At 72.8% G+C, this 114515-nt stretch carries 95 protein-coding genes, 1 pseudogene and 1 riboswitch (1 of these 97 running past the window's edge); of the genes and pseudogenes, 27 read left to right on the forward strand and 69 right to left on the reverse strand.

Going from position 1 to position 114515, the window contains the following annotated elements; translation table 11 throughout:
* From ACLB9X_RS23845 to ptsP, 3 genes are all read left to right on the forward strand, one after another.
* The coding region (locus ACLB9X_RS23845; RefSeq protein ID WP_410362429.1) for a hypothetical protein at positions 1-185 on the forward strand (185 nt) is incomplete at its 5' end.
* 246 nt (positions 186-431) lie between these two features.
* The gene (locus ACLB9X_RS23850) at positions 432-881 is read left to right on the forward strand and encodes a PTS glucose transporter subunit IIA (RefSeq protein ID WP_410362430.1); all 450 of its coding nucleotides are present in this window, start codon (positions 432-434) and stop codon (positions 879-881) included.
* A gap of 76 nt (positions 882-957) precedes the next feature.
* A complete protein-coding gene (gene ptsP, locus ACLB9X_RS23855) occupies positions 958-2628 on the forward strand; it encodes a phosphoenolpyruvate--protein phosphotransferase (RefSeq protein WP_410362431.1) in 1671 nt (556 codons plus the stop codon).
* A gap of 78 nt (positions 2629-2706) precedes the next feature.
* Here ptsP and ACLB9X_RS23860 read toward each other — a convergent pair whose 3' ends face one another.
* Positions 2707-3615 (reverse strand): hypothetical protein, encoded by a 909-nt coding sequence (locus ACLB9X_RS23860; protein WP_410362432.1) that lies wholly within the window; start codon positions 3613-3615, stop codon positions 2707-2709.
* Positions 3616-3728: 113 nt separating this feature from the next.
* Positions 3729-5705, reverse strand: a complete 1977-nt coding sequence (locus tag ACLB9X_RS23865; RefSeq protein ID WP_410362433.1) for an acetoacetate--CoA ligase — start codon at positions 5703-5705, stop codon at positions 3729-3731.
* Positions 5706-5932: 227 nt separating this feature from the next.
* Here ACLB9X_RS23865 and ACLB9X_RS23870 point away from each other — a divergent pair, with 227 nt between their 5' ends.
* Positions 5933-8311: a TIM-barrel domain-containing protein gene (locus tag ACLB9X_RS23870; RefSeq protein WP_410362434.1), complete on the forward strand. Its 2379-nt coding sequence runs from the start codon at positions 5933-5935 to the stop codon at positions 8309-8311.
* 96 nt (positions 8312-8407) lie between these two features.
* On the opposite strand, the gene ACLB9X_RS23875 is transcribed toward ACLB9X_RS23870, so the two are convergent.
* Positions 8408-8938 carry an NUDIX domain-containing protein gene (locus ACLB9X_RS23875; RefSeq protein WP_410362435.1) on the reverse strand — a complete coding sequence of 177 codons (531 nt, stop codon included), beginning with the start codon at positions 8936-8938 and terminating at the stop codon, positions 8408-8410.
* Positions 8939-8977: 39 nt separating this feature from the next.
* Here ACLB9X_RS23875 and ACLB9X_RS23880 point away from each other — a divergent pair, with 39 nt between their 5' ends.
* The 3 genes from ACLB9X_RS23880 (at position 8978) to glpK (ending at position 12453) form a co-directional block, all read left to right on the forward strand.
* Complete coding sequence (locus ACLB9X_RS23880; protein ID WP_410362436.1) at positions 8978-9793, forward strand: M15 family metallopeptidase; 816 nt, start codon at positions 8978-8980, stop codon at positions 9791-9793.
* Positions 9794-10122: 329 nt separating this feature from the next.
* Positions 10123-10884 carry an MIP/aquaporin family protein gene (locus tag ACLB9X_RS23885; RefSeq protein WP_410362437.1) on the forward strand — a complete coding sequence of 254 codons (762 nt, stop codon included), beginning with the start codon at positions 10123-10125 and terminating at the stop codon, positions 10882-10884.
* A 54-nt stretch (positions 10885-10938) separates the two neighbouring features.
* Entirely contained in the window at positions 10939-12453 is a 1515-nt protein-coding gene (gene glpK / locus ACLB9X_RS23890) for a glycerol kinase GlpK (RefSeq protein ID WP_410362438.1), read from the forward strand.
* A 183-nt stretch (positions 12454-12636) separates the two neighbouring features.
* On the opposite strand, the gene ACLB9X_RS23895 is transcribed toward glpK, so the two are convergent.
* The 4 genes from ACLB9X_RS23895 to ACLB9X_RS23910 are packed head-to-tail and all read right to left on the reverse strand — an operon-like array spanning position 12637 to position 16944.
* Positions 12637-13242, reverse strand: a complete 606-nt coding sequence (locus ACLB9X_RS23895) for a GTP-binding protein (RefSeq protein WP_410362439.1) — start codon at positions 13240-13242, stop codon at positions 12637-12639.
* Complete coding sequence (locus ACLB9X_RS23900; RefSeq protein WP_410362440.1) at positions 13223-13627, reverse strand: DUF742 domain-containing protein; 405 nt, start codon at positions 13625-13627, stop codon at positions 13223-13225. Before ACLB9X_RS23900 ends, ACLB9X_RS23895 begins: the two co-directional genes overlap by 20 nt.
* Positions 13628-13636: 9 nt before the next feature.
* Positions 13637-14092, reverse strand: coding sequence for a roadblock/LC7 domain-containing protein (locus tag ACLB9X_RS23905; protein ID WP_410362441.1), 456 nt, complete (start codon positions 14090-14092; stop codon positions 13637-13639).
* On the reverse strand, positions 14089-16944 hold the full coding sequence (locus ACLB9X_RS23910; RefSeq protein WP_410362442.1) for a nitrate- and nitrite sensing domain-containing protein: 2856 nt from the start codon (positions 16942-16944) through the stop codon (positions 14089-14091). The genes ACLB9X_RS23905 and ACLB9X_RS23910 overlap by 4 nt, the downstream gene beginning before the upstream one ends.
* Before the next feature lie 502 nt (positions 16945-17446).
* On the opposite strand from ACLB9X_RS23910, the gene ACLB9X_RS23915 reads away from it, so the two are divergent.
* A complete protein-coding gene (locus ACLB9X_RS23915) occupies positions 17447-17965 on the forward strand; it encodes a hypothetical protein (protein ID WP_410362443.1) in 519 nt (172 codons plus the stop codon).
* A 489-nt stretch (positions 17966-18454) separates the two neighbouring features.
* On the opposite strand, the gene ACLB9X_RS23920 is transcribed toward ACLB9X_RS23915, so the two are convergent.
* The 4 genes from ACLB9X_RS23920 to ACLB9X_RS23935 all read right to left on the reverse strand — a co-directional run bounded on the left by ACLB9X_RS23920 (position 18455) and on the right by ACLB9X_RS23935 (position 27426).
* Complete coding sequence (locus tag ACLB9X_RS23920; protein ID WP_410362444.1) at positions 18455-23641, reverse strand: hypothetical protein; 5187 nt, start codon at positions 23639-23641, stop codon at positions 18455-18457.
* A gap of 137 nt (positions 23642-23778) precedes the next feature.
* Positions 23779-24711 carry a hypothetical protein gene (locus ACLB9X_RS23925; protein WP_410362445.1) on the reverse strand — a complete coding sequence of 311 codons (933 nt, stop codon included), beginning with the start codon at positions 24709-24711 and terminating at the stop codon, positions 23779-23781.
* Between the two features lie 211 nt (positions 24712-24922).
* Positions 24923-26449, reverse strand: a complete 1527-nt coding sequence (locus tag ACLB9X_RS23930) for a hypothetical protein (RefSeq protein ID WP_410362446.1) — start codon at positions 26447-26449, stop codon at positions 24923-24925.
* Positions 26450-26715: 266 nt separating this feature from the next.
* The gene (locus ACLB9X_RS23935; protein WP_410362447.1) at positions 26716-27426 is read right to left on the reverse strand and encodes a GntR family transcriptional regulator; all 711 of its coding nucleotides are present in this window, start codon (positions 27424-27426) and stop codon (positions 26716-26718) included.
* A gap of 289 nt (positions 27427-27715) precedes the next feature.
* Between ACLB9X_RS23935 and ACLB9X_RS23940 the strand changes: the two genes are divergently transcribed.
* The 4 genes from ACLB9X_RS23940 to ACLB9X_RS23955 all read left to right on the forward strand — a co-directional run bounded on the left by ACLB9X_RS23940 (position 27716) and on the right by ACLB9X_RS23955 (position 31351).
* Positions 27716-28993, forward strand: a complete 1278-nt coding sequence (locus ACLB9X_RS23940; RefSeq protein ID WP_410362448.1) for an MFS transporter — start codon at positions 27716-27718, stop codon at positions 28991-28993.
* Between the two features lie 89 nt (positions 28994-29082).
* Positions 29083-29847: a LamB/YcsF family protein gene (locus ACLB9X_RS23945; RefSeq protein WP_410362449.1), complete on the forward strand. Its 765-nt coding sequence runs from the start codon at positions 29083-29085 to the stop codon at positions 29845-29847.
* Positions 29844-30488: a 5-oxoprolinase subunit PxpB gene (gene pxpB, locus ACLB9X_RS23950; RefSeq protein ID WP_410362450.1), complete on the forward strand. Its 645-nt coding sequence runs from the start codon at positions 29844-29846 to the stop codon at positions 30486-30488. The genes ACLB9X_RS23945 and pxpB overlap by 4 nt, the downstream gene beginning before the upstream one ends.
* Complete coding sequence (locus tag ACLB9X_RS23955) at positions 30485-31351, forward strand: biotin-dependent carboxyltransferase family protein (RefSeq protein ID WP_410362451.1); 867 nt, start codon at positions 30485-30487, stop codon at positions 31349-31351. The genes pxpB and ACLB9X_RS23955 overlap by 4 nt, the downstream gene beginning before the upstream one ends.
* Positions 31352-31420: 69 nt before the next feature.
* On the opposite strand, the gene ACLB9X_RS23960 is transcribed toward ACLB9X_RS23955, so the two are convergent.
* From ACLB9X_RS23960 to ACLB9X_RS23985, 6 genes are all read right to left on the reverse strand, one after another.
* Positions 31421-35020 carry a hydantoinase B/oxoprolinase family protein gene (locus ACLB9X_RS23960; protein ID WP_410362452.1) on the reverse strand — a complete coding sequence of 1200 codons (3600 nt, stop codon included), beginning with the start codon at positions 35018-35020 and terminating at the stop codon, positions 31421-31423.
* A complete protein-coding gene (locus ACLB9X_RS23965) occupies positions 35017-35979 on the reverse strand; it encodes an SGNH/GDSL hydrolase family protein (protein WP_410362613.1) in 963 nt (320 codons plus the stop codon). The genes ACLB9X_RS23960 and ACLB9X_RS23965 overlap by 4 nt, the downstream gene beginning before the upstream one ends.
* Positions 35980-36200: 221 nt before the next feature.
* Entirely contained in the window at positions 36201-37361 is a 1161-nt protein-coding gene (locus tag ACLB9X_RS23970; protein WP_410362453.1) for a glycosyltransferase, read from the reverse strand.
* Positions 37358-38482, reverse strand: coding sequence for a glycosyltransferase family 4 protein (locus ACLB9X_RS23975; RefSeq protein ID WP_410362454.1), 1125 nt, complete (start codon positions 38480-38482; stop codon positions 37358-37360). The genes ACLB9X_RS23970 and ACLB9X_RS23975 overlap by 4 nt, the downstream gene beginning before the upstream one ends.
* 109 nt (positions 38483-38591) lie before the next feature.
* Positions 38592-40010 (reverse strand): HEAT repeat domain-containing protein, encoded by a 1419-nt coding sequence (locus tag ACLB9X_RS23980; protein WP_410362455.1) that lies wholly within the window; start codon positions 40008-40010, stop codon positions 38592-38594.
* Positions 40011-40341: 331 nt separating this feature from the next.
* Entirely contained in the window at positions 40342-40734 is a 393-nt protein-coding gene (locus tag ACLB9X_RS23985; RefSeq protein WP_392328162.1) for an ankyrin repeat domain-containing protein, read from the reverse strand.
* A gap of 307 nt (positions 40735-41041) precedes the next feature.
* On the opposite strand from ACLB9X_RS23985, the gene ACLB9X_RS23990 reads away from it, so the two are divergent.
* Both ACLB9X_RS23990 and ACLB9X_RS23995 read left to right on the forward strand, forming a co-directional pair.
* Positions 41042-41236, forward strand: a complete 195-nt coding sequence (locus tag ACLB9X_RS23990; RefSeq protein ID WP_018850156.1) for a hypothetical protein — start codon at positions 41042-41044, stop codon at positions 41234-41236.
* A gap of 38 nt (positions 41237-41274) precedes the next feature.
* Entirely contained in the window at positions 41275-42873 is a 1599-nt protein-coding gene (locus ACLB9X_RS23995; protein ID WP_410362456.1) for an ATP-binding protein, read from the forward strand.
* Between the two features lie 192 nt (positions 42874-43065).
* Here ACLB9X_RS23995 and ACLB9X_RS24000 read toward each other — a convergent pair whose 3' ends face one another.
* The gene (locus tag ACLB9X_RS24000) at positions 43066-44565 is read right to left on the reverse strand and encodes a PLP-dependent aminotransferase family protein (protein ID WP_410362457.1); all 1500 of its coding nucleotides are present in this window, start codon (positions 44563-44565) and stop codon (positions 43066-43068) included.
* A gap of 64 nt (positions 44566-44629) precedes the next feature.
* Here ACLB9X_RS24000 and ACLB9X_RS24005 point away from each other — a divergent pair, with 64 nt between their 5' ends.
* The 4 genes from ACLB9X_RS24005 to ACLB9X_RS24020 all read left to right on the forward strand — a co-directional run bounded on the left by ACLB9X_RS24005 (position 44630) and on the right by ACLB9X_RS24020 (position 48104).
* Entirely contained in the window at positions 44630-45316 is a 687-nt protein-coding gene (locus ACLB9X_RS24005) for a YczE/YyaS/YitT family protein (protein WP_410362458.1), read from the forward strand.
* Complete coding sequence (locus tag ACLB9X_RS24010) at positions 45313-46077, forward strand: glycerophosphodiester phosphodiesterase (protein ID WP_410362459.1); 765 nt, start codon at positions 45313-45315, stop codon at positions 46075-46077. The genes ACLB9X_RS24005 and ACLB9X_RS24010 overlap by 4 nt, the downstream gene beginning before the upstream one ends.
* A 41-nt stretch (positions 46078-46118) precedes the next feature.
* Positions 46119-47474 carry an MFS transporter gene (locus tag ACLB9X_RS24015; protein WP_410362460.1) on the forward strand — a complete coding sequence of 452 codons (1356 nt, stop codon included), beginning with the start codon at positions 46119-46121 and terminating at the stop codon, positions 47472-47474.
* Positions 47475-47729: 255 nt separating this feature from the next.
* Positions 47730-48104, forward strand: a complete 375-nt coding sequence (locus ACLB9X_RS24020; protein WP_026278069.1) for an RNA polymerase-binding protein RbpA — start codon at positions 47730-47732, stop codon at positions 48102-48104.
* Between the two features lie 558 nt (positions 48105-48662).
* On the opposite strand, the gene fxsA is transcribed toward ACLB9X_RS24020, so the two are convergent.
* From fxsA to ACLB9X_RS24040, 4 genes are all read right to left on the reverse strand, one after another.
* Entirely contained in the window at positions 48663-49229 is a 567-nt protein-coding gene (gene fxsA / locus ACLB9X_RS24025) for an FxsA family membrane protein (protein WP_410362461.1), read from the reverse strand.
* Positions 49230-49276: 47 nt separating this feature from the next.
* Complete coding sequence (locus tag ACLB9X_RS24030) at positions 49277-50074, reverse strand: polyprenol monophosphomannose synthase (protein ID WP_410362462.1); 798 nt, start codon at positions 50072-50074, stop codon at positions 49277-49279.
* Positions 50075-50642: 568 nt separating this feature from the next.
* Complete coding sequence (locus tag ACLB9X_RS24035) at positions 50643-52268, reverse strand: amidohydrolase (RefSeq protein ID WP_410362463.1); 1626 nt, start codon at positions 52266-52268, stop codon at positions 50643-50645.
* Positions 52269-52278: 10 nt separating this feature from the next.
* Complete coding sequence (locus tag ACLB9X_RS24040) at positions 52279-52719, reverse strand: Lrp/AsnC family transcriptional regulator (RefSeq protein WP_307716482.1); 441 nt, start codon at positions 52717-52719, stop codon at positions 52279-52281.
* A gap of 205 nt (positions 52720-52924) precedes the next feature.
* Between ACLB9X_RS24040 and ACLB9X_RS24045 the strand changes: the two genes are divergently transcribed.
* Positions 52925-53329, forward strand: coding sequence for a hypothetical protein (locus ACLB9X_RS24045; RefSeq protein ID WP_410362464.1), 405 nt, complete (start codon positions 52925-52927; stop codon positions 53327-53329).
* A gap of 396 nt (positions 53330-53725) precedes the next feature.
* Here ACLB9X_RS24045 and ACLB9X_RS24050 read toward each other — a convergent pair whose 3' ends face one another.
* The 3 genes from ACLB9X_RS24050 to ACLB9X_RS24060 form a co-directional block, all read right to left on the reverse strand.
* Positions 53726-54898, reverse strand: a complete 1173-nt coding sequence (locus ACLB9X_RS24050) for an acyl-CoA dehydrogenase family protein (RefSeq protein WP_410362465.1) — start codon at positions 54896-54898, stop codon at positions 53726-53728.
* A gap of 307 nt (positions 54899-55205) precedes the next feature.
* Positions 55206-55355: an SCO1431 family membrane protein gene (locus tag ACLB9X_RS24055; protein ID WP_410362466.1), complete on the reverse strand. Its 150-nt coding sequence runs from the start codon at positions 55353-55355 to the stop codon at positions 55206-55208.
* Between the two features lie 116 nt (positions 55356-55471).
* Positions 55472-56845: a peptidase C39 family protein gene (locus ACLB9X_RS24060; protein ID WP_410362467.1), complete on the reverse strand. Its 1374-nt coding sequence runs from the start codon at positions 56843-56845 to the stop codon at positions 55472-55474.
* 164 nt (positions 56846-57009) lie between these two features.
* Between ACLB9X_RS24060 and ACLB9X_RS24065 the strand changes: the two genes are divergently transcribed.
* Together ACLB9X_RS24065 and ACLB9X_RS24070 are read left to right on the forward strand one after the other, a co-directional pair.
* A complete protein-coding gene (locus tag ACLB9X_RS24065) occupies positions 57010-57645 on the forward strand; it encodes a uridine kinase (protein ID WP_410362468.1) in 636 nt (211 codons plus the stop codon).
* A gap of 371 nt (positions 57646-58016) precedes the next feature.
* Positions 58017-59906 carry an AAA family ATPase gene (locus tag ACLB9X_RS24070; RefSeq protein ID WP_410362469.1) on the forward strand — a complete coding sequence of 630 codons (1890 nt, stop codon included), beginning with the start codon at positions 58017-58019 and terminating at the stop codon, positions 59904-59906.
* A 36-nt stretch (positions 59907-59942) separates the two neighbouring features.
* Here the strand turns inward: ACLB9X_RS24070 and ACLB9X_RS24075 are convergent, their stop codons facing one another.
* The 11 genes from ACLB9X_RS24075 to ACLB9X_RS24125 all read right to left on the reverse strand — a co-directional run bounded on the left by ACLB9X_RS24075 (position 59943) and on the right by ACLB9X_RS24125 (position 70294).
* A complete protein-coding gene (locus tag ACLB9X_RS24075; protein ID WP_410362470.1) occupies positions 59943-61034 on the reverse strand; it encodes a hemolysin family protein in 1092 nt (363 codons plus the stop codon).
* Complete coding sequence (locus ACLB9X_RS24080; RefSeq protein WP_410362471.1) at positions 61031-62371, reverse strand: hemolysin family protein; 1341 nt, start codon at positions 62369-62371, stop codon at positions 61031-61033. Before ACLB9X_RS24080 ends, ACLB9X_RS24075 begins: the two co-directional genes overlap by 4 nt.
* Before the next feature lie 190 nt (positions 62372-62561).
* Positions 62562-63020, reverse strand: coding sequence for a PH domain-containing protein (locus ACLB9X_RS24085; RefSeq protein ID WP_410362472.1), 459 nt, complete (start codon positions 63018-63020; stop codon positions 62562-62564).
* Between the two features lie 15 nt (positions 63021-63035).
* The gene (gene hisG / locus ACLB9X_RS24090) at positions 63036-63884 is read right to left on the reverse strand and encodes an ATP phosphoribosyltransferase (protein ID WP_177153270.1); all 849 of its coding nucleotides are present in this window, start codon (positions 63882-63884) and stop codon (positions 63036-63038) included.
* Positions 63885-63932: 48 nt separating this feature from the next.
* Entirely contained in the window at positions 63933-64205 is a 273-nt protein-coding gene (locus tag ACLB9X_RS24095) for a phosphoribosyl-ATP diphosphatase (RefSeq protein ID WP_011027788.1), read from the reverse strand.
* A gap of 33 nt (positions 64206-64238) precedes the next feature.
* Positions 64239-64724, reverse strand: a complete 486-nt coding sequence (ribH, locus tag ACLB9X_RS24100; RefSeq protein ID WP_410362473.1) for a 6,7-dimethyl-8-ribityllumazine synthase — start codon at positions 64722-64724, stop codon at positions 64239-64241.
* Between the two features lie 31 nt (positions 64725-64755).
* Entirely contained in the window at positions 64756-66096 is a 1341-nt protein-coding gene (locus tag ACLB9X_RS24105; RefSeq protein ID WP_410362474.1) for a bifunctional 3,4-dihydroxy-2-butanone-4-phosphate synthase/GTP cyclohydrolase II, read from the reverse strand.
* Positions 66093-66746: a nicotinamide riboside transporter PnuC gene (locus ACLB9X_RS24110; RefSeq protein ID WP_410362475.1), complete on the reverse strand. Its 654-nt coding sequence runs from the start codon at positions 66744-66746 to the stop codon at positions 66093-66095. Before ACLB9X_RS24110 ends, ACLB9X_RS24105 begins: the two co-directional genes overlap by 4 nt.
* On the reverse strand, positions 66743-67351 hold the full coding sequence (locus tag ACLB9X_RS24115; protein WP_410362476.1) for a riboflavin synthase: 609 nt from the start codon (positions 67349-67351) through the stop codon (positions 66743-66745). Before ACLB9X_RS24115 ends, ACLB9X_RS24110 begins: the two co-directional genes overlap by 4 nt.
* Complete coding sequence (gene ribD, locus ACLB9X_RS24120) at positions 67352-68401, reverse strand: bifunctional diaminohydroxyphosphoribosylaminopyrimidine deaminase/5-amino-6-(5-phosphoribosylamino)uracil reductase RibD (RefSeq protein ID WP_410362614.1); 1050 nt, start codon at positions 68399-68401, stop codon at positions 67352-67354.
* Between the two features lie 185 nt (positions 68402-68586).
* A riboswitch (FMN riboswitch) is annotated at positions 68587-68717 on the reverse strand.
* A gap of 407 nt (positions 68718-69124) precedes the next feature.
* Positions 69125-70294 carry an ROK family transcriptional regulator gene (locus ACLB9X_RS24125; RefSeq protein WP_410362477.1) on the reverse strand — a complete coding sequence of 390 codons (1170 nt, stop codon included), beginning with the start codon at positions 70292-70294 and terminating at the stop codon, positions 69125-69127.
* A 118-nt stretch (positions 70295-70412) separates the two neighbouring features.
* Here ACLB9X_RS24125 and ACLB9X_RS24130 point away from each other — a divergent pair, with 118 nt between their 5' ends.
* The 3 genes from ACLB9X_RS24130 (at position 70413) to ACLB9X_RS24140 (ending at position 73936) form a co-directional block, all read left to right on the forward strand.
* Complete coding sequence (locus tag ACLB9X_RS24130) at positions 70413-71627, forward strand: MFS transporter (RefSeq protein ID WP_410362478.1); 1215 nt, start codon at positions 70413-70415, stop codon at positions 71625-71627.
* A gap of 78 nt (positions 71628-71705) precedes the next feature.
* Positions 71706-73154 carry a uracil-xanthine permease family protein gene (locus tag ACLB9X_RS24135; protein WP_410362479.1) on the forward strand — a complete coding sequence of 483 codons (1449 nt, stop codon included), beginning with the start codon at positions 71706-71708 and terminating at the stop codon, positions 73152-73154.
* Positions 73155-73231: 77 nt separating this feature from the next.
* Complete coding sequence (locus tag ACLB9X_RS24140) at positions 73232-73936, forward strand: DUF5995 family protein (protein ID WP_410362480.1); 705 nt, start codon at positions 73232-73234, stop codon at positions 73934-73936.
* A gap of 45 nt (positions 73937-73981) precedes the next feature.
* Here ACLB9X_RS24140 and ACLB9X_RS24145 read toward each other — a convergent pair whose 3' ends face one another.
* The 4 genes from ACLB9X_RS24145 to ACLB9X_RS24160 form a co-directional block, all read right to left on the reverse strand.
* Complete coding sequence (locus ACLB9X_RS24145; protein ID WP_410362481.1) at positions 73982-75679, reverse strand: flavin monoamine oxidase family protein; 1698 nt, start codon at positions 75677-75679, stop codon at positions 73982-73984.
* Between the two features lie 52 nt (positions 75680-75731).
* Positions 75732-76589: a carbon-nitrogen hydrolase family protein gene (locus tag ACLB9X_RS24150; RefSeq protein ID WP_410362482.1), complete on the reverse strand. Its 858-nt coding sequence runs from the start codon at positions 76587-76589 to the stop codon at positions 75732-75734.
* A 169-nt stretch (positions 76590-76758) separates the two neighbouring features.
* Positions 76759-77214: an Lrp/AsnC family transcriptional regulator gene (locus tag ACLB9X_RS24155; RefSeq protein ID WP_215183168.1), complete on the reverse strand. Its 456-nt coding sequence runs from the start codon at positions 77212-77214 to the stop codon at positions 76759-76761.
* 10 nt (positions 77215-77224) lie between these two features.
* Positions 77225-78709, reverse strand: coding sequence for an amino acid permease (locus ACLB9X_RS24160; RefSeq protein WP_410362483.1), 1485 nt, complete (start codon positions 78707-78709; stop codon positions 77225-77227).
* A 319-nt stretch (positions 78710-79028) separates the two neighbouring features.
* Here ACLB9X_RS24160 and ACLB9X_RS24165 point away from each other — a divergent pair, with 319 nt between their 5' ends.
* Complete coding sequence (locus ACLB9X_RS24165; RefSeq protein ID WP_410362484.1) at positions 79029-79430, forward strand: ATP-binding protein; 402 nt, start codon at positions 79029-79031, stop codon at positions 79428-79430.
* 139 nt (positions 79431-79569) lie between these two features.
* Here ACLB9X_RS24165 and ACLB9X_RS24170 read toward each other — a convergent pair whose 3' ends face one another.
* The 6 genes from ACLB9X_RS24170 to fmt form a co-directional block, all read right to left on the reverse strand.
* Positions 79570-80445 carry an RNA polymerase sigma factor SigF gene (locus tag ACLB9X_RS24170; RefSeq protein ID WP_410362485.1) on the reverse strand — a complete coding sequence of 292 codons (876 nt, stop codon included), beginning with the start codon at positions 80443-80445 and terminating at the stop codon, positions 79570-79572.
* A gap of 161 nt (positions 80446-80606) precedes the next feature.
* Positions 80607-82088 (reverse strand): GuaB1 family IMP dehydrogenase-related protein, encoded by a 1482-nt coding sequence (locus ACLB9X_RS24175; RefSeq protein WP_410362486.1) that lies wholly within the window; start codon positions 82086-82088, stop codon positions 80607-80609.
* 163 nt (positions 82089-82251) lie between these two features.
* Positions 82252-83292 (reverse strand): sugar-binding transcriptional regulator, encoded by a 1041-nt coding sequence (locus ACLB9X_RS24180; protein WP_410362487.1) that lies wholly within the window; start codon positions 83290-83292, stop codon positions 82252-82254.
* Between the two features lie 105 nt (positions 83293-83397).
* Positions 83398-84084, reverse strand: a complete 687-nt coding sequence (gene rpe, locus ACLB9X_RS24185) for a ribulose-phosphate 3-epimerase (protein WP_410362488.1) — start codon at positions 84082-84084, stop codon at positions 83398-83400.
* 347 nt (positions 84085-84431) lie between these two features.
* Positions 84432-85865: an RsmB/NOP family class I SAM-dependent RNA methyltransferase gene (locus tag ACLB9X_RS24190; RefSeq protein WP_410362489.1), complete on the reverse strand. Its 1434-nt coding sequence runs from the start codon at positions 85863-85865 to the stop codon at positions 84432-84434.
* A gap of 321 nt (positions 85866-86186) precedes the next feature.
* The gene (fmt, locus tag ACLB9X_RS24195) at positions 86187-87119 is read right to left on the reverse strand and encodes a methionyl-tRNA formyltransferase (RefSeq protein ID WP_410362490.1); all 933 of its coding nucleotides are present in this window, start codon (positions 87117-87119) and stop codon (positions 86187-86189) included.
* 231 nt (positions 87120-87350) lie between these two features.
* Between fmt and ACLB9X_RS24200 the strand changes: the two genes are divergently transcribed.
* Positions 87351-87842: a hypothetical protein gene (locus ACLB9X_RS24200; protein ID WP_410362491.1), complete on the forward strand. Its 492-nt coding sequence runs from the start codon at positions 87351-87353 to the stop codon at positions 87840-87842.
* Between the two features lie 249 nt (positions 87843-88091).
* Here ACLB9X_RS24200 and ACLB9X_RS24205 read toward each other — a convergent pair whose 3' ends face one another.
* The 14 genes from ACLB9X_RS24205 to pyrR all read right to left on the reverse strand — a co-directional run bounded on the left by ACLB9X_RS24205 (position 88092) and on the right by pyrR (position 105179).
* Positions 88092-90236, reverse strand: a complete 2145-nt coding sequence (locus tag ACLB9X_RS24205) for a primosomal protein N' (RefSeq protein ID WP_410362492.1) — start codon at positions 90234-90236, stop codon at positions 88092-88094.
* A 552-nt stretch (positions 90237-90788) separates the two neighbouring features.
* Positions 90789-91997, reverse strand: a complete 1209-nt coding sequence (gene metK / locus ACLB9X_RS24210) for a methionine adenosyltransferase (protein ID WP_410362493.1) — start codon at positions 91995-91997, stop codon at positions 90789-90791.
* Positions 91998-92270: 273 nt separating this feature from the next.
* On the reverse strand, positions 92271-93521 hold the full coding sequence (gene coaBC / locus ACLB9X_RS24215; RefSeq protein ID WP_410362494.1) for a bifunctional phosphopantothenoylcysteine decarboxylase/phosphopantothenate--cysteine ligase CoaBC: 1251 nt from the start codon (positions 93519-93521) through the stop codon (positions 92271-92273).
* Positions 93522-93638: 117 nt separating this feature from the next.
* Positions 93639-93911 carry a DNA-directed RNA polymerase subunit omega gene (rpoZ, locus tag ACLB9X_RS24220; RefSeq protein ID WP_005319902.1) on the reverse strand — a complete coding sequence of 91 codons (273 nt, stop codon included), beginning with the start codon at positions 93909-93911 and terminating at the stop codon, positions 93639-93641.
* Positions 93912-93953: 42 nt separating this feature from the next.
* A complete protein-coding gene (gmk, locus tag ACLB9X_RS24225; protein ID WP_410362495.1) occupies positions 93954-94517 on the reverse strand; it encodes a guanylate kinase in 564 nt (187 codons plus the stop codon).
* Between the two features lie 38 nt (positions 94518-94555).
* Positions 94556-94879 (reverse strand): integration host factor, encoded by a 324-nt coding sequence (locus ACLB9X_RS24230; RefSeq protein ID WP_005319887.1) that lies wholly within the window; start codon positions 94877-94879, stop codon positions 94556-94558.
* 332 nt (positions 94880-95211) lie between these two features.
* Positions 95212-96060 (reverse strand): orotidine-5'-phosphate decarboxylase, encoded by an 849-nt coding sequence (gene pyrF, locus ACLB9X_RS24235; protein ID WP_410362496.1) that lies wholly within the window; start codon positions 96058-96060, stop codon positions 95212-95214.
* Positions 96057-97160, reverse strand: coding sequence for a quinone-dependent dihydroorotate dehydrogenase (locus ACLB9X_RS24240; RefSeq protein WP_410362497.1), 1104 nt, complete (start codon positions 97158-97160; stop codon positions 96057-96059). Before ACLB9X_RS24240 ends, pyrF begins: the two co-directional genes overlap by 4 nt.
* A gap of 58 nt (positions 97161-97218) precedes the next feature.
* Positions 97219-100527 carry a carbamoyl-phosphate synthase large subunit gene (gene carB / locus ACLB9X_RS24245; protein ID WP_410362498.1) on the reverse strand — a complete coding sequence of 1103 codons (3309 nt, stop codon included), beginning with the start codon at positions 100525-100527 and terminating at the stop codon, positions 97219-97221.
* Entirely contained in the window at positions 100520-101683 is a 1164-nt protein-coding gene (gene carA / locus ACLB9X_RS24250; RefSeq protein WP_410362499.1) for a glutamine-hydrolyzing carbamoyl-phosphate synthase small subunit, read from the reverse strand. Before carA ends, carB begins: the two co-directional genes overlap by 8 nt.
* Positions 101680-102225, reverse strand: a complete 546-nt coding sequence (locus ACLB9X_RS24255) for a hypothetical protein (protein WP_410362615.1) — start codon at positions 102223-102225, stop codon at positions 101680-101682. Before ACLB9X_RS24255 ends, carA begins: the two co-directional genes overlap by 4 nt.
* A 17-nt stretch (positions 102226-102242) precedes the next feature.
* A complete protein-coding gene (locus ACLB9X_RS24260; RefSeq protein WP_410362500.1) occupies positions 102243-103529 on the reverse strand; it encodes a dihydroorotase in 1287 nt (428 codons plus the stop codon).
* 5 nt (positions 103530-103534) lie between these two features.
* Positions 103535-104512 carry an aspartate carbamoyltransferase catalytic subunit gene (locus ACLB9X_RS24265; RefSeq protein ID WP_410362616.1) on the reverse strand — a complete coding sequence of 326 codons (978 nt, stop codon included), beginning with the start codon at positions 104510-104512 and terminating at the stop codon, positions 103535-103537.
* An 88-nt stretch (positions 104513-104600) separates the two neighbouring features.
* On the reverse strand, positions 104601-105179 hold the full coding sequence (gene pyrR, locus ACLB9X_RS24270) for a bifunctional pyr operon transcriptional regulator/uracil phosphoribosyltransferase PyrR (protein ID WP_410362502.1): 579 nt from the start codon (positions 105177-105179) through the stop codon (positions 104601-104603).
* Positions 105180-105409: 230 nt separating this feature from the next.
* On the opposite strand from pyrR, the gene bldD reads away from it, so the two are divergent.
* A complete protein-coding gene (gene bldD / locus ACLB9X_RS24275; RefSeq protein ID WP_005319862.1) occupies positions 105410-105910 on the forward strand; it encodes a transcriptional regulator BldD in 501 nt (166 codons plus the stop codon).
* 626 nt (positions 105911-106536) lie between these two features.
* Here the strand turns inward: bldD and nusB are convergent.
* The 9 genes and pseudogenes from nusB to ACLB9X_RS24320 all read right to left on the reverse strand — a co-directional run.
* The gene (gene nusB / locus ACLB9X_RS24280; RefSeq protein WP_410362503.1) at positions 106537-106965 is read right to left on the reverse strand and encodes a transcription antitermination factor NusB; all 429 of its coding nucleotides are present in this window, start codon (positions 106963-106965) and stop codon (positions 106537-106539) included.
* Between the two features lie 2 nt (positions 106966-106967).
* Positions 106968-107534, reverse strand: coding sequence for an elongation factor P (gene efp / locus ACLB9X_RS24285; protein WP_410362504.1), 567 nt, complete (start codon positions 107532-107534; stop codon positions 106968-106970).
* A 60-nt stretch (positions 107535-107594) separates the two neighbouring features.
* The gene (locus ACLB9X_RS24290; RefSeq protein WP_410362505.1) at positions 107595-108701 is read right to left on the reverse strand and encodes an aminopeptidase P family protein; all 1107 of its coding nucleotides are present in this window, start codon (positions 108699-108701) and stop codon (positions 107595-107597) included.
* 930 nt (positions 108702-109631) lie between these two features.
* A complete protein-coding gene (locus tag ACLB9X_RS24295) occupies positions 109632-110495 on the reverse strand; it encodes a Pro-rich N-terminal domain-containing protein (protein WP_410362506.1) in 864 nt (287 codons plus the stop codon).
* A gap of 136 nt (positions 110496-110631) precedes the next feature.
* Complete coding sequence (gene aroQ / locus ACLB9X_RS24300; RefSeq protein WP_410362507.1) at positions 110632-111072, reverse strand: type II 3-dehydroquinate dehydratase; 441 nt, start codon at positions 111070-111072, stop codon at positions 110632-110634.
* Entirely contained in the window at positions 111069-112172 is a 1104-nt protein-coding gene (aroB, locus tag ACLB9X_RS24305) for a 3-dehydroquinate synthase (RefSeq protein WP_410362617.1), read from the reverse strand. The genes aroQ and aroB overlap by 4 nt, the downstream gene beginning before the upstream one ends.
* Before the next feature lie 156 nt (positions 112173-112328).
* A pseudogene (locus ACLB9X_RS24310) lies at positions 112329-112733 on the reverse strand (shikimate kinase); the annotation flags it as partial.
* A 29-nt stretch (positions 112734-112762) separates the two neighbouring features.
* Positions 112763-113947 carry a chorismate synthase gene (aroC, locus tag ACLB9X_RS24315; protein ID WP_410362508.1) on the reverse strand — a complete coding sequence of 395 codons (1185 nt, stop codon included), beginning with the start codon at positions 113945-113947 and terminating at the stop codon, positions 112763-112765.
* Positions 113948-114118: 171 nt separating this feature from the next.
* Positions 114119-114515: the 3' portion of a hypothetical protein gene (locus ACLB9X_RS24320; protein WP_410362509.1), read on the reverse strand. The gene runs 8 nt beyond the window's last position; the window shows 397 of its 405 coding nt (coding positions 9-405); its start codon lies beyond the right edge, outside the window — the gene reads right to left on this strand; it ends in the stop codon at positions 114119-114121.

Below are 114515 nucleotides of genomic sequence, written 5' to 3' on the forward strand. Positions count from 1 at the left end.
ATCCGGAGATGGACGGGGTATCAACATATCTGGCGTTGATTTTTGGCACGCTGTTGAGTTCTCAAGGAACGGACGCTTCCTTTGTACTCACCCTCGTCGGGCTTTCCTCCGGGCGCTTCCCTTCGGTGTTTCCAACACTATCAGGCTTTCTTACTCCTTCTGACCACCACCCAGCAGTGGTTTAGACCAGTTAGGATCTCGGCTTGATAGCGCTGCCGACCCCCGACTCAACGTCGCGTTGGGGTCAGGCAGGGGTACGACAGTACAGCTCGGCCGCAGTCGAGGCAAATCGTTTGCGGTGCTCCCCTAGGTCCGTCAACTAGCAGCTGTCAGGCGGAACTAGGACTTCGCATGACATACCCTGCTGAACAGTGCGTCGTCGGGTACAAGCAGTGACGACGCAGCACGAAATCCCCGCCCTGGGAGGCTCCATGACTACAGTGACGTCCCCTCTCGCCGGACGGGCCATCGGGCTCGCGGCCGTGCCCGACCCCGTATTCTCCGGCGCGATGGTCGGCCCTGGGACTGCGATCGATCCCGAGCCCGGGGCCACAGAAGTGGTCTCCCCCGTCGCGGGCATCGTCGTCTCTCTCCACCCGCACGCGTTCGTCGTCGTCGATGAAGAGGGGCACGGCGTGCTGACGCATCTCGGCATCGACACCGTGCAGCTCAACGGTGAGGGCTTCGAGTTGCTCGTCAGCAAGGGCGACACCGTGCAGCGCGGACAGGCCGTGGTCCGGTGGGACCCGGCGGCGGTAGAGGCGGCCGGGAAGTCGCCGATCTGTCCGATCGTGGCGCTCGAGGCCACCCCCGACTCCCTCTCGGACCTCCGTGAGGACGGCGACGTGAAGGCCGGCGACAGCCTCTTCGGCTGGCAGTGACCGCCGCACGCCGGTGACGGCGTTTTCCACATCGACCGCGGCGGCACGGACCGTCGCTCAATCGGAGACGGGTGACATGGAGACAACGCTGCGAGGCGTCGGCGTGAGCCACGGGGTGGCGATCGGCGAAGTGCGGCACATGGGCACGGCGGTTCTCGAGCCGCCGGCCAAGCAGATACCGGCGGAGGACGCGGAGCGCGAGCAGGGGCGGGCACGGAAGGCCGTCGAGGCCGTGGCCGCCGATCTGATCGCCCGGGGCAACCTCGCCGGCGGCGAGGCGCAGGCCGTGCTCGAGGCCCAGGCCATGATGGCGCAGGACCCCGAGCTGATGGCGGACGTGGAGCGCCGCATCGCCGTGGGCAGCACGGCGGAGCGTGCCGTGTACGACGCTTTCGCCGCGTACCGGGCCCTGCTGGCGGGTGCCGGGGAGTACCTGGCCGGACGGGTCGCGGACCTGGACGACGTGCGGAACCGGATCGTGGCTCGGCTGCTCGGGGTGCCGATGCCGGGTGTCCCGGACAGCGACGAGCCGTACGTCCTGCTCGCACGCGATCTGGCGCCGGCCGACACAGCGCTGCTTGACCCGGCGCTCGTGCTCGGCTTCGTGACCGAGGAGGGCGGTCCCACGAGCCACAGCGCGATCCTGGCGCGGGCGCTCGGTGTCCCCGCGGTCGTGGCTCTGCCGGGTGCGGGTGAGCTGGCCGAGGGCACGCTGATCGCGGTGGACGGCAGCACGGGAGAGATCTTCGTCGAGCCGAGCGCCGAGAAGCGGGCCGAGATGGAGCGGGCCGCGGCCGAGCGCAAGGCCGCGCTGGCGGCGTCGAGCGGTCCGGGCGCGACGTCGGACGGGCACAAGGTGCCGCTGCTGGCGAACGTGGGCGGCCCTGCGGACGTGCCGGCGGCGGTGGATGCCGGCGCCGAGGGCGTCGGGCTGTTCCGTACCGAGTTCCTCTTCCTCGACGACAGCAAGCGGGCGCCGTCCGAGGAGAAGCAGGTCCAGGCGTACCGCCAGGTGCTGGAGGCGTTTCCCGAGGGCCGGGTCGTGGTGCGCGTCCTCGATGCGGGTGCCGACAAGCCGCTCGACTTCCTGACGCCGGCCGACGAGCCGAACCCGGCTCTCGGTGTCCGCGGGCTGCGCTCGCTGCTGGACCATCCGGAGGTGCTGCGGACGCAGCTGTCCGCGCTGTCGAAGGCGGCGCAGGGCCTGCCCGTGTACCTGGAGGTCATGGCGCCGATGGTCGCGGACCGTACGGACGCGAAGGCGTTCGCGGACGCGTGCCGAGAGGCGGGTCTGCAGGCCAAGTTCGGCGCGATGGTGGAGATCCCGTCCGCCGCGCTGCGGGCGCGCGCGATCCTGCAGGAGGTGGAGTTCCTTTCACTGGGGACCAACGACCTCGCTCAGTACACGTTCGCCGCCGACCGTCAGGTGGGGGCGGTGTCGAGGCTGCAGGATCCGTGGCAGCCGGCGCTGCTGGACCTGGTGGCGCTGGCCGCCGAGGCCGCCAAGGCCGAGGCCAAGAGCTGTGGTGTGTGCGGTGAGGCGGCCTCCGATCCGCTGCTCGCGTGTGTGCTGACGGGTCTGGGTGTCACGTCGCTGTCGATGGGTGCGGCGTCCATTCCTTATGTGCGCGCGACGCTGGCCAAGTACACGCTGGCGCAGTGCGAGCGTGCCGCGGCCGCGGCGCGTGCCGCCGACACCGCCGAGGAGGCGCGGCTGGCCGCGCAGGCGGTGCTGTCCGGCGAGTAGTCGTCGGCGGGTGCTGTGGGAGGGGGCTTTCCGCGGGGTGCGGGAGGCCCCCTTCGCCGTTCGGTGAGGGATGGCCGGTCAGTGGTGGATGTCCGGGTCGTCGGTGGTGACGGGGAATCCTGCGCAGTACTCGACGCCGGGCTCGGGCGACAGCGGTTCGCCGGTGGCCGCGTCGGTGCAGTAGGCGCTGAAGACCTCGCCCGCGGTGAGCGGGATCAGCCGGCCGTGGTCGAGGCGCCAGCCGTGGAGGTGGTCGGGGCTGCCGGGGCGGCTGGTGCGCAGGACGACTCCGCCGGTGGTTTCCAGGGCGATTCCGGCAGCGAGGACGGTGACGAACTCGGCGCCCTCGTCGGCGTCGATCTCGGCGGTGGCCGTGGCGGAGCCGTGGGCGTGGAGCACGCCGAGGAGCTGCTCGTCGGGGCCGGGCACGCTGCACACGAGGTGGTGGGTGCCCGGTCCGGCGACTTCGAGGAGTCTCATGAGGATCCGGGACGCCCGGTCGAATGCGGAGCGTCCGATGTCCTGGCCGCAGTCGGCGCAGGTGCCGAGATCGGCGAGGAGCAGGGTCGCGTACTGCCAGGTGGCGTGGCGGACGGCCTGGTCGATGAGCCGGGGCAGCAGCTCGGCCAGTGGCTGTCCGGTGTAGGGGACGGTGGGGCCGCGGCCGGTGAGCTCGGCGGTGAAGCGGCTGCGGGCCTCGGGGGTGTCGGCGTCGAGGCCGGTCCCGGTGCAGAACTCCGCGAATTCCTCCGGGTCGAAGAGCGCGACCGTGGTGTGCAGCTGCCGGGTCGCGAGCGTCTTCAGGAGCTGTTCGGACTGGCGGAGATAGGTGGTGTGGTCGTCGAAGGTGAAGCTGCGGTAGCGGCGCATCGCGGTGAAGTCCCGGACGTCGGCGAGGATGCCGACGGTGCTGGGGACTTCTCGGCGCAGGGTGCGCCGCATCGATGCGTGGGTGCCGGGCCGCTTGGACCTGCTGGTGTGCGCCATGCTGGTTCCCCCTGAGCGCTGTTGGTCACTGCTCATTCACGGTAGGTGGTGGCACTGACAACGGCGGCCGGTCGCCCCGGACGCCGCGCTCGGGCGGCGTCCGGGGCCGGGGGCTACCTGCGGGTGCGGGCCAGGTCCTCGTAGAAGCGCAGGAGTTCGAGGTTGTCGACGGATCCGGGGTTGACGGCCTTGTCGAGCGCCGTGCCCTGGAGGAGACGTTTGACGGGGACCTCGATGCGCTTGCCGGTGAGGGTGTGCGGTACGCCGGGGACCTCGATGATGTCGTCGGGGACGTGGCGCGGGGAGAGCTGTTCGCGGATGGTCCGCTTGATGCGGTCCTTGAGGGCGTCGTCGAGTACGGCGCCTTCGGCGAGGTGGACGAACAGGGGCATCCAGTAGCCGCCGTCCGGTTCCTCCAGGCCGATGACGAGGGATTCGCGGATCTCGGGGAGGCGTTCGACCGCCTCGTAGATGTCGGCGGACCCCATCCGTACACCCTGGCGGTTGAGGGTGGAGTCGGAGCGGCCGTGGATGACGACGGAGCCGGATTCGTTGATGGTGATCCAGTCGCCGTGCCGCCAGACGCCCGGGTACATCTCGAAGTAGCTGTCGCGGTAGCGGCTGCCGTCGGGGTCGTTCCAGAAGCGGATGGGCATGGAGGGCATGGGGTTGGTGACGACGAGTTCGCCGACTTCGCCGATGAGCGGCTTGCCCTGGGGGTCCCAGGACTGGAGGTCCGTGCCGAGGCAGGCGGCCTGGAGCTCGCCGATGTGGACGGGGAGCGTGGGGACGGCGCCGGCGAAGCAGCTGCAGACGTCGGTGCCGCCGCTGACGGAGGCGATCCAGAGGTCGTCGGCGACTTCGTCGTGGAGCCAGCGGAAGCCGTCGGGCGGCAGGGGGGATCCGGTGGTGGCGACGCAGGTGATCGTGGAGAGGTCGTGGTCGCGGGCGGGGTGGACGCCGGCCTTGGCGCAGGCCATGACGTAGGCGGCGGAGGTGCCGAAGAGGGTGGCGCCGGTGCGTTCGGCGACGCTCCACTGGGCGCCGGTGGTCGGGTGGCCGGGGCTGCCGTCGTACAGGACGACGGTGGTGCCGGTGAGGAGGCCGGAGACGAGGAAGTTCCACATCATCCAGCCGGTGGAGGTGTACCAGAAGAAGCGGTCGCCGGGGCCGAGGTCGCAGTGGAGGCCGAGCTGCTTGAAGTGTTCGAGCAGGATGCCGCCCTGGGACTGGACGATGGCCTTGGGCAGGCCGGTGGTGCCGGAGGAGTAGAGGACCCACAGCGGGTGGTCGAAGGGGACCTGCTCGAAGACCGGCTCGGCGTCGCCTGCGGTGACGGCGGACCAGTCGAGCGCGCCTTCGGGGGCCTCGGTGCCGAGCAGGGGGATGTGGACGACGGCGCGCAGGGTGGGGAGTTCGCGGCGGAGTTCGGCGACGGTGGCACGGCGGTCGTGCTCCTTGCCGCCGTAGCGGTAGCCGTCGACGGTGAAGAGGACGACCGGTTCGACCTGCTGGAAGCGGTCGAGGACGCTGCGGGCGCCGAAGTCGGGGGCGCAGGAAGTCCAGACGGCGCCGACGGCGGCGGTGGCGAGCAGTGCGGTGACGGCCTGGGGGATGTTGGGCAGGTATCCGCTGACGCGGTCGCCGGGACGTACGCCGAGGGCGCGCAGTTCGGCGGCGAGTGCGCCGACCTCGCGGCGGAGCTCGGCCCAGGTGTAGGGCGTGGGCTCATGTGTCTCGTCCACATGAAGCAGTGCGGCGTCGTGTGCCCGGGCCGGGTCTTCCCCAGTGCGCAGGGCGTGTTCCGCGTAGTTGAGCGTGGCGCCGGGGAACCACTGGGCGCCGGGCATGGTCCGATCGCCCAGCACGCGCTCGTAGGGGGTGGAGAAGCGGATGTCGAACCAGTCGGCGACGGCCTGCCAGAACGTCTCGAGCTCCGCCACGGACCAGCGGTGCAGCGCGGGGTAGCCGCCCTCGGCCGGTGCTCCGTAGCGCTCGGCGGCCCAGGACTGGAAGTGGGTGACGCGGGCGGCCGCGATGCGGTCGGCGTCGGGCTGCCAGAGCGGGGCGGCGTTCGCTGCTGAGGTCATGGGTCGGCTCCCGGGCTTTCTCTACGCGGTCGGTGCGCGGCGTCTGCGCGGCCCGCGGGCGGGCGGGGTGTGCGCGGACGCGGGCTCACAGGGACGATGCCACGTGATCGTCTTTCGCACCAGGGCTCTCCGCCCATGGTCGGGAGGGCGAATATGTGCTCTGCCCACGGGTGAACGACAGTTGAACAGGACCCCTGATTCGCCGGCCGGGTGGCAGGGTGAGCTGCATGGACGGTCGTGACCTGGTGCGCTCGGTGAGGAATGTCGGCTCGGTTCAGGCGTTGCGGGCGGCGCGCTCCGCGTGGCGGCGCGGCCGGGCGGACGATCGGGAGCTGTCGTCCAGGAGTGCGGAGCGGGCCAGAGTGCCGGGGGCGGCACAGGGGGCGGAGGCGCTGCCGGGCGGCGGGGTCGTCCGGTTCGCCCGTTCCGAGCTGCGCATCGTGGTCGCGACGGGCGGGGCGGTGTTCCGGGGCTGGGACGGTGCCGAGCCGCTGCCCTCGTACGGGCTGGCCGGGCCGCCTCCGGAGCCCGATCCGCGGGCCGCTTTCGAGCCGGACAAGGACGGCGGCTGGCGGGTGGTGTCGGAGCGGGTGACGGTCGAGGTGTCGCGGCACGGGGCCGTGGAGATCCGCACCCCCGGCGGCGTGGTGCTGCGTCGTGATCTGCCGCCGCGCTGGTGGGAGCCGGTCGGCGGCGGTCCGGCGCGCTGGGTGCAGCGCTGCGAGGTGGGCGCCGACGCGCGCACGTTCGGTCTGGGCGGCCGGGGGACGGGCCTTCGGCTGCGTGGGGGCACGTACCGGCTGTGGAACGGCGGAGCCGCAGGTCCGGAGGGGGATGCTCCGCACATCACGATGCCGGTGCAGATGGTGGTCGCCGACGCGGGGACGCATCTGGCGTTCCACGACACGTCGTGGGACGGCAGGGTCATGGTGCGGGAGGGCGAGGAGGGGGCGGGCTCGGGGCACGACCGGCAGGGAGCCGTCGAGCTGAGGATGGACGGCGGGCCGCTGCGGAGTTGGGTGCTGGTGGGTACTCCGGCTCGTGTTCTGCGGGGTTTCGTGCAGCTCACGGGTGCGCCCGCGCTGCCGCCTGCGTGGGCGCTCGGGCTTCAGCACGCGGGTGCCGGGGCGGACGACGAGCAGACGGTGCGGCGTCTGGTGTCCGGCTACCGGCAGCGGGGCCTGCCGTTGTCGGTGGTGCATGTCGGCGGGAGCGAGGGGCTTCCGGCGGGGCCGGCGGGAGGCGGCTGGTTCCGACGGACGCCCCCCGAGGACGCGGTGGGGTCGTTCGGCGTGGACGAGGCGCGGTTCCCCGAGCTGCCCGCGCTGGCGAAGGACCTGCGGGAGGACGGGGTGCGGCTGGTCCGCGTCGTCGGCCCGGCCGTCGCGGCGCGGGAGGATGCCGAGGTGTACGAGGCCGGGGCGCGCGCGGGGGCGTTCGTGCGGGACGCGCGGGGCGCCGTAGTGCGCGGGGCGGCGGCCTCGGGCGAGCGTGTGCATCCCGACTTCACGGATCCGCGGATCCGGGCGTGGTGGGGAGAGCTGTACGGGGAGTTGCTGGACCAGGGCTTCTCGGGGATGTGGCACGCGGCGGATGTGCCGTGGGCGGAGTCGCTGTTCGGTGCCCTGGCGCTGCCGCGTTCGGCGCGGCACATGCTGGAGGGCCGTGGCGGTGACCATCGGGAGGCGCACAACGTGGGCGGTCTGGCGATGACGCGCGCCGCGTACGAGGCGCTGTGCCGACTGCGCCCCGACGAGCGGCCGTTCCTCGTCTCCGGCTCGGGCTGGACGGGGGTGCAGCGGTACGGCGGGGTGTGGGCCGGGCCGGTGCCCGACGCGTGGCCGGGGCTGCGTGCCTCGTTGGCGCTGGTCCTGGGGCTCGGTGTGTGCGGGGTGCCGTTCGCGGGGGCGGCGGCGGGAGCGGGGGCCGGCATGTCGGCGGAGCTGTACCTGCGGCGGCTCCAACTGGGCGCGTACCTCCCGCTGCTGCGTACCGGGGAGACGGGTGCGGAGCCCTGGGGGTTCGGGCCGGAGGTGCTGGCGCACGCGCGGGCGGCGCTGCGGGAGCGGGAGCGGCTGCGGCCGTATCTGCTGGGACTGGCGCATCTGGCGCGGCTGACCGGCGCGCCGTACGTCCGTCCGCTGTGGTGGGGCTGCCCGGAGGACCGGATGCTGCGGGACTGCGAGGACGCGTTCCTGCTGGGCGATTCGCTGCTGGTCGCGCCGGTGCTGGAGCCGGGCTCGGACCGGCGGGCGGTGCGGCTGCCCCGCGGGCGCTGGTACGACACGGCGACGGAACGCGCGTACGAGGGCCCGGCTCAGGTGCTGGTGGATGCGCCCGTCTCACGGATCCCCGTGCTGGCGCGGGCGGGAACGGTGCTCCCGGTGCAGGGGGAGGACGGCCGGGTGGAGTTGGAGGTGTGGGCGCCGGCGGCGGGGCGCAAGGGTGGCGGACTGGTGGTGCGCGACACGGGTGCCGGCTGGGCGCTCTCGGAGATCGAGCGGTACGCGACGCGTCTGGTGGAGGGCCGTGTGGTGGTGGAGCGGGTCACGGACGAGGGGCGCGTGGCGGTGGACGGCCCGGTGCGGGTGCGTGGGCTCGGCTGACGGGTCGCGCGGACTCGGCTGACGGGGGCGCGCGGACCGGGCTGAGGGGTGCCCGGGCTCGGTTGACGGGCGCGCGAGCTCGCTGACGGGCGCCGATCAGCGCTGTGCGTACGCGCCCGTGAACCAGTTGCGTGCCGCGATCGTGTGGAGCGGGAAGGCCAGCTCCTCGGGGCCGCGCAGCAGGTGCCAGCCGTCCGTCTCGTCGGTGGGCCGGGGCGGTGGCAGCGCGGCGGCGGGGCGGGCGGGCAGCAGCCCGAAGAGCAGCAGGTGCCCGGCGGGCGAGCTGAGGGCGTCGGCGAGGCGCACCTCGTGCTGCGGCGCCTCGATGCCCGTCTCCTCGGCCAGTTCGCGCACGACGGCGTGCCGCCAGTCCTCGGCGTGGTCGATGAAGCCGCCGGGCAGCGCGGTGCCGCCGCGGGCGGGTTCGATGGTGCGGGTGATGACCACGAGTCCCGTGCCCCGCTCGTCGTGGGCGGGCAGCAGTGCGACGGCCACCGGGAGGGGGTTGCGGTAGGCGGTCTCGCCGCAGGCGGAACAGGTGCGGAGCCGGCCGGCTGGGGAGCCGTACGGCGCTCCGCAGTGGCCGCAGTGGGAGTCCTGGGGCACGGGCGGACTGTATCCGATCACCCTTTCCCGCCGGGGCGGGAGGTGATAAACGGTGTGCGCATGACTCGACTTGGTTCCGCTTTCCGCGCCCTGACCGTGGCCGCCGCCGGGCTGCTCGCCGTATCGGCGGCCACCCCCGTCGCCGGGGCGGCCCCCGAACCGAAGGCACCGCGGGAGTTCGTGTCGCTGCGCACCGTCGCGCCGACGATCATCCAGGAGATGCGCTACACGACGGAGCACAACTTCGTCGGCGAGCCCGTCGACGGGTACCGGCAGCCGCTGTGCATCCTGACCAGGCCGGCCGCCGAGGCGCTGGGCCGGGCGCAGTCACAGCTGCTGCGGCAGGGGTACTCGCTGAAGGTGTACGACTGCTACCGGCCGCAGCGGGCCGTCGACCACTTCGTGCGCTGGGCGAAGGACCTCGACGACGAGGCGATGAAGCAGGAGTTCTATCCACGGGTCGACAAGTCGCGTCTGTTCGCGGACGGTTACATCGCGGAGAAGTCCGGGCACAGCCGTGGCAGCACGGTGGACCTGACGATCGTGAAGCTGCCTGCCGAGCCGACACGGGATTACGTGCCGGGTGAGCCGTTGACGGCGTGCTACGCACCCAGTTCGGAGCGCTTTCCGGACAACTCGGTAGACATGGGTACCGGTTACGACTGTTTCGACACGTTGTCCCACACCGACGACCCACGGATCAGCGCGGCCCAGCGCGCCAACCGGCAGCTGCTGAAGGGGACGCTGGGGGCGCAGGGGTTCGTGAACCTGCCGGAGGAGTGGTGGCACTTCACGTACAAGCCGGAACCGTTCCCGGACACGTACTTCGACTTCCCGGTGGCGCGGCGCTCGGTCGCGGGGCACCGGGCACCCTGACGCGGCTCGCGATCGGTGTGTACGGGCCGGCCGCCCCGGGGACACGGCGTTACCGGCACCGCCCGGCTTCTTGACGTTCCCGGCCGCCGTGTCCAGCACCCGCCGTGAACTGTGCGTGCTGTCAGCGACCTTGACGCCCCATCACGGCAGGGGAAAGCTGCCTTCTCGTCGGCATCGCCGCACGTCGGCACGCTCACCACGCTCGTCCGGACGCCGGGCGGGGGCCGGGACTCCCCTGCCTCCGGGTCCGCAGCCATGGCACGCCATGGCGCACGCACCCTGCACGGAGAACCGGGGCCGGGGCCCCGGGCCAGGGCAAAGGAGCCGCCATGAGCAACGGAGACATATTCCTCGGTGAGGTCATCGGCACCGCGGTCCTCATTCTCTTCGGCGCGGGCGTCTGCGCCGCCGTCACGCTGCACCACTCGAAGGCCAGGGCTGCCGGGTGGGTCGTCATCGCCTTCGGCTGGGGCTTCGCGGTGCTGGCGGGCGCGTACACCGCGGCGCCCCTGTCCGGCGGGCACCTCAATCCGGCCGTGACCGTGGGCGTCGCCGTCGACACCGGCGAGTGGGGCAAGGTGCCGCTCTACATCGCCGCGCAGATGGTGGGCGCGATCATCGGAGCCGTACTCGCCTATCTCGTCTACTACGCGCAGTTCCAGGCGAACGCCGACATCAAGACCGCCCAGCCGACACTCGGGATCTTCTCCACCGGCCCCGAGATCCGCAAACCGGCCGCCAACCTCGTCACCGAGATCATCGCCACGCTCGGCCTGGTGCTGCCGATTCTCGCCTTCGCCAAGAACGACGGGATCGGAGTGGGCCAGATCCCGGGCCAGGACGCCGGCATCTACGGATCGGGCATCTCCATCCTGCTGGTGTCGCTCCTGGTCGTCGGCATCGGCCTGTCCCTCGGCGGGCCCACCGGATACGCCGTCAACCCCGCCCGCGACCTCGGTCCGCGCATCGTGCACGCCCTGCTGCCGATCCCCAACAAGGGGACGTCGGACTGGGGTTACTCCTGGGTGCCCGTCGCCGGGCCCCTCATCGGCGGGCTGCTCGCGGGTCTGATCTTCAACGCGGCCTTCTAGCCGCATGCCTCGCGGCCTCGGGGCCGCTTCGACAAGGGGACGTAAGGGGACGTCATGACCGACAGGTTCGTCGCCGCTATCGACCAGGGCACCACGTCCAGCCGCTGCATCGTGTTCAACCAGCACGGCGAGATCGTCGCCGTCGACCAGCGCGAGCACCGCCAGATCTTCCCCCGGCCCGGCTGGGTGGAGCACGACGCCACCGAGATCTGGTCCAAGGTGCAGGCCGTCGTCGCGGGCGCCCTCGCCAAGGCGGGGCTGCGGGCCGACCGGCTCAGCGCCCTCGGCATCACCAACCAGCGCGAGACGACGGTCCTGTGGGACCGGGCGACCGGCAAGCCCGTGCACCACGCGATCGTCTGGCAGGACACCCGTACGGCCGCGCTCTGCCGCGAACTCGGCGGCGCGGACGGCCAGGACCGCTTCCGCGACACCACCGGCCTGCCGCTCGCCAGCTACTTCTCCGGGCCGAAGGCCGCCTGGCTGCTGGACAACGTGCCGGGGCTGCGCGCACGGGCCGAGCGCGGCGAGATCGCCTTCGGCACGATCGACTCCTGGCTGATCTGGAACCTCACCGGCGGCCCCGACGGCGGCGTCCACGTCACCGACGTCACCAACGCCTCGCGGACCATGCTGATGGACCTTCAGACTCTGCGCTGGGACCCGGCCATTTTGTCGGCGATGAACGTGCCCGAGGTGATCCTCCCGGAGATCCGGTCGTCCGCCGAGGTGTACGGCACGGCCGTGGGCCAGCTCTCCGGCGTCCCGGTGGCCTCCGCCCTCGGCGACCAGCAGGCCGCCGTCTTCGGCCAGGCGTGCTACGACACGGGCACGGCCAAGAACACGTACGGCACCGGGAGCTTCCTGCTGCTCAACACCGGGAACCGACCCGTGCCCTCGAAGAGCGGGCTGATCACCACGCTCGGCTACAAGATCGGTGACGAGAACCCGGTGTACTGCCTGGAGGGATCGATCGCGATCACCGGAGCGCTGGTCCAGTGGTTCCGCGACCAGCTCGGGATCATCCGGTCGGCCGGCGAGATCGAGACACTGGCCGCGAGCGTCGAGGACAACGGCGGCGCGTACATCGTGCCGGCCTTCTCCGGTCTCTACGCCCCCTATTGGCGCGCGGACGCGCGCGGGGTGATCACCGGTCTCACCCGGTACGTCACCAAGGCGCATCTGGCGCGGGCCGTGCTGGAGGCGACGAGCTGGCAGACGCGTGAGGTCGTCGACGCGATGTACCAGGACTCCGGGGTGCGCATCACCACGCTGAAGGTCGACGGCGGCATGACCGCCAACAACCTGCTGATGCAGCACCAGGCCGACGTGCTGGCCGTGCCCGTGATCCGGCCGAAGGTCTCCGAGACGACGTGTCTGGGCGCCGCGTACGCCGCCGGGCTCGCGACCGGTGTCTGGTCGGACCTGGACGAACTGAAGGCCCACTGGCAGCGCGACGTCGAGTGGTCGCCGCGGATGGAGCCCGAGGTGCGCGAGCGCGAGTACCACAACTGGCGCAAGGCGGTGGAGAAGAGCTTCGGCTGGGAGGAGGAGCCCGGCGGGAGCTGAGGCGACGGGGGACCACCACGGCAGCTGGGAGGGCGGCGGCGAACCACCACGGCAGCTGAGATCCCGGCCGCGGACCACCCGGAGTAGCCGAGACCGCCGTGGTGGACCGCCGCGGGGCGCCCTGGAGGCGCACGGCCCGTATCCCTGTCGGTGGGGGTACGGGCCGTGCCCGTGCGCGTGGCGTCAGGTGGTGGCGGGCTCGCGGGCGTGGTTCGCGCGGACCAGCGCGTGTTCCACGACGGCCACCAGGATCTCCTTGACCGACTCGCGTTCGCGGGCGTCGCCGATGAGCACCGGGACCTCGGGGTCGAGGTCCAGTGCCGCCCGTACGGTCTCGGCGGGGTACCGGTTCGCCCCCTCGAAGCAGTTGACCGCGACGGCGAAGGGGATGTCCCGGCGCTCGAAGTAGTCGACGGCGGCGAAGCAGTCCTCCAGGCGGCGGGTGTCGGCGAGGACCACCGCCCCGAGCGCGCCCTGTGCCAACTCGTCCCACAGGAACCAGAAGCGGTTCTGGCCGGGGGTGCCGAAGAGGTAGAGCACCAGGTCCTCGCGCAGGGCGATCCGCCCGAAGTCCATGGCGACCGTGGTCGTCGCCTTGCCCTCCACACCGGAGAGGTCGTCGACGGGGCGCCCCGCCTCGCTGAGCGTCTCCTCGGTGCGCAGGGGTCTGATCTCGCTGACCGCGCCGACCAGGGTGGTCTTGCCGACGCCGAAGCCGCCCGCCACCAGGATCTTCAGAGTCACCGGCTCCGGCGGTGCCCCTCGGCGGCTAGAGCGCCCGAAGGCCATTGATCACCTCGCGCAGAATGCTGACGTCCGGCAGTTCGGCCGGGGGTACGGGACGGGTTACGTGGACGAGTTCGTCGTCGACGAGGTCGCCGACGAGGACCCGGACGACGCCCACGGGCAGGTCAAGACCCGCGGCGAGCTCGGCGATCGACTGGGGTGCGCCGCCGCAGCGTTCGACGATCTCGACATGCTCCGGGGACAGCGTCTGGTCGTGGCGTGGGTCGGCGGCGGACGCATCCGGCACGACCAGGGCGATCAGATCGAGCCGGTGGCCGCTGTCGTGCGCGGTGCGGCCGCGCGTCATGGCGTACGGGCGGACCACCGGACCGGCGTCCGCGTCGATCCAGTGGTGCGGAGTGCGGCTGTTCCGGAGTGCGTCACTCATGGCAGCCTCTCACCCCCCGGCGGCCTGACCGGTCCGTGGCGCGGTGGCCAGGTGGGCGCCCACCCGCTTGACCAGGAGCGTCATCTCGTAGGCGACCTGCCCCACGTCGGAGTCGGCGTCGGCGAGCACCGCCAGGCAGCTGCCGTCGCCGGCGGCTGTGACGAAGAGGAACACCTCGTCGAGCTCCACCACCGTCTGGCGGACCTGTCCCGCGTCGAAGTGGCGGCCGACGCCCTTGGCCAGGCTGTGGAAGCCCGAGGCCACCGCGGCCAGGTGCTCGCTGTCCTCGCGGGTCAGCTCCTTGGAGGTGCCGGTGGCGAGGCCGTCGCTGGAGAGCACGAGCGCCTTGCTGATGCTGGCGACGCGGTCGACCAGCTCGTCGAGGAGCCAGTTGAGCTCGCCGGCGCTCCCGGTGGCGGCCTGGGCGCCGGTGGCGCTGGATGCTGCGGCGTTCGGTGCGGTCATCGACCGTCCCCCTCCGATGTCGTTCCTGGTGCGTTCCGGCCGGGGCCGGTGGCCCCGGCCGTGCCACGTTCGGCCGCGGCCTCCTCGGCGTTCTGCCGGCGGCCGCGCTGCCAGCCCCGCTGCATGGACGCCATGCGGTTGCGGACCTCCTTCGCGTCCCGCTCGAACTCCCGCCCCGCGGCGGGCGCCGTGGGCGGCCGTGCGGCGGCCGCTTCCCGCAACTGCGGGGCCAGGCTGGCCTGGCGGATCCGCCGCGGCAGCCCGTCGAGCAGCGGCGCGGCGGTGGCGGGCGCGTCGGGACCGGGTGCCGGGTTGCGGGTCGCGTCCGACGGCTCGGAGGCCGGGGGCACCGGCCCACGTCCCTGGCCGGACCGGTCACGGCGGTCCGGGACGAGCGGAATCGGCGCAGAAGGCGGGGCGGTGCCGTCGGCCGGAGGGGAGGTCCTTCCGAAGGGCGTCGGGGCATGCGCGTCGCGTCCGGCGTCGGGGGCGGGGTGGTGTCGTCCGGCGCCGGTCCGTTCGTCGACGCGGCGGCCGTGGTCGGCGACGAGCATCGGCTGCCGCCTGCGCCGCGGCAGGGGGACCGGTCCGTCCGGCTGCTCCTGTCCCGGTACGAGCCCCGGCCGGTGCTGGTCCCGCCCGGTGCCCTCGCGGCCGGCGCCGTCGCGGCGGCGGGAGCGGGGACGGAAGATGCCGCCGCGTTCGCTGTCGGTGTCCTCCAGGTCCCCGAGGGCGGCGTCGACGAGGGCCGCGCGGTCGGGCGCGCCAGGCCGGTCACCGCGCCGGTCGTCCGACCCCAGGGCGCCGACGGGCGCCTCGAGTTCCACGGGCCCGTCGAGCAGGGGGGAGCCGGTCAGCCCGGAGGGGACCTTGGACAGGGCGAGCCTGCCGTGGTCGCGCCGTCCGGCCGCGCTCTCGGTCTTGCGGTCGAGCCGGAAGCCGGCTCCCTGGGTCTCCGGCGCGTCGGTGAGCAGCGCGGCGGGGATGAACACGACGGCCGTGGTGCCGCCGTACGGGGACTGCTGGAGCGAGACGCGCACGTTCTGGCGCTGAGCGAGCCGGCTGACGACGAACAGCCCGAGCCGGTCGGTGTCGGACAGTTCGAACTCGGGCGTCTCCGCGAGCCGCAGGTTGGCGTCGAGGAGCGCGTCGGGCGTCATGCCGAGACCGCGGTCGTGGATCTCCAGGGTGAACCCGTTGGCGACCCGCTCGCCGTGGACCTGCACCCCTGTGTGCGGGGGCGAGAACACCGTGGCGTTCTCCAGCAGTTCGGCGATCAGGTGGGTCAGGTCGGCGACCGCGGGGCCGCCGACGCCGATGCGCGGCAGCCGGCGCACCTCGATGCGCTCGTAGTCCTCGACCTCGGCGACGGCTGCCCGTACGACGTCCATCAGCTGGATCGGCTTGCGCCACTGGCGGGAGGGCGCCGCGCCGGAGAGGATCACCAGGCCTTCGGCGTGACGGCGCATCCGGGTGGTGAGGTGGTCGAGGCGGAAGAGGTCCGCGAGCTCCTCGGTGTCCTCCGTGCGCCGCTCCATCGCGTCGAGCAGGGTGAGCTGGCGGTGCAGCAGGACCTGGTTGCGGCGGGCGAGGTTGACGAAGACCTCGGAGACACCGCGCCGCATGGCCGCCTGGCGCACGGCGGCCTCGACGGCGGCGCGCTGGAGGGTGTTGAGCGCCTGCCCCGCCTGCCCGATCTCGTCCTTGTCGTACTCCAGGCGCGGGGCCTCGGTCTCGACGTCGACCTGCTCTCCGGCGGCGAGGCGGCGCATCACGCTGGGCAGCCGTACGCCGGAGACCTCGTGGGCCTCCTTGCGCAGCCGGGTCAGGTCGCGGACCAGCTCGCGGCCGATGCGCACCGAGACGATCACGGACACGAGGACGGCGAGGAAGCCGAGGACCCCGGCGACTCCGGCACGTGCGAAGACGCTGTACGCGGCGGGCTCGATACGGTCCTCGTGGCGGTCGCCGGCCTCGTTGCTCTCCCGGGCGAGGTCGTCGAGGACGGGGGTCGCTGCCTCTTCCCAGCGGTCGATCTCGGCGGAGGAGAGCCGGTCCACGGGGCCCTCGGTGATGAGGCGTTCCTCCGTCTCGCGCAGCGGCACGGTCTCGGGGCTGCGCCAGTACTCCTCGTGGATCTCGCGGTCCTTCGCGGGCAGGCTCGCGAGGTTGAGCTCGTAGTACAGATTGCGCTGGGCGACGAGGTCGGTGAGGGTGCGTATCTCCTCGCCGGTGATCCTGCCGGTGGTGAGGGTGGAGGCGACCAGGGCGTCCTCGCGTGCGAGCATCTCGCGGGCCCGGAGCAGCCCGACCAGGCCGATCCCCTGCCGTTCGAGTGCGGCGTCGTTGAGGCCGTGCAGGGTGAGCAGGAAGCCGTAGGACGGGTCGAGGAGGCGGTTGAAGAACTCGAGGGCCTGGACCCGGGTGATCGTGTTGCTGTCCACGGACCGGCGCAGCGCGCCGAGGCCGTCGAGCGCGTCGAGGAGCGAGGAGAGCTGCTGCTCGGCCGCGGGCGTCATGTCGTCGCGCACGGCCTGCGTCCTGGCCTTGTCTCGCAGCGCGGCGACGACGGAGTCCGTCGCGTCGCGCCGGGTGTACAGGGCGGACAGTGCGTCGGAGGCGCGGCGGTCGGCCAGGTGGACGAGGGTCTGACGGCGTTCCTTCTGGAGGGCGTCGACGGTGTTCTGGACCGGGGGGACGACCTGTTCGGCGACGGAACTGGCGGCCAGGAGCTGAGCGGCGTCGTGGCCGGTCAGGACGGTGGCGAACCCCCACAGTGCCGTGAGGGACAGCAACGGCACGAGGAGCAGCGCCACGATCTTCCGGCGGATTGACTTCCCGCGAAAGCGCATGGCCTCCCCCTGCTCAACCCGTCTCGGCTCGGCGGGTGTTCCGGCTACAAACGGCGCGAGCCTACTACTGTCCCACAGGCAGTTCGAAGGCACGTCCGGACGATTTTCGGCCGACGCATGAGGTCTGCCAGTGGGATGTCGTGTTATGCGGGGAGATGGCATTCCCGTCTGTACCGCAGAGCAGCGTCCACACGTCTCTTTTCGGACCGGGGCAGTTGGCCGGAATCCTTCGCTTCGAGGTGCCGGAGCGTACGACGCCGGGGCGCGCGTCCGGAACACGGTCGGTACGGGCGGGAATCTTCACACGTTCCCGGTCGTCCATACGTACGGGGGGCCACGGGGGTTCACCGTCGTCACGCACCGACTCGCCGGCAGGGCGCCGCATTTCACGGACTGGGGCAGATGTCCGTGCAGGAGTGCACGAGCCGGAACAGCCGGAGTAGAACGACGGATTCCGGGCAGCCACCCTGAAGTGGGACAGAGGTGGGGAGTGACAGGATCCATGGACACGCACGAGCGCCGCGACGAGATGCCGGGCTCCGCGCCGGAGGAATTGCGGACAGCGGCGTCCGAGGCCTACGGGTCGTCCGATGCGTCCTGGGCGACGTCGGCGGATGAGGACACGCACGCGCCGCGCTCGCTCTGGATCGAGGAGCCGAAGGCCAGGCGACGCATGGCGGACCCGGTGCGGACGGCTGCCGTCCGGGCGGTGATCATCACGTCGCTGACGCTGATACAGGCGATGGCGGCGTTCCTGTTGTCGGTGACGGGTTCATGGCTGGCGTTTCCCGTCGTGCTCAGCAGTGTGGCGAGCACGGTGGTCGCGACCTGGTCCGTGCTGGACGTGTGGGTGACACGACAGGTGTGGAACCAACGCCATGGGGTGGTGTCCATGCCCAGCAGCACGGCGCGGCAACTGCGCCGCGAGCGCCGCCGGGCGCGCCGGGCGGCGCGGGCCTCCGGGCGCGAGGCCTCCCGGATACGGAGGCCCGGCGCGGGCGGGCTGTCACGGGCGGCCTGAGCTGAGCGGGTTGCGCTCAGAGGCCCAAGTCGGTGGGATGGCAGCCCCCGTGGGCCGTGGTAGCCGGCCGAGGCCGCGCCGTTGCCGTGGGACACGCCCTTTGACACGCGCCGAGCGGCCGAGGCGGCGCCGCCGCAAAGACGGCATGCGCCCGGGGCCCGGCCGACCGGCCGAAGCCGCGCCGTTGGCGTGGCCGCGCCGTTGGCGTGGCCGAGCGCCCCTTGACGCGCGCCGCACGGCCGAGGCGGCACCGCCGGCGGACCGCAGGCCCCCCGTACGTATGCCGACCGGACGAGGTCGCGCCGTTGGCCTGCCTGCACTCCCCTCGACGCACGCCGAACCGCCGAGGCGCGCTCCGCCAGCGGACCGCAGGCCACCGTGCGTATGCCGAACCGGACGAGGCCGCAACATTGCCGGGCGGCACGCCCCTTGACGCGCGCCGAGGCGGCGCCCGCGCGCCCCCCGTAGCCGGCGTGGCGGATGACGCGGCTACGCGTGCGGGGGCGTCGGTGTCGGTTCGGGCGACGCCGGGGACGGCTCGGGCACCGATTGCTCCGGCAGCGGGGCCCGCTTGAACATGCGCGTGGCTGTGATCTCGCCGTGCACCGTCTCGCCCGTGGCCTCGATCTGAGGAAGCCCGGGGCGCAGGTGCTCCTCGACGCTGATGTACTTCAGGCCCGCCCGCAGGTCCGCGTCGTTGCGCAGCCGGATCACCAGGGGGAACTCCGCGAGCGCCGTCGTGTCGAACAGGCCCGTGGTGTACAGCAGCTGGACACCGAGGGCGTCGGAGACGGCACGCTGCAGCTCCAGCAGATACGTCGCGTTGGCCCTGCCGATGGGGTTGTCGAGGAAGAGCGTGCCCGCGTGCCGGTGCTTGTCGCGCCCGCGGTCGTTGCTGCGCAGGGCCGCCATCGTGCAGTACAGCGCGATCGCCGCCGTCAGCAGCTGCCCGCCGGAGAACACGTCGCCCATCTGCCCCACCGGCACCCGCTCCGCGCGGAGCACGGCGTCCGGCTTGAGGATCTCCACCGCGACGCCCTTCGGCTCCAGAGCCGCCTGGACGCCCCGCAGCAGCAGGGACATGCCGTCCCGGCGCCCCTCCCCGTACGCGGCGGAGGCGTTCTTCTTCACCGCGGCGCGGGTCGCCTCGTCGATGACCTCGCCGAGCCGCTCCGCGAGCGCGGCCTGGTCCGGCTCCTCGAAACGGATCCGCAGGAACTCCTGTCCCGACCACTCCCCGAGTCCCTCGGGCAGCCGGGACAGCCGCTGGGCCGAGCGCAGTGTCGCCAGGGCCGATTCCACCAGCCCGCGCAGCCGGTCCACGATCGTGTCGCGGTTGCGCTCCAACTGCGCCAGTTCGTCGGTGAGCACCCGCAGCCGGGGCGCGAACGCCTCGGCCCACTTCGCGGCGTGCTCGGGCAGCGCGGCCGCGGGCAGTTCGCGGATCTGCTGGCGTGCGGGGGTGCGGACCTGCTCGTACCGCGTGGAGTTGGCGTGCCGTACGAGCACGTCACTGGCCTCGCGTACGGCCGACTCGGCGGCCGACAGGTCGGTCGCGCAGCCGCGCAGTGAACGGCGGGTCTCGGCCGCGGAGTGCCGGGCCTCCTCCAGCGTGCCGGGATACGGCTCCGGGGCGTCGGCCGTCTCGTCGTCCTGGTGGTGGTCGCGGAGGAGGTCGCGCAGCAGCGCCGCCGTCTCGTCGAAGCCGCCGGCGGCGTCCTCGGCGGCTCGGTGGGCGCGGAGCAGCTCCGTGTGCGTGGCGCGGGCGGTCTCCAGCGCCTCGGTGCGCGCTGCCAGTTCGCCGTCGGCGGTGCGCAGCAGTGCCTTGGCGTGCTCGGCGTCGGCGGGGACGAGGTCGTCGGGCAGGTCGGTGTGCGAGTCGCCGTCGGCGGGGGCGAGCCGCTCGGCCTCCCCGCGGAGCCGGCCGAGCTTCTCGCTCGCCTCGGAGGCGCGTGACTCCAGCATCTGCACGAGTGCTTCGGCGCGGGCGGCGGCTGCCTGACGGGACGGGCCGTCGGCGCCGTCCGTGCCTTCGAGGAGCTGGGCGGCGCGGGTGCGCACCTTGTTGGTGAGCCGGTCGAGCTCCGCGAGCGCGGCGCTCTCGTCGCTCTCGGCGCGGGCCTGTTCGGCGCGGAGGTCGGCGCCGACGCCGACCTTCTCGTAGAGCTGCGAGGCCGCGCGGTAGGCCTCACGGAGCGCGGGCAGGGAGATGCGCGGGGCGTCGCCGTCGTCCTCGGGGAGGTTCTCGGGGGCTCCGGCGATCTCGGCGCGCTCGGCGCGCAGGGCACGGGCGGTGCGGCGGGCGTCGTCGCCGGCGCGCTGCGCGGCGCGGCGGTCCTCGTCGGCGGCCCTGGCGCGCTCCAGGCAGGCGGTGGCGCGGGCCTCGGACTCGGCGGCCTCGTCGGCCAGTTCGCGCAGCTTCGCCAGCCAGCCCGCGCGTTCGCGCAGCCGGAAGGCCAGGCCGGCGAGCGCGTCCGCGGCGCGGCGGGCGCGCTGGGCGGCCTCCTGCCGTTCGTCCCGCACGCGCGCGGCGTCGGCGGCCGCCTCGTCGGCCTCGGCACGTGCCGTACGGGCCCCGGCGAGGGTCTCCTGCGCCTCCGCGGCCGTGGCGCGGGCGGTGCGCGCGGCGCCGGCGAGCTCGGCGAGCATGCCCTGCGGGCAGTCCTCCCGCCAGGCGGCGAGCCGGGCCGCGAGGGAGCGGTCGCCCGCGAGGCGTGCGGCGAGGGCGCGGATCTCCTCGTCACGGGCGGTCGCCCTGGCCCGCAGCGCGTGCCGTTCCTCGTCGGCCGCGGCCTCGTCGTGCATGGCGGGGTTCGGCGGGACGAGGAAGACGTCCTGCTCGGTGCCGGTGCCGGTCGCGGGCACGGGAGCGAGCAGCGCGGCGGCGGTGCCGACGGCGACGGTCGAGCGCGGCAGCAGTGCCGCGCCGGTCAGCACGTCGCGCGCGCGGGCGTGCGAGGCGGGGTCGGTGATCACGACACCGTCGACGAGCTCCGGCCGCGCGGCCAGGACGGCGGCGTGGTCGGCGGGGTCGACGGACTGGGCGAGATAGCGCCAGCCCGGCAGGGCCGGGATGCCGTGCTCGCCGAGATACTCGACGGTGGCGAGCACGTCGGGTGCGGGCGGCAGCAGCCCGCCGTCACCGAGGGCGCCGAGGATGCGGGCGTCGTCGGCCGCGGCGGTGCGCAGGTCGAAGAGCTGCCGCTCGGCGGAGGCGATGGACCGGTCCAGCAACTCGCGCAGCTCGTCCGCGAATCCGTCGAGCTCGGCGGCGCCGAGGGGGCCGTCACCGGCCCGCCGCGACGCGGCACGCTGCCCGTCGGCGGCCCCTTCGGATGCACCTGCGTCGGCCGGAGCCGCGGGACTGCGGTGCCCCGCCCCCTCCCCCTGGGCAGGGCCGCCGGACGAGAAGCCCGCGCCGGAGGGGGCCCTTTCGGGAGCCCCGGTCGTGTTGCCCGTGGCCGGAGCGCCGGGATCGGCCTCGGCCGTCTCGCCGTTCCCCCGGCGGCGGGATGCGGCGCTGTCCAAGGGATGTGCCGGTGCCCCGCCGCGGGCTGCGGCGCCGGCATCGGTGGTACTCCCGCCCGCGTCTGCTTCGGCGTGGCCGCCGGGTGTCCCGTCGTGCGCGTCCGCGTCGCCGGCCGATGCCCGCGGTCCGCGACGCCCCGACTCGGCATCGGGCCGAGCGTCCTCGGGCCGGACACCGGCCTCGTCGTGCGCGGCATCACCGGGGCGCGGCACCCGGGCGGTGGCCGCCGGGCCACGGGCGTGGTCGGCGGGGAGCGCGCCGGGGCCGCGCGGTGCGGGGACCGCCGGGCCGGGCAGTCGGGGCGCCGGAAGGCTCAGCAGGTCCGCCAGCCGGCCGTCCTCCGCGAGAGACTCGGCCGCGCGGCGCTCCGCCTCGTACGCGTTCTCCGCGGCCTGCGCCGCGTCCGCCGCGCGCGCGGCGGTCAGCTCGGCGCGCGACTCCGCCGCGGCGGCCTCCTTGGCGCGCTCGGCCGTGACGCGCGCGGCCTCGCGTGCGGCGTCCCAAGCGGCGACCGCCGTCTTCTCCGCGTCGCTCGCGGCCAGCGCGGCCCTGGCCGGGTCGGCGTCGGGTGCGGTGTCGTCGAGCCAGCCGGCCCGTACGGCTTCCGCGGTCTCCTGCTCCACCTCGGCGAGGCGCTGGCGCAGGTGGCCGATCTCGCTGCGGGCGCGCTGGGCCTCGGTCGCCGCGACCGTGGCGTCGCGGTGGGCGGCCTCGCCGGTCTCCTGGAGCGCGCAGGAGCGCTCCTCCTCCTCGTTCGCGAGCCGTTCGCCGTCCTCGGCGGCCTTGTGCAGGGCGCGTACGAGATCTCCGGCGGCCTTGGCGCGGGCGGCGAGAGCGGGTGCCGCGTCCCGCTCGGCCTCGCGGATCGCCGCCGCGACGCGGGCGGAGCGGTCGCCTGCGGCGCGGTGGCGCAGCACGGCTTCGGCCGCCTGCCAGGCCGAATGCAGCGTGCGTGCGTCAATGAGCTCACGGCGCTGTGCGGCGGCGCCCTTCTCGGCGACGGTCAGGGCCAGGGAGGCGTGCCGGTAGGCCAGTTCGGCGGCGATCAGGGAGCTGCGGCTGCGGGCCTGCTCCGCCGCGGTGACCGTGTGGGCGGCGGCCGTGACCTGCTGGGCGAGGTCTGCGGCACGCGCCCGCTCCTCCGTGGCGCGGGCGGAGAGACGGCGGGCCAGGGTGCGGGTGCGGCGCTCGGCGCCGGCATGGATGTCGCGTGCGCGCGTGCGCGCCTCGGCGGCCTCGACAATCCGGCCGAGGAGGTCGACCGAGCCGGCCGTGAAGTCCCGCTCCGCGGTGAGCTCGGCGCGGCGGCCGAGCTTGTTGCCGAAGCCGCTTACGAGGTCCGCGAGGCCGTCGGTGTCGCGGGTGTCGGTGACGGCTCGCAGCAGCAGGTCGGTGAAGTCGGAGTCCTTCTTGACGGCGAAGAGGCCGGCGGCCTCGCCCTCGTCGGCGTTCATCTCGCGCTGGTAGCGGAACAGTTCGGGGTCGAGGCCGAGCTCGCCGAGGTGTTCGTTCCAGCGGTCGTGGATCTCCTCCCAGTACACATCGAGGTGCGGATACGCCTTGCCGGCCTCGGTGACGGCGTCGCGGAAGCCCTTCATGGTCCGGCGCCGGCCGCGGGCTCCGGAGGTCCCTTCGACCGGCGGCCGCACGGCCGTGGACTCGGCGACGGGGAGGGAGTCGAGACTGAGCCCGGGGCCGGGCCGGAAGGAGTACCAGGCCTCGGCGAACTTGCGCGGGTCGTTGGACACCTGACGTCCGCGCCACTCGCTGACCTTGCCGACGACGACGAGCTCACCGGTCTGGGTGTGCTGCCACTCCAGGGCGACATGTCCGCAGTCGTCGGCGAGCAGGAACTTGCGCAGCACGCCGGAGCTCGCGCCGCCGAGCGTGTTGCGGTGGCCGGGCAGCATGACCGAGAAGATCAGCTTGAGCAGGACGGACTTGCCGCCGCCGTTCTCCAGGAAGAGCACGCCGGCGGGGGCGGGGCGGCGCGGCGGGCCGACCGGCTCCTCCTCGAAGAACTCCGCCTGGGTGGGGGCGGGGTTGGGCACCGGCTCGCCGACTCCGCGCAGGTCGAGCACGGTGTCGGCGTAGCGCGCACCGGCAGGGCCGATGGAGTAGAGGCGGACCCGGGACAACTCGTACATTTCGGCGGACTCTCAGTCTTCTTCTGGCTTCGTCGAGCGATGGCGCGTGCGGGGCGGGGCGGCGGCCGTGTGCGGACGGTGGCGCGTGCGGTGCGGGAAGGCGGCCGCGCGCGGACGGTGACGCGGGGCGGGCGCGGTCACGCGTGGAACGGCAGGCCGGCGTCCGCCGCGAGCTCCAGGTCGTCGCCGTCGGGCGGCGCGACGAGCGTCGCGGTGCCGTCGCTGACGGGGACGACACCCAGCTCGAGCAGTTCAGCCATCGCCGCGCTGCCGGCCATGTCCCGCACCTGCAGCTGGTAGCGGGCGGTGGTGCGGTACGCGCCTCCCGCGTCGTCGCCGGTCCGCTGGAGGAAGCCGGAGTCGGTGAGGAAGGCGACCGCCTTGCCGACGATGCCGGTGGTGGATCCGGCGAGGCGGCGCGCGTCCTTGGTGGCGCCCGTGGCGCTGCGGCGCGCGTACACCCGCCAGGCCGCTTCCAGGCCGGGGGCGTCGCTGGCCGGGTCGCTGTTCTCGCCCTGTTCCTCGGCGCGCTCCTCCAGCCTCCGGCACGCCTGCCGGACGAAGGCGTCGACGCCGTTGACGGTGATCCGGCCGATGTAGCCGTCGTCCGCGAGGTCCTCGGGGCGGGGGAAGGCCATCGCCGCGACGGCGAGGTGGGCCAGGCCGTGCAGGAAGCGGTCGGCGGATTCGGCGGCGGCGCGGCGCGCGTAGTCGCCCATGCGGACGGCGAAGACGGAGTCCTCCGCGGCGGTGACGGCCATGCCCGCACGGGGCGAGACCTCGAGCACGACGAGGCCGAGACCGGTGGCGACGGCGTCGGCGAGGCGTGCGAACGGGGTGTCCTCGCGGTAGCGGCGGAGCAATTCGGCGTACTCGGCGTCGCGGGCGGGGAGCAGCTTGGGCTGGAGGCCGAAGGAGACCAGGCGCGCCGCGTCGGCGGCGTCGGCGGGCGTGACGGTGCCGTGGCCGCGGGTGGGTCCGGTGGCCGTCACGATCGGGCCGGCCGGGGGGCCGAGCGGCGCTTCGGCCTCACGCCACGGCGTGGCGTGCTCTGCGTGCGGCTCGGTCACGGTCGGTGCTCCTCTGTGCGGTGGTGGTGCGTGTGCGGGCAAGCGGCTCCTGCGGCGGGCTGCTCCTCTGTCGGCCCTCCCGCCACGGCGCGGCAGCCATGAGAGGGCACCGCATCCCCGATCCGGGGCAGGCCTCGGGCTCCGTACCGCGCGCGCGATGCAGGGATGCGGCTGTGCCCCCGGTCAAGGTGAGGTGCCAGGTGGGGGGACGTCACGTTCCCTCCGTGCGGTCCGCCGCCATGCCCGCCGCGTCCAGCAGGGCCGTGCCCACGATCAGGTCCGCGCCGCCGAACTCTGGGTCGTCCAGCTCCGTGCCGTCGTCGACGGCGAAGAGCAGGCGCTGCTCGCCCTGCCGGTACGCCGTGCCGACCGGCGGGCTCGCGGCGTGGACGGCCAGCAGGGCGACGAGATAGGGCAGTTCGGGGTCGGTCCGGCGGGCCTCGGCGAGAAGGCCGGAGAGCCGGCGGGGCGCGTCGTGCTCCAGGTCGAGCAACTCCATGGCGCTCGCCAGCTGCTCCTCGCTGAAGCGGCTGTCGTCGGGGGTGGCGATCAGATCGGGCTCCGGCATTTCCGCACCGAGGTGCTCCCGCTCCGGCGGCGGGGTGAGCAGGAGGTCGACCAGGTCGCCGACGCGGACCGAGGAGGGCGTGCGCAGACCGGTGCCGCGGGCGAAGAAGGCGTCGGTGACGCGGGTCGCCGAGGCGACGGGCAGCGGGAGCAGCGGCGCCAGCAGCTGGCCGTACAGGTCGAGTCCGGTCCGGGCGGTGGGGCGGGCGAAGGCCTGGCGGTCCTGCTCGGCGCGGAAGAGCGGGCCCGCTTCGAGGAGCCGGGACTGCAGCTGTGTGTGGCGGCGGATGCAGTCCTTGACGATGTCTACGAGTTCGGCGGCCCGCCGCTTGTGCTCCGGGTCCTCCGCCTCGTCACGTGCCCTGCGGATGTTGGTGAGGATCGCGTTCTCGTGGCGGTAGCGGTCGGCGACGTGGTCGAGGGCCTCGGCGATCATGTCGGGGACGGTGTTGAGCCAGTCGACCGCGCGCACGTTGCGCCGGGTGGCCTCCAGGGTCCGGCGCAGGGTCTCCGAATACTGAACGGTGCGGTACCGCGCCTGCTCGGCGGCGAGCTGGGCGTCGGCGAGACGGCCCCTGCTGATGAGGACCTCCAGCTTCACCTCGGCCGCGATCTGTGCGCTGGTGACGTCGGTGTCGAGGGCGCCGACGAGCACGTTGACCGCCTCGTCGGTCGTGCGCAGGTAGACACTGCCGCCGTATCCGGGGACTTCCTCGATGAGCTTGAAGTCGTAGTCGCGGCGGGTGTAGACGCCGTCGGTGCCGAAGGTGCCGTACACGGCGCGGAATCCGCGGTCCACGCTGCCGACGTTGATCAGGTTCTCCAGGACCCAGCGGGCGACGCGCTCGTGCTCGGCCTGCGGGCGGTGCGGTGCCTGGGCCGCGACCCGCGGGAGGAGTCTGGCCACTATCTGGTCGTGGTCGGCTCCGGTGTCGAAGTCCATGTTGAGCGTGACGAGGTCGATCGCCGCGAGGGCGACCTCGGCCATCGCGTAGACCGTGTACTCCCCCGCGAGGTTGGCCTTGCGGGCGTCGAGGTCGTGCAGGGGAGCGGTGCACGCGAGCGCACGGAGGCGCCGCGCCAGCCCTTCGTCGGCGGCCGGGCCCTGCGCGGGCCGCGGCCCCGCGCTGAGCTGGGGCGGAACGAATTCCGTCGGGGCAGGCGAAGTCACGGTGCACAGATTAGGTCCTCGCACTGACAACGGAGAAAACGGCGCAGAAGCGACCGCTCCGCGACGCGGCCGCCCCCTCGCACTCCCGGCCGCCGGATGCGCCGCTGCCAGCCGCCACGCCCTGCCGGGTACGCCGTTCCGCAGGGGACGCCTCCGCCGGGTACACCGCTGCGGGTCAGTGGTGGCCCGGCGCGGCCTGCCCGGCACTGCCGCGTACGCCGTTCTGCATCCGCCTCGCTCGCCCGTCGGTACGCCGCGTCGGGCCGCTACGCCCTGTCGGCGTCGGCGACGAGTTCCGCGTATGTCTCGACGAGCCGGGTGCGTGAGTCGTCGAGGTAGTCGGCCAGCAGCCGCTCGGCCTTGGTGCGTTCGCCGGCGCGCAAAGCCTCCAGGATCTCCCGGTTGCGCACGAGATACGGCTGATGGAGGCCGCGGGGGTCGTCGACGACGTGGAAGGCGAGGCGGAGCTCGGCGAGGACGCCGCGCATGAGTTCGTCGGTGCGGGCACTGCCCGCGAGGGCGACCAGTTCGCGGTGGAAGTGGATGTTGGCGGTCGAGACGCCCTTCCAGTCGCGTGCGCGTGCGGCGCGTTCGCCGCCGGTGACCGCCGCGTCGAGCGCGGCGAGGTCGTAGGGCGGTTCGCCAAGACCCTGCACGACGGCGCATTCGACGAGTTGGCGGGTCCGGTAGATGTCCTCGACGTCCTGGACGGCGAGCATGCGCACGAAGACGCCGCGGTTGAGCTCGTGGACGAGCAGCCGTTCGTGGGTGAGCAGCCGGAACGCCTCGCGCAGGGTGTTGCGGGAGATGCCGAGCGCCTTGCCGATGCTGTCCTCCGACAACCGCTCGCCGGGCGGGAAGTAGCCCTCGGCGATGCGGGTGCGCAGGATGTCCGCCACCCGCTCGGCCGTGCTCGTACGCCCCAACAGCCGGCGGTCGTCCGCCAGTCCGCCGACCCCGGGCTCCGTCGTCCCCACAACGCCCTCTCTCCCGCGCCGGACGGCTCACACCGGCGCACGGGATCCATCGTAGAAGCTCGAACGAGTCAACGCGCCCCTTGTCGGATCGTTCAACAATCCTCTACGTTGGCGCCATCGCTCGACCCGCACAGGCACTCCGCCCGCCGACCGCGCCGCAACCCAGCAGCCCTCTGCACGTCCCGCACGTCCGCGTCCCGCACGTCCCGCACGTCCCGCACGGAAGCCGCGCGTCCGCGGCTCTCAGTCAGCACTCCCCACGGCACTCCCTCTCCTCAGCGAGGTGCAGATGAGTACGACCCAGGCCCAGCCGAAGCAGGGCGAACTGCCGGAGCAGACCGGCCCGTTCGCATGGCTCCGCTCCCTCGGCCCGCAGGGCCGGCGCGCCTTCGGCGGCGCGTTCGGGGGTTACGCGCTCGACTCCTACGACTACTTCACGCTGCCGCTGAGCATGGTGGCGATCTCGGCGTACTTCAGCCTCGACAACGGACAGACCGGACTTCTCACCACGGTCACGCTGGTCGTCTCCGCGATCGGCGGAGCGCTCGCCGGGGTCCTCGCCGACCGCATCGGGCGGGTGAAGGCACTGATGATCACGGTGATCACCTATGCGGTTTTCACCGTTCTGTGCGGTTTCGCACCGAACTACGAGACGCTGCTGGTCTTCCGCGCACTGCAGGGCCTCGGCTTCGGCGGCGAGTGGGCCGTCGGCGCGATCCTGGTCGCCGAGTACGCGACGGCGAAGCACCGCGGGCGCACGCTCGGCGCGGTCCAGAGCGCGTGGGCCGCCGGCTGGGCGCTCGCGGTCCTCGTCTACACGCTGGTCTTCCACTTCCTCGACGCGGACACCGCCTGGCGCGTGATGTTCTGGACAGGCGCCCTGCCCGCCCTGCTCGTCGTGTACGTGCGGCGCAATGTCAGCGACGCGCCCGAGGCCGCGGAGCAGCGCCGTACGAGCAGCGAGCGCGGTTCCTTCTCCGCCGTCTTCAAGAAGGACCTGCTGCGCACCACCCTGTTCGCCACCCTGCTGTCCACCGGGGTCCAGGGCGGCTACTACACACTCGCCACGTGGGTGCCGACGTATCTCAAGACGGAGCGCGGCCTCACCGTCGTGGGTACCGGCGGCTACCTCGCCTTCCTGATATCCGGCGCCTTCATCGGCTACCTGACCGGCGGTTACCTGACCGACCGCATCGGCCGCAAGAACAACATCACGCTGTTCGCGGCCCTGTCGGCGGCCGGGATCGTGGCCTACACCACCATCCCGTCCGGGGCCAACGGCCTGTTGCTGGTGCTCGGTTTCCCGCTCGGCTTCTGCATGTCCGCGATCTTCAGCGGCTTCGGCTCGTACCTGAGCGAGCTGTACCCGACCGCCGTGCGCGGGACAGGCCAGGGCCTCACATACAACAGCGGCCGGGCGGTGGGCGCCTTCCTGCCCACGGTCGTCGGTTTCCTGTCCGACAGCTGGGGCGTCGGCGGCGCGCTGGTCCTCGGCGCCGCGGGCTACGGCCTCGCGGTGCTGGCCCTGGCCGGCCTGCCGGAGACACGCGGGAGGGAGCTGGTGTGAACGCGACGTCGGTGGGCCCGGCAGTGCACGGTGCGACAGCCGGTCATCGACGAGCAGTACCGAGTGGCCTGACCTGACAGGAGGATCATATGTCCCGGGCGTCCATCGACCTGAACGCGGACCTGGGCGAAGGTTTCGGCCGCTGGCGGCTGACCGACGACGAGGAGTTGCTCTCCGTCGTCACCAGCGCCAACGTCGCCTGCGGCTTCCACGCGGGCGACGCGCCCACCATGCGCCGGGTCTGCGAGCTGGCCGCCGCTCACGGCGTACGGATCGGCGCCCAGGTCTCGTACCGCGATCTCGCCGGCTTCGGGCGGCGTGCCATGGACGTGCCGCCCGACGAGCTGGCCGCCGAGATCGCTTATCAGATAGGCGCGTTGGAGATCTTCGCGCGCGCGGCGGGCGCGCGCGTGGCGTACGTCAAACCCCACGGGGCCCTGTACAACCGCGTGGTGCACGACCAGGAGCAGGCAGCGGCCGTCGTCGAGGGCGTGCTGCTGTCGGGCGAGCCGTTGCCGGTGCTCGGGCTGCCGGGATCCCAGCTGCACGCCATGGCGGAGAAGGCGCAACTGCCTGCTGTCCCGGAGGCGTTCGCCGACCGCGCCTACACGGCCGAGGGCACCCTGGTGGCTCGCGGGCAGGACGGAGCGGTGATCAGTGACGCGGCAGCCGTCGTGCAGCGGTCCGTGAGCATGGCCCGCTTCGGTGTGGTCACCGCGTGGTGCGGGAGCCCGGTGGGGGTCCGTGCACGTTCCCTGTGCCTGCACGGGGACACGCCGGGTGCCGTGGCGCTCGCCCGCGAGGTCCGGGCGCAGTTGGAGACGGCCGGCGTCCGCGTGGAGGCGTTCGCATGACCGGCCGTGTCCCTGTGCGGGATCTGCGGTCCCTGCCCGTCGGTGACCATGCGCTCCTGGTCGAGCTTCCCGGCGGCCGGGAGGCGGAGGCGCTCCACACGGAGCTGCTGCGCCGGCGCGCGGCGGGCACGCTGCCGCCGGTGCGCGAGATCGTTCCTGCCGCCCGGACGGTGCTTCTGGACGGCGTGGACGACCCGCGGGCCCTCGCCCGCGAGCTCGCCGGATGGGCGGTACCGGACCTCGACCCGCGCGCGGAGCGCTCGGTCGAGATCCCGGTGCGCTACGACGGCCCGGACCTGCCGGACGTCGCCGCCCTCTGGGGCGTCTCCGTGGAGGAGGCCGTGCGGATCCACGCAGCCGCCGAATTCCGGGTTGCCTTCTGCGGTTTCGCGCCGGGTTTCGGCTATCTGACCGGCCTGCCCCAGCGGTACGCGGTCCCCCGGCGGCCCACGCCCCGCACCGCGGTCCCGGCCGGTTCCCTCGCCCTCGCGGGTGCGTACTCGGGCGTCTATCCCCGCTCGTCGCCGGGAGGCTGGCAGCTGATCGGCTCCACGGACGCCGTGCTGTGGGACCCGGCGCGCGATCCCGCGGCACTGCTGTCCCCCGGGACCCGGGTGCGTTTCCTGCCGGAGGGCTCATGACCGACCGGGCGCTGGCGGTCGTCCGCGCAGGGGGGCTGACCACGGTGCAGGACGGCGGCCGGCCGGGGCACGCCCATCTCGGGGTGCCGCGTTCGGGCGCACTGGACGGCCCGGCCGCGCGGCTGGTGAACCGTCTGGTGGGCAACGGCGACGGTGCGGCCGTCCTGGAGACGACGCTCAACGGATGTGCGGTACGGCCGCGGTGCGCCGTCGTGGCCGCCGTGGGCGGCGCGCCGTGCGCGGTGACCGTCGACGGCCGTCCGGTGGCCTGGGGCGCGCCGGTGCGGGTGCCGGCCGGATCGGTGCTGGAGACCGGCCCCGCGGTGCGGGGCGTACGCAGCTATGTGGCCTTCGCGGGCGGCATCGCCGTCGATCCGGTGCTCGGAAGCCGCTCGACCGACCTGCTCTCCGGCCTGGGCCCCGCGCCGCTCGCGGAGGGTGCCGTCCTCCCCCTGGGCGAGCCCGCCGGTCCGCACGGCCGGGTCGACGGCGCGCTGCCCTGGCCCGCCCCCCCGGAGGAGCTGGTGCTGCGGACCCGGCTCGGGCCCCGCGACGACTGGTTCACCCGGCGGGCCGTCGGGACGCTGACCGGACCCGGGTACCGGGTGTCGTCGGCGAGCAACCGCATCGGGCTGCGCACGGACGGGCCGCCACTGGAGCGTGCCGTCGCGGGTGAACTGCCCAGCGAGGGCATGGTGCTGGGCGCGGTGCAGGTGCCCCCGGACGGCCGGCCGGTGGTGTTCCTCGCCGACCACCCCACGACCGGCGGCTATCCGGTGGTGGGCGTCGTCGACGGCAGGGACCTCGCGGCGGCGGCCCAGGCGGTCCCGGGCACACCGGTGCGCTTCACCTTGGTGCGGTGACCGACGCTCCCGGCGCGCGATTGCGTGTCACCAGGGACGTGGGCACTCGACGCCTGACACCGGTCACGGTCACCGGCCCGGTGGGCCGTAGCCGCCGCCCCCGGGGGTCTTCAGGACCAGCACGTCGCCGGGGCCGACGTCGATGGAGTCGACGCCGCCGAGCCGCTCCACTCTTCCGTCGGCGCGTACGACCTCGTTCTCGCCGAGAGCACCGGGCGCGCCGCCGGCCATTCCGTACGGGGCGATCCGCCGGTGCCCGGTCAGCAGTGCCACGGTCATCGGCTCCAGGAAGCGGATGCGCCGTACGGCACCGCAGCCGCCGTGCCACCGTCCGCGGCCTCCGCTGCCCTCGCGCACGGCGAAGGAGTCCACCCGCACCGGGTAGCGCCACTCCAGCACCTCGGGGTCGGTCAGCCGCGAGTTGGTCATATGGGTCTGCACGGCGTCCGCGCCGTCGAAGCCGTCGCCCGCGCCCGAGCCGCTGGCCACCGTTTCGTAGTACTGCACACGGTCGTTGCCGAACGTCACGTTGTTCATCGTGCCCGAGCCCTCCGCCTGCACGCCGAGCGCCGCGTACAGCGCGCCGGTCACGGCCTGCGAGGTCTCCACGTTGCCCGCGACCGTCGCCGCCGGGTACGAGGGCGCGAGCATCGAGCCCTCCGGCACCCGGACCTCGAGCGGTTCCAGGCACCCGCTGTTGAGGGGGATGTCCTCGCCGACCAGGGTCCTGAAGACGTACAGGACGGCGGCCATGACCACCGAGGTGGGGGCGTTGAAGTTGCCGGGCTGCTGCGCCGACGTGCCGGTGAAGTCGATGACGGCACCGCGCCGTTCGCGGTCGACGCGCACCGCGACCTGAATGACCGCGCCGCCGTCGGTCTCGTAGCGGTACGAGCCGTCGCCGAGGCCGGCGACGATGCGGCGCACGGATTCCTCCGCGTTGTCCCTGACGTGCCGCATGTATGCCTGGACGACGTCCGTGCCGAACTGCTCGGTCATCCGCCGCAGTTCGGCGATCCCCTTCTCGTTGGCGGCGATCTGGGCCCGGAGGTCGGCCAGGTTGGTGTCGGGCGCGCGGGACGGGTGAGGCGCCCCGGTGAGAAGACCGCGGGTCTCGGCCTCGCGCAGCCGTCCGTCCCGTACGAGCAGCCAGTTGTCGAACAGCACCCCTTCCTCGTCCACGGTCCGGCTGAACGCGGGCATGGATCCGGGGGTGATGCCGCCGATCTCGGCGTGGTGGCCGCGCGAGGCCACGAGGAAACGCAGCGCGTCCCCCTCGAACACGGGCGTCACGACGGTCACGTCGGGCAGGTGGGTGCCGCCGTGGTACGGGTCGTTGATCGCGTACACGTCGCCGGGCCGCATCCCGCCGGCGTTGCGGCGCAGCACTTCCTTGATCGACTCGCCCATGGAGCCGAGGTGCACGGGGATGTGCGGGGCGTTGGCGACGAGATTGCCGTCCGCGTCGAAGAGCGCGCAGGAGAAGTCGAGCCGTTCCTTGATGTTGACGGAGTGGGCGGTGTTCTCCAGTCGTACGCCCATCTGCTCGGCGATCGCCATGAAGAGGTTGTTGAACACCTCCAGCAGTACGGGGTCCACGTCCGTGCCGACCGCGACGCGCCCGGGCCTCGGCCGCACCCGGGTCAGCAGCAGGTGGCCGGTGTCGCTCGCGGCGGCCTGCCAGCCCGGGTCGACGACGGTGGTCGCGTCGGCCTCGGCGACGATCGCGGGGCCGGGGACCGTGTGTCCCGGCCGCAGGTCGCCTCGCCGGTACAGCGGTACGGTCACGCGCTCCCCCTCGACGAACACGGCGACGTGCGCCCGCGGTGCGGAGGGCTCCCCCGGCCCGCCGGTGTCCTCCACGACGGTGTCCCCGTGGTCGCCGGCGGCGCCCACGGCCTCGACGGAGACGGCCTCGACGACGAGCGGCTTGTCCATCGTGAAGGCGTAGCGACTGCTGTGGACGGACTCGAACGCCGCCTTCATGGCCTCGGCGGAGCCGAGGGAGACGGGCAGGCTCGCGTCGGTTCCGGCGTACCGCAGCAGCACGCGCGCGTGGGTGGTGATCGCCTCGTCGGGGACCGCGTCCGCCCGCAGTTCGGCGCGGGTCCGGCCGGCGAGTTCGTCGCACAGGGCGCTCACGCGTCCCGCGGTCTCCTCGTCGAGCATGGCCTCCACGGACTGCTCGCGCATGGCCGTGGCGTCGGCGAGCCCGATCCCGTACGCCGAGAGCACACCGGCGAGCGGCGGGACGACGACGGTGTCGACGCCGAGGGCGTCGGCGACGGCGCAGGCGTGCTGGCCCCCCGCCCCGCCGAAGGAGGTCAGGGCGTAGCGGGTGACGTCGTGCCCGCGCTGGACGGAGATCTTCTTGACGGCGTTCGCCATGTTGAGGACGGCGATCTCGAGGAAGCCGGCGGCGACCTGTTCGGGGCTGCGCGGTGTGCCGCTCGCGCGGGTGACCTCCTCGGCGAGCGCGGTGAAGCGTGCGCGCACGATGCCGGTGTCCAGGGGCCGGTCGCCGTGTGGGCCGAAGACGGCCGGGAAGTGCTCGGGCTGGATGCGGCCGAGCATCACGTTGGCGTCCGTGACGGTCAGCGGGCCGCCGCGCCGGTAGCAGGCGGGGCCGGGCACGGCGCCCGCCGAGTCGGGGCCGACGCGGTAGCGGCGCCCGTCGAAGTGGAGTACGGAGCCGCCGCCCGCGGCCACGGTGTGGATGCTCATCATCGGCGCCCGCATCCGGACGCCGGCCACCTGGGTGCCGAGTTCCCGCTCGAACTCGCCCGCGTAGTGCGACACATCGGTGGATGTGCCGCCCATGTCGAAGCCGATGACCCGCCCGTACCCGGCCTGCTCCGACGTACGGGCCATCCCGACGACGCCGCCCGCCGGGCCGGACAGTACGGCGTCCTTGCCGCGGAAGTGGGTGGCCTCGCGCAGGCCGCCGTTGGACTGCATGAACATCAGGCGGATGCCGGCGAGTTCGGCGGCGACCTCTTCCACATAGCGCCGCAGGATCGGGGACAGGTACGCGTCCACGACGGTGGTGTCGCCGCGGGGCACGAGCTTGATGAGCGGGCTGACCTCGTGCGAGCAGCTGACCTGGGTGAAACCGAGGTCGCGGGCGGCGCGGGCGATGCGCCGCTCGTGGTCGGGGTGGCGGTAGCCGTGCATCAGGACGACGGCGGCCGCGGTCATGCCGTCGGCGCGGGCGGCGGCCAACTCCTCGGTGACGGCGTCGAGTTCGAGGGGCCTGACCACGGTTCCACGGGCGTCGACGCGCTCGGGGACCTCGACGACCCGGTCGTACACGGACTCGGGGAGGACGATACGACGGTCGAAGAGCCGGGGCCGGTTCTGGTACGCGATGCGCAGGGCGTCGCGGAACCCTTCGGTGATGACGAGTACGGTCGGTTCGCCCCTGCGCTCCAGCAGGGCGTTGGTGGCCACGGTGGTACCCATCCTGACCGCGGCGACACGGTCGGCCGGGACGGGCTCGTCGTCGGGTGTGCCGAGCAGCAGGCGGATTCCGGCGACGGCGGCGTCCCGGTAGCGCTCGGGGTTGTGCGAGAGCAGTTTGCGGGTCACGAGCCGTCCGTCGGGGCGTTTGCCCACGATGTCGGTGAAGGTGCCGCCACGGTCGATCCAGAACTCCCAGCGCCCGCTCATTCCCCCATTCTTGCCCCGGCGGGACGGAACGGCGGCTCCGGCGACACGGCGGCGAGAGCGGCGGACAGGGCGTGCTCGGCGGAGCGGTCGAGGCGGGCGCTGGTGCCGCGGGCCCAGTGCTGCATCTCGTCGCCGGCGAGCCGCAGGAGCTGCGGGATGAGGTCGGTGCACCGGCGTGCCACCCAGCCGGTGCCGGCGGTGGCGAGCCACAGCAGCGCCTCGGCGCGGGTGGGCCGCGGCCGGTCGGGCTCGGTGGACGGGGGCGGGCCGTGGACGAGTCCGCGCGCGGAGAGCAGGTCGTGGAAGGACCGGGCGAGCATGCGGTGGCCCCGCTCGCCCGGATGCAGCCGGTCGGCGCTCCACATGGACCGGTCGGCGACCCAGGCGGGGTCCGCGATGTGCAGATGGACGGCGCCGTAGCGGTCGGAGAGGGCGTGGACCACGGCGTTGACGGCCCGCTGCCGGCGGGCCAGCGGCCTGGCCAGCGGTGCGGGCAGGGCGAACATGGCGCCGGGGTCGGGCAGGCAGGCCGTGAGCAGGACGGCGCCGTGCGCGGCGAGCGCACCGCACACCTCGTCGAGGTGGTGCGTGAGCCGGCCGATGTCGAAGGTGCGCCGCAGGGTGTCGTTGACACCGACGACGACGGACGCGATGTCCGGGCCGAACTCGAGGGCCTGCGGGGCCTGGTGCTCGGCGACGTCGCGGCTGAGGGCGCCGCTGACGGCGAGGTTCCGGAAGACGGCGGGCCGTTCGTCGCTCCCGACGCCGTCGGCGAGGAGGGCGGCCCACCCCCGCCACCCGCCGTCGACGGGGTCGCCGACGCCCTGGGTGAGCGAGTCCCCGAGCGCGACGAACCGCAGGGGCCCGGTGGTGCTCGTCCCCGCTCCCTCCGCTGCGCGCGTCTCGTCCAGGATCGCCGGCTCGGCGACCGCCACCGTGCCGATCCCGGACCGGGCCATGCCCGGGGAAAGCCCCGCACCGGCGGGCACCCCACCGCGCGGCAACACACCCGCCTCGCCCGCGCGCCCTGGCTCTCCGGGGCCCCTCTCAGTGCCCGCGGCCGCCCGGGCCGCGTCCCCGGATGGCGCCGGGATGCGGGGCAGGATGCGCGCCGCCTGCCCGGCGTCCGCCGAGAGGGCCGACGCGGCGGGCTCCCGTATGCCGTCGAGGTCCGCGGTCGTCATGCCTGGACTCCCGGTTCCTTCGCTCCATTCCGTACCGGCAGGGCGTCGTGCGCGGCCAGGAACGCCGTCACCGAGCTGCCCCAGTCGAAAAGTTCGGCCCGTGCCCTGGCCGCCTCGCGGCGGATGCTCTCGGGCCGGGCGAGGACATTCAGGACCGCGTCCGCGAAGTCCGCTGCCGTGTCCGCCGCGGCCACGCCGGCGTCGCCGATCACCTCCGGCAGCGCGGAGGACGCACTCGCCACGACGGGTGTGCCACAGGCCAGAGCCTCCAGCGCGGACAGCCCGAACGTTTCCGCCGGGCCGGGTGCCAGGCACACGTCCGCGGCGGCCTGGAGGTCCGCGACCGCCTCCCGGTCGGCGACGTGGCCGAGGAACCGGACCGGCAGGCGCTCGGCCTCCGCCCTGCGCACCAGCGACGCCTTGAGCGGCCCGTCACCGGCGACGACCAGCGCCGCCTGCACGCCCCGCTCCCGGAGTTCGGCCAGCGCGCCCAGGGCGGTGCCGGGTCGTTTCTCCACCGACAGGCGCGAGCAGAGCAGCAGCAGGACACGCGCGCCGTCGGCGTACCGGGCGCGCAGTACCGTGCTGCGCCGCCCGGGCCGGCACCGCTGGAGGTCGACGCCGAGCGGCGCCCGTACGACGTTCTGCGCGCCGATGCGGATGAACTCCCGTTCCGCCCACTCCGTCGTGCACACGATCTTCGAATAGGCCCACGCGCTGCGCCGGTTGAGCCGGTCCGCCGTCCGTGCGGCGAGCGAGCCGGGCAGGCCCCAGGTGCGCAGCACACCGTCGGCCGTCTCGTGCGAGACCATGACCGACGGGATGCGGTGGCGGCGCGCCCATTCACCGGTCCAGCGCAACGTGGTGCGGTCGGAGACCTCGAGGCGGTCGGGTGCGAGTTCCTCGAGGAGACGGCGCAGCCGCTGGCGCCCGGCGAGCACCCGGTAGCCGCCGGTGCCGACGAGCTCGGGGCCGGGCAGGGTGACGACGCGGCCCTGCGGGGTGTGCCGGTCGCTCTCCAGGTCGCCGGGGACGACCAGGACGGGCTCATGTCCGGCGGCGAGGTAGCCGCGGCCGAGCTGGTCGAGCGCGGTGCGCAGTCCGCCGGACGACGGCGTGACGAAGTTCGCGAGCCGTACGATGCGCAGTCCGCTCATGCCGCCACCGCCGTGCGCGCGCCGAGCACGTCGGCGTAGTGGTCCAGCAGCATGTCGCCGACCGCGGCCCAGGTGCGGCCCTCGACCGCCGCGCGCCCGGCGTGGGCGAAGGCGGCCCGCAGCCCTGGGTCGACGGCCAGGTCCCGTACGGCGTCGCGCACCGCGTCGGCGCTGTGGGGCTCCACGAGCAGGCCGGTCCGTCCGTGGTCGACGAGGTCGAGCGGGCCGCCGGCGGCGGGCGCGACGACGGCCACGCCACTCGCCATGGCCTCCTGCACGGTCTGGCAGAAGGTCTCGTACGGGCCGGTGTGCGCGAACACATCGAGGGAGGCGAAGATCCGCGCGAGGTCGTCCCCGGTGCGCCGGCCGAGGAAGACGGCGCCGGGCAGGGCCCCGCGCAGCGAGGTCTCGCTCGGTCCGTCGCCGACGACGACCACCCGTACGCCGGGCAGCGCACAGGCGCCGGCGAGGAGTTCGACGTGCTTCTCGGGGGCGAGGCGGCCGACGTAGCCGACGATCACTTCCCCGCCGGGCGCCAGTTCGCGCCGCAGCTCCTCGTCGCGCAGCTCGGGCCGGAAGCGGGCCGTGTCCACCCCGCGCGGCCACAGCCGCACGCGTTCGACGCCGTGCTCCTCCAGGTCGCGCCGCGCCGCGGTGGACGGCGCGAGGGTGCGGTCGGCCGCTCCGTGGACCGCCTTGATGCGCCGCCATGCCGTGCCCTCGCCGGCTCCGACGTAGGTACGGGCGTATCCGGCCAGGTCCGTCTGGTAGACGGCGACGGCCGGCAGGCCGAGCCGGGCCGCCGCGGCCATCCCGCGTACGCCGAGCACGAAGGGGCTGGCGAGGTGGACGATGTCGGCGCGGTGCGCGGTGATCGCCGCCGCCACCCTGCGGCTGGGAAGCGCGACCCGCACCTGCGGATATCCGGGCAGCGGCAGGGAGGGCACCCGCACGACGGGGCACGGTGCGTGGGGGTCGGCGCTGTCGGCCCCGGCCGCGGCCGGGGCGATGACGAGCGGTTCGTGACCGCGCGCGGCGAGGTGCCGGGCGGTCTGCAGGGCGCAGTGCGCCACACCATTGACGTCGGGCGGGAAGGATTCGGTGACGATGACGACACGCATACCCGTGTTGTCGTCGGGTCCGGGGTGGCTGCGCCAACGTGGATCTTTCCGCCCGGGAAACGTCCCATGAGCGTTTTGTTGCCACGCCCGGCCCAACGTCTACGAGTCGTCACAGAGCGGGCATGTCGGGCCCGATCCTGCTGCGTACGGCGGTCTGGACCTCCGCCTCCTCGGCGGGGTCGGCGGCGAGCCGACGCAGTCGTTCGGCGACGCGCACGTCACCGGTCTCGGCGTGGAGGGCGGCGACCTCTCTGGTGGTCTCCTCGCAGTCCCACAGGCATTCGACGGCGAATCCGGTGGCGAAGGAGGGGTCGGTGGCGGCGAGCGCCCGGGCGGCACGGCCGCGGAGATGGGAGGAGGTCGTCTCGCGGTAGACGTGGCGCAGTACGGGTGCGGCGCAGGCGATGCCGAGCCGGCCGGTGCCGTCGACGAGGGTCCACAGCAGGGGCGCGTCGGGCCCGTCGGCGCGGACGGTCTCGCGGAGCGCGCCGAGCACGAGCGGCGCGTCCTTCACGGTGCCCCGGCAGGCGAGGACTCCGGCGGCGGAGGCGCCGAGGGCGTCGGGCCGGTGGACCCAGCCGCGGGCCCGGTCCACGGCCTCGTCGCCGCACATCCGCTCGAACGCGGAGACCGCCGCTTCGGCGACGGTGGCCGAGCCGTTCGCCACGGCCGCCTCGATCAGGTCGAGGACGACGGGGTCCCGGGACTCGGCGAGGTAGTGCAGGGCGGTACACCGAGCCCCGTCTGATCCGCCGTGCGCCGCGCGGACGATCTCGGGCCGGTCCTCGGGTCCCGCGACGGCGGACAGGCAGCGGGCGGCGGGTACGTGCAGCGCGCTGCCGCGCGCGTGGCCCTGGTCGGCCCAGTCGAGGACGGCCTGGACGCTCCAGCCGGGGCGGGGGCCCGAGGGACGCATCTGGCGCTGCCAGCGGTCGAAGGAACCGGCTTCCTGCGCGGCCCGCACCCGGCCGCCGATGAACTCCCGCCGGTCCTCCGCCCACAGCCGCCACGGCCGCGGTTCGAAGGCGTCGCGGACGGCGACGGCCAGGTCGGCGTCGCCCTCGGGGGTGGCGGGGAAACGGGCGAGGATCGGGTCCGCGAGGGAGCGCAGCCCGGCGTCGTCGTCGCGCAGCGCGAGTTCGTCGAGGGCCCAGGCCCAGTTGGTGCCCTGCGCGGCGTACCGGCGCAGCAGCGCGAGGGCGTCGCCGCGGCCGTAGGAGGCGAGGTGTCCGAGGACGGCGAGTGCGAGGCCGGTCCTGGTCTCGTCGGCGTCGAGCAGGTCGTCGGCGTCGCACAGATGCCGCTCGACCTCCTCGAGGCTGCCGTGGAGGTCCAGGTACAGGCGGGCGTAGTAGAGGGAGCGGTTCTCGACCTGCCAGTCGTGGCGGGGGTCGTTCAGGACGCAGTGGTTGAGTGCCGCGAGCGCTTCGGCGCGTGGCGCGGCGAGCGCGTGCAGCGTGCCGTCGCCGCGGCCCCTCTGCAGCAGGCCGAGCAGCGTGCCGCTCGGCGCTATGACTGGATCGAACATGGGGAATGCCTCACATCAAGCTGTCGACGCAACCGGGGACTGGAATGCCTAGGCCGCGCAGCAGCATGTCGGGCCGCCCGTCGTCATACGCGTCTTCTGCTTGGTGGTGAGCATCTTCCTCTGCCTCTCTTCGGTGGCCCCAGGGGAATTCCCGGATGATGGGTCCGGGACAGGGCTGACGTCATGATGACCCACGCATTTCGCCACCGCGACCACATTTACGGCTCCCTCTTCGGCCTGGCGGCCGCCCTGGGTGCCCACCCCCGCCGATGGTCCCGTCATGGCTGGTCGGAGCGCGTGCGGCGCCGACCGGACCGTGCGCAACGGCCGCTCAGCGGCCGTCGAACAGCTCCAGCAGGTCCGTCTTCCCGAACATCCGCGCGGTATCCACGGCGGAGGGGGTTCCGGCCTGCGGATCGGCGCCGCCGGAGAGCAGTGCGCGGATGACGGCGTCCTCGCCCTTGAAGACCGCGCCGGCGAGAGGCGTCTGGCCGCGGTCGTTGGCCCGGTCCGGTTCCGCGCCCCGGGCGAGGAGCGCCTCGACCGTGGCGGCGTGCCCGTGGTAGGCGGCGAGCATGACGAGGGTGTCGCCCTTGTCGTTGGTGAGGTTGGCCGGGACGCCGGCGTCGAGATACGCGGCGAGCGTCTCGGTCTCCCCCTGGCGCGCCAGGTCGAAGACCTTGGTCGCGAGTTCGATCACCTCGGAGTCCGGGACTTCACTCATCGGACGGACCGCCTTTCACCACGTTGACCTGCGCCGCACGGCAGGAGCAGCCGCACGAGTGAACCGACAGGGTACTGCCAGGCGGCCGGCCCGAGGGCGCTGACGTGGGCGGACGGATCTTCCGGGTGCGTGGGCGCGGGGGCGCTGTGCCGTCGCGCCGGGCCGGGTACGGGCCGACGCACGAACGCATGTGCTCCAGCGCAGTGATACCTGTCGGATTTCACCCGTTTGCAGCTTTTGTCGTATAGACACTTTCTGTAAGCATGGAACAGCTCAAGGTGAATGTCCCCTCACCCAGGAGATCCTCATGATCCTGTCCATCTCAGGCGTCGTGCTGCTCGGCATCATCGTCTTCCTCTTCTTCAGGAAAGACGGGCTCAAGGCGTCTCACGCATTCGTCTCCGCGCTCTTCGGCTTCTTCCTCGCGGGCACCGCGATCGCGCCGAGCATCACGGCAGGCACCACGAGCCTCGCCGGGCTGCTGGGCGGGATCAAGTTCTGAGCCCCCGGACCACCGACGAGCACCTCCAGGAGACAGACGTGGCCCGGCGACCACTCCCCCGCATTCTGAGCAGCGGCAGCGCACAGATCGCCCGAAGTCGTGAGATCGCGCGCACGGCCGCCGACGGCGCCACCGATGTCCTCCATCCGCTGATCACGGTCACCCGGGGGCTGCGGAAGCTGGCCGCCATGGCCCGGAGCAAGTGGACCGCCACGCCCAAGGAACGGCGTGGTCCCACCCTGTTCTTCGTGGCGGCCTGCGTCTTGGGCGTCGCGGTCCTCCCCTACGGGCTGCTGATCGCCCTCATCACGCTGATGGCCGCGGCCGCCTGGGCGGGCCGGGTCAGGACACCGGCCAGAACCGGCCCCGACGCGGCCCAGGTCGCCCGGCTCAAGGCCCTGTACGAGGCCCTCGTGCCGTACTTCTCGGCCCCGGACGACCCGGCTCCGCTCTTCACCCACGGCGGGGAGTGGAGCAAGGTCTTCAGCGCGTACGAGTTCGACCGGGCCGGCCGGCTGACGCACCTGCACCTGAGGTATCCGGCGTACTTCACCGACTCCGAAGCCGACTCCCGGGCCCGGATCGAGCACTTGCTCCACACCAAGTCCGGCCGCGGGCGCGAGTACCGCTTCAGCTGGGACGAGGAGGGCAATCAGCTCGACATGAGCGTGCTGCCCGCCCTGTCCACCGCCATCGCCGCGCAGCGTTTCGTCACCGGCCCCGGCGAGACCGTGCTCGGCTTCACCGACGCCGGCTCCGTCCAGCGCATGCTGCCGGTCACCTGCGGCGGGACCACGGAGCAGGCGCCGCCCGTCATCTGGCGGACCGGGCCCCGCTCGACCGAACCCCACCTGCTGGTGGTCGGCGAGCCCGGCAGCGGCACCACCACACTGCTGCGCTCCATCGCCCTGCAGGCGCTCCAGCACGGCGACGTCCTCGTCGTCGAGGGCGGCGGCACCGGCGAGTACGCGTGCCTCACCGGCCGCCCCGGCGTCCTCGCCGTCGAGTGCGACCTCCCCGGAGCGCTGGCCGGCCTCGAATGGGCCGCGCACGAGACCGAGCGCCGGCTGATCGTCGCGAACCGCGCGCGGCAGGCGGGCAGGCCCGCTCCCGACGACGCGAAGCGGCCGCTGTGGATCCTGCTCGACCGGCCGAGCGTCCTCGGCCATCTCGCCGCCGCCGACGGCCACATGGACCCGCAGGAACTGCTGCAGGCGCCGCTGCGGCACGGCCGGGGCGTGCACGTCACGGTCGTCGTGGCCGAGCAGTTCGACAGCGCCGACGCGCTGTCCGAGACCGTACGGACGCACACGCGCGCCCGTGTGACTCTCGGCCAGGCGGACTTCGACCGGGTCGGGACGGTGCTGGGCACCGTTCCCCGCACGACGCCCGCCACGGACGTCCCGCCCGGGCGCGGCTATGCGCGGCTGGGCACGGGACCGGTGCTCAGGCTCCAGGTGCCGGCGACACCCGACCCGTTCGACGACGCGACGAGCGAGGCGCACCGGCAGGCGGTGCTCGACCTGTTGCCGGCGCGTCCGGACGAGCCGGAGCCGACGGTCCCGGATGCCCAGCCCGCGGCGGGGCCCGCCTCCTCCCCCGCGCCGACAGCCTCGGCGGTCCCTGCCGACGGCTGACGCCCCGTTCCCCCGGCCGGGCCCGCACGTCCCACGCGGTCCCGGCCGCGGCACGTCCGGGCGTGTGCCGGAAGGCCCCGTTCACACGCCACACCTGACTGCGCACACGCATGGCCGACCACGCTCCCGCCGCGCCGCGGCCGCCGGCGGGCACGACCAGGCGCCTGACCGCACACACGCCCCGGCCCGGGGCTACGCCACGAACGTGCGCGGGGTCTCCGTACCCGTGGTCGCGCCCGTGCGTACCAGCCGTGCCGCCGCCGCCAGCCGTGTGGCGGCCTCCTCCGCGACCGGCCCGCCGACCGTGAACGGCAGCCGTACGTACCCCTCGAAGGCCCCGTCGACCCCGAACCGCGGGCCGGACGGCACCCGGATGCCGACGCGCTCGCCGACCTCAGCGAGCCGGGAGCCGGAGAGGCCACCGGTGCGGACCCACAGCGTCAGACCGCCGGAGGGCACGTCGAACTCCCAGTCCGGAAGCTCCCTGTGCACCGCCGCGACGAGTGCGTCGCGGTTGTCACGGGCCTGTTCGCGGCGGATGGACACGGCGCTGTCCCAACCTTCGGTGCACATCAGCCAGTTGACGCCGAGCTGCTCCAGCACGGGCGTGCCGAGGTCGGCGTACGCGCGGGCGGCGACGAGCGAGCGGATGACGTCGGGGGCCGCGCGCACCCAGCCGATCCGCATGCCCGCCCAGAACGCCTTGCTCGCCGAGCCGACGGTCAGCACGGTCGAGCCGGCCGGGTCGAAGGCGCAGACGGGACGGGGCATCTCGATGTCCGGGTCGAGATACAGCTCGGACATGGTCTCGTCGACGACCAGGACGGTGCCCGCCGAGCGGGCGGCCTCCACCAGGGAACGGCGGCGGTCCTCGTCGGCGAGCGCGCCCGTCGGGTTGTGGAAGTCGGCGACGACGTACGCGAGCCGGGGTGCCGCGTCGCGCAGCACCTGGCGCCAGCGCGCCATGTCCCAGCCGGCCAGCCCCTCGGCCATCGCCACCGGCACGAGCCGGGCGCCGGCCTCGCGCATGAGCTGGAGGATGTTGGCGTAGGAAGGGGACTCGACGGCGATACGCTCGCCGCGGCCGGCGAAGAGGTGGCAGATGGCGTCCATCGCGCCCATCGCACCGGTGGTGACCATGATCTGCTCGGGCATGGTCGGGATGCCGCGCTCGGTGTAGCGCTCGGCGAGCATCTGGCGCAGTGCGGGCAGGCCCGCCGGGTAGTCGCCGTGGGTGTGGGCGTACGGCGGCAACTCCTCGAGAGCACCCTGGAAGGCCCTGGTCAGCCACGGCTCCGGGGCCGGCAGGGCAGCGCAGCCGAGGTCGATCATGGAACCGAGCGACTCGGGCGGCAGCGGTTCGAGGCCGCGGGCGGGCAGCGGGTTGCCCGCGGGGACGGCGGTCCAGCTGCCCGCCCCCCTGCGGGACTCCAGGAACCCCTCCGTTCGCAGGGCCTCGTAGGCCGCGGCGACGGTGGTGCGGCTGACGGAGAGCGAGAGGGCCAGTTCCCGTTCGGCGGGCAGGCGCGCGGCGACGGGCACCCGCCCTTCGAGGACGAGGAGCCGGATGCCGTCGGCGAGGGCGCGGTAGGCCGGCGGCTTGCGGGTGCCGGGGCCGGCGGGGCGCGGTTGCTGGGAGGTGAGCTGCCGGGCGAGCTGTGCCGCCCCCACCGCCGAGGTCCACTGCGACATAGAAGTCAGTCCACCTTCCTCGAATTGGCCATGGTCGAGCATCCTTCCGTAGCCACAGAGTGTCATGCGTCGGTCCACTTTCACCACACAGGGGGACGCCATCGTGTCCGGACATCTCACTCGCAGGCTGCTCCAGCTGTACGTTGGTCTGGCGTTGTACGGGGTGAGTTCGGCACTCCTGGTGCGCGCCGGGCTCGGGCTCGAACCGTGGGGGGTGCTGCATCAGGGCCTGTCGGAGCTGACCGGAATCTCGATCGGTGTGGTGTCGATCATCGTCGGCGCCGCGGTGCTGCTGCTGTGGATTCCCATCCGGCAGCGGCCGGGGCTCGGCACGGTGTCCAACGTCTTCGTCATCGGCATCGCCATGGACGCGACACTGGCGGTCGTGCCCGCCGTCCACGGGCTCGTGGCGCAGGTCCCGCTCCTGCTCACGGGCGTCGTGCTGAACGGCGTGGCCACCGGCCTGTACATCGCGGCCCGCTTCGGCCCCGGTCCGCGCGACGGCCTGATGACGGGTCTGCACCGCCTCACGGGCCGGTCGATCCGCCTCGTGCGTACGGCGCTGGAGGTCGCGGTCGTCGCCACCGGATTCGTGCTCGGCGGATCGGTGGGGGTGGGCACGGTGGTGTACGCGCTGGCGATCGGACCGCTGGCGCAGCTGTTCCTGCGGCTCTTCGCCATCCCGCAGGCGAGCGAAGGCAGCACCGTGGTCGCCGGCTCGACACCGAGGAAGGCCATACTGCGGCGGTGACTCCGATACGCCACCCCTACCTGGACCATCCGGCCACCCTCGCCTTCGCCCACCGCGGAGGCGCCGCCGACGGCATCGAGAACACCGCGGCGGCCTTCCGCCGGGCCGCGGACTGCGGATACCGCTACTTCGAGACCGATGTGCACACCACGTCCGACGGACGGCTGGTCGCGTTCCACGACGCGACGCTGGACCGGGTCACCGACTCGCGCGGACGCATAGCCGAGCTGCCCTGGAGCGAGGTGAGCCGGGCCCGGGTGGCGGGCCGGGAGCCGCTGCCGCTGTTCGAGGAGCTGCTGGAGGAGTTTCCCGCCGCCCGCTGGAACGTGGACCTCAAGGCGGAGTCCGCGCTGGAGCCGCTGGTGGACCTGATCCGCAGGACGGACGCCTGGGACCGGGTGTGCGTGGGGTCGTTCTCGGAGGGCAGGGTGGCGCGGGCGGTGCGCCGGGCCGGCCCGCGCCTCGCCACGTCGTTCGGCGTCAGGGGCGTGCTGGGCCTTCGGCTCGCGTCGGTGGGGATACCGGCCGCGGTGCGCGGCGGCGCCGTGTGCGCCCAGGTTCCGGAGACCCAGAACGGCATCCGGGTGGTAGACCGCCGCTTCGTGCGCGAGGCGCACGCGCGGGGACTTCAGGTCCATGTCTGGACGGTCAACGACGCCGATCGGATGGCCGCGCTCCTGGACCTTGGCGTGGATGGCATCATGACCGATCATCTGGAGACATTGCGCACGGTGCTGACCGACCGTGGCGTGTGGGTTTGACCCGGGAGCGTGTCCGGGACGGCACGAGCGAGGGGGCGCGGATGACGGCCGGCACCGCCGACCGCAGGGACGGCGCGGACAGCGCCCGCGAGCGAAGACGCGAGCAACACGGCTGGTTTTTCTACGACTTCGCGTGCTCGGTGTACTCGACGAGCGTGCTCACGGTGTTCCTCGGGCCCTATCTGACGTCGGTCGCCAAGGCGGCCGCCGACGCAGACGGCTTCGTCCATCCGCTGGGGATCCCGGTGCGGGCTGGATCCGTCTTCCCGTACGCGGTCTCGGTGTCGGTCGTCCTCGCGGTGGTGGTGATGCCGTTCGCGGGGGCGGCGGCGGACCGCAGCGGCCGCAAGAAGCCCCTCCTCGCCCTCTCCGCGTACCTCGGCGCCGCGGCGACGACGGGTATGTTCCTCCTGGACGGCGACCGGTATCTGCTCGGCGCGTTCCTGCTGATCGTCGCGAACGCCTCGCTCGCGGTGTCGATGGTCCTCTACAACGCGTACCTGCCGCAGATCGCCGAGCCGCACGAACGCGACGCGGTCTCCTCCCGGGGCTGGGCCTTCGGCTACACCTCGGGCGCCCTGGTGCTGGTGCTCAACCTGGCCGTCTATTCCGGCCACGCGTCCTTCGGCCTGTCCGAGGGCGACGCGGTGCGGATCTGTCTGGCCTCCGCCGGGCTGTGGTGGGGCGCCTTCACGCTCGTCCCCCTGCGCCGGCTGCGGGACCGCCGGGTCACCGCGGACGGGGACGGCGCGGTCGGCTCCGGCTGGCGTCAACTGCTGGCCACGCTGAAGGACATGCGCCGTCACCCGCTGACGCTGTCCTTCCTGCTCGCGTACCTCGTCTACAACGACGGCGTGCAGACCGTGATCTCGCAGGCGTCGGTCTACGGTTCCGAAGAGCTGGGCCTGGACCAGACGACGCTCATCACGGCGGTGCTCCTGGTCCAGATCCTGGCCGTGGTGGGCGCGCTGGGCATGGGCCGGCTGGCGCGGACGCACGGCGCGAAGCGCACCGTGCTCGCCTCGCTCGCCGTGTGGACTCTCATCCTCGCCACGGGGTACTTCCTGCCGGCGGGCGCACCGGTGTGGTTCTACTGCCTGGCGGCGGCGATCGGGCTGGTGCTGGGCGGCAGCCAGGCCCTGTCGCGTTCCCTGTTCTCGCACCTGGTGCCGCGGGGCAAGGAGGCGGAGTACTTCTCTGCGTACGAGATGAGCGACCGGGGGCTGAGCTGGCTGGGGCCGCTGGTGTTCGGTCTCGCGTATCAGCTGACCGGCAGCTACCGGGATGCCATCATCTCCCTGGTGATCTTCTTCGTCCTCGGGTTCGTGCTGCTCGCGCGGGTACCGGTACGGCGTGCGGTGGCCGCCGCGGGCAACCCCGTCCCGGACCGGATTTAGACGCGGAGATGAAAGGCCGGTAGTGTACGCCTTTGGCCCGCCAGGCGGACCGTTACTGCGTGCTCAAGCAGCACAGACGCTGGGTGACATCTGATGCCAGATGTGACAAACCGGGCACTGGTGGGTAGAACAAGGGGCGGCACGACGGGCGACGCATGACCCGCAACGGGAATCTTTACCGCCGACCGGACGTTGACCGGATGACGACGACAGCGACACCTGTCCTGTGGGCGACAAGCCCGGGAGGCACGATTCATGAGTGAGCGAGCTCTTCGCGGCACGCGCCTCGTGGTGACCAGCTACGAGACCGACCGCGGCATCGATCTGGCCCCGCGCCAGGCGGTGGAGTACGCATGCGAGAAGGGGCATCGTTTCGAGATGCCGTTCTCGGTCGAGGCGGAGATTCCGCCGGAGTGGGAGTGCAAGGTCTGCGGAAGCCAGGCGCTCCTTGTTGACGGGGACGGCCCCGAGGAGAAGAAGGGCAAGCCGGCGCGTACGCACTGGGACATGCTCATGGAGCGGCGCACCCGTGAGGAGCTCGAGGAAGTGCTGGCCGAGCGGCTGGCGGTTCTGCGCTCCGGCGCCATGAACATCGCGGTGCACCCGCGCGACAGCCGCAAGTCCGCGTAGCGCGCGCGAGCGCGCGGTCGGCGCGTGTACGGAGCCGCGGGCTGTGCCACACCGTTGGTGTGGCACAGCCCGCGGCTTCGCTACGTGACGGCCCGGCGGCCCCGGCCAACCGGAACACGGCGTGCCCGTTCCTGCCGGGGGCCTCGCGCTCAGTCCGACTCGGTTTCGCCGGGCCAACGCCCGCGCGGCGTGACCAGGGCGCGGGTCCACTGGACCCATCCGCCGGAGTGTCACCGGCCGCACGACCCGACTCCGGTCCGCCGGGCCCGCCCGCGCCGCGTGACCCCGGCACCGGTCCGCCGGACCCAACCGTCGAAGCATCACCGCCGCCCGGCCCCACTCGGGTCCGCCGGGCGTCACTGCCGTACGACCAAACTCGTGTTTGCCGGGCCACCCGCGCCGGGTGACCCGGGCGCGGGTCCGCCGAAGGACGGAGCGTCCACGCCGCACGAGCCGGCTCCGGCCTACCGGGCCCATCCGGGCCGCGCGACCCCGGCACGGGTCCGCCGGGCCCATGCGGCGGCGTCGCCGCTGTGTGGCCCCGGCCGGGGCCCGGTGTCAGGGGGTCAGTGGGGGTCTGCTGCCGTCCTCGTCCGCTGGATGTCGCGCGGCCGGCTCGCGGATGACCTCTCCCTGGACCACCTTGCCGTCGGGGCGGTGCATCCTGGCCTGCTGGAACGCGTTGCCCAGCGTGCCCGGCGACGCCGTCCGTATCCGGCGCTCCAGTGAGCGCTCTGCGTACCGGCCGAGCCGGGTGCGCACCGGCGGCAGCAGGAGCAGCAGGCCCAGCACGTCCGACACCACACCGGGCAGCATCAGCAGCAGGCCGCCGAGCATCAGCAGACCGTTGCTCTCTCCGCTGCTCGTCGGCACGGGGGCACCCGGCTGCTGCTGCAGCGTCCGCGTGAGGTTGGTGAACGCACGGCGTCCCGCCCGCTTGATCACCACCCCACCGAGCACGCCCGCCCCGACCAGGAGGCCGAGGACGGCGAACCCGCCCGCCTCTTCGGCCACGAGGGTCAGCAGCCAGATCTCCAGGACCAGCCAGGCGGCGATGCCGAGGGCAACGAAGGTGCGGGCGCGTGAGCGCCGGGGTGCGGTCGGGGTCGGCGCGCCGGTCGTCATGCCCCCCAGTATGCCTGGGCGCCCGCCGGAGTGGCGTAAGGAGGGGATCAGGAGGCTCCGGGCTTCCGGCCGAGCAGCCGGTTCGCCCGGCTCCCCACGCCCCAGGCCGTGACCCGCCACAGTGCCTCGACCACGATGTCCCTGCTCATCTTCGAGTCGCCCAGCTCGCGTTCGACGAACGTGATCGGGACCTCGACGACGTGGAAGCCCGCGGCCACGGCCCGGCGGGCGAGGTCGACCTGGAAGCAGTAGCCCTGCGAGGCGACGTCGTCGAGCCCCAGGCCCTGGAGCGTCTCGGCGCGGAAGGCCCGGTAGCCGCCGGTCATGTCGCGGATGGGGACGCCGAGCAGCAAGCGGGAGTACGTGCTGCCGCCGCGGGAGAGGAACTCCCGGTGCCGGGGCCAGTTGACGACACGGCCGCCCGGCACCCAGCGCGAGCCGAGGACCAGGTCCGCGCCCTTGAGCGCGGTGAGCAGGCGGGGCAGTTCCTCCGGCTGGTGGGAGCCGTCGGCGTCCATCTCGACGAGCACGCCGTAGCCGTGCTCGATGCCCCAGCGGAAGCCCGCCAGGTACGCGGCGCCGAGTCCTTCCTTGCCCTTGCGGTGCAGGACGTGCACCTGCTCGTCGGTGGCGGCGAGTTCGTCGGCGAACTTGCCCGTGCCGTCGGGGCTGTTGTCGTCGGCGACGAGGACGTCGGCGTCGGGCACGGCGGCGCGCACCCGCGACACGATCGCCTGGATGTTCTCGGCCTCGTTGTAGGTCGGAATGATCACCAAGGCCTTGCCGAGCGGGCCGTACCGCCTCCCCCGGGATCCACCGCGGGGAACCGCACCACCGTCGTTCACTGCTGCCCCTTAAAGTCCGTACGCAGGGCCCCACCATAGCGAGCGCTCGGAGCGCACCGCCGGGTGGCGGCGGATCAGGGGCGACGGATGCCGGACAGCGGTGGCACAGAGCCGGAACTGGCCACCGGAGCGGTGAGAACGGGCCGCCGGACGGTGCCGGGCGGCAGCGGATCGGACCCGGCGTCCTTCGGGCCGACCTTGGGGCCCGCTGGCTGCGGGTCGACCGAGAGCCGTTGTCTACTGAACGCCGGGCCCCACCCGGGTCGCACCTGCCGGCCGGCTGAAACCTTCCCTCTGCCCCCGAGGCGCGGGCGCTGAACCTGGCTCCCAGTGGTGGTGCGCCGGTGCGGCACACCACCCCATGGCCCAGCGGCGTTCGACGACTGCGTGGAAGGTGCCGGTCGGACGTCCTGTGGTGGACCCGGCCGAACCTACCGGCCGGTGGCCGCTCGCTGTCAACAGTCGTGCCACCAGCGGGAATCGGCCGTATCACCAGGTCAGAGGCGAAGATCCGCAGGTCGAGGCCGAGCCGTTCGGGCATCGATCGGCGGTACGAAATGTCCGCACGTCACCCGTTCGGTCCCGCGAAGACGGTGCGGCCGAAGACGACCGTGCGCAGGCAGACGGGCAGGTCGTAGCCGGGGGTGAGGTCCGGCAGTCCCGGGGTGCCCGAGCGCGGGTCGGTGGACCAGCGGGCCACGCGGTCGTCGGGTGCCTGGACGACGAGTTCGCCGGTGCGCCAGACCGCGTAGTCCGCGGGTGCTCCCGGGACCAGGACGCCCGCGTCGTCGCGGCCGACGGCCCGCCAGCCGCCCCGCGTGTGGGCGGTGAAGGCGGCGCGGGCGGAGATGCGGTGCTCGGGGGTGCGGTGGAAGGCGGCGGCCCGGACGGTTCCCCACGGGTCGAGCGGGGTCACGGGGCTGTCGGAGCCGAACGCCAGGGGGACGCCGGCGCGCAGCAGTGCCGCGTACGGGTTGAGCGTACGGGCGCGTTCGGCGCCGAGCCGCTGGGCGTACATGCCCGTCTCGCCGCCCCAGGCCGCGTCGAAGGCCGGCTGGACGGAGGCGGTGAGCCCGAACTCGGCGAAGTCGGCGATGGTTTCGGGGGTGAGCATCTCGGCGTGCTCGACGCGGTGGCGGGCGGCGCGGACGCGGGCGAGACCCACCTTGTCCGCCGCGGCGCGGACGCCGTCGACGACCGCGGTCAGGGCCGCATCGCCGATGGCGTGGAACCCGGCCTGCAGGCCGGCCTCGGTACAGGCGACGACATGGGAGGCGACATCGGCCGCGTCGAGGTGGGCGGCGCCGGTGTGGCCGGCGTCGGCGTACGGCTCGTGCAGACAGGCGGTGTGCGAGCCGAGGGAACCGTCGGCGAACAAGTCGCCGGCGGCGCCCAGAGCACCCAGGGCGCGCGCCCGCTCGACGTCCCGGTCGGCCCAGTAGCCGACCACGCGCGGGCCGGGCTCGTCCCGCGCGAGCTCGAGCAGGCCGGTGAAGTCGTCCTCGGAGGAGATGTCGGGGCCGCCGCATTCGTGGACGGTTCCGATGCCGAGCGATGCGGCGTGCCGGAGCGCCGCGCGCTGCGCCTCGGTGCGCTGCCGCGGTGAGAGGGCCGCGTAGGCGGCGGTGCGCAGCGCGTGGTGGGCGGCGCCGGTCAGTGGTTCGCCGTCGCGGAAGCCGGCCAGCGAACGGATGCCGGGGACGAGCTCCAGCAGGGCCGTGGTGACGACGGCGGAGTGGACGTCGATACGGGTGAGGTAGAGGGGGCGTCCGCCGGTGAGCTCGTCGAGTTCGTCGCGCCGGGGGGCGCGGGCCTCGGGCCAGCGGGCGGCGTCCCAGCCGTGTCCGATCAGGATGCGGTCGCCGGGGCGGGCGTCCGCGTACGCGCGGACGAGCGCGGCGGCCTCGGCGAGCGAGGCGGCGCCGGACAGGTCGAGGCCGGTGAGCGCGAGGCCGGTCGCGGTGGTGTGCACATGCGCGTCGGTGAACGCGGGGGTGACGAGGGCGCCTTCCAGGTCGACGACCTCGTCGACGCCGGAGGCGAAGGCGTCGGCCGCGCCCTCGGAGCCCACCCAGGCGACATGTCCCCTCTCGACGACCATCGCGGTGGCGAAGGGGTCGGCGGGGCTGTGGACTTCTCCACCGCGCAGCAGCACGGTGCGGTGTTCGCTCTGGGGGGCGGTGCTCTCGGTCATGGGACCAAGACTAGATACGCGGAGGGCGGGCCTCGTACGGGGTCGACAGGACGACCGTGGTGCGGCTGGAGACGCCGGCCAGCGAGCGGATGCGGCTGAGCAGGTGCTCCAGTTCGAGCGGCGTCGCGACGCGCACCTTGAGGATGTAGTTCTCGTCGCCCGCGACGCTGTGGCACGCCTCGATCTCGGGGACTCCGGCGAGCCGGTCGGCGATGTCGTCGGGGGCGCTGGGGTCGAACGGCTTCACCGAGATGAACGCGGTGAGCGGCAGACCCACGGCCTCGGGGTCGACGACGGCGGCGTAGCCGCGGATGACACCGCGCTGCTCCAGGCGGCGGACGCGCTGGTGCACCGCCGAGGTGGACAGGCCCGTGGCCTTGCCCAGGTCGGTGTAGCTCATACGCCCGTCCTTGACGAGCAACTCCACGATCTGACGATCCAGCTCCTCCATGCGGATCAACCTATTGCCCCAGGGCCCCTCCGGCACAGTCCACGGCGGCCGCGGGGGGACCCCTGCGACACCCATGTGACGAAGACCACAGGTTTGCGCCCCGGTCCGCCGTGACCTCACGGTTACCTGCCCCGCGCGATGGGCATTGCTTGGTGTGGTCGAGGCCATCAGCGCCTGGTCGGCCCATCCGAGGGGGAGATTCTCCATGCAGAGCGTTAAGAACGACGGCCGTACCGAACTGGAGCCCGTCGATTCGGCCGAACAGGCCGACGGCGACGAGTTCGACGCGTACGACACCTTCGAGATGTACCGGGTCGTGTGCCCGGACTGCGCCCAGCCGATCGCTCTCCTGGCGGACGAGGACGTCCTGCCGGAGCACGCGCTGTGCCCCACCCCGTGGAACCCCTTCGGACTGACGGTGTGCTCGGGCACCGGCCGGTCCGCCGGGGAGGCCCGGCCCGCCGACGAGTCGCTCGAGGCGCAGGAGCAGGACACGGCCCTGCTGCTGACGCTGCCCCAGGGGCTCGACTGGCGCACCCAGCCGTTCTCGCACGTCGGCGGTCCGGGTTCGCGGCCGCTCAAGGTGCCGCCGATGCGCCGCGCGGCCTGAAGTCCCCACCCTGAGCGTGCGAGCCGCGCGTGAGCGTGCGCACCGCCGCTGAGCGCGCGGGCTGCGCCTGAGCGCGCGCCGCGCCGCCGCGGCCCGCCGCCGCGTCACGGCGCGGACGTCATGCGTACGCCTTGGACTGGCGCGCGAATCGGCCCGGCGGTAACCCGCCGCCGGGTCCGGGCGTTGGCCCGGCATGACGGTGTACTCCACGACCACGACGCGCGGCCGTCGGCAGCTTCTCGTGCGCGCCTCTGAAGAATCGGTTCATCACCCGGCGGACCCGCCGATCTACCGCGAGCTGGTCACGCTGTGGGCGAGCCGCGGCAGAACGCTGCCGGGGCGCCGGGACCCCGAGTGGAGCAGGCTCGCGGCGCCCCTGGCGTGGGAAGGGGGCGGTCAGCGGGTCTCGGGCCCGGCAAGGTGACGGGCGATGACCATGCGCTGGATCTGGTTGGTGCCCTCGACGATCTGCAGCACCTTGGCCTCGCGCATGTAGCGCTCGACCGGGAAGTCCTGCGTGTAGCCGTAACCGCCGAGGACCTGGACGGCGTCCGTGGTGACGCTCATGGCGGCGTCGGTGCAGAACAGCTTGGCCATGGCGGCCTGCCGCGAGAACGGCCGGCCCGCGTCCCTCAGCCGCGCGGCCGCGAGGTACAGCGCCCGCCCGGCCTCGATGCGCGTCGCCATGTCGGCCAGCATGAAGCGCAGTCCCTGGAAGTCGGCGATCGGGCGGCCGAACTGCTTGCGGTCCGTCGCGTACGCCACGGCCGCGTCCAGCGCCGCCTGGGCCACGCCGACGGCGCAGGCCGCGATGCCCAGGCGCCCGGAGTCCAGCGCGGAGAGCGCGATGGCGAAGCCCTGTCCCTCGTCGCCGATGCGGCGCGTGTCGGGGATGCGGACGCCGTCGAAGTGGAGCTGGGCGGTGGGCGAGCCCTTCATGCCCATCTTCTTCTCCGGCTGTGCGGCGTTCAGCCCCTGAGCGTCGCCCGGGACCAGGAACGCCGTGATGCCGCGGGCGCCCTCGCCACCCGTGCGGGCGAGGACGGTGCAGAAGTCGGCGACGCCGCCGTGCGTGATCCACGCCTTGGTGCCGGTGATGACCCAGTCGTCGCCGTCGCGCACCGCCTTCGTGCGCAGCGAGGCGGCGTCGGAACCGGAGGCGGGCTCGGAGAGGCAGTACGCGCCGAGCAGGCCGCCGCCGAGCATCGCGGGCAGGTGGTCGCTGCGCTGCTCCTTGGTGCCGTAACCGGCCAGCGCGTGGCAGGCGAGGGAGTGGACGCTGACGCCGAGGCCCACGGTGAGGCGCGCGGCCGCCAGCTCTTCGAGCACCTGGAGGTAGACCTCGTACGGCTGGTCGCCGCCGCCGTACTCGGAGCCGTACGGCAGGCCGAGCAGGCCCGACGCGGACAGGAGGCGGAAGACCTCGCGCGGAAAGTGCCCGGCCTCCTCCTCCTCGGCCGCGTGGGGAGCGATCTCCCGCTCGGCGATGTCGCGGACCAGGGTGATCAGGTCCCTGGCCTCCTCGGTGGGCAGCTGACGGTCCACCGGCTGCGGGGCGCGGTCGGGCATTGCGGCGCTCTCCTCCCTGTCGGGCGCTGCGGCGTCGCGCGCGCAGGGTGAGGGCGCGTCGCCGGGTCTTCTGCCACGCCGATGGTGCCCTTCCGGATCACGAAAGAGGCTGGTTGGCGGCTGTTGGCGCGTTGAGTATGCCCGATCGGAGGGCTCCCGTCACGAGGTGCCCGGGAGTACGTGCGGCGCTGCCGCGATGGTGCCGGAGAGCGGCGAATCCGGTCCGCGGACCTGCCCGACGGCGGGGCGGTCCAGGCCGCCTCGGTACCAGGGCATGCGCGCCCGGCACGGTCCGACAGGAGAAGGGCTAGAGCAGGCCGAGCTGGGTGATCAGCATGGCGATCACGACCACGAGCGTCCAGCCGAGGACGTGCTCCAGCACGGACGACTCGTCGTCGGGGCCTCCGGTGCGGGTGCGGAGCAGGGCGCTGTCGGCGGTGGCGGCGGTCGAAGTCATGGCGGTCTCGTTCGGTCGGCGTACAGGTGGTCTCCCCCGTGGCCCCACCACAGTGCCAGCCCCGGCGGGCCCCGGGGTAGAGACGTTCGTCACGCCCCGGGGTCCGGCCGGCCGCCTCAGTGGATGCCGACCGCCGCGAGAGCCTGGCGCTGGGCGGGGGTGGGGGCGGCCGGCCAGTACAGGTAGCAGACGCCACCGGTGCCGGACACGACCTTCCCGCTCGCGTTGTGGCGCTTGGTGCGGAGCCAGATCTTCTCCCACTCGGCGCGCCGGTAGACGCGCCGCACGGCCTCGTTGCTCGCCGAGGCCGGGTCATTGGCGATCACGTCGCCGTCGGCGGTGAAGCCGATCACCGTCATCAGGTGTCCCGCGGTCCCGTAGCCGGCTCCGGTCAGTTCCTCCTCGAGGAACGACTGCGACGTTATGACCGGGATGCCGGCACGGATCAGGGTCTCCAGGTCGGTGAGCGAGGAGAGCCGGGTGACCACCGCGCTCATGTCGCGGTAGGTCGCCGCGTAGGCCGCGTTGAAGGGCCAGTTGCCACAGCCCTCGTACTGGTAGTCGTAGGTGAAGCGGGCCGCGTGGCAGACCTGCGGATCCGCGAACTCCGGGTCGACCCAGGCCAGCTCGTCGGCCGTGGGCCCGCGCCCCCAGTATTCGATGATCATCTGGGACGAGGTGGGGCTGCACCAGGCCTCGCCGCCGTTGTCGTACTCCGGGTACTGGCCGATGTGCGTGTTCTGCGAGTACCGCGGGACCGTGAGCTCGCGGGCGAGGCCGGGCTCCGAGGCCGGTACGCCGAAGCGGTCGGGGATGTCCGAGGCCATCGCGCCGAGGCGCCAGACGGTGGGGGTGAGTCGGGTGCCGGGCCTGCGGTAGAGCGTCAGCCGCAGCCGGTACGAGGTCAGGCGTAGCCCGCTCGCCGCGTCGTCGACGGCGAAGGTGTCCGTCCAGATGCTCGCCTTGCCGTCGCTCTGGTTGTCGACGGAGGTGCGGCGGATGTCCTCGTCGCCGGCGGCCCAGCGGCCCATCACGAACCACGGTGTGTCCGTGCCGTCCGAGTAGGTGCCCGCGAGCTCCACCCGGAGCCAGGTACCGGCCGGGGTGTGCGCGTTCCAGGAGGCGATGACCTCGGTCGCGGGCACGGTCGAGCGGTGCACCGGCGAGGTCCACGTCGCGTACTCCCAGCGGCCGCTGCGGCCGGTGTGCGGATCGGCGTAGTCGACGGTGTCCGCGGGCGTGCTGATCACGACGCCCGGGCGGCGGCCGGAGACGGCGGCGGTGCCGGCCCGGTCGCCGCAGCGCCAGTCGGTGTAGGTGGACCAGAAGCGGTTGTCGACGAGCCTGGCCGCGGCGTGCCGGTCGGCAGAAGGGGCGGCGCCGGCCGTGGGTGCGGCGGCCGTGGGCGCGGCGGCGGACAGCGTTCCGGCGCCGGCGGCGGCCGCGATCGCGGCGCCCAGGACGGTTCTGCGCGAAGTAGGTCTGGCCATGGGACCCCCAAGTCAGGTGCGCGGCAGTGGGGCAACTATCCCGGCTCGGACGGGGCTTCGGCCAGCACTTCGGACCGCGTCGGCCGGGGCAATATTGGTCTGGTCCACTGGCATGACCTGCGGGTGCGTCCCGCCCGCACCGCCGCGGCTCCTACCCTTGCCCCATGGACGACCTCGACCGGCTCGCCGCGCAGCTGCGCGCACTGGACCCTTCGTGCGGTCCGGTGCGCCTGATCGCCGTGGACGGCCACGCCGGTTCGGGCAAGAGCACGTTCGCGGCCCGGCTCGCCGCCGCGCTCGGCGGCGACGGCGTGCCCGTGCTGCACCTGGACGACCTCGCCACGCACGAGGAGCTGTTCGCGTGGACAGACAGGATGCTGGACGAGGTGATCGCCCCGCTGTCCCGTGGACGGACGGCACTGTTTCACCCGTACGACTGGAATCTGAGGCGATTTCTTCCGCCGCGTCCGCTGCCGGCGGCGCCCGTCGTCCTGATCGAGGGCGTCGGCGCGGGGAGGCGGGCCCTGCGGCCCCACCTGGCCTGTCTCCTGTGGATGGACCGTGCGGCCGAGGACTCCTGGGCGCGCGGCAGACAGCGCGACGGTACCGGGCTCAGCACCTTCTGGGACGGGTGGACGGCGGCGGAGACACGCCATTTCGCCGCGGACCCGTCGCGTCCGCATGCGGACATCGTGGTGCGCGAGTGCTCCGAGGGGTACGAGTGGTGGGCGGTACCTGACGGAACGCCACGAACGGACGACGCGATCACCGAGGGTGATCGCCCTGGCCAGGCATACTGAACAGTCGGATTTCCCAGCTCAAGAGTGGCCTCAACTCTGCTTGACCGACGGGCCGTACAGGACTTACGTTCTCAATGTGCGGCTTTCCGGAGCCGCCGCGGATACGAAGCCCCCGGTTGTTCCCCCGTGATCGGGGGCTTCGTTCTGCCCTTCCCCCCGCCCTGTCGGCACTCTTCCGGACCTTTCGCTCACAGTGGGTCACCGGTGCCCCTTCCTCGCGGCGCTCTTAGCGCAGCTCCCGCGCGCCGGTACGATGCACCCCGGTGGGCTCAATTCCCCTCCGCGGCATGGTCGTTGCGTACGCTGCCGGTGGGCGCCCCCTGGCGCGACAACACTGGTGCACGGTTTGTGGGGGGAGTGTGGGGGACCCTATGGACGACGGCACGCCGGGGGCACGGACTCCGGCCGAGCTCGCCTGGCTGCGTGGCGTTGACGCCTGCACCATGGGCGCCTACCCGCAGGCGGAGGAGGAGTTCCGCGCCGCCGTGCGGCTCGACCCGGGGATGGCCGACGCGTGGCTGGGGCTGCACGCCCTGCGCGTCGACACCACCACCGCCCTGCTGCGCATGTACCGCCACCGTGAGCGGTTCGGCGAACAGCGCGCCCGCCACCGCCGCACGCTCAACTCCTGGTACTGGCTGGGCTGGTGGGTACAGCCCGTGCTGGAGAGCCGGCGCGACCTCCTGCTGGCGCACGCCTCCCACTGGCTCGACGGCCGCCACGTGCCCGAGCTCGACCGGGCGCTGGCCGGGCTCCCGCCCGTGGACGCCGACCCCCAGGTGCGCTTCCTGCACGCCTGCCGTGCCTACCTGGTCAAGGACTGGGAACAGCTGGTGCGCCACACCGAGCCGTTGGTCGACGATCCGCTGCTGGGCGTCGAGGCCGGCCTGTTCGGCGGAATGGCCCGGGTGCGGCTGGAGATGTTCCGCCAGGCGGAGCCCATGCTCTCCGCCGCGCTGATGCGCTGCCGCAGCGAGCAGCCGCAGCGCAAGGAGCTGAGGTACTGGCTGGCACGGGCCCACGAGGGCACCGGCCGCAGCGCCGCGGCCCTGCCGCTGTACCGGGCCGTGCACCGGATCGACCCGGCCTTCATGGACACCTCGGCCCGGCTCGCGGCCATCGCCGAGTACGACGGCATCGACGGCTACGACGAGGCGGCGGGCCTGGCCGCCGTGTCGCTGACCGGCTTCGGCGCCGACGTCGTGGACGTCCAGGCGGAGGGCGAGGGCCCCGTCGCCACCGAGCGCCTGCCCGGTGACCCGGGAAGCCAGCTGCCGGGGAACGGGCCGGCGCCCGCGGACGGCCCCCGACGGCGCACGAGCGTGCCCCGGCAGGCCGCTCCCCCGCACTTCCCGTCGGGTCCCACCGACCCCGTGCTGCTGGCCGAGGCGCTGGCGGAGCTGGAGCGCATGGTGGGGCTGGAGCCGGTGAAACGGCAGGTCAAGGCGTTGTCGGCACAGCTGGAGATGGCCCGGTTGCGGGCCGGGCAGGGCCTTCCCGTACGGCCGCCCAAGCGGCACTTCGTCTTCTCCGGCCCGTCCGGCACCGGCAAGACCACCGTGGCCCGCATCCTCGGCCGGGTCTTCTACGCGCTCGGGCTGCTCGGCGGCGACCACCTGGTGGAGGCCCAACGGGCGGATCTGGTCGGCGAGTTCCTCGGTCAGACGGCGGTGAAGGCCAACGAGCTGATCGACTCGGCACTCGGCGGGGTGCTCTTCGTGGACGAGGCGTACAGCCTCTCCAACTCGGGTTACAGCAAGGGCGACGCGTACGGCGACGAGGCGCTGCAGGTGCTGCTCAAGCGCGCCGAGGACAACCGCGACCATCTGGTGGTCATCCTGGCGGGGTATCCCGAGGGCATGGACCGCCTGCTCGCGACCAACCCCGGCCTCTCCTCGCGCTTCACCACCCGGGTCGACTTCCCGTCCTACCGCCCGCTCGAGCTGACCGCGATCGGGGAGGTGCTGGCCGCGGAGAACGGCGACGTGTGGGACGAGGAGGCCCGTGACGAGCTGCGCTCGATCAGCGGCCACGTCGTCGAACAGGGCTGGATCGACGAGCTGGGCAACGGCCGCTTCCTGCGCACCCTGTACGAGAAGTCCTGCGCGTACCGGGATCTGCGGCTGTCCATGTATCCGGGCACCCCGAACCGCGAGGACCTCTCCACGCTGCGGCTCCCGGACCTGATGCAGGCGTACGGGGAGGTCCTGTCGGGCCGCGGCCCGGCGGGCCGCGATCCACAGGAGCCTCCCCTCGGCTAGGTCCTCTCTTTCTTGGATCAGGCCGGGGCGTCCGGCTCAGCCCACGAGGGCCGGGTCCGTGCCGGCGGACGTCCTCGGTGCCCCTTGCAGCACCGTGACGCGGTGGGCCGGGTCGCGGACCTCGCCCACCAGCATCTCCAGCACGTCCTCCAGGGCGACGAGGCCGAGCACCCGCCCGGACGCGTCCGCGACCTGCGCCAGGTGCGTCGCGGCGCGGCGCATCACGGTGAGCGCGTCGTCGAGCGGCAGCTCGGCGCGGAGTGTCGCCATCGGCCGCCAGATGTGCTGGGGCACGGGCCGGTCGCCGACCTCCAGATCCAGCACGTCCTTGACGTGCAGATAGCCCATGAAGGGTCCGGTGCCCTCGGCGCAGACCGGGAACCGGGAGTAGCCCGTGCGGACGGTCAGCTCCTCCACCTGCCGCGTCGTCACCGACGGCGGCACGGTCACGAGTGCGGACCGGGCGATGAGCACCTCGCTCACCGGCCTGCTGCCCAGCTCCAGCGCGTCCTCCAGACGCTCCTGCTCGGCGGGGGCCAGTAGTCCGGCCTGGCCCGCGTCCTCCACGAGCTGTCCCAGCTGGGCGCTGGTGAAGACGGCCTCCACCTCGTCTTTCGGCTCGACCCGGAAGGCGCGCAGCACCACCTTGGCGCAGGCGCCGAGACCCGCGGTCACCGGACGGCACAGCCGGGCGAAGCCGACGAGGCCGGGGCTGAGCCACAGCGCCGTTCGCTCGGGCGCGGCCATGGCCAGGTTCTTCGGCAGCATCTCGCCGACGACGAGGTGCAGGAAGACGACGACGGCCAGCGCGATCACGTAGCCGAGCGGGTGGATCAGCCCCTCGGGGACATGGGCCGCGTGGAAGACCGGCTCCAGGAGGTGGGCGACGGTCGGTTCGGCGACCGCGCCGAGGGTGAGCGAGCAGACGGTGATGCCGAACTGGGCGGCCGCCATCATCTGCGGCAGGTTCTCCAGCCCGTGCAGGACCTGCCGGGCGCGCCCGGAGCCGTCGGCGGCGAGCGGTTCGATCTGGCTGCGGCGTACGGAGACGAGCGCGAACTCGGCCCCGACGAAGAAACCGTTCGCCAGGACCAGGAGCAGGGCGAACAGCAGTTGGACGGCGCTCATCGGGCGGCCTCCGTGAGCGCCGGCACGTCGGCGGTGCGCACCAGGCGCACGCGCTCGGCGCGGTAGCGGTCGACCTGGCGCACCGAGAGGCGCCAGCCGGGCAGTTCGGCCCGGTCGCCGGGGGCGGGGATGCGGCCCAGCAGATCGGCGACGAGTCCGGCGACCGTCTCGTACGGGCCGTCGGGCACGTCCAGACCTATCCGGCGCAGGGTGAGCACCCGGCAGCTGCCGTCGGCCTCCCAGGCCGGCCTGCCGTCCTCGGGTGCGAGGGGCACGAGCTCGGGCCGGGCGTCGGCCTCGGCGTCGTGCTCGTCACGGACCTCGCCGACCAGTTCCTCGACGATGTCCTCGAGGGTGACCACGCCGGCCGTGCCGCCGTACTCGTCGACGACGACGGCCATCGGTTGTTCGCTGCGCAGCCGTTCGAGGAGCTGCTGCACGGGCAGCGTCTCCGGGACGAGCAGCGGCGGTACGGCGATACGAGCCACCCGTACGCGCTGGCGCTCCTCGGCCCGCACCGCGAGCGCGTCCTTGAGGTGCACCATGCCGACGATCTCGTCGATGCGCTCGTGGTAGACGGGGAACCGTGAAAGGCCCGTGGCGCGCGTCAGGTTGAGGACGTCGGCGGCGGTGGCGTCGGACTGCAGGGCGCTCACCTTCACCCGTGGCGTCATGACGTGCTGGGCCGTCAGGTGTCCCAGGGAGAGGGTCCGTACGAACAGGTCAGCGGTGTCCTGCTCCAGCGCGCCGGCCCGGGCCGAGTGACGGGCGAGGGACACCAGCTCGCCGGGGGTGCGGGCGGAGGCCAGCTCCTCGGCGGGCTCGACACCGAAGAGCCGTACGAGACGGTTGGCCGCGGCGTTGAGCAGGGTGATCACGGGGCGGAAGAGGGCCGAGAACAGCGTCTGGGGGCCGGCGACGAAGCGCGCGACCTGCAAGGGCCGGGACACCGCCCAGTTCTTGGGGACGAGTTCACCGATGACCATCTGGACGGCCGAGGCGAGCAGCATGCCGATCACCACGGCGACGCCGGGGACGATGCCGTCGGGCAGCCCGGCGGCGGTGAGGGGTCCGCCGAGCAGCTGGGCGAGCGCCGGCTGCGCGAGCATGCCGACGACCAGGGAGGTGATGGTGATGCCGAGCTGGGTGCCGGACAGCTGGAACGACAGCTGCCGCAGAGCGGCGACGACCCGGCGGGCGCGCTTGTCGCCTTCGGCGGCGGCACGCTCGGCGTCGGGTCGCTCCACGGTGACGAGGCCGAACTCGGCCGCCACGAAGAAGCCGTTGGCGAGGATGAGAAGGAACGCTGCGGCGAGCAGCAGAAGCGGGATGATCATGCCGCCGCCTCCTGTGAGGGGGCGGCGCAGGTACTACCGGACGATCCGTCCATTGCCGGAGGGAGTCACTCCTCGGGTCGCAGGAAAGCCCCGCCGGCCGCTTGGGGCCGCTTGGTGCGGGGCGGGGCGCATCTGGCGCCGCCGCCCACCAGAGTAGTCAAGCCGGGGGCGGCGGGGGCAGATGTGTGGGCTAGTGGTCGTCCGGGCGGGTGCCGCGGGTCTCGGTGAGGGCACGCAGCGCGCGGGCGTCGTGGATGGCCTGTGCCTTGGCGATGCCCGGCTGGATGCCGAGGGCGGGCAGGCTCGTGCCGTCGCTGAGGTCGAGGAAGACCCAGGGGTCGCCGGGACGCAGGTTGACGCGCAGGATCTCGGGCCAGGCGAGCCGGCGCGTCCGGGTGAGGTTGACGACGGTCACGCCGTCCTCGTCGGCGACCACCTTCGGCCTGCTGAGCAGCGCCAGCACGCCGAAGAAGAGCAGCGCGGTGAAGACGAAGCTCACCCGCTCGGGACCGCTGAGGCGTTCGAGGAGGAGAGTGACGGCGATGAGCACGGTACACATCACCGCGCCGACGGTGAGCAGGACGATCCGGGTGCGGGTCGGCCTGAAGGTCACCGGGAGCGCGGGGACCTGGGGAGTCGTGGTGGGCATGTGACGGGCCGTCCCTCAGAGCCGGCAGGCGTGGATGGCCGTGGTGAGGATGGCCCGCGCGCCGAGCGCGTACAGGTCGTCCATGATCCGCTGGGCCTCCTTGGCGGCGACCATCGAACGGACGGCGACCCAGCCCTCGTGGTGGAGCGGGGAGATGGTCGGCGACTCCAGCCCGGGGGTGAGCGCGACGGCCTGCTCCAGGTTCTCGACGCGGCAGTCGTAGTCCATCATCACGTAACTGCGGGCGACGAGGACGCCCTGGAGACGCCGCAGGAACTGCTGCACCTGCGGGTCCTCCGCGTCGGCCCCGGTACGCCGGATGACCACGGCCTCGGAGGTCATGATCGGCTCGCCGATCACTTCGAGGCCCGCGTTGCGCAGGCTGGTGCCGGTCTCGACGACGTCCGCGATGACCTGGGCGACACCCAGCTCGATCGCGGTCTCGACCGCTCCGTCGAGGTGGACGACGGAGGCGTCGACGCCGTTGTCGGCGAGGTGCTTGTCGACGATGCCCTCGTAGGAGGTGGCGATCGTCATGCCGCCGAAGTCCTGGACGCCCTTGGCGGTGCCGGGCTTGGTGGCGTAGCGGAAGGTGGAGCGGGCGAAGCCGAGCTGGAGGATCTCCTCGGCGTTGGCGCCGGAGTCCAGCAGCAGGTCGCGGCCGGTGATGCCGATGTCGAGCTTGCCGGAGCTGACGTAGATCGCGATGTCGCGGGGGCGCAGGTAGAAGAACTCGACCTCGTTCTCGGGGTCGACGAGGACGAGCTCCTTGGACTCCTTGCGCTGCTGGTAGCCGGCCTCATGGAGCATCGCCGACGCAGGTCCGGACAGTGAACCCTTGTTGGGGACGGCGATGCGCAGCATGAGACGGGCTTCCTTTGTTCGCGTGGGTGATACGGGGGCTGGGCGGGCTCAGAGGTGGGCGTAGACGTCGTCGAGGGAGATCCCGCGCGCGACCATCATCACCTGGACGTGGTAGAGCAGCTGGGAGATCTCCTCGGCGGCGGCGTCCTTGCCCTCGTACTCGGCGGCCATCCACACTTCGGCGGCCTCCTCGACGACCTTCTTGCCGATGGCATGCACGCCCTTGTCCACCAGCTCGGCGGTGCGGGAGGTGGCGGGGTCGCCGTTGGCGGCCTTGTGCTGGAGCTCGGTGAAGAGCTCCTCGAACGTCTTCTTGGACATGGTGCTCCCACCCTACGCGGAAGTGGGTTCTTCTCAGCGCCAGGGTTCGGATACTGAACGCAGGATGGCCGCCGTGGCCACCGCGGCCGTGACCGCTTCGTGACCCTTGTCCTCGTTCGATCCCTCCAGTCCGGCCCGGTCGAGCGCCTGCTCCTCGGTGTCGCAGGTCAGTACGCCGAAGCCGACCGGGACTCCCGTGTCGACGGACACCTGGGTGAGGCCGTTGGTGACGCCCTGGCACACGTACTCGAAGTGGGGGGTGCCGCCGCGGATCACGACGCCGAGCGCCACGATCGCGTCGTAGCCGCGGCCGGCGAGGACCTTGGCGACGACCGGGAGCTCGAAGCTGCCGGGGACCCGCAGGATGGTCGGCTCGTCGATGCCGAGCTCGTGCAGGGCGCGCAGGGCGCCGTCGACGAGTCCGTCCATGATCTTCTCGTGCCACTGTGCCGCGATCACGGCGACCCGGAGGTCGCCGCAGTTCTTCACGCTCAGTTCGGGTGCGCCCTTGCCGCTCACGTACGTGTCTCCTTGGTGGTGTGTGGCTGTCTTACTGGTTGTTGCAGGTGGACGTGCCGGCGGCGTCGAGCCAGGGCAGGTCGTGGCCCATCCGGTCCCGCTTGGTGCGCAGATACCGCAGGTTGTGTTCGCCGGCCTGCACGGGCATCGGCTCGCGTCCGAGGACGGCGATTCCGTGCCGGGTGAGGGCGGCGGTCTTGTCGGGGTTGTTGGTCATCAGCCGTGTGCTGCGCACCCCGAGGTCGGCGAGGATCTGCGCCCCGGCCGCGTAGTCGCGGGCGTCGGCGGGCAGGCCGAGCTCCAGATTGGCGTCCAGGGTGTCACGGCCGCGCTCCTGGAGCTCGTACGCCCGCAGCTTGGACAGCAGTCCGATGCCCCGGCCCTCGTGGCCGCGCAGGTAGACGACGACGCCGCGGCCGTCCTCGGTGATGCGGCCCATGGAGGCTTCCAGCTGCGGACCGCAGTCGCAGCGCAGCGAGTGGAAGATGTCGCCGGTCAGGCACTCGGAGTGGACGCGCACCAGCACGTCCTCGCCGTCGCCGAGGTCGCCGTGGACGAGGGCGACGTGCTCGACGCCGTCGACGGTGGAGCGGTATCCGTAGGCGGTGAACTCGCCGTGCGCGGTGGGCAGGTTGACCTCCGCCTCGCGCTTGACGGTCGGCTCGGAGCTGCGGCGGTAGGCGATCAGGTCCTCGATGGAGATGATCGTCAGGCCGTGCTTGCGGGCGAACGGGACGAGTTCGGGCAGGCGCAGCATGACGCCGTCCTCGCCGGCGATCTCGACGATCGCGCCGGCCGGACGCAGCCCCGCGAGGCGCGCGAGGTCGACGGCGGCCTCGGTGTGGCCGGGGCGGGTCAGGACGCCGCCGGACTTGGCGCGCAGCGGGAAGATGTGCCCGGGCCGCACGAAGTCGGACGGGCCGGCCTGCCCGCCGGCCAGCATCTGGAGCGTGGTGGCGCGGTCGGAGGCGGAGATGCCGGTGGTGACGCCGTAGGCGGGGCCCGCGTCGACGGAGACGGTGAAGGCCGTCTGCATCGACTCGGTGTTGTTGCCCACCATCTGGGGCAGCTCCAGGCGCTCCAGCTCGTCGCTCTCCATCGGGGCGCAGATGAGGCCGCGGCACTCGCTCATCATGAAGGCGACGATCTCGGGCGTGGCCTTCTCGGCGGCGATGACGAGGTCGCCCTCGTTCTCGCGGTCCTCGTCGTCGACGACGACGACCGGGCGGCCCGCGGCGATGTCGCGTATGGCCTGCTCGACGGGGTCGAGGGCGAGGTCGTCGAAGCCGTCGGTGGCGTACCACGTCTGGATCGCAGGGGCGGCCCGAAGGGCCTCCGGCAGCGTGGTGGTGGGTGACGGGCGGGCGGTCATGCTGCGGCTCCTTCCAGAGCGGGCGCGGCACTCTGGCGCGAGCGCTGCCACCAGTCGTAGGCGCCCCAGACGACGAGGGCGAAGTAGATCACGTAGACCAGGCCGGAGAAGGCGAGGCCGCTGCTGAAGGCGAGCGGCACGCCGACGAGGTCGACCAGCAGCCAGGCGAACCAGAACTCGACCAGGCCACGGGCCTGGGCGACCATCGCGACCAGCGTGCCGACGAAGATGTACGCGTCGGCCCACGGGCTCCAGGACAGCGAGGGGTACGCGGTGAACAGGCCGCCGACCGCGAGCGTGCCGAGCACGGCGCCGGCGGCGAGCCAGCCGCGCTCCTTCCAGGAGGCGAACCGGACGGCGATGGACCCGTCCTGGGCCTGCCGGCGGCCGCGGGTCCACTGGTGCCAGCCCCAGGCGGCCACGCCGATGACCAGGAGCTGCTTGCCGACGCCGCCGCTGAGGTGGGCGGAGGCGTACGCGCCGACGAGGATGACGCCGGACAGCAGCTGCGCGGGCCAGGTGAGGACGGAGCGGCGCCAGCCGAGCGCGAGCGCGATGAGCCCGATCGTGTTGCCGATCATGTCGGACCACATGATGTGCTGCCCGAAGAGGGTGAACGCCTCCGTGTTGAGCCAGCTCAGGGCGCTCACTTCGCGCTCTCCTTCGGGTCCGCGCCGAGCAGCCGCTCGACGTACTTGGCGATGACGTCGACCTCGAGGTTGACCGGGTCGCCGCTCTGCTTGACGCCGAGCGTGGTCAGGGCGAGCGTCGTGGGGATCAGGCTGATCGTGAAGTAGTCGGGGCCCGCCTCGACGACGGTGAGGCTCACGCCGTCGACGGTGATGGAGCCCTTCTCGACGACGTACCGGGCCAGCTCGGCGGGCAGGGAGATCCTGACGATCTCCCAGTGCTCCGAGGGGGTGCGCTCGACGATGGTGCCGGTGCCGTCGACGTGCCCCTGGACGATGTGGCCGCCGAAGCGTCCGTCGGCCACCATCGGGCGCTCCAGGTTGACGCGGGAGCCGGTGGTGAGGGCGCCGAGGCTGGAGCGCTTCAGCGTCTCGGCCATCACGTCGGCGGTGAACTCGCCGTCGCGGTTCTCCACCACGGTGAGGCAGACGCCGTTGACGGCGATCGAGTCGCCGTGCCTGGCCCCTTCGGTGACGACGGGTCCGCGCAGGCGGAAGCGGCAGGCGTCGCCGAGGTTCTCCACGGCGGTGACCTCGCCCAGCTCTTCGACGATTCCGGTGAACACTCAGGCTCCCTTGGTGACGGTCGCGGTGATGCGCAGATCGGGGCCGACGCGCACGGTCTCGGTGACGTCGAGCCGCAACGCTTCGGCGATGGTGGTGATTCCGGCGTCGGCGAGGGCCGCGGGGCCCGCGCCGAGGAGTGCGGGTGCGAGATAGCCGACGACGCGGTCGACGGCGTTCGCGGTGAGGAAGGCTCCGGCGAGGGTCGGGCCGCCTTCGAGGAGTACGGAGCGGACGCCGCGGTCGTGCAGCCCGGCGAGCAGCGCCGGCACGGACAGCCCCCGCCCGGCGCGCGGCAGGCGCAGGACGTCGGGCAGGTCGGTGTCGGCGTCCTCGGCGATCGCGACGAGCGTGGGCGCCGTGTCGTCGAGCACGCGCGCGCCGGGCCGGACCGCCGCGGCGTCGGTGTCGACGACGACCCGCAGGGGCTGGGTCGCGCCCTCCATGCCGCGCACCGCGAGATGGGGGTCGTCGGCCCGCATCGTCCCCGAGCCGACGACGACCGCGTCGGACTCGGCGCGCAGGCGGTGCACATCGGCCCGGGACTCGGGCGAGCTGATCCAGCGGCTGGTGCCGTCGGCCGCGGCGATGCGGCCGTCGAGGGTGGCGGCGTACTTCCAGGTGACGTGGGGGCGGCCGAGGCGTACGGAGGTGAGCCAGGCGCTGTTGCCCGCCTCTGCCTCGCCCTCGAGGAGCCCCTGCTCGACCCGGACCCCGGCGGCGCGCAGGGTGTCGGCCCCGCCGGTGGCCTGCGGGGTCGGGTCGGCGACCGCGTAGACGACGCGGGCGACGCCGGCCTCGATCAGGGCCTGTGAGCACGGGCCGGTGCGTCCGGTGTGGTCGCAGGGCTCGAGGGTGACGTACGCGGTGCCGCCGCGGGCCAGGGCTCCGGCGGCGCGCAGGGCGTGGATTTCGGCGTGCGGTCCGCCGGCGCGCTGGTGGAAGCCCTCGCCGACGATGCGTCCGGCGGCGTCGATGACGACGCACCCGACGACCGGGTTGGGGCTGGTGGAGCCGAGACCGCGGGCGGCGAGCGTGATCGCCCGCCGCATGGCGTCCTGATCGGCTGTGGCCACCGGGTCCTCCTGCCTCATTCGGGCACGGACTCCGGGGCCTGTCGGTGAAGACAGAGAGCGGGAAACAACACCGCACGGGGAACGCCGAGGCCGATGGCACGGGATCGCCACGCTTGGTCGATCCGCACCTGTACGGCCGGCACACCCGTGAGGGTCACCCGCCGCGCACTGCCTCCCATCCGGACTATAACCGTCGGTCCAGGAATTTCACCTGGTCAACCGGCCGCTGGCTGCGGACGGGTCGCGGACTGTAACCGCCGGTTCGGAATTGCACCGACCCCGGAGTGCGCTGCTGCTGATACAGGGTCAGTGTGCCATGCCGCGGGCTCGGCCATGCGGGTGAGGGGTGTGGGCTGGCTCACAGGTGACGCGGTCTTGCCCGGGCGGGGTGCTTTCCCCCACCCCGCCCTCCCCCTACGGCCTGGCGGCCACGGGAGGAACCCCATCCCGAAACCGGGGCAAGCCCCGGCCCCCGGCCCTGCGCCCTGGCGGGCGCGGGCTTCCGGGCTCCGCCCGGACCCGGTACCGCGCTTCGCGCGGCGTTCGGGGGCTCCGCCCCCGCGCCTCAAACGCCGGCGGGGCTGCTTTGCAGCCCTTGAGGACACCGCGCGAAGCGCGGTACGGGGTCCGGGGCTTGCCCCGGTTGCGGGAAAGGGCGGGGAGGGGAACAAGCCCCGCCGCAGGCGCAGCCCGCCCGCGCTACACCCCCGCGAACAGCTCCCGTTGCGCCGCCTCGCGAGCCAGGCGCAGTGCGCCGCTCAGGACCGCCGACCCGCCCAGCTCGCCCGCCCGCACCTCCGTCCGCAGCGGCGACATCCTCGCGAGCCGCGAATGCACCCGCGACGCCAGCGCCGCGCCGCCCGCGTGGCCCACCTCTCCGCCGAGGACCACGCAGCCCGGGTCCAGCACCGAGACGACCGCCGCCGCGCCCACCGCGAGGCGGTCGGCGAGGGCGTCGAGGAAGTCGTCGCGGCCCTGGGACACGGCCGTCGCCACCACCGCGGCGGCCCGTGGTTCCGGGCCGTCGCCCGGCACCCCGATCCCGTGGCGCTCCCCCAGCGCGCAGACCGCCGCCGACCCGGCCAGCGAGTGGAAGCCGCCGCCGCAGTCGACCGCCGACGGCAGGCCCGCGGTCCCCGGCACGGGCAGGAAGCCGATCTCGCCCGCCCCGCCGGACGCTCCCCTGCGCAGCCGTCCGTCGAGGAACAGCGCCGCGCCGACGCCGTGGCCCAGCCAGAGGAAGGCGAACGTCTCCCGGTCGCGGGCCGCACCGTCGCGCTGCTCGGCCAGTGCCGCGAGGTTCGTCTCGTTCTCGACGAGCACCTGTGCGGGAAGCCGCTCCTGGAGCGCGGTGACCAGACGCCGGTGCCAGGCGGGCAGCCCGCTGGACTCGCGCAGTTCACCGGCAACCGGGTCGATCAGCCCGGGTGCTCCGATGCCCACGCTGTGCAGGCGGGCCGCACCGGCGTCCCGGACGGCCCGCTCCAGCAGGGCGGCGGCCCGTTCGACGGCGGGCTCGGTGCCGGTGTCACCGCCGATGGGCAGCGCGGCCTCGGCGAGCGTGGTGCCGAGCAGGTCCGTGACCACGACGGAGACGCTCTGCGTGCGGACGTCGAGGGCGGCGAGATGCGCGCGGTCGGCGACGATCCCGTACAGGCGGGCGTTGGGCCCGCGCCGGTCCGCGCCCGCCTCGCCGACCACCCGGACGAGGCCGGCGCCCTGGAGCCGCTCCACCAGGTCGGCGACGGTCGGCCGGGACAGGCCGGTCCGGCTCTTCAGCTGTCCTGCCGTCAACGGGCCCTCCTCCTGGAGGAGTTCCAGGGCGAGCCGGTCGTTGATGGCCCGGGCGGTGCTCGGGGATGCGGGCATGCCGGAATCCTTCCAGACGGCCCCGGCCGCTCAGGGGGCGACGACCACGGAAATCCCGTATCTATCAGGAAGGGACCCTGATAGTTTACCGCTCACGTTCTCGGGGAGAGGTATCCGCATGTCGAGGGGAATCGCCACGGAGCTGCGCCTGCTGAAGCGCGCCCGCGTCGCCGTCGCCGCCGTCTTCTGTGTGCACGGGGCCGTGACCGGCAGCTTCGCGACCCGCATCCCTTGGATCCAGGACCACGCGGGCGTGAGCGCGGGCCAGTTGGGGCTGGCGCTGGCGTTCCCGGCGCTCGGCGCGTCCGTGGCGATGCCGCTGGCCGGGGCGATCAGCCACCGCTTCGGCGCGCGGACGGCCCTGCGCGGACTGCTCGCGCTGTGGACGCTGAGCCTCGTCCTGCCCTCCCTCGCACCGAACCTGCTCACCCTGTGCGCCGCGCTGTTCGCGTTCGGCGCGACCGCGGGCATGTCGGACGTGGCGATGAACGCCCTGGGCGTGGAGATCGAGAACCGCCTCGACCGCTCGATCATGTCCGGTCTGCACGGCATGTGGAGCGCGGGCGCGCTGATCGGCTCGGCGGGCGGCACACTCGCCGCCCACCTGGGCAGTGACGCCAGGCTGCACCACGTGCTGGCGGCCGCGACGCTGACCGCGCTCGGGCTGATCGCCTGCCAGGGGGTCCTGGACCTGCGCAGCGCCGCCGACGAGGAGCCGCCGCCGCGCTTCGCACTGCCGCCCAGGTCGGCGCTGGTCATCGGTGCGATCGGGTTCTGCGCGGTGTTCGCGGAGGGCGCGAGCCTGGACTGGTCCGCGGTGTACCTGCGCGACGTGCTTAAGACGTCCCCCGGGCTCGCCGCCGCGTCGACCACGGCGTTCGCGCTGACGATGGCCGTGGCGCGGCTTCTCGGCGACCGGGTCGTCGACCGGTTCGGAGCGGTGCGCACGGTGCGCGTGGGCGGTGTGCTGGCAACGGCCGGCGGTCTGCTCGTGGTCGTCGCGACGCAGCCTGCGGTGGCGCTGTGCGGATTCGGGCTGATCGGCCTGGGGGTGGCGGTCGTCGTGCCGCTGGTGTTCGCGGCGGCGGGCCGCAGCGGGCCGAACCCGAGCCAGGCGATCGCGGGCGTCGCCACCATCACCTACACGTCCGGGCTCATCGCACCGTCGGCCATCGGCGCGGTCGCCGACGCGACCAGTCTCGTCGTCTCCTTCGGCCTGGTGACCGCGCTCGCGCTCGGGCTGGTGCTGGGCGCTGGCGTGCTGCGGACGGCCGGCCGCGAGAGTGTGAGGGCCCGTCCACAGGACACAGCAGTGCCCGGCCCCCGTCCCTGAACCGCTCGCTCCAGGGCCCGGGCATCGGCCACTACGATGGCGCCCGATAGTTGACTACTGCATGAAGTGGAGCGGCCCGTGGACCTCGGCGTGCGCTGGACCCTGCACGGCGACGGGCGGACCCCCGCTCCGGGCGCCGTCGTACGACCCGACGAGCGGCTGTCCTGGCCCCGTACCGCCGGCCTCGGCGCCCAGCACGTCGTCGCCATGTTCGGCGCCTCGTTCGTGGCGCCCGTACTGATGGGCCTCGACCCGAATCTCGCGATCATGATGTCCGGCATCGCGACCGTGATCTTCCTGCTCGCGACGCGCGGCAAGGTGCCTAGCTACCTGGGCTGTTCGCTCTCCTTCGTCGGTGTCGCCGCCACGATCCGCGCGACCGGCGGCGACAGCGCGACCGTGACCGGCGCGGTGCTCGTGGTCGGCGCGGCGCTGTTCGTCGCGGGCCTGGCCGTCCAGCGGTTCGGCGCACGGATCATCCACGCGACCATGCCGCCGATCGTCACCGGCGCGGTGGTCATGCTCATCGGCTTCAACCTCGCGCCCGTCACCGCGTCCACGTACTGGCCCCAGGACCAGTGGACCGCGCTGCTCGTCATGCTGTTCACCGGTCTCGCGGTGGTGTGCCTGCGCGGGTTCTTCTCGCGCATCGCGATCTTCCTGGGCCTGATCTTCGGATACGCGCTGTCCTGGGCGCTCGACCGGATCTTCGGGAAGATCCACTCCCCCGTCGGCGGCGAGGCCGTCGACCACTGGCGGCTCGACCTCTCCGGCGTGGCGAAGGCCGACTGGATCGGGCTGCCGTCGTTCCACGCCCCGAGCTTCGAGTGGTCCGCGATCCTCGTCGCCCTGCCCGTGGTGATCGCGCTCATCGCGGAGAACGCCGGGCACGTCAAGGCCGTGGGCGAGATGACCGGCGATCCGCTCGACGACAGGCTCGGCACCGCGATCGCGGCCGACGGCGCCGCGTCGGTGCTCTCCACCGCGGTGGGCGGCCCGCCGAACACCACGTACTCCGAGAACATCGGCGTGATGGCCGCCACCCGCGTCTACTCGACGGCCGCCTATTGGGCCGCCGCCGCGTTCGCGCTCCTCTTCGGTCTGTGCCCCAAGTTCGGCGCCGTCGTGGCCGCGATCCCCGGCGGAGTGCTCGGCGGCATCACGGTGATCCTCTACGGCATGATCGGTCTGCTCGGCGCCCAGATCTGGATCAACGCCGACGTCGACCTGCGCAATCCGCTCAATCTCGTGCCGGCCGCCGCGGGCATCATCATCGGCGTCGGCGGCGTCAGTCTGAAGATCACCGACAACTTCGAGCTCGGCGGCATCGCGCTCGGCACGATCGTCGTCATCACCGGCTACCACGTGCTGCGGGCCTTCGCCCCCGCGCACATGAAGGAGCGGATGAAGGAGCAGGAGCCCCTGCTGGACTCCGGCACCTCCTCCTACGACGCGAAGGGCGCCGCGGAAACGAAGGACGGCGCGGCCTCGACGGGCGCCGCGAGCAGGCCCGGTGCCGGCTCCTAGCGGCGCGCCGTCCCCCTTTCCGGGGAAGCCGCGGCCCGTCACCCCGACGCCGGGCCACCGCCTGGGACCCTGCCTCCATGGCGCAGAGTGAACAGCTCGCAGTGCTGCCCGGCCACGGCCCGGCGGAGGTCGACTCGGTGGTGCGGCGGATGCTCGCGTACGGCTCCGCCTGGCCGGCCGGCGACGGCCTCGCCGTGTTCAACCGCGTCTATCTCGCGGTCACCCGGGAGATCGGCCGGCACATCGACGACGGCCTGTTCGCGGACCGGCGGACCGCCGTCACGCTCGACGTTCTGTTCGCCCGCCGCTACCTGTCGGCGGTCGACGCCGCGGCCGAGGGGCGGCGCCCGCCGGCCTGCTGGCGGCCCCTGTTCCAGTACCGCCGCCATCCCGGCGTACGGCCGCTCCAGTTCGCGCTCGCCGGGATCAACGCGCACATCGGGCACGACCTGGCGCTCGCCGTCGTCGACACCTGTCATGCGCTCGGCTGCGAACCGGCCGACCTGGAGGGCGCGTTCGACCGGGTCGGCGACGTGCTCGTCCTGCTGGAGGAACGCATCCGCGAGGACGTGATGCCCGGACCCGACCTGCTGCAGATCGCCGACCCCCTGACGCACCTCGTCGGTGCCTGGAGCCTGGACCGCGCGAGGGAGGGGGCGTGGTCGGCGGCGCGGCTGCTGTGGGGACTGCGCGAGCTGCCGGATCTGGCCGGCGAGTTCACCGAGCGCCTCGACGCGGGCGTCGGTCTGGTGGGGCGTTGTCTGCTGACCCCCTGGCACTGACGCGCCCCGGCTCCACGGCGCGCTGCCGGGAGCCGGGGCGGCGGTTCAGTCCTCCGGCAGTTCGGCGGGGGCGATCTCGTCGTAGAGGTCGCCGGGACCGGGGTTGGACGGGTCGGTGGACCCGCCGAGGTGGGCCATCACGCCCCAGACGGCGTTCAGCGCGGTCTGCACGGCGCCCTCGGCCCAGCCCGCCGTCCAGGAGATGTCGTCGCCGGCGAGGAAGATGCCGCGCTTGTCCTCGGGCAGCCGGTCCTGCATGAAGTGGGTGAACAGGCGGCGCTGGTAGCGGTAGTGGCCGGGCAGGTTCGCCTTGAAGGCGCCCATGAAGTACGGCTCGTTCTCCCACGACACGGTCACCGGGTTGCCGATGATGTGGCTGCGGATGTCGACGTTCGGGTAGATCTCCCCGAGCGACTTGAGCATGACCTCCATCCGCTCGTTCGCGGTCAGGGGCAGCCACTTCAGGCTGTCGTCGCACCAGGTGTACGACAGGCAGATCACGGCCGGCTTGTCGGGGCCGTCGTCGAGCAGGTAGGTGCCGCGGGTCATGCGGTCCGTCAGCGTCATCGACATCGTGTCGCGACCCGTGACCTCGTCCTTGTCCAGCCAGAACGGCCGGTCGACCGGAACGAACAGCTTGGAGGACTCCATGTAGTGGGTCCGCTCCATCGCCGTCCAGTGGTCGATCGGGAAGAGCGAGTCGTCGCAGGCGATCTTGGAGAGCAGCATCCAGGACTGCGCGGTGAAGATGGCCGCCCGGTACGTGCGGATGTCGCCGGACGCATCCGTGACCGTGATCCGGTTGCCCGCGGTGCGGTTCAGCCGGGTGACGGCGGGCCGCGGCTCGCCGTCGTGCAGCGACGACAGCGAGGTGCCGAGCGGCCAGTGGACGATCTTCTCGGGCTCGCGGTCCCACAGGCGCAGCGGGAGCTGCTGGCTGCCCTCGACGATGCCGCGGTGGTGGTCGTCGGCCTCGGAGTAGACGACGCGCAGGATCTCCAGGATGGAGTTCGGGAAGTCGGTGTCCCAGCCGCCCGTGCCGAAGCCGACCTGGCCGAAGATCTCCCGGTGGCGGAAGGACTTGAACGCCTCCGACTCGCACAGGAAGCCGTAGAAGGTCTGGTTGTCGAGCTTCTCGACGAGCTTCGCCCAGATCTCGCGGATGCGCGGGACGTCGCGCTCGCGCATGGCGCGGTTCATGTCGGAGAAGTCGGCGCCCTCCTCCAGGCAGGCGTTCCAGGCGTCCATCACGTCGCGGTAGACCTGCGGCAGGTCGTCGATGCTCTCCGCGTAGTGCGACTCGCCCTTGAGGTCCACCACGGTGGAGGGGGTGCAGGGCGCGAGCGGGTTGGGGAACGGCTTGGTGGTCAGGCCCACCAGGTCGATGTAGTGCTGCAGGGCCGTGGAGGAGGGCGGGAAGCGCATCGCGCCCATCTCGGCGCTCAGCTCGTCCGTGCCGGTGCCCTCGAAGCCCACGGTGCGCAGCCGTCCGCCGATCCGGTCCGCCTCGTAGACGACCGGCTTGAGGCCCATCTTCATCAGCTCGTACGCGGCGACGATGCCGGACAGACCGCCGCCGATGACGGCGACCTCGGTGCCGTGCTCGGTCGCGGGTATCTGGCCGAGCCCCGCCGGGTGGGCGAGGAAGTCGTCGTAGGCGTAGGGGAAGTCCGGACCGAACATGGTGATCGGCGGCTGGGCGTCGCTGTGCTGGACGGCGGTGGTGGGCACCGTGGACGTCATGGGGTACGGACTCCTTGCACGGAAACGATGAGGCAGGGGGGTAGGGCGGGCGTCAGACCAGAGAGCGGTAGAGGCCGGGCCGCCGGTCGCGCAGGTAGGGGTTGTCCTCGCGCGAGGCTGCGAGGAGCACCGGGTCGACCTCGCCGACGACGAGTTCCTCGCCGCGTCCGGCGCGGGTGCGGACGGCGCCGTCGGGGCTCGCGAGCGAGCTGAGGCCGACGAACTCGAACTCGCCCTCGGGACCGGTCCTGTTGACGTACGCGATGTACATCTGGCTCTCGAACGCCCGGACCGGCACGAGCGATTCGGCGACGAACTGGAAGGGGTGCATCTGCGCGGTGGGCACGAGCAGCAGGTCGGTGCCGGCCAGCGCGTGGGCCCGTACGTTCTCCGGGAACTCCACGTCGTAGCAGATCAGCAGTCCCATGCGGATGCCGTCGAGTTCCGCCTGGACGACGGCGGTCTCACCGGGGGTGAACCACTGCTGCTCGAAGCTGCCGAAGAGGTGGGTCTTGCGGTAGTTCGCGAGGCGCTCGCCGTCCGGGCCGATCAGCTGCGCCGAGTTGTGGATCATCCCCCTGGGGGCACCTCCCAGCGGTAGCTGGGGGACTTCGGCCGGGGAGACCCCCCTTCGCTCGCCCGCCCGCTCCGGGTAGCCGTAGTGGACGGCGATGCCGTGGCGCACCGCGATCTCGGCGACGGCGCGCGCGCCGGGGCCGTCGGCGGGCTCCGCCAGCTTCGGCACGTCGTCGCCGATCGCGTACCCGGTGAGGAACATCTCGGGGCACACCAGCAGGCGCGCGCCGGCGGCCGCGGCGCGGCCCGCGGCCTCGTCGAGCACCTTCAGGTTCTCGGCGACGTCGCCGGGCCGTCCGGAGCTCTGGAGCAGGGCGGTGCGCAGCGACGGCATCGGCAGACCTCTGTCGTGAAGGGGGGCGGAGGAGAAGGTGTCGGTGAGACGTCGAAAACGGTACGTTTCCACGCTCGGCCGGGACAAGACGCAACCGTTGCGGACCAATGAACGATCCGTTGCGTGGCCGGCGTTTCCCGCGGCGATTCGTTGCGCGCTCGCCGCGCGGCTACGCGGGCGCGCCCGACGAGAAGCGCCGCAGCAGCGGCGAGAGCACCAGTACCGACTTGGTGCGCTCCACGAAGGGCTCGCCCGCGATCCGTTCCAGCACCCGCTCGAAGTGGCGCATGTCGGCGGCGAAGACCTGGACGATCGCGTCCGCCTCACCGGTGACGGTGGAGGCGGACGCGATCTCCGGGTAGCGCTTGAGCCCGCGCTCGATGGCCTCGGGCGAGGTGTTGCGGCTGCAGTAGATCTCGATGAAGCCCTCGGTCTCCCAGCCGAGCGCCGCCGGGTCCACCCGTACGGTGAATCCGGTGATGGCGCCCTCCGCCCGCAGCCGGTCCACCCTGCGCTTCACCGCGGGGGCGGACAGGCCGACCATCGCTCCGATGTCGGCGTAGGAGCGGCGGGCGTCCTCGGCGAGGGCGTGGACGATGCGTTCGTCGAGATCGTTCAGTCGCACTGCGGGTGGATCACTTCTCTGCTGTGGCGAGTCGGGAGCGGCGAAGGCCGTACAGGAAGTAGAACACGAGGCCCGCGGCCAGCCAGGCACCGAAGACGACCCAGGTGACGGAGTCGAGGCTGAACATGTTGTAGACGCAGAAGCCGAAGCCGAGCACCGGGAACAGCCAGCCGAGCGGCACGGTGAAGGTGCGCGGCATGTCGGGCCGGGTGCGGCGCAGCACGATCACCGCGACGTTGACCAGCGCGAAGGCGAAGAGGGTGCCGATGCTGGTGGCGTCGACGAGCTTGCCCAGCGGGATGACGGAGGCGAGGGCACCGCAGAAGAGCGACACGATGACGGTGTTGACGCGGGGTGTGCCGGTCCTGCCGCTGACCTTGCCGAACACCTTGGGCACCAGGCCGTCACGGGACATGGCGAACAGCACGCGGGTCTGGCCGTAGAGCACGGTCAGGACGACGCTGGCGATGGAGATGACGGCACCGGCCGCGAGCAGCGTGCCCCAGAAGGTCTGGCCGCTGACGTCGTTCATGATCGCGGTCAGGGAGGCCTCGGAACCCTCGAAGTCCTTCCAGTGCCAGGCACCGACGGCGACGGCGGCGACCAGGACGTAGAGCGCGGTGACGATGATCAGCGACAGCATGATCGCGCGGGGCAGGTCGCGCTGCGGGTTCTTCGCCTCCTCACCGGCGGTGGAGGCGGCGTCGAAGCCGATGTACGAGAAGAACAGGCTGGCCCCGGCGGCGCTCACGCCCGCCATGCCGAGCGGCATGAAGTCGGCGTAGTTGCCGGACTTGAAGCCCATGAAGCCGATGGCGCAGAAGAGGACCAGCGCGCCGATCTTCACGACGACCATGATCGTGTTGGCCCGGGCGGACTCCTTGGCGCCGCCGAGCAGGAAGACCATGGCGAGCAGGACGACGATCAGGCCGGGCAGGTTGATGATGCCGCCCTCGCCGGGCGCCGAGGAGAGCATGCCCGGGATGGTCATGCCGATCGTGCCGTTCAGCAGCTCGTTGAGGTACTCGCCCCAGCCGACGGCCACGGCGGCGACGGACACGCCGTATTCGAGGACCAGACACCAGCCGCAGACCCAGGCGACGAGTTCGCCCATCGTCGCGTACGCGTACGAGTAGGAGGAGCCGGCGACCGGTATGGAGCCGGCCAGCTCGGCGTACGAGAGAGCCGAGAAGAGCGCGGTGAGTCCGGCGAGGACGAACGCCAGGGTGACGGCCGGGCCGGCCTTGGGAACACTGTCGCCCAGCACCACGAAGATGCCCGTGCCGAGCGTCGCACCGATGCTGATCATCGTCAGCTGCCACATGGACAGCGAGCGGCGGAGCGTTCCGCCCTCGCCCTGCCCACCCTCGGCGACGAGCCGCTCGACGGGCTTGCGCCGCATCAGACGCGCACCGAGACCGGGGCCGGGGGTGGGGGTGGGGGTGGGGGCGGACGGTGGCGCGGTCGCGGACGGCGCGGCTCCGTGGTCCAGCACGTCGGGGCTCCTTCATCGCTGCGGGATTCGGCGAGGGGGACCTCCGGCGGCCCGCAGGCGTGGAACAGCCCACGCAGGGGGAAGGGGACCGCCGAGCAGACGGTCACCGCCACTCCTGGTACGGGGCCCGAGCCTACGAGTCCGCAGCTCACGGCCGTAATGCATCGTTGTTGCGCATCAGCGGCCGATCATTGCGCGCTGACGCGGCACACGGGTAAACATTGCGCCCGGGTGCACGAGGAGATCACGGAAGGCGTCGCAGGGGGTGTGCGGCGGGACACTCTCATAGACGCGCGCGGACCGGGTAGACGACGCCTTGATGAACGCACAGCGCCATGTGGTGATCGAGGAATCGCCGCATCCGGAGAGCAGGCACACCGCGGGGGCCCGTACGGCAACGGCGGAGTTCCTGCTGCACCACTGCCCCTGGGCCGACCCGGACGCGGTGCTGCTCGTCGTCTCCGAGCTGGTCTCCAACGCGGTGCGGCACACGGCCGGCTGGTGGCGTCTGCATCTGACGGCGGGCACGGACACGCTCACGGTGGGGATCGAGGACTCCAGCCCACTGCCCCCCGTCGCACGCCCGCCCTCCTTCTCGGGCGAGGGCGGATTCGGCTGGCACCTGGTGCAGCGGCTCGCGGGCCGCGTCGAGGTCTGCCCCCAGCCGTACGGGAAGACGGTCCGGGCGACCTGGGTGCGTCCGGCTGCGGCGTCCTGCTGACGCCCCCTGTCTCTCAGGTCCTGTCGCTCAGGTACAGAAACGGCGTCCTGGTCTGCCAGGACGCCGTTTCTACCGTGGGGGGAATGTGGTTCCGGGACGGGCGGCGGTCGGTACCGCCGCCCGTGTCCCTCGGGTGGTGTCACTCCACCGCGAGCAGCCCCTCACGCAGCCGCCCGGTGATCCGGGTCAGCAGCCGCGACACGTGCATCTGGGACACGCCCAGCTGCTCGCCGATCTCCGACTGCGTCATCTCCTCGCCGAAACGCATGCGCAGGATCCGCCGGTCGCGGTCGTCGAGCTCCTCGATCAGCGGCTTGAGGGCCTGCACGTTCTCCGCCGTCTCCAGGTCGGCGTCGGGCGCGCCCAGACGGTCGGACAGCGGCACCGCGGCGTGGTCGGAGGCGTCGTCCATCGGCATGTCGATGGACCCGGCCGTGTAGCCGTTGCTGGCGACGACGCCCTCGATGATCTCCTCCTCGTCCAGCCCCAGGTGCTTGGCGAGTTCGGCGGTGGTCGGGGTGTGGTCCAGCTTCTGGGAGAGCTCGTCGACGGCCTTCGCCAGGTCGATCCGCAGCTCCTGGAGCCGGCGCGGCACATGGACGGCCCAGCTGGTGTCGCGGAAGAACCGCTTGATCTCGCCGACGATGTACGGGACGGCGAACGTCGCGAACTCGACCTCGCGGCTGAGCTCGAAGCGGTCAATCGCCTTGATCAGGCCGATGGTGCCGACCTGGACGATGTCCTCCATCTGCTCGGCGCGGTTGCGGAAGCGGCCGGCCGCGTACTTGACCAGGGCCAGGTTGAGCTCGATCAGAGTGTTGCGTACGTACTGGTACTCGTGGGTTCCCTCGTCGAGCGAGTCGAGCCGCTCGAAGAAGACCTTGGAGATCTCGCGGGCGTCCTTGGGTGCAACCTCCCCCGCATTCCGCACATCCGGAAGGTCCAGCTCCGCCATATCCGGGCGTCGGCCTCCAGACTGCGTGAGTTCGGTCGGGACCGTGCTCGCCGTGGACACTTCGTCCTCCCCTGCTCCGATGTCAGTGCGAAGGCGCGCCTACCCCGGATGTCCCTCGGCATGCCGACGGATTCGGGGGAACAGGAGAACGCCACGCGGAAACGCGTCGTCCGGCCCCCGCGACTGGCGCGGAAGCCGGACGAGTTGACCACGCCGGTTCATCAACTCCAACTGGCGTGCAGCGGCTTGCCCTCCGCGTAACCGGCGGCGCTCTGGACGCCGACGATCGCCCGCTCGGCGAACTCCTCGAGGGAACCGGCACCGGCGTACGTGCAGGAGGAGCGCACACCCGCGATGATCGAGTCGATCAGGTCCTCGACACCCGGGCGGGCCGGGTCGAGGAACATGCGCGAGTGGGAGATGCCCTCCTCGAACAGGGCCTTGCGGGCCCGGTCGTACGCGGACTCCTCGCTGGTGCGGTTGCGCACGGCGCGCTTGGACGCCATGCCGAAGGACTCCTTGTACAGCCGCCCGTCGGCGGTCTGCTGGAGGTCGCCCGGGGACTCGTAGGTCCCGGCGAACCAGGAGCCGATCATCACGTTCGACGCGCCGGCGGCGAGCGCCATGGCGACGTCGCGCGGGTGACGGACACCGCCGTCGGCCCACACGTGCTTGCCGTACTTCTTCGCCTCGGCGGCGCATTCGAGAACGGCCGAGAACTGCGGGCGGCCCACGCCGGTCATCATGCGGGTGGTGCACATCGCGCCCGGCCCGACACCGACCTTGATGATGTCCGCGCCGGCCTCGACCAGGTCGCGCACGCCCTCGGCGGCCACGATGTTGCCCGCGACGACCGGCACGTGCGGATCGAGACCACGCACCGCCCTGATCGCGCTGAGCATCGACTCCTGGTGGCCGTGTGCGGTGTCCACGACGAGCGTGTCGACACCCGCGTCGAGCAGCTGCTTGGCTTTGCCCGCCACGTCGCCGTTGATGCCCACGGCGGCGGCGATGCGCAGCCTGCCCCGCGCGTCGAGGGCCGGGGTGTACAGCGTGGCGCGCAGCGCGCCCTTGCGGGTGAGGACGCCGGCGAGCCGGCCGTCGCCGTCGACCGCGGGGGCGTAGCGGCGGTTGGCGCCGTCGAGCCGGTTGAACGCCTCGCGCGGGTCGATGTCCGCGTCCAGCAGCAGGAGGTCCTTGGACATGACCTCGGACAGCTGGGTGAAGCGGTCCACGCCGGCCAGGTCGTGGTCGGTGACGATGCCGATGGGGCGGTGGCCGTCGTCGACGACGACACCGGCGCCGTGGGCCCGCTTGGGCAGCAGCGACAGGGCGTCGGCGACGGTCTGGTGCGGCCCGAGGACGATCGGGGTGTCGAGCACGTGGTGACGCGTCTTGACCCAGGAGATGACGTCGGTGACGACGTCGATCGGGATGTCCTGGGGGATCACGACGAGTCCGCCGCGGCGCGCGACGGTCTCGGCCATCCGGCGGCCGGCGATGGCCGTCATGTTGGCGACGACCAGCGGGACGGTCGTGCCGGTGCCGTCGGGGGAGGACAGGTCCACGCCCTGGCGGGAACCCACGGCCGAACGGCTCGGCACCATGAACACATCGTCGTACGTCAGGTCGTACGGCGGCTTCTGGTCATTGAGGAAACGCACGTGCTGAACATCCCAGTCGATCGGAGGACCCCCGGGCATTGCAGCCGGGGAAAACGCACGTACTTCATTGTCCCATGCCGGGTCCGTTGTCATGCCCCGGCGAAAGCTCCAGTCACGGCGTCGCCCGTCGAGCGGATCCTCCAAACGCCCCGGTCACGGAGCCGGCGGACCGTGCCCGCGGCGCGCGGGCCCCGCCGCTTGGTCAGTCGTCCGGGTCGGCGCGCTCCAGGGCGGGGCGCTGGCCCGGTTCCGACGTCAGCAGCAGGTCGGCCGCCGCGGTGTCCGTGACCAGGCTGGTCACGAGACCGGAGCGCAGCACCGCCGCGATGGCCTCCGCCTTGCGCTGGCCGCCCGCGATGGCCACGACCTCGGGGATGCGCCGGAGCCGGTCGGCCTCGACGGTGATGCACCGCTCCCCCAGGTCACGCCCGACGCGGCGGCCCTGCCGGTCGAAGAGGTGCGCGGACATCTCCGCGGCCACGCCGAGCGAGGCGTAGTGCGCGCGCTCCTCGTCGGTGAGCATGTCGTGCACCGTCGAGATGCCCGGCTCCCAGGAGCCGATGGAGACGCAGGCGACGGTCACCTTGTCGAAGTAGTCGAAGGCACGGGCGATCCCCGTCTGGTGCCGAAGCGCCGCCGCGGTCGCCGGGTCCGGCAGCAGCATGGGCGCGTAGATGGGGTGGGCCTCGCCGCCGGAGACCTGGGCCGCCCGCCGTACCGCCTCGACCGAACCGCGCTCGGCGGTCCCCGCGTCGTAGACGCCCGTGAGCTGCACGACCGTGCACGGCGGCAGCCGGTCCAGGGCCGCCGCCATGTGGATCGTGGAACGGCCCCAGGCCAGACCCAGTACGTCGCCCTCGTTCACGAGCTCGCCGAGCAGGTCCGCGGCCACCTCGCCCAGATTCTCCGGGTCGGGCGACTCGTCCGCCTCCGCCGGGGACTCGACGACGACGGCGTGCCGCAGGCCGTACCGGGCGCGCAGCGCGTCCGAGCGCTCGGCGTCGAGCTCGGCGGGCACTCGGATCTCGATTCGCACCAGATCACGTTCGAGAGCGGTCTCCAGGACCCGCGCGACCTTGAAGCGGCTGACGCCGAACTCCTCCGCGATCTGGATCTTGGACTTGCCCTCGAGATAGAAGCGACGCGCCATGGCCGCCGCCTGCACCAGCTCAGCGGGCCCCATCCGCAGGGCGGACCGTCCCGCCGGCCTAGCAGTCACCGCGATCTCCTCACTGCCGTACACACGTACACACACTCCCGGGTCCGGCCATCCTGTCAGATCCGCCGGTCCTTGATCAGCCCTGATGGGGCAACATCGGTTGAACAAGCGCGGCCATCGGAGCGCACCTCAGTGGCCGCACGCCCAGGCGGCCGACGCGGTGGCCGTGGACGCCTGGTCACGCAGCATCCGCACCGCCGCGGCCGGGTCCTCGGCGTTGTAGACCGCGGAACCGGCCACGAACACGTCGGCGCCCGCCTCCGCGCACCGCTCGATCGTCGACGCCGACACCCCGCCGTCGACCTGGAGCCACAGCTCCAGACCGTGCTTGGAGATCAGCTCCCGGGTGCGGCGGATCTTCGGCAGCATGATGTCCAGGAACGCCTGCCCGCCGAAGCCCGGCTCCACGGTCATGATCAGCAGCATGTCGAGCTCGGGGAGCAGGTCCTCGTACGGCTCGATCGGCGTCGCGGGCTTGAGCGCCATGGAGGCGCGCGCGCCCTTGGCACGGATCTCCCGCGCGAGGCGCACGGGAGCGGCGGCGGCCTCGACGTGGAAGGTGACGGAGCCGGCGCCGGCCTCGACGTACTGCGGGGCCCAGCGGTCGGGGTCCTCGATCATCAGGTGGCAGTCCAGCGGAGTGTCCGTCGCCTTGGCGAGCGACTCCACGACCGGCACGCCCAGGGTCAGGTTGGGCACGAAGTGGTTGTCCATCACGTCGACGTGGAGCCAGTCGGCGCCCGTGACGGCCTCCGCCTCCTCCGCCAGTCGCGAGAAGTCGGCGGAGAGGATGCTGGGATTGATCTGAACGGCCATGTGCCAAGCCTGCCATGTTCCGAGACGCTTCCCCTCCCCGGGACGGTACTCGGTACGGACCAGCCGTCGGCAGGATCTGCACAGCCCACCGCAATACCGGCCATTCGACCGGTCGTCCGGGTCCTCGCGGCGCCGCTCGCGGAGGCCGGGCACCGGATCGCACCGGTGTGGCCGGCCCCGGCGGCTCTCGCGGCGGCGGTGTGCGAGGGACGCCCCCGCCGCGGACCGGCTGCCTCGCGGCTCTCGCGGCGGCGAGGCGCGGGAGTCACCCGCCGCGCACCCGCCCATCCAGCGGCGACGCGGCGCGGCTGCCCGGTACGACTACGCGATGCGGCTACGCGATGCGGCTACGCGGTGCGGCGCAGCAGCGCCAGGTACATCGCGTCGGTCCCGTGCACATGCGGCCACAGCTGGACGTCGGGGCCGTCGCCGAGTGCCGGGACGCCGGGCATCAGCGGCCGTGCGTCCACCAGCTCCGCCTCGGGTGCCGGGCCGCCGCGCCCGCGCAGCACGTCGTCGACGACGACTCGCGTCTCGGCGAGGTGCGGCGAGCAGGTGGCGTACCCCACCACGCCGCCGACCCGCACGGCGCTCAACGCCTCGCGCAGCAGGGCGCGTTGAAGCGGGGCGAAGCCTTCCAGGTCCTCGGGACGGCGGCGCCAGCGCGCCTCGGGCCGGCGGCGCAGCGCGCCGAGCCCCGAGCAGGGCACGTCCACGAGCACCCGGTCGAAGGACCCGGGGCGCCAGGGCGGGCGCGTACCGTCCGCGGCGATCACCTGGTACGGGCCGGGGTTCCCAGTCAGCGCGCGGTCCACGAGCCGTGCACGGTGCGGCTGCTTCTCGGAGGCCAACAGGGTCGCGCCGCGCCCTGCCGCGAGGGCGCCGAGCAGCGCGGCCTTGCCGCCGGGCCCGGCGCACCCGTCGAGCCACCGCTCGTCGCGTCCCTCCAGCGGGGCGTTGGCCAGGGCGATCGCCACGAGCTGGCTGCCCTCGTCCTGCACACCGGCCCGCCCCTCGCGCACGGCGTCGATCGCGCCCGGCTCACCGCCCTCGGCGAGCCGGACGGCGTACGGCGACCAGCGGCCCGGCAGGGCCGACTCCTCGCCCAGCACGTCGAGCAGCTCACCGGTCGTCGCGCGGCCGGGGCGGGCGACCAGGGTCACCTCGGGCCGCTCGTTGTCCGCCTCCAGCAGGTCCTCGATGCCGGCGCGCCCGCCGCCGAGCGAGTCCCACAGCGCGGAGACGACCCAGCGGGGGTGGGAGTGCACGACCGCGAGGTGGTCCTCGGCGTCCTCGTCGTACGGCGGGGCGACGCGCTCCACCCAGGTGTCCAGGTCGTCCTGGGAGACCTTGCGCAGCACGGCGTTGACGAACTTGGCCCGCCCGTCGCCGAGCACCACCCGCGCGAGCTCCACGCTCGCGGACACCGCCGCGTGCGTGGGGATCCGGGTGCCCAGCAGCTGATGCGCGCCGAGGGCGAGCACGTCGAGCACGGGCGGGTCGACCTCGCGCAGCGGCCGGTCGATGCAGGCCGCGATGATCGCGTCGTACGTGCCCTGGCGGCGCAGCGTCCCGTACACGAGCTCGGTGGCGAGCGCCGCGTCCCGCGCGTCGAAGTCGCTCTTCTCGCGGGCCTTCCTCAGCAGCGGAGGCAGGACGAGATTCGCGTACGCGTCCCGCTCGTCGACGGCGCGCAGCGCCTCGAAGGCGAGGATCCGGACGGGATCCTTCTTGGGCCGGCGGTACGGCTTGGGGGGACGGCGACGGGACTGCTCGCTCAAAAGGTGCTCCGCGTTCGAGAGGGTTGAACCCTGCCAGCCTACGCCGCCACGCGGCGCCTCCCGGCCGGACACCCCAGCCCGCAGGGCCTGCCTGCGGGCTCCCCAGGCCCCGCAGGGCCCGGGGGACGCATCGCAGCGGAGGACGAAGCCCCCTCCCCGCCGGAGTCCCCCAACTGCCGCTGGAAGGTGGCCCGAGGGAGGGGCCACGCGGGGCGTCGGTGACCGACGACGACCGGAGGGGCGTCGCCTGCCGCACCGGAAGGGTTACGGGCAAAGGTGCGGTGCCGGGGGGCACGCGAGCCCGGCAACGAACGACAGAGCCTAGGCGCCGAGCCGCTCGCCGGGGGCGATGCGCACCCCGCGCGCCCAGTCCGCCGCCCGCATCGGCTTCTTGCCCTGGGGCTGCACCCACAGCAGTTCGACGGCGTGCGATCCGGTGCCCGCGTAGACGTTGTTCTTGCCCGAATCCAGCTCGCCGGGGGCCAGGTCCGTGCGGTCGGTCAGCAGCGCGACCTGGATCAGCTTCAGCCGCTCGCCCCGGAAGAGCGTCCACGCGCCGGGGGCGGGCGTGCAGCCGCGGACGACGCGGTCGACGCGCAGCGCGGGGGCCGCGAAGTCCACGTGCGCGTCCTCGACCGTGATCTTCGGGGCGAGGGAGATTCCCTCGGCGGGCTGCGGTACGGGCTTCAGGGTGCCGTCCTCGATGCCGTCCATCGTCGCCGCGAGCAACCCGGCGCCGGCGAAAGCCAGTCGCGTCAGCAGGTCACCGCTGGTGTCGGTGGGCCGCACGGGCTCGGTGATCACCCCGTACACCGGCCCCGAGTCGAGGCCCTCCTCGATCTGGAACGTGGCGGCACCGGTCATCTCGTCGCCGGCAAGGATCGCGTGCTGGACAGGAGCCGCGCCGCGCCAGGCGGGAAGCAGCGAGAAGTGCAGGTTGACCCAGCCACGGGCCGGCACGTCGAGGGCGGCCCTGGGCAGCAGCGCGCCGTAGGCGACGACCGGGCAGCAGTCCGGCGCGATCTCACGCAGCCGCTCCAGGAACGCCTCGTCCCGCGGCCTGACCGGCTTGAGCACCTCGATGCCGGCCTCCTCGGCGCGCTGTGCGACCGGGCTGGCCACCAGGTGCCTGCCGCGCCCGGCGGGCGCGTCCGGCCGGGTGACCACGGCGGCGACCTCGTGCCGTCCGGAGGCGATCAGGGCGTCCAGGGCGGGAACGGCGACCTCGGGGGTACCTGCGAAGACGAGCTTCATCGGTGGCTGACTGCCTCTCGGACGTGTGCGGTTCGGTGCGACGAGCAGCTCACCAGTCTATGGGGCCGGGCCTCAGGGGGCGTACGGGAGACCGCGCGCCCCGCGCACATGCGCATACGCCCCGAAGCGTGACCAGATCGGCGGCTTCGCCGTTGGTCAAGAGAGATTGACCGAAGCGGGCCGCCCTGATGCGGCCCGGCCCCTTTCAACGCCGGTTCGAGAGGCTTGTCAATGGCCGACCACGCAACCCACGACGCCCAAGCCCGGGCAAGTCTGCACCTGTTGGTGCGGGACATCGAGCGGGTCCGCCGGCAGGTGGACGCATTGCGCACGCTCACCGCCCAGCTGGGCAATGTCTACCGCCCGCGCCGCTCCGGCCCGTCCACGGGCTTCGTCGTCTACGGCAGGGCCCCGGCCCCGACCGTCCGTCTCGCGCAGGAGCTGCGCGACAGCGTCGAGACGCTGGTGACCGCGGCCGTGGACTTCGACCGTTCGCTGGGCTTCTCCTGGGACGCGGTGGGCTCGGCGCTCGGGGTCACGAAGCAGGCGGTGCACCGCCGTTACGGTGCCCGCAGGGCGACGCCGCAGCCGGGCGCCGTGGAGGCCGAGCCGACGACGACCCGCACGCTGCCGCCGGTGTCGGCGGTTCCGGCCGCGCGCTCGATGCCGCCGCAGTCGGCCGAGACGCGCCCTGGCGCGTTCCCGGGTCCGCGCAACGGCTGACGCCTGGTGGGGGCTGACGTCCCCACACCCGCGGGCATCCGCTCCCAGCGGCGGCGACCACCGCCGTGGAGGCGACCGACAGCCGCGACGGCCGCCACCCGTGGCGGGGGCGGAAGACCTGAGGTGTCCGGACATGAGGAGACACCGCAACGTCCGGCGGCCGGAAAGCAGTCCGGGTGCCCGTTCACGAGGCCCCGGCCCCGCACGTGTGGCCGGGGACGTCCACGCCCCCCACGATCGGGCCGGCCGTCAGCCGATGTCCGGCGGGTCGATCCTGATGCGGACCGGGTCCGTGCCGCCACGGGCGAGCCGCGCCGCCTGCGCCGACTTGAGTGCGGCCGCCAGCGCCGCCCCGCGGCCCGGCGGCACCCGCAGCAACGCCCGCTCCCAGCGCTCCCCCACCGGGGCCTCCCCCGGCCTCCGCACCCGTCCGGCGTCGGTCACCGGGAGCGCGACGGGCCCCAACACCTCGGCCTGCTCGGGCAGTTCGGCGGCGAGCAGGAACGACGCGACCGCCTCCGGACGCCCCACCACCTCCGCCATCCGCGACACCGGCGGAAAGCCGAGCTCCGCCCGCTCGGCGAGCTCACGCAGCGCGTGGCCGACCGGATCCCAGCGCACGAGCGCCTGGACCGGCCGCAACGTCGGCTCGGCGACGACGACGACCGTGCCGCCCTCGTCCTGTCCCCGCACCAGCGAGGCCGCGGCGAGCCAGCGGCGCAGCGCCTCCTCGCCCGCGCGGAGATCGGGCCGCCCGAGCATGGCCCAGCCGTCCAGGAGCAGCGCGGCCGCGTAACCGCCGTCGGCCACGGGCTCGGCGCCGGGCGTGGAGACCACCAGCGCGGGACGGCCGGACACGGCGTCGAGCACGTGGTCCCGGCCGGAGGTGCGCACGGGCACGGCGGGGAAGGCGCGGCCCAGTTCCTCCGCGGTGCGGCGCGCGCCCACGATCCGCGCCCGCAACCGGACGGAGCCGCAGGCCACACAGTGCCACTCGGGCTCGCCCTGCCCGCACCAGGCGCAGCGCAGCTCGCGCTCGTCCGGTGCCTCCAGCGGCCCGGCGCAGTGCCGGCACCGGGCCGGCGTGCGGCAGCGCTCGCAGGCGAGCCGTGGCACGTAGCCGCGCCGTGGCACCTGGACCAGCACAGGGCCGGTCCGCAGCCCGTCCCGTACCGCCTGCCAGGCGAGGCTGGGCAGCCGGGCCGCCCGCGCGGCCTCGTCCCGCGCCAAGTCCTGGTCGCCGACGGTACGCACCAGGGGCGCAGCGGCCCTGACCCGCGCCCGGTCGGCGACGAGCGGCACGGCCCAGCCGCTCTCGACGAGCTGGGCGGCCTCGACCGTGCAGCTGGTGCTGCCCAGCAGGAAGGCGCATCCGTCGTGAGCGGCGCGCAGCTCCAGGACCTCGCGGACGTGGGGGAAGGGTGCGTTGTCGTCGCTGTGGCTCGCGTCGCCGTCGTCCCAGACGACGACGAGCCCGAGGTCCCGCACGGGCGCGAACATGGTGGCCCGGGTGCCCACCACGGCCCGCACCGAGCCCCTGCGCACGGCGAGCCACTGCCGGTAGCGCTCCTCGGGCCCGGATTCGGCGGTCAGGAGAGCGTGGCGGCCCTCCCCCAGCAGAGCGGTGAGCGCGGCGTCGACACGGACGGCGCGACGCCCGTCGGGCACGACGACGAGCGCCCCGCGCCCGGACGCGAGCGTCGCGGCGACGGCACGGGCCAGTTCCTCGGGCCAGTGCGGGCCGGGCAGCGCGGTCCACACGGCGCGGGGTGAGTCGCCGGTGGCGAGGGCCTCGATGAACGCGGGCCCCCGCCCGTACCGCTCCCAGGAGCCGGCTCCGGGGGGCGCGGGCGGCGGCAGCGGCTCGGGCGACGGCTTGGCCTCGGCGCGTCCGTTCCTGGGCGGCACCGCGAGCTGCAGCACGTCGGCGAGGCTGCCCGCGTACCGGTCGGCGACGGCGCGGGCGAGGCGGAGGATCTCGGGGCCGAGGACGGGCTCGGGCGAGACGACGTGGGCGAGCGCCGCGAGGGGGCCGGTGTAGTCGGTCTCGGCGAGGCGCTCGACCAGGAATCCGTCGATGAGCCCGCCGCCCTCGCGGCGGCCCTCCCGCACCCGGTGCGCCCCCGCCCCGAACCGCACGCGCACCCGCACGCCGGGCTGTGCGGCGGCGTCGAGCTCCTCCGGCACGGCGTAGTCGAAGTACTGGTCGAGGTGCAGGACGCCCTTGTTCACGACGACCCGCGCGACCGGCAGCTCCTTGGCGAGCGCGGCCCCCCGCCAGGTGCGCGGCTTGGCCTTGGGCACCTTGGCCTTGCGCACCGTCTCGCGTATGAGCGCAAGCTGCTCGGGCCCGCCCGCGGCGGACTCCTCCGGCTGCTCGTTGTCGCTGCTCACAGCCCCATTCCTACCAGAGCCCACCGACAGCGCCCGGCGCCGTCGCCTGCGGCCCCATGACCGTCGACCAGCCCCCGCCGGCCACCCCCGCCCACGCACCGGGACCCGCCCTGCGTCCGCTTCCGCACACCGGGCCCCGCGGGCACGCGTCCCGCAGGCGCGAGGACCCCGGCCCCGCTGCCCGTACGCCTCCGGGCCCTGCGTCCCGCACCCGCGAAGGCCCGGACCGGGACGGCCCGCAGGCGGTGGGGCCAAGCCGCGCCGCGCGTACGCCTCCGGGCCCGACCCCCGGCTCCCACCCCCCACGCAAAGGGCCTCGCCCCGCCCCCGCGCGCCCCCGCGCCCGGCTCCCGGCCCACCGCCTCGCACGCGCGAAGGCACGCCACCGAGCCCGGCGCCGGACCCGCGGCCCGCACGCGCAAGGCCCGGCTCCGGGCGCGCCGCACACGAAGGGCGAGAGCCCCCGCCCTCCGCGCCCCGCCCCGCTCCCCCACACACGAAGGCCCCGGACCGTCCCGGTCCGGGGCCTTCGGGAGCCGTGGGGCTACAGGGTCACAGGCCCGCCGCCGCGCGCAGCGCGTCGACGCGGTCCGTGCGCTCCCAGGTGAAGTCGGGCAGCTCGCGGCCGAAGTGGCCGTACGCCGCGGTCTGGGCGTAGATCGGACGGAGCAGGTCGAGGTCGCGGATGATCGCGGCCGGGCGGAGGTCGAAGACCTCGGCGATGGCCTGCTCGATCTTCTCGACGTCGGTCGTCGCCGTGCCGAAGGTCTCCACGAACAGACCGACGGGCTCGGCCTTGCCGATCGCGTACGCGACCTGGACCTCGCAGCGGGCCGCGAGGCCGGCCGCGACGACGTTCTTCGCCACCCAGCGCATCGCGTAGGCCGCCGAGCGGTCCACCTTGGACGGGTCCTTGCCGGAGAAGGCGCCGCCGCCGTGGCGGGCCATGCCGCCGTACGTGTCAATGATGATCTTGCGACCGGTCAGGCCCGCGTCGCCCATCGGGCCGCCGATCTCGAAACGCCCGGTCGGGTTCACCAGGAGGCGGTAGCCGTCGGTGTCGAGCTTGATGCCGTCCTCGACGAGCTGCTTGAGCACGTGCTCGACGACGAACTCGCGGATGTCGGGCGCGAGCAGCGAGTCCAGGTCGATGTCGGACGCGTGCTGCGAGGACACCACCACGGTGTCGAGGCGGACGGCCTTGTCGCCGTCGTACTCGATGGTGACCTGGGTCTTGCCGTCCGGTCGCAGGTAGGGGATGGTGCCGTTCTTGCGGACCTCCGAGAGGCGGCGCGAGAGCCGGTGCGCGAGGTTGATCGGCAGCGGCATCAGCTCGGGCGTCTCGTCGCAGGCGTAGCCGAACATCAGGCCCTGGTCGCCGGCGCCCTGCTTGTCCAGCTCGTCCTCATCGCCCTCGACGCGCTTCTCGTACGCCGTGTCGACGCCCTGCGCGATGTCGGGAGACTGCGCGCCGATGGACACCGAGACTCCGCAGGAGGCGCCGTCGAAGCCCTTCTTCGAGGAGTCGTAGCCGATCTCGAGGATCTTGTTGCGCACGAGGGTGGGGATGTCGGCGTACGCCTTGGTGGTCACCTCACCGGCGACGTGCACGAGGCCGGTGGTGATCAGGGTCTCCACGGCGACGCGGGAGGTCGGGTCCTCCCGCAGAAGGGCGTCGAGAATCGTGTCGCTGATCTGGTCGGCGATCTTGTCGGGGTGGCCCTCGGTCACGGACTCCGAGGTGAAGAGACGGCGGGACACATCGCTCCCTGGGGTTGCAGCGGCTGCTGGCTGATCATTGACGGACCGGCAGGGGGCTGCGCCCCGCGACGTTCCGCGAACCAGTTTATCGGTCGCTTTCCACCGCCGGACAACCCGTCTCGCAGCTTGGGAGCCCCCTGACCTGTGGTCCATGGCCGAGACGCTATGACCATAGCGTCTGCGGACTGAGCGATTCGCCACATTTCGCGAGTTTCTCGCGGGTCGTCCGTCGCCGGAAATTCGCCCAGAGTTCGTCAGACAGCTCGCCCGGCCTCAGCCGAGCCGGGGGACGACGAGGTCCCAGACCGTGTCGGCGAGTGCCTCCTTGGGTCCGTACGGGACGGGGGTCTCGGCGCCGTCCGCGGCCAGGACGACCGCCTCGTTCTCCTCGGCCCCGAAAGTCCTGCGCTCCCCCACCTCGTTGACGACGAGCAGGTCGCATCCCTTGCGGCGCAGCTTGTCGCGACCGTTGGCGAGGACGTCGTCGGTCTCGGCGGCGAAGCCGACGATCACCTGTCCGGGGCGGGCGCGGTCGGCCGAGATCTCGGCCAGGATGTCGGGGTTGCGCACGAGCGTCACGGTCGGCGCCTCGACGCCGTCCTTCTTCTTGATCTTGCCGGTGGCGTACTCGGCGGGCCGGAAGTCGGCGACGGCCGCCGCCATGACCACGGCGTCGGCGTCGGCGGCCGCCTTGAGGACCGCCTCGCGCAGCTGGACCGCCGTGCCGACGTGGACGACGTCGACGCCCGCAGGATCGGGCATGCCGGTGTTCGCCTCGACGAGGGTGACGCGCGCGCCGCGGGCGGCCGCGGTACGGGCCAGGGCGTATCCCTGCTTGCCGGAGGAGCGGTTGCCGAGGTAGCGGACCGGGTCGAGCGGTTCGCGGGTGCCGCCGGCGCTGACGACGACGTGACGGCCGGCGAGGTCGGGGGCGGTCACTCCGCGGGCCAGCACCCGGCGGCACACCTCGAAGATCTCGCCCGGCTCGGGCAGCCTGCCCTTGCCGGTGTCGACGCCGGTGAGCCGGCCGACGGCGGGCTCGATGACGACGGCGCCGCGTCGGCGCAGCGTGGCGACGTTCTCCTGGGTGGCGGGGTGCTCCCACATCTCGGTGTGCATCGCCGGTGCGAAGACGACCGGACAGCGGGCGGTGAGCAGGGTGTTGGTGAGCAGGTCGTCGGCGAGGCCGTGAGCGGCCCTGGCGAGCGTGTCGGCGGTGGCGGGGGCGACCACGACGAGGTCGGCGTGCTGGCCGATGCGCACGTGCGGCACCTCGTGGACGTCGTTCCAGACCTCCGTGGAGACGGGGTGGCCGGACAGCGCCGACCAGGTCGCGGCGCCGACGAAGTTCAGGGCCGACGCGGTCGGCACGACCCGGACGTCGTGGCCGGACTCGGTGAGCCGGCGCAGCAGCTCGCACGCCTTGTACGCGGCGATGCCGCCGCTGACTCCCAGGACGACCCTCGGCCTGACACTCGCGTCCACTGCGCCTCCCCGCACTCGGTTGGTTCCCCCATGCTGCATCACTCCGGCGGAACGAACTGCCGCGCCCCCTCGCGCGCCCGGCTCACACGCCTGCGCACAGGCCACAGGCCCGGCGGACGATCCGCCGGGCCTGTGGTGAAGAACGATGCGTCGCGCTTACTGCGCCGGGCCCTCGATGGCCTCGGAGGTCAGCAGACCCGCGTTGATCTCACGCAGGGCGATCGACAGCGGCTTCTCGTGGACGTGGGTGTCCACCAGCGGACCGACGTACTCGAGCAGGCCCTCACCGAGCTGCGAGTAGTACGCGTTGATCTGGCGCGCGCGCTTGGCCGCGTAGATCACGAGGCTGTACTTCGAGTCAGTCGCCTCGAGCAGCTCGTCGATCGGCGGGTTGATGATGCCCTCGGGCGCGGTGATGGAAGAGGACACGCTAAGCCTTCCGAAGAACGTGCAAAAAGATCGGACAAAAGATCAAACAACTGCCATCAAGGCTAGCAGCTCGCGCGCCACGTCCTCGACGGAGGTGTTGACCAGGGTCGTATCGAACTCCGACTCGGCGGCGAGCTCGACCTTCGCGGCCGCGAGCCGGCGCTCGATGACCTCTGCGGACTCGGTGCCGCGGCCGGTGAGCCGACGGACCAGCTCGTCCCAGCTCGGCGGGGCGAGGAAGACCAGCTGCGACTCCCGCATGGACTCCTTGACCTGCCGCGCACCCTGGAGATCGATCTCCAGCAGCACCGGTTCCCCTGCCTCCAGGCGGTCGAGGACCGCGCGACGGGGCGTGCCGTAGCGGTTGCCCGCGAACTCGGCCCACTCCAGCAGCTCGCCGTTGGCGACCAGCTTGTCGAACTCGTCGTCGGTGACGAAGAAGTACTGGACGCCGTGCTTCTCGCCGGGCCGCGGCTTCCGGGTGGTAGCCGACACCGAGAGCCAGACTTCGGGGTGGACCTTGCGCATATGGGCGACGACCGTGCTCTTGCCGACCCCGGAGGGGCCGGAGAGCACGGTCAGCCGCGGACGTACCTCTGCTGCCATGCAGCGATTATCCAGGTTCCCGGGAGTGCCCGGGAACGTCAGGCGGCGCCGCCGCCGAACTCGCGCTCCAGGGAAGCGATCTGGTTGGAGCCGAGACCACGGACCCGGCGGCTCTCGGAGATGCCGAGCCGCTCCATGATCTGCTTGGCGCGGACCTTGCCCACGCCCGGCAGGGACTCGAGGAGGGCGGAGACCTTCATCTTGCCGATGACGTCGTTCTCCTGGCCCTGCTTGATGACCTCGTGGAGGGAGGCGCCGGAGTGCTTGAGTCGATTCTTGACCTCGGCCCGCTCCCGGCGAGCCGCGGCGGCCTTTTCGAGCGCGGCTGCGCGCTGTTCAGGGGTAAGGGGCGGAAGAGCCACGCCTACGTCACCTCGGATGTCGAACTGTCGGATACGGACCGGTGAGGAACCTAGTCGCCCCACACCAGGGGAGCAACGAGCAACGCAGGACGCCTTTGCGGGACGCTGCCTGCACGTTCGCTCTTCGACGGAGACTAGCGGCCATCACCGCTCCAGTCAGCGAGAACAGACGAAAAGTCCTGGTCAGCATCGACCGATCAGGACATTTCAGACAAAACGACCGGCTTTTCGGCCGAGAAGTCCTGTACGGACCCGCCCCCTGCGTTGACGGCGGTCACGCAGCGCGTGCGACCGGTACCGGAAAGCGCACGCGCCCGCCCTGACGTCCCGGGTCAGCCCCCGGCCGAGGCCACCGCCTCGCGCACCTCGTCCGTGAACCGCTCGGCGGCGGCCCGCAGCCCGGCCGCGTCCGGGCCGTGCCTGAGCACACCGCGGCTGACACTCGGCAGCACGTTGCCGACGGCCGAGCCGAAGACGCGCGGGAGGTCCGCCGGGGTGGCCCCCTGGGCGCCGATGCCCGGAGCCAGCAGCGGGCCGTTGATGTCGAGGTCCACGCCGGCGTCGCCGAGCGTCGCGCCGACGACCGCGCCGACGGAGCCGAGCGGGTCGGCGCCCTCGTTCTCGGCGGCCATGTGGTTCAGCATCAGCTGCGCGAGGGACACGCCGTCCGCCGACGTGGAGCGCTGCACCTCGGCACCCTCCGGATTGGAGGTCAGCGCCAGGACGAACACCCCGCAGCCGCTCAGCACGGCCTGGTCGAGCGCGGGCCGCAGCGAACCGAAACCGAGGTACGGGGACACCGTGACGGCGTCCGAGAACAGCGGCGAGTCCTTGCGCAGGAACGTCTCCGCGTAGGCGCCCATGGTCGAGCCGATGTCGCCGCGCTTGGCGTCCATGAGGACCAGCGCGCCGGCGGACCGTGCCTCCTCGACGGCCTTCTCCAGGACGGCGATGCCGCGCGAGCCGAAGCGCTCGAAGAACGCGGACTGCGGCTTCAGGACGGCGACCCGGTCGGCGAGCGCCTCGACCGTGGTGCGGGTGAACCGCTCCAGGCCGGCGATGTCGTCGTTCAGGCCCCAGGCGGTCAGCAGCGAGGCGTGCGGGTCGATCCCGACGCACAGCGGACCACGGTGGTCCATGGCGTGGCGCAGTCGGGTGCCGAAGGGCTCCAGAGGACTCATGCGGTGACCTTTCGCGTCTCGGCGCCGACGGCATCGGCGAGGGTGGCGTACGGGCTGGCCGCGAGGCGTGCGGCGAGGCCCTTGTGGATCGCGCGGGCGTAGAACGGGCCCTCGTAGACGAAGGCGCTGTAGCCCTGGACGAGGGTGGCGCCGGCGAGGATGCGCTGCCAGGCGTCGTCGGCGTTCTCGATGCCGCCGACACCGACGAGCGTGATGCGGTCGCCGACGCGGGCGTACAGGCGGCGCAGGACCTCCAGGGAGCGCGCCTTGACCGGGGCGCCGGACAGGCCGCCGGTCTCGCGGGTGAGGTACGCCGGGGACTTCAGGCCCTCGCGGGCGATCGTGGTGTTGGTGGCGATGATGCCGTCGAGACCGAGCTCGACCGCGAGGTCGGCCACCGCGTCGACGTCCTCGTCGGCGAGATCGGGGGCGATCTTGACGAGCAGCGGGACGCGGCGGTCGGTGACGGTGCGGTGCGCCGCCGCACGCACGGCGGTCAGCAGCGGGCGCAGCGACTCGGTCGCCTGGAGGTTGCGCAGGCCGGGGGTGTTCGGCGAGGAGACGTTGACGACGAGGTAGTCGGCGTGGGCGGCCAGGCGCTCGGTCGACTTCACGTAGTCGGCGGCGGCCTCTGCCTCAGGGACGACCTTCGTCTTGCCGATGTTGACGCCGACGACGGTCCTGAAGACCGGCACCCGGGTGCGCAGCCGCTCGGCGACGGCGGCCGAGCCCTCGTTGTTGAAGCCCATGCGGTTGATCAGGGCGCGGTCCGGGACCAGCCGGAAGAGCCGCTTCTTGGGGTTGCCGGGCTGGGCCTCCCCGGTGACGGTGCCGATCTCGACGTGGTCGAAGCCCAGCATCGCCATGCCGTCGATGGCGACGGCGTTCTTGTCGAAACCGGCCGCGAGCCCGAACGGGCCGTGCATGCGCAGGCCGAGGGCCTCGGTGCGCAGCTCCTTGTGGCGGGGGGCGAGCACCGCGGCGACGAAGGTGCGCAGGACGGGGACGCGGGCCGTGCGGCGGATCCACCGGAAGGCCAGGTAGTGGGCCTTCTCCGGGTCCATGCGCGAGAAGACGAGGGTGAAGAAGATCTTGTACATGGGAAGTGGTGTCCTCATGAGGAGGGGGACACCGTTTCCGGTGTCCCCCTCATGGCTGCTAGTCGCGGGCCGCGGTCAGGTGTTCCGCGTGTTCCTGGAGCGAACGGACGCCCACGCCGCCGTGGTTGAGGGCGTCGATGCCCTGGACCGCCGCGGCGAGCGCCTGGACCGTCGTCAGGCACGGGACGGAGCGGGCCACCGCCGCCGTACGGATGTCGTAGCCGTCGAGGCGGCCGCCGGTGCCGTACGGGGTGTTGACGATGAGGTCGACCTCGCCGTCGTGGATGAGCTGGACGATGGTCCGCTCGCCGTCCGGACCCGGGCCCTCGGACTGCTTGCGCACGACGGTGGCGTTGATGCCGTTGCGCTTGAGCACCTCGGCCGTGCCGGACGTGGCGAGCAGCTCGAAGCCGTGCGCGACCAGCTCGCGCGCGGGGAAGATCATCGAACGCTTGTCGCGGTTGGCGACGGAGACGAAGGCGCGTCCCTTGGTGGGCAGCGGGCCGTAGGCGCCGGCCTGCGACTTGGCGTACGCCGTGCCGAAGACCGAGTCGATGCCCATGACCTCGCCGGTGGAGCGCATCTCCGGGCCGAGGACGGTGTCCACGCCGCGGCCGTGCACGTCCCGGAAGCGGGTCCACGGCATGACGGCCTCCTTGACGGAGATCGGCGCGTCCATCGGGAGCGTGCCGCCGTCGCCGCTCTTCGGCAGCAGGCCCTCCTCGCGCAGCTCGGCGATGGTCGCGCCGAGCGAGATGCGCGCGGCGGCCTTGGCGAGCGGGACCGCGGTCGCCTTCGAGGTGAAGGGGACGGTCCGGGAGGCGCGCGGGTTGGCCTCGAGGACGTACAGGATGTCGCCGGCCATCGCGAACTGGATGTTGATCAGGCCGCGGACGCCGACGCCCTTCGCGATCGCCTCGGTGGACACGCGCAGGCGCTTGATGTCGAAGCCGCCGAGAGTGATCGGGGGCAGGGCGCAGGCCGAGTCGCCGGAGTGGATGCCGGCCTCCTCGATGTGCTCCATGACGCCGCCGAGGTAGAGCTCGGTGCCGTCGTAGAGCGCGTCGACGTCGATCTCTATCGCGTCGTCGAGGAACCGGTCGACCAGCACGGGCCGGGTCGGGGAGATCTCGGTGGACTCGGCGATGTACGCCTCCAGGCGCGCCTCGTCGTAGACGATCTCCATGCCGCGGCCGCCGAGCACGTACGACGGGCGGACCAGGACCGGGTAGCCGATCTCGTCGGCGATGGCCTTGGCGCCGGCGAAGGTGGTGGCCGTGCCGTGCTTGGGCGCGGGCAGACCGGCCTCGGCGAGGACCTGGCCGAACGCGCCGCGGTCCTCGGCGGCGTGGATGGCCTCCGGGGAGGTACCGACGACGGGGACGCCGTTGTCCTTGAGCGCCTGGGCGAGACCCAGCGGGGTCTGGCCGCCGAGCTGGACGACGACACCGGCGACGGGGCCGGCGAGCGACTCGGCGTGGACGATCTCCAGCACGTCCTCGAGCGTGAGCGGCTCGAAGTACAGGCGGTCGGAGGTGTCGTAGTCCGTGGAGACGGTCTCCGGGTTGCAGTTGACCATCACGGTCTCGTACCCGGCGTCGTGCAGCGCGAAGGAGGCGTGCACGCAGGAGTAGTCGAACTCGATGCCCTGGCCGATGCGGTTGGGGCCGGAGCCGAGGATGATCACGGCGGGCCGGGTGCGCGGCGCGACCTCGGACTCCTCGTCGTAGGACGAGTAGAAGTACGGGGTCCGGGCGGCGAACTCGGCGGCGCAGGTGTCGACCGTCTTGTAGACCGGGCGGATGCCGAGGGCGTGCCGCACCTCGCGGACCACGTTCTCGCGCAGTCCGCGGATCTCGGCGATCTGTGCGTCGGAGAAGCCGTGGCGCTTGGCCTCGGCGAGCAGCTCGGGGGAGAGCTTCTCGGCGGCGGCGAGCTCGTCGGCGTACTCCTTGATCAGGAACAGCTGGTCGACGAACCAGGGGTCGATCTTCGTCGCCTCGAAGACCTCCTCGGGCGTGGCGCCCGCGCGGATGGCCTGCATGACCGTGTTGATCCGGCCGTCGGTGGGGCGCACCGCCTCGCGCAGCAGCTCGTCCTTGTCGCCCGGCTCACCGGTGAAGGAGAACTGGCTGCCCTTCTTCTCCAGGGAGCGCAGGGCCTTCTGGAGTGCCTCGGTGAAGTTCCGGCCGATGGCCATGGCCTCGCCGACCGACTTCATGGTGGTGGTGAGGGTGGAGTCCGCCTGCGGGAACTTCTCGAAGGCGAACCGCGGGGCCTTGACCACGACGTAGTCGAGGGTCGGCTCGAAGGAGGCCGGCGTCTTCTCCGTGATGTCGTTCGGGATCTCGTCCAGCGTGTAGCCGACGGCGAGCTTCGCGGCGATCTTGGCGATCGGGAAGCCGGTGGCCTTGGACGCGAGCGCGGAGGACCGGGAGACGCGCGGGTTCATCTCGATGACGATGATCCGGCCGTCGTCGGGGTTGACGGCGAACTGGATGTTGCAGCCGCCGGTGTCCACGCCGACCTCGCGGATGATCGCGATGCCGATGTCGCGCAGGCGCTGGTACTCACGGTCGGTGAGGGTCATCGCCGGGGCGACGGTGATGGAGTCACCGGTGTGGACGCCCATCGGGTCGAAGTTCTCGATGGAGCAGACGACCACGACGTTGTCGTTCTTGTCGCGCATCAGCTCCAGCTCGTACTCCTTCCAGCCGAGGATGGACTCCTCCAGGAGCACCTCGGTGGTCGGGGAGAGCGTGAGGCCCTGGCCGGCGATGCGGCGCAGCTCCTCCTCGTCGTGCGCGAAGCCGGAGCCGGCGCCGCCCATGGTGAAGGAGGGGCGGACGACGACGGGGTAGCCGCCGAGCGTGTCGACGCCCTTCATGACGTCGTCCATCGAGTGGCAGATGACCGAGCGGGCGGACTCGCCGTGGCCGGTCTTGCGGCGGACCTCCTCGACGACCTCCTTGAACAGGTCGCGGTCCTCGCCCTTGTTGATGGCCTCGACGTTGGCGCCGATCAGCTCGACGCCGTACTTCTCCAGCACACCCTTCTCGTGCATGGAGATGGCGGTGTTGAGCGCGGTCTGGCCGCCGAGGGTGGGCAGCAGCGCGTCGGGGCGCTCCTTGGCGATGATCTTCTCGACGAACTCGGGGGTGATCGGCTCGACGTACGTGGCGTCGGCGATCTCCGGGTCGGTCATGATCGTGGCCGGGTTGGAGTTGACCAGGATGACGCGCAGGCCCTCGGACTTGAGGACGCGGCAGGCCTGGGTGCCGGAGTAGTCGAATTCGGCGGCCTGGCCGATGACGATCGGGCCGGAGCCGATGACCAGGACGGACTGGATATCGGTGCGCTTAGGCACGCTCGGCCTCCATCAGGGATACGAATCGGTCGAAGAGGTACGCGGCGTCGTGCGGGCCCGCGGCCGCCTCGGGGTGGTACTGGACGCTGAAGGCCGGCTGGTCGAGCAGCTGGAGGCCCTCCACCACGTTGTCGTTCAGGCAGACGTGGGAAACCTCGGCGCGGCCGTAGGGGGTGTCGGAGACCTTGTCGAGGGGAGCCTCGACGGCGAATCCGTGGTTGTGCGCGGTGACCTCGACCTTGCCGGTGGTGCGGTCCTGCACGGGCTGGTTGATACCCCGGTGGCCGTACTTCAGCTTGTACGTGCCGAAGCCGAGCGCGCGGCCGAGCAGCTGGTTGCCGAAGCAGATGCCGAACAGCGGCGTCCTGCGCTCCAGCACCGCCTTGATGACGGTCAGGTCGGCGGTGGCGGGGTCGCCGGGGCCGTTGGAGAGGAAGACGCCGTCCGGGTTCACCGCGTAGACGTCGTCGACGGTGGCGGTGGCGGGCAGGACGTGCACCTCGATGCCACGCTCGGCCATGCGGTGCGGGGTCATGCCCTTGATGCCGAGGTCGAGGGCGGCGACGGTGAACTTCGCCGTACCGACTGGGACGGCTTCGCCGTCGGGGCCGATGGCCGGGACGACGTACGCCTCAGTGGTGGCGACCTCGGCGGAGAGGTTGGCGCCCTTCATCTCGGGGGCCTGCTGGACGCGGGCGAGCAGCGTGGCCTCGTCGGCCAGCGCCTCGCCGGAGAAGATGCCGACGCGCATGGCGCCGCGCTCGCGCAGGTGGCGGGTGAGGGCGCGGGTGTCGATGCCGCTGATGCCGACGACGCCCTGGGCGGTCAGCTGCTCGTCGAGGGTGCGGCGGGAGCGCCAGTTGGACGGGATGCGGGCCGGGTCACGGACGACGTAGCCCGCCACCCAGATCTGCTTCGACTCGTCGTCCTCGTCGTTGACGCCGGTGTTGCCGACGTGCGGCGCGGTCATGACCACGACCTGGCGGTGGTACGAGGGGTCCGTCAGGGTCTCCTGGTAGCCCGTCATGCCGGTGTTGAACACCGCCTCGCCGAAGGTCTCCCCCACGGCCCCGTAGGCACGGCCGCGGAAGGTTCGGCCGTCCTCCAGGACGAGTACGGCGGGAGCCTTGGCAGCTCCCCTGGTGGAGGTTGTCATCGTGCGGTGCCTTCCGTTGTCTTGATCATGATGTTGAGGGTGTCGGCCCAGGTGCTCTGCTCGACCGCGTGGTCGGAGCGGAAGCCGGAGTCGAGGACCTTGTCGCCGTGCGCCCAGGTGACGATCAGCAGACCGCCCTCGGCGAGGACCTTGCCCGCGATGCCCTTGTCGAGCCGGGCCTCGCGCAGCGCCTCCTTCGGTACGAAGAAGTCCTGCGCCCCGGGCCGTACGACCGAGAGCCCCGCGTCGGTGAGCGTGAGCTCGACGCGGCTGCGCACGCCCAGCCCGTGGGCGACGATCCGGTCGAGCCACTGCCCGGCGGTCGTGGAGCCGTGGTAGCGGCCGCTCATGGTCAGTTTCGCCTCGCCGGGCCGCTCCGGCACGGCCAGGAGCTCGGGCAGGTCCGACTGGAGGCTGCCGCGCCATTTCCAGCCCTGGCGCATCAGCCAGTAGACGAAGGCGACGAAGAGCAGCAGTCCGGCGACCCAGCCGAGGCGGGCCGCCCAGTCGGTCACCTCCGCGGACTTGCGCTCCGCCGCCATGGTGATGAGTTCAGGTGTCACGCCAGCTTCCCGTCCACGACCGTCGCACGGCCCCGCAGGAAGGTGTGGGTGACGCGTCCCGGCAGCTCACGGCCCTCGTAAGGGGTGTTGCGGCTGCGGGAGGCGAAGCCCGCGGGGTCCACGGCTCCACGGTATGCCGGATCGACCAGCGTGAGGTTCGCGGGCTCACCTGCCGAGACGGGCCGGCCGTGGCCGGTCGCCTGTCCGATGCGCGCGGGCGCGTACGACATGCGGTCGGCGACGCCGGCCCAGTCGAGCAGTCCGGTCTCGACCATCGTCTGCTGGACCACGGACAGGGCGGTCTCCAGACCGACCATGCCCATGGCGGCCGCGGCCCACTCGCAGTCCTTGTCCTCGTGCGGGTGCGGGGCGTGGTCGGTGGCGACGATGTCGATCGTGCCGTCCGCCAGCGCCTCGCGCAGCGCCATGACGTCGCGCTCGGTGCGCAGCGGCGGGTTGACCTTGTAGACCGGGTTGTAGGAGCGCACCAGCTCGTCGGTCAGGAGCAGGTGGTGCGGGGTGACCTCGGCGGTGACGTCGATGCCGCGGGACTTGGCCCAGCGGACGATCTCGACCGAGCCGGCGGTCGACAGGTGGCAGATGTGCACGCGGGAGCCGACGTGCTCGGCGAGGAGCACGTCGCGGGCGATGATCGACTCCTCGGCGACGGCCGGCCAGCCGCCGAGGCCGAGCTCGGCGGAGACGACGCCCTCGTTCATCTGGGCGCCCTCGGTGAGCCGCGGCTCCTGGGCGTGCTGGGCGACGACGCCGCCGAACGCCTTCACGTACTCCAGGGCGCGGCGCATGATCACGGCGTCGTCGACGCACTTGCCGTCGTCGGAGAAGACGGTGACGCCGGCCGCGGACTCGTGCATCGCGCCGAGCTCGGCGAGCTTCTTGCCCTCCAGGCCCACGGTGACGGCGCCGATGGGCTGCACGTCGCAGTAGCCCGACTCCTTGCCGAGCCGGTAGACCTGCTCGACGACGCCGGCGGTGTCGGCGACCGGGAAGGTGTTGGCCATCGCGAACACCGCGGTGTAGCCGCCGCTCGCGGCGGCGCGGGTGCCGGTGAGGACGGTCTCGGAGTCCTCGCGGCCGGGCTCGCGCAGGTGGGTGTGCAGGTCGACCAGGCCCGGCAGCAGGATCTGCCCGTCGGCCTCGACGACGGTGGCGCCGTCGGCCGACAGGCCCGTACCGACCTCGGCGATGGTCTCGCCGTCGATGAGCACGTCCTGCGGCTCGCCGCCGAGTACCTTCGCACCGCGGATAAGGATCTTGCTCATGGTTCTTACTTCTCCTCGGTACGGGGGTTGGGGGCGTCGGATTCGTTGCCGCCGAGCAGCAGGTAGAGGACGGCCATGCGGATGGAGACACCGTTGGCGACCTGCTCGATCACCGTGCAGCGGTCCGAGTCGGCGACCTCGGCGGTGATCTCCATGCCGCGGACCATCGGCCCGGGGTGCATCACGATGGCGTGCTCGGGCATCTTGGCCATGCGGTCGCCGTCCAGGCCGTAGCGGCGGGAGTACTCGCGCTCGGTCGGGAAGAAGGCGGCGTTCATGCGCTCGCGCTGGACGCGCAGCATCATCACGGCGTCGGACTTGGGCAGCGTGCTGTCCAGGTCGTACGAGATCTCGCAGGGCCAGGTCTCGACGCCGACGGGCACGAGGGTGGGCGGCGCGACCAGCGTGACGTGGGCGCCGAGGGTGTGCAGCAGGTCGACGTTGGAGCGGGCGACCCGGCTGTGCAGGACGTCTCCGACGATCGTGATCCGCTTCCCGGCCAGGTCCTGGCCCAGCCCGGCGTCCCTGCCGACGAGTCGGCGGCGCATGGTGAAGGCGTCGAGCAGGGCCTGGGTGGGGTGCTGGTGGGTGCCGTCACCGGCGTTGATGACGGGCGCGTCGATCCAGCCGGAGTTGGCGAGGCGGTAGGGGGCGCCGGAGGCGCTGTGCCGTATGACGACGGCGTCGACGCCCATGGCCTCCAGGGTCTGGGCGGTGTCCTTGAGGGACTCGCCCTTGGAGACGCTCGACCCCTTGGCGGCGAAGTTGATGACGTCGGCGGACAGGCGCTTCTCGGCGGCCTCGAAGGAGATCCGGGTCCGGGTCGAGTCCTCGAAGAAGAGGTTGCAGACCGTGCGGCCGCGCAGCGCGGGAAGCTTCTTGATCGGCCGGTCGGCGACCCGGGCCATCTCCTCGGCGGTGTCGAGGATGAGGACGGCGTCGTCACGGGTGAGGTCGGCGGCCGAGATGAGGTGGCGCATCATCTGGGTGGTTTCTCCAGGTCTTTGGAGTTCGTAGGACATGCGGGCGCGCAGCAGCACACGCCGTACGAGGGGTGGTCGTACGGAGGTGTTACCGCTCGCCGGCCGCGGCGGTCTCCCGCAGGCCGAGCAGCACGGTGTCGCGACCGTCCTCCTCGGCGAGCTGGACCTTGACCGTCTCGCGCAGCGACGTGGGGAGGTTCTTGCCGACGTAGTCGGCGCGGATGGGCAGCTCGCGGTGGCCGCGGTCGACGAGGACCGCGAGCTGCACGGCGCGCGGGCGCCCGATGTCGCCGAGGGCGTCGAGCGCGGCGCGGATGGTGCGGCCGGAGAAGAGCACGTCGTCGACGAGGACGACGAGGCGGCCGTCGATGCCGTCACCGGGGATCTCCGTGCGGGCCAGCGCACGGGCGGGCTTGAGACGCAGATCGTCGCGGTACATGGTGATGTCGAGGGAGCCGACCGGCACCTTCTGGCCGGTGATGCCTTCGAGCTTCTCGGCGAGCCGGCGGGCGAGGAAGACGCCGCGGGTCGGGATGCCGAGGAGCACCACGTCGTCGGCACCCTTGGCGCGTTCGACGATCTCGTGGGCGATGCGGGTCAGTACCCGCGCGATGTCGGGAGCCTCGAGAACGGGGCGGGCCGCATCGGGGTTCTTCTGCGTGTCCATACGAAACGGACCTCCTTCTCCGCCTCACGGGACGGCTCTTAAAGGACGTCGGAATTGCGCCGTCCACGTTACCAGTGCTTGATAGGTGTACGGATCCGGGTACGCCGGTACGTGGCCGAAACCGTTCCGGATCATTCGGCTTGACTCAGCCAAGTCACGCTGCGTAACCTCACAGTGAGTTACCAGTCGCGCGGCGGAGCCGCACGTTGTCACAGCGTCCGGGGAGCTATATGTCCAGCGAATACGCAAAACAGCTCGGGGCCAAGCTCCGCGCCATCCGCACCCAGCAGGGGCTCTCCCTCCACGGCGTGGAAGAGAAGTCCCAGGGCCGCTGGAAGGCCGTCGTGGTCGGCTCGTACGAGCGCGGCGACCGTGCCGTGACCGTGCAGCGCCTCGCCGAGCTCGCGGACTTCTACGGCGTCCCGGTGCAGGAGCTGCTCCCGGGCACGACGCCGGGCGGGGCCGCCGAGCCGCCGCCGAAGCTCGTCCTGGACCTGGAGCGCCTGGCCCACGTCCCGCAGGAGAAGGCGGGCCCGCTGCAGCGCTACGCGGCGACGATCCAGTCCCAGCGCGGCGACTACAACGGCAAGGTGCTCTCGATCCGCCAGGACGACCTGCGCACGCTGGCCGTGATCTACGACCAGTCGCCCTCGGTCCTGACCGAACAGCTGATCAGCTGGGGCGTGCTGGACGCGGACGCGCGGCGTGCGGTGGCGCACGAGGAGAGCTGACCTCAGCCCTTTGAAAAAACGTCACACCGAAGGGCGGGCCGGGCACTGACCGGCCCGCCCTTCGTCGCGCCGGCCGACTGAGGGGGGCTCGGCGCGCGCCGCCGCGGCCTCGCCCGGGCGGGCGTGGCCTGGTCGGCCGGGGCGGTTGGGGGCCCACGGGCGCCTGCGTGGTCGGGACCGCGGCTCCAGCCTGGGCGGGTCGCTGGGCGTGCCACGGAGGGCCGGCCGCCGGGCCGCGGGGCCCGTGACTCCAGCGTGGTCGGGGCCGGGGCTCTCGGGGCCACGGACACCTGCGTAGCCGTAGCCGCGTGTCCGGACCGGGCAGGGCCGTGTTCGACAGCGGTGTGCCCGAGCGCCGTGCTTGGCCGGGCGGGCACTCCGCGGGCCGACGGCCGGGCAGCGGGCCCTAGGAGGTGCGGCCGGGGCGCCCGCCCCCGGCCCCGGGCCCCGGCTCACGGCCGGGCGGCCGGTTTCGCACGGAATCCTCACAGAGCGACCCGTGGCCGGATCCTTTCGGCGTGCCGGGTGGGGCGCAGGGCAGTCGGTGTGGCCGGAAAGCACCGGGCCCGGGGCAGAAGACCGTCGTCTTCTGCCCCGGGCCCGGCGAAGCCGGCCCGCCGCGCCGCTCAGTCGCGGCGGAGGCTCGGCTTGAGGTCCTTGAAGCGGCCCAGCAGGCCGTTCACGAACGACGGCGACTCGTCGGTGGAGAACTCCTTGGCGAGCTGCACCGCCTCGTCGATCACCACCGCGTCGGGCGTCTCGTCCATCCACACCAGCTCGAACGCACCGAGCCGCAGGATGTTGCGGTCGACGACCGGCATCCGGTCCAGCGTCCAGCCGACCGCGTACGTGGCGATGAGCTCGTCGATGCGGTCCGCGTGCTGTGCGTAACCCTCGACGAGGTCCATGGTGTACTCGGCGACCGGCGGCTGACGGTCGTCCGAACGGGCGTGCCGGACCCAGTCCGCGAGGACCGTCTGCACGGACGCCCCGCGCTGGTCGGCCTCGAAGAGGATCTGGAAGGCCCGCTTGCGGGCCTTGTTACGGGCAGCCACGGTTAGCTGTTCACCCGGCCGAGGTAGTCGCCCGAACGGGTGTCGACCTTGATCTTCTCACCGGTGGTGATGAACAGCGGGACCTGGATCTCGTAGCCCGTCTCCAGGGTGGCGGGCTTGGAGCCACCGGTGGAACGGTCGCCCTGCACGCCCGGCTCGGTGTGCTGGATGGTGAGCTCGACGGCGGCCGGGAGCTCGACGTAGAGCACCTCGCCCTCGTGCTGCGCGACGCTCGCCGTGAAGCCCTCGATGAGGAAGTTCGCCGCGTCGCCGACCTGCTTGCGGTCGACCATCAGCTGGTCGTAGGTCTGCATGTCCATGAAGACGAAGTACTCGCCGTCCATGTACGAGAACTGCATGTCGCGCCGGTCGACGGTGGCCGTGTCGACCTTCACGCCGGCGTTGAAGGTCTTGTCGACGACCTTGCCGGAGAGCACGTTCTTGAGCTTGGTGCGCACGAAGGCCGGGCCCTTGCCGGGCTTGACGTGCTGGAACTCGACGACGGACCAGAGTTGGCCTCCGTCGAGCTTGAGCACCATGCCGTTCTTGAGGTCGTTCGTGGAAGCCACGGTTGCGGAATCTCCTGGACTGACGCTGGTGGACGACCCAGTGGCTGCGGGGGCCGCGCACTAGAGCGCGAGCAGCTCCTTGGTCGTGATGGTGAGTAGCTCGGGGCCGCCGTCCGCCTCCTGGCGCACGACGAGCGTGTCATCGATCCGGACGCCGCCCCGGCCCGGGAGGTGGACCCCCGGTTCGACGGTGACCGGCACGCAAGCGTCCAGTTTACCCATGGCCGCAGGGGCGAGCTGCGGGTCCTCACCGATTTCGAGCCCGACGCCGTGCCCCGTGCGGGGGGCGAGGTCCTCGCCGTGGCCCGCGGCGTCGAGGACATGACGGGCCGCGTGATCCACTTCGCGGTAGGCAGCGCCCGGCAGCAGGGCCTCGCGGCCTGCGCGCTGAGCGGCGAACACGACCTCGTAGAGCTCGATCTGCCAGTCCGCGGGAGTCGTGCCGATCACGAAGGTGCGGCCGATCTCGCAACGGTAGCCGCGGTAGTTCGCGCCCAGGCACACGGAGAGGAAGTCGCCCTCCTCGACACGGCGGTCGCTGGGGCGGTGACCGGGCCGCCCGGAGTTCGGGCCGGTGGCCACGGACGTGGGAAAGGCGGGGCCGTCGGCGCCGTGGTCGACGAGACGGCGCTCCAGTTCGAGGGCGAGATGCCGTTCGGTGCGGCCGACGAGGATGGACTCGAGGAGTTCGCCGAGGGCCTGGTCGGTGATCTCGGCGGCGATGCGCAGACAGGCGATCTCGTCCTCGTCCTTGACGATGCGCTGCTGCTCGACGGCGAGACCGAGGTCGGTGATGCGCAGGCGCGGTGCCACGGACTGCAGGGCCCGGTACCGGGCGACGGTGAGGTGGTGCTCCTCCACGGCGAGTGTGTCCGCCGAGGAAGCGCGCGCCAGCTCGGCGGCGGCGACGGCCGGGTCGCCGGCGGAGGTCGGCAGCACGGTCAGCCGCAGCTCCTCGTCGGGCCGCCCGTCGGCCGGGTCGCCGGAGGGGGTACGGGGGCACAGGAGGGCGTCGTCGTCGGGACCGAGCAGAAGTACGGCGCCGGGCGGGGCGGTGCCGGCGAGATAGCGGACGTTGGCGGGTCGGGAGATCAGGACCGCTGCGCTGCCGGCGGCTGCGTGACGGTCGCGCAGCCGACCGCGTCGGGCGCCAAAGACCTCGGACATTCTCCGAGCGTACGAGCCTGACGGCGAGTCGGCCTGGTGACGCGGCCGAGCGGGGTGGGCGCCGCGGGGCGTTTCCCCCCACCCGCCCCTTCCCGGAACTGGGGCACGGCCCCAGACCCGGGGACCCGACGGCCTGCCGGCCGGGGGGCGTGGGCGCTGCGGGGCCGCATCGGCCTCCCATGACTGGGCACCGCCCAGACCCGGCGGCCCGGCTCTCCCGGCCCGTCCTTCCTGGCGACTGCAGGCATGGGCGCCGCGGGGGCGTTTCCCCCACCCTGCCCCTTCCCGAAACTGGGGCACCGCCCCGGACCGGGGGCCCGACGGCCTGGCGGCCCGGGCGCTCCGGCGGGCGTGGGCGCCGCGGGGGCGCATCGGCCCCCGCGACTGGGGCACGGGCGAACCGGCTCTGCCGAGTTCCACGGCCTGGTGGCTGCAGGCTGGTCGCGGCGGGGGCATTTCCCCCACCCCGCCCCTTCCCGAAACTGGGGCACCGCCCCGGACCGGGGGCCCGACGGCCTGGCGGCCCGGGCAGACACCCGGCCACCCGTGCCTGAGGTGCCGGGGCATCCGGCCTGACGGCCGCGGGCGGTGTCGCTGCGCGGGGCGCATCCCAGATCCGCACCCCGGCCACCGACGCGGCGCTGCGGGGGGGCATCGGCCTCCCGCGACTGGGCACCGCCCGAGGCCCGGCGGCCCGGCTCGCGCGAGCCGGCCGGCCTGGGAGTCGCGGGCGGTACCGCTGGGCGGGGGCTCCGTCCCGGACCATTGAGGCACGTGGCCGGCACATCCAGCCCCGTCGGCGCTCGAGGCGCGGGGTGCGGGGCAGAGCCGAGGCGTCGTCAGGGCGCGTCTCCGGGCACGCAGCCCCGCCCGTGCACATCCAGCCCCGTCGGCGCTCGAGGCGCGGGGTGCGGGGCAGAGCCCCGACCGCTACCAGGTCGGGGGACTGGCGATCGCGCGGGCCAGGACGTCGTCCAGGACGCGGGACGTCGTTTCCACGTCGTACTTCGAGTTGTCGATGATCGGCAGGCCCGAGCCGTACCAGCCCGCCATGCGGCCGTGGATGCCCGCGACCTCCTCGTCCGAGAGGCGGCGGTTGCCCGTGCGTTCCGCGTTCCGTTCGAGGACGATCTCCAGGCCCGGCAGCAGCACCACCGGCAGCAGGCCGGGGCCCACGTGGCGCTTCCAGCCGCCGAGGCCGACGACCGGGCGGTCGGGGAAGACCGCGTCGTCGAGGATGCAGGAGATCCCGTTGGCCAGGAAGTTGCGCGCGGCGAAGCCGCAGGTGCGGCGGGCGAGGCGGTACTGGGCCTCGGAGTTGTCGTTCCAGCCGTCCTGGGGGTCGGCGAAGCCGGAGCAGACCCACTCGCGGACGTCGTCGAGGCTGATGTGGGCGGTAGGGACGCGGCGGTGCTTAGCCCAGTGGCGGGCCACCGTCGTCTTGCCCGCGCCGGCAGGGCCGATCAGCAGCACGGCGAGCATGGCCGTCCCCGTCCCGCTGTCCGCCGGAGGCGGGTCGGGCACCGGGACGGGCTGCCCGGACGGCAGTTGGACGTGGCCCGTCGACTCACGGGACGGCGGCGCGGGAGGTGGCGGCGCGGACGGGTGCTGCGGTGCGGCGGGCCACGCCGGCTGCGCGGGGCCGGACATCGGCGGAGGAGGCGGAGGCGGCGCGGGCGGCCCGGCGGGAGGTCCGGAAACCGGACCCGGGTGGTGGGCGCTGGGTGTCCATACGGCCGGACCCTGCCCCGGGCGGTGGGGAGGCGGTAGCGGAGCCCCCACTGCGTGCTGCATCCGGTGCCACTCCGTCTCGTGCGACTGACGCTGATCTACCGAACGGTACCCTCCCGGAGCCGCTCGGATGTGCGACCGCCCCCGGCCGCTGTCGCCACAACGGCCGGGGGCGGCGAGAAGTGACCGGTCCCGGGCGTCAGCCGTCCAGTTCGTCGGCCAGCGCGCGCAGCGCGAGCCGGTAGGAGCCGATCCCGAAGCCCGCGATGGTCCCGCTGGCGACCGACGCGACAACGGACGTGTGGCGGAAGGTCTCACGGGTGTACGGGTTGGAGATGTGCACCTCGATCAGCGGCGCGGTCCGCTGGGCCGCCGCGTCGCGCATCCCGTACGAATAGTGCGTGAACGCACCGGGGTTGAGAACGACCGGAATCGCCCCGTCGGCCGCCTCGTGGAGCCAGCGGATCATCTCGCCCTCGTCGTTGGTCTCCCGGACCTCGACGTCGAGACCGAGTTCCTTGCCGAGGGCCTGGCAGGTCTCCACGAGCCCGGCGTACGACGTCGCGCCGTACACGTCCGGCTCGCGGGAGCCCAGGCGGCCGAGGTTGGGGCCGTTGAGCACCAGCGTCCGGCGGCTCATGCGGACACCGCCGCGATCTCGGAGTATGCGGCCATCAGCACCGCCGGGTCGGGGCCCTCGAGGACGGTCGGCTTGGCGAGGCCGTCGAGGACGATGAAGCGCAGCAGGTTGCCGCGGGACTTCTTGTCGACCTTCATGGTCTCCAGCAGCTTGGGCCACTGGTCGCCGCGGTAGGTCAGCGGGAGCCCGACGGACTGCAGGACGGCGCGGTGCCGGTCGGCGGTGGCGTCGTCCAGCCGCCCGGCGAGGCGGCCCAGTTCGGCGGCGAAGACCATGCCGACCGAGACGGCCGCGCCGTGGCGCCACTTGTAGCGCTCGTTCTTCTCGATCGCGTGGGCGAGCGTGTGACCGTAGTTGAGGATCTCGCGCAGGCCGGACTCCTTGAGGTCGGACGAGACGACGTCCGCCTTGACCTGGATGGAGCGGACGATCAGTTCGTGCGTGTGCGGGCCCTTCGGCGTGCGCGCGCCCTCGGGGTCGGCCTCGATGAGGTCGAGGATCACCGGGTCGGCGATGAAACCGGCCTTGATGATCTCGGCCAGGCCGCTGACGTAGTCGTTGACCGGCAGCGAGTCGAGCGCGGCCAGGTCGCAGAGCACGCCCGCCGGCGGGTGGAAGGCGCCGACGAGGTTCTTGCCCTCGGCGGTGTTGATGCCGGTCTTGCCGCCGACGGCCGCGTCCACCATGGCGAGCACGGTCGTGGGCACGGCGATCCAGCGCACCCCGCGCAGCCAGCTGGCCGCGACGAATCCGGCGAGGTCGGTGGTTGCGCCGCCGCCGACGCCGACGATCACGTCGGTGCGGGTGAAGCCGGTCTGTCCGAGCGCCTTCCAGCAGTAGGCGGCGACCTCGGCGGTCTTGGCCTCCTCCGCGTTGGGCACCTGGATGGCGACGGCCTCGTAGCCCTGGTCGGCGAGGTCCGCGCGCAGTGCCTCACCGGTCTCGGCGAGCGCCTCGGGGTGGATGACGGCCACACGCTGGGCCTTGGGCCCGATCAGCCCGCCCAGCTCGCCGAGGAGCTGCCGGCCGACCAGTACCTCGTACGGGTCGGTGCCGGCCGTGCCGCCGACCTGGATACGCGTCACTGCCTGGTCAGTCACTTCTTCTCCTGCCGGTTCCGGGGGTTGTCCCCCGGGGGATGCAGTCTCCTGCCGGGGGTCCGGGGTCTCGTCACCCGGGATTACCGTCTTCAGCTCCAGCGCGTCGAGGACCGCGCGGGCGACCTCGTCAGGTGTGCGGTCGTCCGTCGCCACGACGACGCGGGCCACCTCGGTGTACAAGTGGCGGCGCGCTTCCATGAGTTCGCGCCAGCGGCGCCGCGGGTTGACGGCGAGCAGCGGACGGGCGGCGTTGAGTCCGACGCGCCGCACCGCTTCCTCGACGTCCATCGACAGATAGGCCACGGGCAGCCCGGCCAGCAGCTCCCGGGTGCCCTCGTCGAGGACGGCGCCGCCGCCGAGGGCGAGGACGCCGGTGTGCTCGGCGAGCGCGGCGCGGACGGCCGCGTGCTCCAGCTCGCGGAAGTACGGCTCGCCCTCGTCGACGAAGATGTCGGCGATCTCCCGGCCCTGCGCGGCCACGATGTCGGCGTCGGTGTCCCGGAACCCGACTCCGAGCAGTCCGGCCAGCAGCTCACCGACCGTGGACTTGCCCGAGCCCATCGGCCCGACGAGGACGATCAGCGGGGCGCTCACCGGATGTGCAGGTTGTCGAGGTACGACTGGACGTTGCGGCGGGTCTCCCCGACACTGTCGCCGCCGAACTTCTCGGCGACGGCGTCCGCGAGGACCAGCGCGACCATGGCCTCGGCGACGATGCCGGCGGCGGGCACGGCACACACGTCGGACCGCTGGTGGTGCGCGGCGGCCGGCTCGCCGGTGGTGACGTCCACCGTCCTGAGGGCACGCGGCACGGTCGCGATCGGCTTCATCGCGGCCCGGACGCGCAGCAGCTCGCCGGTCGACATGCCGCCCTCCGTACCGCCGGAACGGCCGGAGCTGCGGCGGATGCCGTCCTCGCCCGGCACGATCTCGTCGTGCGCCTTGGAGCCCGGCACCCGGGCGAGCTCGAAGCCGTCGCCGACCTCGACGCCCTTGATGGCCTGGATGCCCATGAGCGCGGCGGCGAGCCGGGCGTCGAGGCGACGGTCCCAGTGGACGTGCGAGCCGAGCCCGACGGGCACGCCGTACGCGAGGACCTCGACGACGCCGCCGAGGGTGTCGCCGTCCTTGTGGGCCTGGTCGATCTCGGCGACCATCGCCTTGCTCGCGTCGGCGTCCAGGCAGCGGACGGGGTCCGCGTCCAGGCGCTCCTCGTCGGCGGGGACGGGGACGACGCCGTACGGCGCCTTGGCCGAGGCGAGCTCGACGACGTGGGAGACGATCTCGATGCCCGTCGTCTCCTTGAGGTACGAGCGGGCCACCGCGCCGAGCGCGACGCGGGCCGCGGTCTCACGGGCGCTCGCGCGCTCCAGGATCGGCCGGGCCTCTTCCAGCGCGTACTTCTGCATGCCGGCGAGGTCGGCGTGACCGGGGCGGGGCCGGGTCAGCGGCGCGTTGCGCGCCAGCTGGGCGAGCTCGTCGGGGTCGACGGGGTCGGCCGCCATGACCTTCTCCCACTTCGGCCACTCGGTGTTGCCGACCATGACCGCCACCGGGGAGCCCATGGTGAGGCCGTGCCGGACGCCGCCGAGGAAGGTCACCTCGTCCCGCTCGAACTTCATCCGGGCACCGCGCCCATAGCCGAGGCGCCGCCTGGCGAGGTGGTCCGCCACCATCTCGGTGGTGATCGGCACACCGGCGGGAAGACCCTCCAGCGTCGCCACCAGTGCGGGTCCGTGCGACTCGCCCGCGGTCAGCCAACGCAACCTGCTCAACGGTGCTCCTCATGCTCGCGCGTGGAACTGCGACGGCGCGGCCTGGGGAAACCTCCCGGCAGGGGCCGGGGAGGCGCGGCCCTGGCCCGCCTTCCTCGATCCTCCCACGTCCGCGCGCGGCTCCCGGCCACCGGTCCATCTGGCGGACGCCCGTGGACAGCCGGCAGGGGGTCAGTCGCCGTCGCGGCGCTGCTGGGGCGCGTACGACCCGAGGTAGTGCGCGCCGCTGGGCTGCTGCGCGACGCCCTGCGGTCCCTGCTGGGCCGGGGCGTACTGCCCCAGGTAGTCTGCACCGCTCGGCTGCTGCACGGCGGCCTGCGGGGACTGCTGGGCGGGGGCGTACTGCCCCAGGTAGTCCGCCCCGCTGCCCTGGCTGCCCGGGGCCACGGGCACCGGCTGCGGGTTGCGCGCCGCTCGGCGCCGCGCGATCTTCTTGCGGATCGACGAGACCCAGCCGAGCACCACCAGCAGGATGATCAGGCACAGAATCGGGATCTGCAGCCAGTCGGGCAGGAACGAGACGATGCCCTCGAAGATGTTCTTGGCGATCGACGCCTGCGGCTGACCG

Origin of the sequence: Streptomyces sp. 5K101, assembly GCF_046506645.1 — a bacterium.
GTDB lineage: Bacteria > Actinomycetota > Actinomycetes > Streptomycetales > Streptomycetaceae > Streptomyces.

Bases quoted from the DNA above. Each gene is read 5' to 3' on its own strand.
- ACLB9X_RS23910 (WP_410362442.1), bottom strand. From the start codon at position 16,944: ATGCGCTTTCGCGGGAAGTCAATCCGCCGGAAGATCGTGGCGCTGCTC.
- ACLB9X_RS23940 (WP_410362448.1), top strand. From the start codon at position 27,716: ATGAGTACGACCCAGGCCCAGCCGAAGCAGGGCGAACTGCCGGAGCAG.
- rpe (WP_410362488.1), bottom strand. From the start codon at position 84,084: ATGGCCGTTCAGATCAATCCCAGCATCCTCTCCGCCGACTTCTCGCGA.
- carA (WP_410362499.1), bottom strand. From the start codon at position 101,683: ATGACAACCTCCACCAGGGGAGCTGCCAAGGCTCCCGCCGTACTCGTC.
- ACLB9X_RS23905 (WP_410362441.1), bottom strand. From the start codon at position 14,092: ATGACCGCACCGAACGCCGCAGCATCCAGCGCCACCGGCGCCCAGGCC.
- ptsP (WP_410362431.1), top strand. From the start codon at position 958: ATGGAGACAACGCTGCGAGGCGTCGGCGTGAGCCACGGGGTGGCGATC.
- ACLB9X_RS23985 (WP_392328162.1), bottom strand. From the start codon at position 40,734: ATGAGTGAAGTCCCGGACTCCGAGGTGATCGAACTCGCGACCAAGGTC.
- ACLB9X_RS23900 (WP_410362440.1), bottom strand. From the start codon at position 13,627: ATGAGTGACGCACTCCGGAACAGCCGCACTCCGCACCACTGGATCGAC.
- ACLB9X_RS24125 (WP_410362477.1), bottom strand. From the start codon at position 70,294: ATGCCCGCATCCCCGAGCACCGCCCGGGCCATCAACGACCGGCTCGCC.
- ribD (WP_410362614.1), bottom strand. From the start codon at position 68,401: ATGCGGCGGGCGATCACGCTCGCCGCCCGCGGTCTCGGCTCCACCAGC.
- ACLB9X_RS23850 (WP_410362430.1), top strand. From the start codon at position 432: ATGACTACAGTGACGTCCCCTCTCGCCGGACGGGCCATCGGGCTCGCG.
- ACLB9X_RS24035 (WP_410362463.1), bottom strand. From the start codon at position 52,268: ATGACCGAGAGCACCGCCCCCCAGAGCGAACACCGCACCGTGCTGCTG.
- ACLB9X_RS24045 (WP_410362464.1), top strand. From the start codon at position 52,925: ATGCAGAGCGTTAAGAACGACGGCCGTACCGAACTGGAGCCCGTCGAT.
- ACLB9X_RS24265 (WP_410362616.1), bottom strand. From the start codon at position 104,512: ATGATGCGCCACCTCATCTCGGCCGCCGACCTCACCCGTGACGACGCC.
- ACLB9X_RS24295 (WP_410362506.1), bottom strand. From the start codon at position 110,495: ATGCAGCACGCAGTGGGGGCTCCGCTACCGCCTCCCCACCGCCCGGGG.
- ACLB9X_RS24065 (WP_410362468.1), top strand. From the start codon at position 57,010: ATGGACGACCTCGACCGGCTCGCCGCGCAGCTGCGCGCACTGGACCCT.
- ACLB9X_RS24060 (WP_410362467.1), bottom strand. From the start codon at position 56,845: ATGGCCAGACCTACTTCGCGCAGAACCGTCCTGGGCGCCGCGATCGCG.
- ACLB9X_RS24085 (WP_410362472.1), bottom strand. From the start codon at position 63,020: ATGCCCACCACGACTCCCCAGGTCCCCGCGCTCCCGGTGACCTTCAGG.
- ACLB9X_RS23915 (WP_410362443.1), top strand. From the start codon at position 17,447: ATGGACACGCACGAGCGCCGCGACGAGATGCCGGGCTCCGCGCCGGAG.
- ACLB9X_RS23975 (WP_410362454.1), bottom strand. From the start codon at position 38,482: ATGCGTGTCGTCATCGTCACCGAATCCTTCCCGCCCGACGTCAATGGT.
- ACLB9X_RS23885 (WP_410362437.1), top strand. From the start codon at position 10,123: ATGAGCAACGGAGACATATTCCTCGGTGAGGTCATCGGCACCGCGGTC.
- bldD (WP_005319862.1), top strand. From the start codon at position 105,410: ATGTCCAGCGAATACGCAAAACAGCTCGGGGCCAAGCTCCGCGCCATC.
- ACLB9X_RS24015 (WP_410362460.1), top strand. From the start codon at position 46,119: ATGACGGCCGGCACCGCCGACCGCAGGGACGGCGCGGACAGCGCCCGC.
- aroQ (WP_410362507.1), bottom strand. From the start codon at position 111,072: ATGAGCCGCCGGACGCTGGTGCTCAACGGCCCCAACCTCGGCCGCCTG.
- ACLB9X_RS23895 (WP_410362439.1), bottom strand. From the start codon at position 13,242: ATGGCCTTCGGGCGCTCTAGCCGCCGAGGGGCACCGCCGGAGCCGGTG.
- ACLB9X_RS24290 (WP_410362505.1), bottom strand. From the start codon at position 108,701: ATGTCCGAGGTCTTTGGCGCCCGACGCGGTCGGCTGCGCGACCGTCAC.
- glpK (WP_410362438.1), top strand. From the start codon at position 10,939: ATGACCGACAGGTTCGTCGCCGCTATCGACCAGGGCACCACGTCCAGC.
- ACLB9X_RS24080 (WP_410362471.1), bottom strand. From the start codon at position 62,371: ATGATCATCCCGCTTCTGCTGCTCGCCGCAGCGTTCCTTCTCATCCTC.
- ACLB9X_RS23865 (WP_410362433.1), bottom strand. From the start codon at position 5,705: ATGACCTCAGCAGCGAACGCCGCCCCGCTCTGGCAGCCCGACGCCGAC.
- ACLB9X_RS24055 (WP_410362466.1), bottom strand. From the start codon at position 55,355: ATGACTTCGACCGCCGCCACCGCCGACAGCGCCCTGCTCCGCACCCGC.
- ACLB9X_RS24070 (WP_410362469.1), top strand. From the start codon at position 58,017: ATGGACGACGGCACGCCGGGGGCACGGACTCCGGCCGAGCTCGCCTGG.
- pxpB (WP_410362450.1), top strand. From the start codon at position 29,844: ATGACCGGCCGTGTCCCTGTGCGGGATCTGCGGTCCCTGCCCGTCGGT.
- hisG (WP_177153270.1), bottom strand. From the start codon at position 63,884: ATGCTGCGCATCGCCGTCCCCAACAAGGGTTCACTGTCCGGACCTGCG.
- ACLB9X_RS23880 (WP_410362436.1), top strand. From the start codon at position 8,978: ATGACTCGACTTGGTTCCGCTTTCCGCGCCCTGACCGTGGCCGCCGCC.
- ACLB9X_RS23860 (WP_410362432.1), bottom strand. From the start codon at position 3,615: ATGGCGCACACCAGCAGGTCCAAGCGGCCCGGCACCCACGCATCGATG.
- ACLB9X_RS24040 (WP_307716482.1), bottom strand. From the start codon at position 52,719: ATGGAGGAGCTGGATCGTCAGATCGTGGAGTTGCTCGTCAAGGACGGG.
- ACLB9X_RS24020 (WP_026278069.1), top strand. From the start codon at position 47,730: ATGAGTGAGCGAGCTCTTCGCGGCACGCGCCTCGTGGTGACCAGCTAC.
- ACLB9X_RS24145 (WP_410362481.1), bottom strand. From the start codon at position 75,679: ATGACGTCCACGGTGCCCACCACCGCCGTCCAGCACAGCGACGCCCAG.
- ACLB9X_RS24260 (WP_410362500.1), bottom strand. From the start codon at position 103,529: ATGAGCAAGATCCTTATCCGCGGTGCGAAGGTACTCGGCGGCGAGCCG.
- ACLB9X_RS24255 (WP_410362615.1), bottom strand. From the start codon at position 102,225: ATGGCGGCGGAGCGCAAGTCCGCGGAGGTGACCGACTGGGCGGCCCGC.
- fmt (WP_410362490.1), bottom strand. From the start codon at position 87,119: ATGAAGCTCGTCTTCGCAGGTACCCCCGAGGTCGCCGTTCCCGCCCTG.
- ACLB9X_RS23970 (WP_410362453.1), bottom strand. From the start codon at position 37,361: ATGAGCGGACTGCGCATCGTACGGCTCGCGAACTTCGTCACGCCGTCG.
- ACLB9X_RS23960 (WP_410362452.1), bottom strand. From the start codon at position 35,020: ATGAGCGGGCGCTGGGAGTTCTGGATCGACCGTGGCGGCACCTTCACC.
- ACLB9X_RS24150 (WP_410362482.1), bottom strand. From the start codon at position 76,589: ATGCCGTCGCTGCGCACCGCCCTGCTCCAGAGCTCCGGACGGCCCGGC.
- fxsA (WP_410362461.1), bottom strand. From the start codon at position 49,229: ATGACGACCGGCGCGCCGACCCCGACCGCACCCCGGCGCTCACGCGCC.
- ACLB9X_RS24130 (WP_410362478.1), top strand. From the start codon at position 70,413: ATGTCGAGGGGAATCGCCACGGAGCTGCGCCTGCTGAAGCGCGCCCGC.
- ACLB9X_RS23965 (WP_410362613.1), bottom strand. From the start codon at position 35,979: ATGGCCCGGTCCGGGATCGGCACGGTGGCGGTCGCCGAGCCGGCGATC.
- ACLB9X_RS23955 (WP_410362451.1), top strand. From the start codon at position 30,485: ATGACCGACCGGGCGCTGGCGGTCGTCCGCGCAGGGGGGCTGACCACG.
- ACLB9X_RS24140 (WP_410362480.1), top strand. From the start codon at position 73,232: ATGGCGCAGAGTGAACAGCTCGCAGTGCTGCCCGGCCACGGCCCGGCG.
- ACLB9X_RS24005 (WP_410362458.1), top strand. From the start codon at position 44,630: ATGCGTCGGTCCACTTTCACCACACAGGGGGACGCCATCGTGTCCGGA.
- ACLB9X_RS24000 (WP_410362457.1), bottom strand. From the start codon at position 44,565: ATGTCGCAGTGGACCTCGGCGGTGGGGGCGGCACAGCTCGCCCGGCAG.
- ACLB9X_RS24200 (WP_410362491.1), top strand. From the start codon at position 87,351: ATGGCCGACCACGCAACCCACGACGCCCAAGCCCGGGCAAGTCTGCAC.
- coaBC (WP_410362494.1), bottom strand. From the start codon at position 93,521: ATGCAGCATGGGGGAACCAACCGAGTGCGGGGAGGCGCAGTGGACGCG.
- pyrR (WP_410362502.1), bottom strand. From the start codon at position 105,179: ATGGACACGCAGAAGAACCCCGATGCGGCCCGCCCCGTTCTCGAGGCT.
- ACLB9X_RS24165 (WP_410362484.1), top strand. From the start codon at position 79,029: ATGAACGCACAGCGCCATGTGGTGATCGAGGAATCGCCGCATCCGGAG.
- ACLB9X_RS23990 (WP_018850156.1), top strand. From the start codon at position 41,042: ATGATCCTGTCCATCTCAGGCGTCGTGCTGCTCGGCATCATCGTCTTC.
- ACLB9X_RS24095 (WP_011027788.1), bottom strand. From the start codon at position 64,205: ATGTCCAAGAAGACGTTCGAGGAGCTCTTCACCGAGCTCCAGCACAAG.
- ACLB9X_RS24050 (WP_410362465.1), bottom strand. From the start codon at position 54,898: ATGCCCGACCGCGCCCCGCAGCCGGTGGACCGTCAGCTGCCCACCGAG.
- ACLB9X_RS23980 (WP_410362455.1), bottom strand. From the start codon at position 40,010: ATGTTCGATCCAGTCATAGCGCCGAGCGGCACGCTGCTCGGCCTGCTG.
- ACLB9X_RS24240 (WP_410362497.1), bottom strand. From the start codon at position 97,160: ATGTACAAGATCTTCTTCACCCTCGTCTTCTCGCGCATGGACCCGGAG.
- ACLB9X_RS23870 (WP_410362434.1), top strand. From the start codon at position 5,933: ATGGACGGTCGTGACCTGGTGCGCTCGGTGAGGAATGTCGGCTCGGTT.
- ACLB9X_RS24105 (WP_410362474.1), bottom strand. From the start codon at position 66,096: ATGACCGCCCGCCCGTCACCCACCACCACGCTGCCGGAGGCCCTTCGG.
- ACLB9X_RS23920 (WP_410362444.1), bottom strand. From the start codon at position 23,641: ATGTACGAGTTGTCCCGGGTCCGCCTCTACTCCATCGGCCCTGCCGGT.
- ACLB9X_RS24075 (WP_410362470.1), bottom strand. From the start codon at position 61,034: ATGAGCGCCGTCCAACTGCTGTTCGCCCTGCTCCTGGTCCTGGCGAAC.
- ACLB9X_RS23945 (WP_410362449.1), top strand. From the start codon at position 29,083: ATGTCCCGGGCGTCCATCGACCTGAACGCGGACCTGGGCGAAGGTTTC.
- gmk (WP_410362495.1), bottom strand. From the start codon at position 94,517: ATGGCAGCAGAGGTACGTCCGCGGCTGACCGTGCTCTCCGGCCCCTCC.
- ACLB9X_RS24175 (WP_410362486.1), bottom strand. From the start codon at position 82,088: ATGCCCGGGGGTCCTCCGATCGACTGGGATGTTCAGCACGTGCGTTTC.
- pyrF (WP_410362496.1), bottom strand. From the start codon at position 96,060: ATGAGTCCTCTGGAGCCCTTCGGCACCCGACTGCGCCACGCCATGGAC.